Annotated in this window: 107 protein-coding genes and 1 tRNA gene (1 of these 108 running past the window's edge); 70 read left to right on the forward strand and 38 right to left on the reverse strand. The window is 67.1% G+C overall.

Annotated elements, in window-relative coordinates; genetic code table 11:
• Positions 1-274: 274 nt before the first annotated feature.
• The gene (locus tag FGL98_RS09585; protein WP_146316547.1) at positions 275-1,231 is read right to left on the reverse strand and encodes a LysR family transcriptional regulator; all 957 of its coding nucleotides are present in this window, start codon (positions 1,229-1,231) and stop codon (positions 275-277) included.
• A gap of 458 nt (positions 1,232-1,689) precedes the next feature.
• Between FGL98_RS09585 and FGL98_RS09590 the strand changes: the two genes are divergently transcribed.
• From FGL98_RS09590 to FGL98_RS09605, 4 genes are all read left to right on the forward strand, one after another.
• Positions 1,690-2,664 carry an ABC transporter substrate-binding protein gene (locus tag FGL98_RS09590; RefSeq protein ID WP_146316548.1) on the forward strand — a complete coding sequence of 325 codons (975 nt, stop codon included), beginning with the start codon at positions 1,690-1,692 and terminating at the stop codon, positions 2,662-2,664.
• Positions 2,665-2,684: 20 nt separating this feature from the next.
• The gene (locus tag FGL98_RS09595; protein ID WP_146316549.1) at positions 2,685-3,599 is read left to right on the forward strand and encodes an amino acid ABC transporter permease; all 915 of its coding nucleotides are present in this window, start codon (positions 2,685-2,687) and stop codon (positions 3,597-3,599) included.
• 3 nt (positions 3,600-3,602) lie between these two features.
• Complete coding sequence (locus FGL98_RS09600) at positions 3,603-4,412, forward strand: amino acid ABC transporter ATP-binding protein (protein ID WP_146316550.1); 810 nt, start codon at positions 3,603-3,605, stop codon at positions 4,410-4,412.
• An 857-nt stretch (positions 4,413-5,269) separates the two neighbouring features.
• Positions 5,270-5,620 (forward strand): hypothetical protein, encoded by a 351-nt coding sequence (locus tag FGL98_RS09605; protein WP_146316551.1) that lies wholly within the window; start codon positions 5,270-5,272, stop codon positions 5,618-5,620.
• 6 nt (positions 5,621-5,626) lie between these two features.
• On the opposite strand, the gene FGL98_RS25375 is transcribed toward FGL98_RS09605, so the two are convergent.
• Positions 5,627-5,887, reverse strand: coding sequence for a hypothetical protein (locus FGL98_RS25375; RefSeq protein WP_186526081.1), 261 nt, complete (start codon positions 5,885-5,887; stop codon positions 5,627-5,629).
• 34 nt (positions 5,888-5,921) lie between these two features.
• On the opposite strand from FGL98_RS25375, the gene FGL98_RS09610 reads away from it, so the two are divergent.
• The gene (locus FGL98_RS09610; protein ID WP_186526082.1) at positions 5,922-6,374 is read left to right on the forward strand and encodes a class F sortase; all 453 of its coding nucleotides are present in this window, start codon (positions 5,922-5,924) and stop codon (positions 6,372-6,374) included.
• A gap of 43 nt (positions 6,375-6,417) precedes the next feature.
• Here FGL98_RS09610 and FGL98_RS09615 read toward each other — a convergent pair whose 3' ends face one another.
• The 7 genes from FGL98_RS09615 to FGL98_RS09640 form a co-directional block, all read right to left on the reverse strand.
• A complete protein-coding gene (locus FGL98_RS09615; protein WP_146316553.1) occupies positions 6,418-7,584 on the reverse strand; it encodes a glycosyltransferase family 4 protein in 1,167 nt (388 codons plus the stop codon).
• On the reverse strand, positions 7,577-8,239 hold the full coding sequence (locus FGL98_RS09620; RefSeq protein WP_146316554.1) for a GDSL-type esterase/lipase family protein: 663 nt from the start codon (positions 8,237-8,239) through the stop codon (positions 7,577-7,579). Before FGL98_RS09620 ends, FGL98_RS09615 begins: the two co-directional genes overlap by 8 nt.
• An 11-nt stretch (positions 8,240-8,250) precedes the next feature.
• The gene (locus FGL98_RS25800) at positions 8,251-8,490 is read right to left on the reverse strand and encodes a DUF6104 family protein (RefSeq protein WP_425460992.1); all 240 of its coding nucleotides are present in this window, start codon (positions 8,488-8,490) and stop codon (positions 8,251-8,253) included.
• Complete coding sequence (locus FGL98_RS09625) at positions 8,433-9,470, reverse strand: GNAT family N-acetyltransferase (protein WP_246136473.1); 1,038 nt, start codon at positions 9,468-9,470, stop codon at positions 8,433-8,435. Before FGL98_RS09625 ends, FGL98_RS25800 begins: the two co-directional genes overlap by 58 nt.
• 25 nt (positions 9,471-9,495) lie before the next feature.
• Positions 9,496-13,362 carry a multifunctional oxoglutarate decarboxylase/oxoglutarate dehydrogenase thiamine pyrophosphate-binding subunit/dihydrolipoyllysine-residue succinyltransferase subunit gene (locus tag FGL98_RS09630; RefSeq protein WP_146316555.1) on the reverse strand — a complete coding sequence of 1,289 codons (3,867 nt, stop codon included), beginning with the start codon at positions 13,360-13,362 and terminating at the stop codon, positions 9,496-9,498.
• 188 nt (positions 13,363-13,550) lie between these two features.
• A complete protein-coding gene (locus FGL98_RS09635) occupies positions 13,551-14,363 on the reverse strand; it encodes a hypothetical protein (protein ID WP_146316556.1) in 813 nt (270 codons plus the stop codon).
• A 100-nt stretch (positions 14,364-14,463) separates the two neighbouring features.
• Positions 14,464-15,492, reverse strand: coding sequence for an ABC transporter ATP-binding protein (locus tag FGL98_RS09640; protein WP_246136474.1), 1,029 nt, complete (start codon positions 15,490-15,492; stop codon positions 14,464-14,466).
• A gap of 134 nt (positions 15,493-15,626) precedes the next feature.
• Between FGL98_RS09640 and FGL98_RS09645 the strand changes: the two genes are divergently transcribed.
• The 8 genes from FGL98_RS09645 to FGL98_RS09680 all read left to right on the forward strand — a co-directional run bounded on the left by FGL98_RS09645 (position 15,627) and on the right by FGL98_RS09680 (position 25,852).
• Positions 15,627-16,961: a hemolysin family protein gene (locus tag FGL98_RS09645; RefSeq protein WP_146316557.1), complete on the forward strand. Its 1,335-nt coding sequence runs from the start codon at positions 15,627-15,629 to the stop codon at positions 16,959-16,961.
• Complete coding sequence (locus FGL98_RS09650; RefSeq protein ID WP_146316558.1) at positions 16,958-17,983, forward strand: hemolysin family protein; 1,026 nt, start codon at positions 16,958-16,960, stop codon at positions 17,981-17,983. The genes FGL98_RS09645 and FGL98_RS09650 overlap by 4 nt, the downstream gene beginning before the upstream one ends.
• A gap of 168 nt (positions 17,984-18,151) precedes the next feature.
• A complete protein-coding gene (locus tag FGL98_RS09655; RefSeq protein WP_222432096.1) occupies positions 18,152-19,150 on the forward strand; it encodes a LacI family DNA-binding transcriptional regulator in 999 nt (332 codons plus the stop codon).
• A 127-nt stretch (positions 19,151-19,277) separates the two neighbouring features.
• Positions 19,278-20,636, forward strand: coding sequence for an ABC transporter substrate-binding protein (locus FGL98_RS09660; protein ID WP_246136475.1), 1,359 nt, complete (start codon positions 19,278-19,280; stop codon positions 20,634-20,636).
• Between the two features lie 20 nt (positions 20,637-20,656).
• Positions 20,657-21,631, forward strand: a complete 975-nt coding sequence (locus FGL98_RS09665; protein ID WP_146316561.1) for a carbohydrate ABC transporter permease — start codon at positions 20,657-20,659, stop codon at positions 21,629-21,631.
• Positions 21,624-22,466 carry a carbohydrate ABC transporter permease gene (locus FGL98_RS09670; protein WP_222432097.1) on the forward strand — a complete coding sequence of 281 codons (843 nt, stop codon included), beginning with the start codon at positions 21,624-21,626 and terminating at the stop codon, positions 22,464-22,466. Before FGL98_RS09665 ends, FGL98_RS09670 begins: the two co-directional genes overlap by 8 nt.
• Positions 22,463-24,466 (forward strand): cellulase family glycosylhydrolase, encoded by a 2,004-nt coding sequence (locus FGL98_RS09675; RefSeq protein WP_222432098.1) that lies wholly within the window; start codon positions 22,463-22,465, stop codon positions 24,464-24,466. The genes FGL98_RS09670 and FGL98_RS09675 overlap by 4 nt, the downstream gene beginning before the upstream one ends.
• Before the next feature lie 3 nt (positions 24,467-24,469).
• Entirely contained in the window at positions 24,470-25,852 is a 1,383-nt protein-coding gene (locus FGL98_RS09680; RefSeq protein ID WP_146316562.1) for a GH1 family beta-glucosidase, read from the forward strand.
• 6 nt (positions 25,853-25,858) lie between these two features.
• Here the strand turns inward: FGL98_RS09680 and FGL98_RS09685 are convergent, their stop codons facing one another.
• The 5 genes from FGL98_RS09685 to FGL98_RS09705 form a co-directional block, all read right to left on the reverse strand.
• Positions 25,859-26,770, reverse strand: coding sequence for a carbohydrate ABC transporter permease (locus tag FGL98_RS09685; protein WP_146316563.1), 912 nt, complete (start codon positions 26,768-26,770; stop codon positions 25,859-25,861).
• Position 26,771: 1 nt separating this feature from the next.
• Positions 26,772-27,629, reverse strand: coding sequence for a carbohydrate ABC transporter permease (locus FGL98_RS09690; protein ID WP_222432099.1), 858 nt, complete (start codon positions 27,627-27,629; stop codon positions 26,772-26,774).
• A gap of 187 nt (positions 27,630-27,816) precedes the next feature.
• On the reverse strand, positions 27,817-29,067 hold the full coding sequence (locus tag FGL98_RS09695) for an extracellular solute-binding protein (RefSeq protein WP_146316565.1): 1,251 nt from the start codon (positions 29,065-29,067) through the stop codon (positions 27,817-27,819).
• Between the two features lie 148 nt (positions 29,068-29,215).
• The gene (gene nagA / locus FGL98_RS09700; protein WP_146316566.1) at positions 29,216-30,415 is read right to left on the reverse strand and encodes an N-acetylglucosamine-6-phosphate deacetylase; all 1,200 of its coding nucleotides are present in this window, start codon (positions 30,413-30,415) and stop codon (positions 29,216-29,218) included.
• Positions 30,412-31,170, reverse strand: a complete 759-nt coding sequence (locus tag FGL98_RS09705; protein WP_222432100.1) for a GntR family transcriptional regulator — start codon at positions 31,168-31,170, stop codon at positions 30,412-30,414. The genes nagA and FGL98_RS09705 overlap by 4 nt, the downstream gene beginning before the upstream one ends.
• Before the next feature lie 137 nt (positions 31,171-31,307).
• On the opposite strand from FGL98_RS09705, the gene FGL98_RS09710 reads away from it, so the two are divergent.
• Positions 31,308-32,330: an SIS domain-containing protein gene (locus tag FGL98_RS09710; protein WP_246136476.1), complete on the forward strand. Its 1,023-nt coding sequence runs from the start codon at positions 31,308-31,310 to the stop codon at positions 32,328-32,330.
• A gap of 111 nt (positions 32,331-32,441) precedes the next feature.
• Here the strand turns inward: FGL98_RS09710 and FGL98_RS09715 are convergent.
• From FGL98_RS09715 to efeU, 4 genes are all read right to left on the reverse strand, one after another.
• Positions 32,442-32,513: transfer RNA gene (locus FGL98_RS09715), tRNA-Arg, on the reverse strand.
• Positions 32,514-32,597: 84 nt separating this feature from the next.
• Complete coding sequence (locus FGL98_RS09720) at positions 32,598-33,878, reverse strand: Dyp-type peroxidase (protein WP_146316569.1); 1,281 nt, start codon at positions 33,876-33,878, stop codon at positions 32,598-32,600.
• A complete protein-coding gene (gene efeO / locus FGL98_RS09725; RefSeq protein ID WP_246136477.1) occupies positions 33,875-35,128 on the reverse strand; it encodes an iron uptake system protein EfeO in 1,254 nt (417 codons plus the stop codon). The genes FGL98_RS09720 and efeO overlap by 4 nt, the downstream gene beginning before the upstream one ends.
• On the reverse strand, positions 35,118-36,710 hold the full coding sequence (gene efeU / locus FGL98_RS09730) for an iron uptake transporter permease EfeU (protein WP_146316571.1): 1,593 nt from the start codon (positions 36,708-36,710) through the stop codon (positions 35,118-35,120). Before efeU ends, efeO begins: the two co-directional genes overlap by 11 nt.
• Positions 36,711-36,900: 190 nt before the next feature.
• Here efeU and lysA point away from each other — a divergent pair, with 190 nt between their 5' ends.
• The 5 genes from lysA (at position 36,901) to rho (ending at position 43,765) form a co-directional block, all read left to right on the forward strand.
• Positions 36,901-38,262: a diaminopimelate decarboxylase gene (gene lysA / locus FGL98_RS09735; protein ID WP_146316572.1), complete on the forward strand. Its 1,362-nt coding sequence runs from the start codon at positions 36,901-36,903 to the stop codon at positions 38,260-38,262.
• A gap of 1 nt (position 38,263) precedes the next feature.
• Positions 38,264-39,568: a homoserine dehydrogenase gene (locus tag FGL98_RS09740; RefSeq protein WP_246136478.1), complete on the forward strand. Its 1,305-nt coding sequence runs from the start codon at positions 38,264-38,266 to the stop codon at positions 39,566-39,568.
• A 3-nt stretch (positions 39,569-39,571) separates the two neighbouring features.
• The gene (gene thrC / locus FGL98_RS09745; RefSeq protein WP_146316574.1) at positions 39,572-40,657 is read left to right on the forward strand and encodes a threonine synthase; all 1,086 of its coding nucleotides are present in this window, start codon (positions 39,572-39,574) and stop codon (positions 40,655-40,657) included.
• A gap of 26 nt (positions 40,658-40,683) precedes the next feature.
• A complete protein-coding gene (gene thrB / locus FGL98_RS09750) occupies positions 40,684-41,604 on the forward strand; it encodes a homoserine kinase (protein WP_246136479.1) in 921 nt (306 codons plus the stop codon).
• Between the two features lie 205 nt (positions 41,605-41,809).
• Positions 41,810-43,765: a transcription termination factor Rho gene (gene rho / locus FGL98_RS09755; RefSeq protein WP_146316576.1), complete on the forward strand. Its 1,956-nt coding sequence runs from the start codon at positions 41,810-41,812 to the stop codon at positions 43,763-43,765.
• 249 nt (positions 43,766-44,014) lie between these two features.
• Here the strand turns inward: rho and FGL98_RS09760 are convergent, their stop codons facing one another.
• Together FGL98_RS09760 and FGL98_RS25380 are read right to left on the reverse strand one after the other, a co-directional pair.
• Complete coding sequence (locus FGL98_RS09760; RefSeq protein WP_146316577.1) at positions 44,015-45,907, reverse strand: N-acetylmuramoyl-L-alanine amidase; 1,893 nt, start codon at positions 45,905-45,907, stop codon at positions 44,015-44,017.
• A gap of 123 nt (positions 45,908-46,030) precedes the next feature.
• Complete coding sequence (locus tag FGL98_RS25380) at positions 46,031-46,318, reverse strand: hypothetical protein (protein WP_186526083.1); 288 nt, start codon at positions 46,316-46,318, stop codon at positions 46,031-46,033.
• A gap of 336 nt (positions 46,319-46,654) precedes the next feature.
• Here FGL98_RS25380 and FGL98_RS26715 point away from each other — a divergent pair, with 336 nt between their 5' ends.
• The 13 genes from FGL98_RS26715 (at position 46,655) to FGL98_RS09825 (ending at position 57,157) form a co-directional block, all read left to right on the forward strand.
• Positions 46,655-46,789, forward strand: coding sequence for a hypothetical protein (locus tag FGL98_RS26715; protein WP_281289165.1), 135 nt, complete (start codon positions 46,655-46,657; stop codon positions 46,787-46,789).
• Positions 46,776-47,657 carry a DMT family transporter gene (locus tag FGL98_RS09770; protein ID WP_146316578.1) on the forward strand — a complete coding sequence of 294 codons (882 nt, stop codon included), beginning with the start codon at positions 46,776-46,778 and terminating at the stop codon, positions 47,655-47,657. The genes FGL98_RS26715 and FGL98_RS09770 overlap by 14 nt, the downstream gene beginning before the upstream one ends.
• Positions 47,657-48,553, forward strand: a complete 897-nt coding sequence (locus tag FGL98_RS09775) for a DMT family transporter (protein WP_146316579.1) — start codon at positions 47,657-47,659, stop codon at positions 48,551-48,553. The genes FGL98_RS09770 and FGL98_RS09775 overlap by 1 nt, the downstream gene beginning before the upstream one ends.
• A 373-nt stretch (positions 48,554-48,926) precedes the next feature.
• Complete coding sequence (locus tag FGL98_RS09780) at positions 48,927-49,115, forward strand: HIT domain-containing protein (RefSeq protein WP_281289166.1); 189 nt, start codon at positions 48,927-48,929, stop codon at positions 49,113-49,115.
• The gene (locus tag FGL98_RS09785) at positions 49,115-49,465 is read left to right on the forward strand and encodes a VOC family protein (protein WP_146316580.1); all 351 of its coding nucleotides are present in this window, start codon (positions 49,115-49,117) and stop codon (positions 49,463-49,465) included. The genes FGL98_RS09780 and FGL98_RS09785 overlap by 1 nt, the downstream gene beginning before the upstream one ends.
• A gap of 93 nt (positions 49,466-49,558) precedes the next feature.
• Entirely contained in the window at positions 49,559-50,026 is a 468-nt protein-coding gene (locus tag FGL98_RS09790; RefSeq protein ID WP_146316581.1) for a GNAT family N-acetyltransferase, read from the forward strand.
• Between the two features lie 180 nt (positions 50,027-50,206).
• Positions 50,207-50,422 carry a 50S ribosomal protein L31 gene (gene rpmE / locus FGL98_RS09795; RefSeq protein WP_146316582.1) on the forward strand — a complete coding sequence of 72 codons (216 nt, stop codon included), beginning with the start codon at positions 50,207-50,209 and terminating at the stop codon, positions 50,420-50,422.
• Positions 50,423-50,545: 123 nt separating this feature from the next.
• Positions 50,546-51,640: a peptide chain release factor 1 gene (gene prfA, locus FGL98_RS09800; protein ID WP_146316583.1), complete on the forward strand. Its 1,095-nt coding sequence runs from the start codon at positions 50,546-50,548 to the stop codon at positions 51,638-51,640.
• Positions 51,637-52,488: a peptide chain release factor N(5)-glutamine methyltransferase gene (gene prmC / locus FGL98_RS09805; protein WP_146316584.1), complete on the forward strand. Its 852-nt coding sequence runs from the start codon at positions 51,637-51,639 to the stop codon at positions 52,486-52,488. The genes prfA and prmC overlap by 4 nt, the downstream gene beginning before the upstream one ends.
• A 100-nt stretch (positions 52,489-52,588) precedes the next feature.
• Complete coding sequence (locus FGL98_RS09810; protein WP_146316648.1) at positions 52,589-53,905, forward strand: lipase family protein; 1,317 nt, start codon at positions 52,589-52,591, stop codon at positions 53,903-53,905.
• Between the two features lie 23 nt (positions 53,906-53,928).
• Positions 53,929-54,717 (forward strand): SDR family oxidoreductase, encoded by a 789-nt coding sequence (locus tag FGL98_RS09815; RefSeq protein WP_146316585.1) that lies wholly within the window; start codon positions 53,929-53,931, stop codon positions 54,715-54,717.
• On the forward strand, positions 54,714-56,222 hold the full coding sequence (locus FGL98_RS09820) for a flavin-containing monooxygenase (protein ID WP_146316586.1): 1,509 nt from the start codon (positions 54,714-54,716) through the stop codon (positions 56,220-56,222). The genes FGL98_RS09815 and FGL98_RS09820 overlap by 4 nt, the downstream gene beginning before the upstream one ends.
• Positions 56,219-57,157, forward strand: a complete 939-nt coding sequence (locus FGL98_RS09825; RefSeq protein ID WP_146316587.1) for an alpha/beta hydrolase — start codon at positions 56,219-56,221, stop codon at positions 57,155-57,157. Before FGL98_RS09820 ends, FGL98_RS09825 begins: the two co-directional genes overlap by 4 nt.
• 6 nt (positions 57,158-57,163) lie before the next feature.
• Here the strand turns inward: FGL98_RS09825 and FGL98_RS09830 are convergent, their stop codons facing one another.
• Positions 57,164-57,727 (reverse strand): pentapeptide repeat-containing protein, encoded by a 564-nt coding sequence (locus FGL98_RS09830; RefSeq protein ID WP_186526084.1) that lies wholly within the window; start codon positions 57,725-57,727, stop codon positions 57,164-57,166.
• Between the two features lie 198 nt (positions 57,728-57,925).
• Here FGL98_RS09830 and FGL98_RS09835 point away from each other — a divergent pair, with 198 nt between their 5' ends.
• From FGL98_RS09835 to atpD, 12 genes are all read left to right on the forward strand, one after another.
• On the forward strand, positions 57,926-58,684 hold the full coding sequence (locus tag FGL98_RS09835; protein ID WP_146316589.1) for an L-threonylcarbamoyladenylate synthase: 759 nt from the start codon (positions 57,926-57,928) through the stop codon (positions 58,682-58,684).
• Positions 58,685-58,694: 10 nt separating this feature from the next.
• On the forward strand, positions 58,695-59,969 hold the full coding sequence (locus FGL98_RS09840) for a serine hydroxymethyltransferase (RefSeq protein ID WP_146316590.1): 1,275 nt from the start codon (positions 58,695-58,697) through the stop codon (positions 59,967-59,969).
• Positions 59,970-59,984: 15 nt separating this feature from the next.
• Positions 59,985-61,094, forward strand: a complete 1,110-nt coding sequence (locus tag FGL98_RS09845) for a glycosyltransferase family 4 protein (RefSeq protein ID WP_146316591.1) — start codon at positions 59,985-59,987, stop codon at positions 61,092-61,094.
• Positions 61,095-61,410: 316 nt separating this feature from the next.
• Entirely contained in the window at positions 61,411-61,602 is a 192-nt protein-coding gene (locus tag FGL98_RS09850) for an AtpZ/AtpI family protein (RefSeq protein ID WP_146316592.1), read from the forward strand.
• 72 nt (positions 61,603-61,674) lie between these two features.
• A complete protein-coding gene (locus FGL98_RS09855; RefSeq protein WP_146316593.1) occupies positions 61,675-62,073 on the forward strand; it encodes a hypothetical protein in 399 nt (132 codons plus the stop codon).
• Positions 62,070-62,870, forward strand: a complete 801-nt coding sequence (gene atpB / locus FGL98_RS09860) for a F0F1 ATP synthase subunit A (RefSeq protein WP_146316594.1) — start codon at positions 62,070-62,072, stop codon at positions 62,868-62,870. The genes FGL98_RS09855 and atpB overlap by 4 nt, the downstream gene beginning before the upstream one ends.
• Before the next feature lie 92 nt (positions 62,871-62,962).
• Positions 62,963-63,223: a F0F1 ATP synthase subunit C gene (locus FGL98_RS09865; protein WP_342779961.1), complete on the forward strand. Its 261-nt coding sequence runs from the start codon at positions 62,963-62,965 to the stop codon at positions 63,221-63,223.
• Between the two features lie 25 nt (positions 63,224-63,248).
• Complete coding sequence (locus FGL98_RS09870) at positions 63,249-63,815, forward strand: F0F1 ATP synthase subunit B (protein WP_146316595.1); 567 nt, start codon at positions 63,249-63,251, stop codon at positions 63,813-63,815.
• Positions 63,815-64,630, forward strand: a complete 816-nt coding sequence (locus FGL98_RS09875) for a F0F1 ATP synthase subunit delta (RefSeq protein ID WP_146316650.1) — start codon at positions 63,815-63,817, stop codon at positions 64,628-64,630. The genes FGL98_RS09870 and FGL98_RS09875 overlap by 1 nt, the downstream gene beginning before the upstream one ends.
• Before the next feature lie 87 nt (positions 64,631-64,717).
• Positions 64,718-66,355 (forward strand): F0F1 ATP synthase subunit alpha, encoded by a 1,638-nt coding sequence (gene atpA / locus FGL98_RS09880; RefSeq protein WP_146316651.1) that lies wholly within the window; start codon positions 64,718-64,720, stop codon positions 66,353-66,355.
• A gap of 39 nt (positions 66,356-66,394) precedes the next feature.
• Positions 66,395-67,315, forward strand: a complete 921-nt coding sequence (locus tag FGL98_RS09885; RefSeq protein ID WP_146316596.1) for a F0F1 ATP synthase subunit gamma — start codon at positions 66,395-66,397, stop codon at positions 67,313-67,315.
• Positions 67,316-67,339: 24 nt separating this feature from the next.
• Positions 67,340-68,824 carry a F0F1 ATP synthase subunit beta gene (gene atpD / locus FGL98_RS09890; protein WP_146316597.1) on the forward strand — a complete coding sequence of 495 codons (1,485 nt, stop codon included), beginning with the start codon at positions 67,340-67,342 and terminating at the stop codon, positions 68,822-68,824.
• Between the two features lie 97 nt (positions 68,825-68,921).
• Here the strand turns inward: atpD and FGL98_RS09895 are convergent, their stop codons facing one another.
• Both FGL98_RS09895 and FGL98_RS09900 read right to left on the reverse strand, forming a co-directional pair.
• Positions 68,922-69,944 carry an isopenicillin N synthase family dioxygenase gene (locus FGL98_RS09895; RefSeq protein ID WP_146316598.1) on the reverse strand — a complete coding sequence of 341 codons (1,023 nt, stop codon included), beginning with the start codon at positions 69,942-69,944 and terminating at the stop codon, positions 68,922-68,924.
• Between the two features lie 106 nt (positions 69,945-70,050).
• On the reverse strand, positions 70,051-70,890 hold the full coding sequence (locus tag FGL98_RS09900) for a hypothetical protein (RefSeq protein ID WP_222432101.1): 840 nt from the start codon (positions 70,888-70,890) through the stop codon (positions 70,051-70,053).
• A 66-nt stretch (positions 70,891-70,956) separates the two neighbouring features.
• On the opposite strand from FGL98_RS09900, the gene asnB reads away from it, so the two are divergent.
• From asnB to FGL98_RS09915, 3 genes are all read left to right on the forward strand, one after another.
• Positions 70,957-73,614: an asparagine synthase (glutamine-hydrolyzing) gene (gene asnB / locus FGL98_RS09905; RefSeq protein WP_146316599.1), complete on the forward strand. Its 2,658-nt coding sequence runs from the start codon at positions 70,957-70,959 to the stop codon at positions 73,612-73,614.
• 235 nt (positions 73,615-73,849) lie between these two features.
• Entirely contained in the window at positions 73,850-74,119 is a 270-nt protein-coding gene (locus tag FGL98_RS09910; protein WP_146316600.1) for a F0F1 ATP synthase subunit epsilon, read from the forward strand.
• 9 nt (positions 74,120-74,128) lie between these two features.
• Entirely contained in the window at positions 74,129-74,560 is a 432-nt protein-coding gene (locus tag FGL98_RS09915; protein WP_146316601.1) for a DUF2550 family protein, read from the forward strand.
• 11 nt (positions 74,561-74,571) lie between these two features.
• Here FGL98_RS09915 and FGL98_RS09920 read toward each other — a convergent pair whose 3' ends face one another.
• The gene (locus FGL98_RS09920) at positions 74,572-75,213 is read right to left on the reverse strand and encodes a cob(I)yrinic acid a,c-diamide adenosyltransferase (protein ID WP_146316602.1); all 642 of its coding nucleotides are present in this window, start codon (positions 75,211-75,213) and stop codon (positions 74,572-74,574) included.
• A 175-nt stretch (positions 75,214-75,388) separates the two neighbouring features.
• On the opposite strand from FGL98_RS09920, the gene FGL98_RS09925 reads away from it, so the two are divergent.
• On the forward strand, positions 75,389-75,769 hold the full coding sequence (locus FGL98_RS09925) for an STAS domain-containing protein (RefSeq protein WP_146316603.1): 381 nt from the start codon (positions 75,389-75,391) through the stop codon (positions 75,767-75,769).
• Positions 75,770-75,788: 19 nt separating this feature from the next.
• Here the strand turns inward: FGL98_RS09925 and FGL98_RS09930 are convergent, their stop codons facing one another.
• On the reverse strand, positions 75,789-77,318 hold the full coding sequence (locus FGL98_RS09930) for a gamma-glutamyltransferase (protein ID WP_146316604.1): 1,530 nt from the start codon (positions 77,316-77,318) through the stop codon (positions 75,789-75,791).
• Positions 77,318-78,013 carry an endonuclease NucS gene (nucS, locus tag FGL98_RS09935; RefSeq protein WP_146316605.1) on the reverse strand — a complete coding sequence of 232 codons (696 nt, stop codon included), beginning with the start codon at positions 78,011-78,013 and terminating at the stop codon, positions 77,318-77,320. Before nucS ends, FGL98_RS09930 begins: the two co-directional genes overlap by 1 nt.
• Before the next feature lie 73 nt (positions 78,014-78,086).
• Between nucS and FGL98_RS09940 the strand changes: the two genes are divergently transcribed.
• The 3 genes from FGL98_RS09940 (at position 78,087) to FGL98_RS09950 (ending at position 80,802) form a co-directional block, all read left to right on the forward strand.
• Complete coding sequence (locus FGL98_RS09940; protein WP_146316606.1) at positions 78,087-79,742, forward strand: 3-hydroxybutyryl-CoA dehydrogenase; 1,656 nt, start codon at positions 78,087-78,089, stop codon at positions 79,740-79,742.
• Positions 79,743-79,804: 62 nt separating this feature from the next.
• A complete protein-coding gene (locus tag FGL98_RS09945; protein ID WP_246136481.1) occupies positions 79,805-80,047 on the forward strand; it encodes a hypothetical protein in 243 nt (80 codons plus the stop codon).
• A 41-nt stretch (positions 80,048-80,088) separates the two neighbouring features.
• On the forward strand, positions 80,089-80,802 hold the full coding sequence (locus FGL98_RS09950; RefSeq protein ID WP_146316653.1) for an alpha/beta hydrolase: 714 nt from the start codon (positions 80,089-80,091) through the stop codon (positions 80,800-80,802).
• 77 nt (positions 80,803-80,879) lie between these two features.
• Here the strand turns inward: FGL98_RS09950 and mce are convergent, their stop codons facing one another.
• Positions 80,880-81,314, reverse strand: a complete 435-nt coding sequence (gene mce / locus FGL98_RS09955; RefSeq protein ID WP_146316608.1) for a methylmalonyl-CoA epimerase — start codon at positions 81,312-81,314, stop codon at positions 80,880-80,882.
• A 108-nt stretch (positions 81,315-81,422) separates the two neighbouring features.
• Here mce and FGL98_RS09960 point away from each other — a divergent pair, with 108 nt between their 5' ends.
• From FGL98_RS09960 to FGL98_RS09975, 4 genes are read left to right on the forward strand one after another with little or no spacing between them, the layout of a single operon-like run.
• A complete protein-coding gene (locus FGL98_RS09960; protein WP_146316609.1) occupies positions 81,423-82,631 on the forward strand; it encodes an acetyl-CoA C-acetyltransferase in 1,209 nt (402 codons plus the stop codon).
• Positions 82,632-82,661: 30 nt separating this feature from the next.
• The gene (gene meaB / locus FGL98_RS09965; protein WP_146316610.1) at positions 82,662-83,621 is read left to right on the forward strand and encodes a methylmalonyl Co-A mutase-associated GTPase MeaB; all 960 of its coding nucleotides are present in this window, start codon (positions 82,662-82,664) and stop codon (positions 83,619-83,621) included.
• A 20-nt stretch (positions 83,622-83,641) separates the two neighbouring features.
• Positions 83,642-83,953, forward strand: a complete 312-nt coding sequence (locus tag FGL98_RS09970) for a thiamine-binding protein (RefSeq protein ID WP_146316611.1) — start codon at positions 83,642-83,644, stop codon at positions 83,951-83,953.
• Complete coding sequence (locus FGL98_RS09975; protein ID WP_222432103.1) at positions 83,950-84,483, forward strand: GNAT family N-acetyltransferase; 534 nt, start codon at positions 83,950-83,952, stop codon at positions 84,481-84,483. The genes FGL98_RS09970 and FGL98_RS09975 overlap by 4 nt, the downstream gene beginning before the upstream one ends.
• On the opposite strand, the gene FGL98_RS09980 is transcribed toward FGL98_RS09975, so the two are convergent.
• From FGL98_RS09980 to FGL98_RS09990, 3 genes are all read right to left on the reverse strand, one after another.
• Entirely contained in the window at positions 84,460-85,707 is a 1,248-nt protein-coding gene (locus FGL98_RS09980; RefSeq protein ID WP_146316612.1) for a PEP/pyruvate-binding domain-containing protein, read from the reverse strand. The genes FGL98_RS09975 and FGL98_RS09980 overlap by 24 nt on opposite strands.
• Entirely contained in the window at positions 85,704-87,341 is a 1,638-nt protein-coding gene (locus FGL98_RS25385; RefSeq protein ID WP_222432104.1) for a PEP-utilizing enzyme, read from the reverse strand. The genes FGL98_RS09980 and FGL98_RS25385 overlap by 4 nt, the downstream gene beginning before the upstream one ends.
• A 149-nt stretch (positions 87,342-87,490) precedes the next feature.
• Entirely contained in the window at positions 87,491-88,438 is a 948-nt protein-coding gene (locus FGL98_RS09990; protein ID WP_146316613.1) for a 1-phosphofructokinase family hexose kinase, read from the reverse strand.
• 415 nt (positions 88,439-88,853) lie between these two features.
• On the opposite strand from FGL98_RS09990, the gene FGL98_RS25390 reads away from it, so the two are divergent.
• From FGL98_RS25390 to FGL98_RS26725, 3 genes are read left to right on the forward strand one after another with little or no spacing between them, the layout of a single operon-like run.
• Positions 88,854-89,540 carry a hypothetical protein gene (locus FGL98_RS25390; RefSeq protein ID WP_186526085.1) on the forward strand — a complete coding sequence of 229 codons (687 nt, stop codon included), beginning with the start codon at positions 88,854-88,856 and terminating at the stop codon, positions 89,538-89,540.
• The gene (locus FGL98_RS26720) at positions 89,488-89,844 is read left to right on the forward strand and encodes a DUF222 domain-containing protein (RefSeq protein ID WP_186526086.1); all 357 of its coding nucleotides are present in this window, start codon (positions 89,488-89,490) and stop codon (positions 89,842-89,844) included. The genes FGL98_RS25390 and FGL98_RS26720 overlap by 53 nt, the downstream gene beginning before the upstream one ends.
• Entirely contained in the window at positions 89,841-90,302 is a 462-nt protein-coding gene (locus tag FGL98_RS26725) for a DUF222 domain-containing protein (protein WP_186526087.1), read from the forward strand. Before FGL98_RS26720 ends, FGL98_RS26725 begins: the two co-directional genes overlap by 4 nt.
• 372 nt (positions 90,303-90,674) lie before the next feature.
• Here the strand turns inward: FGL98_RS26725 and FGL98_RS10005 are convergent, their stop codons facing one another.
• Positions 90,675-91,142, reverse strand: a complete 468-nt coding sequence (locus FGL98_RS10005) for an NUDIX hydrolase (RefSeq protein WP_146316616.1) — start codon at positions 91,140-91,142, stop codon at positions 90,675-90,677.
• Between the two features lie 164 nt (positions 91,143-91,306).
• Positions 91,307-91,606, reverse strand: coding sequence for a hypothetical protein (locus FGL98_RS10010; RefSeq protein WP_146316617.1), 300 nt, complete (start codon positions 91,604-91,606; stop codon positions 91,307-91,309).
• Positions 91,607-91,755: 149 nt separating this feature from the next.
• On the opposite strand from FGL98_RS10010, the gene FGL98_RS10015 reads away from it, so the two are divergent.
• The 6 genes from FGL98_RS10015 to FGL98_RS10040 all read left to right on the forward strand — a co-directional run bounded on the left by FGL98_RS10015 (position 91,756) and on the right by FGL98_RS10040 (position 98,241).
• On the forward strand, positions 91,756-92,268 hold the full coding sequence (locus FGL98_RS10015) for a MarR family winged helix-turn-helix transcriptional regulator (protein ID WP_246136482.1): 513 nt from the start codon (positions 91,756-91,758) through the stop codon (positions 92,266-92,268).
• Between the two features lie 22 nt (positions 92,269-92,290).
• Positions 92,291-94,006, forward strand: coding sequence for a coenzyme B12-dependent isobutyryl-CoA mutase large subunit (icmA, locus tag FGL98_RS10020; protein ID WP_146316619.1), 1,716 nt, complete (start codon positions 92,291-92,293; stop codon positions 94,004-94,006).
• Positions 94,007-94,205: 199 nt separating this feature from the next.
• Positions 94,206-95,138: a tetratricopeptide repeat protein gene (locus tag FGL98_RS10025; RefSeq protein ID WP_146316620.1), complete on the forward strand. Its 933-nt coding sequence runs from the start codon at positions 94,206-94,208 to the stop codon at positions 95,136-95,138.
• 72 nt (positions 95,139-95,210) lie between these two features.
• On the forward strand, positions 95,211-96,215 hold the full coding sequence (locus tag FGL98_RS10030) for an alpha/beta hydrolase (RefSeq protein ID WP_146316621.1): 1,005 nt from the start codon (positions 95,211-95,213) through the stop codon (positions 96,213-96,215).
• Positions 96,216-96,219: 4 nt separating this feature from the next.
• Positions 96,220-96,969, forward strand: a complete 750-nt coding sequence (locus tag FGL98_RS10035) for an esterase family protein (RefSeq protein WP_246136483.1) — start codon at positions 96,220-96,222, stop codon at positions 96,967-96,969.
• A 33-nt stretch (positions 96,970-97,002) separates the two neighbouring features.
• Complete coding sequence (locus tag FGL98_RS10040) at positions 97,003-98,241, forward strand: ATP-grasp domain-containing protein (protein WP_146316622.1); 1,239 nt, start codon at positions 97,003-97,005, stop codon at positions 98,239-98,241.
• A gap of 125 nt (positions 98,242-98,366) precedes the next feature.
• On the opposite strand, the gene FGL98_RS10045 is transcribed toward FGL98_RS10040, so the two are convergent.
• The 5 genes from FGL98_RS10045 to FGL98_RS10065 are packed head-to-tail and all read right to left on the reverse strand — an operon-like array spanning position 98,367 to position 108,031.
• Entirely contained in the window at positions 98,367-98,942 is a 576-nt protein-coding gene (locus FGL98_RS10045) for an AAA family ATPase (RefSeq protein WP_146316623.1), read from the reverse strand.
• 33 nt (positions 98,943-98,975) lie between these two features.
• On the reverse strand, positions 98,976-100,622 hold the full coding sequence (gene pgm / locus FGL98_RS10050) for a phosphoglucomutase (alpha-D-glucose-1,6-bisphosphate-dependent) (protein ID WP_146316624.1): 1,647 nt from the start codon (positions 100,620-100,622) through the stop codon (positions 98,976-98,978).
• Entirely contained in the window at positions 100,615-104,280 is a 3,666-nt protein-coding gene (glgB, locus tag FGL98_RS10055; RefSeq protein WP_146316625.1) for a 1,4-alpha-glucan branching protein GlgB, read from the reverse strand. The genes pgm and glgB overlap by 8 nt, the downstream gene beginning before the upstream one ends.
• 2 nt (positions 104,281-104,282) lie before the next feature.
• Positions 104,283-106,007 carry a maltose alpha-D-glucosyltransferase gene (treS, locus tag FGL98_RS10060; protein ID WP_146316626.1) on the reverse strand — a complete coding sequence of 575 codons (1,725 nt, stop codon included), beginning with the start codon at positions 106,005-106,007 and terminating at the stop codon, positions 104,283-104,285.
• 2 nt (positions 106,008-106,009) lie between these two features.
• Positions 106,010-108,031 carry an alpha-1,4-glucan--maltose-1-phosphate maltosyltransferase gene (locus tag FGL98_RS10065; RefSeq protein ID WP_146316627.1) on the reverse strand — a complete coding sequence of 674 codons (2,022 nt, stop codon included), beginning with the start codon at positions 108,029-108,031 and terminating at the stop codon, positions 106,010-106,012.
• A gap of 68 nt (positions 108,032-108,099) precedes the next feature.
• Between FGL98_RS10065 and glgP the strand changes: the two genes are divergently transcribed.
• The 3 genes from glgP to FGL98_RS10080 are packed head-to-tail and all read left to right on the forward strand — an operon-like array spanning position 108,100 to position 111,505.
• Positions 108,100-110,670: an alpha-glucan family phosphorylase gene (gene glgP, locus FGL98_RS10070; RefSeq protein ID WP_146316628.1), complete on the forward strand. Its 2,571-nt coding sequence runs from the start codon at positions 108,100-108,102 to the stop codon at positions 110,668-110,670.
• Between the two features lie 42 nt (positions 110,671-110,712).
• Entirely contained in the window at positions 110,713-111,078 is a 366-nt protein-coding gene (locus tag FGL98_RS10075) for a hypothetical protein (RefSeq protein ID WP_146316629.1), read from the forward strand.
• On the forward strand, positions 111,071-111,505 hold the full coding sequence (locus FGL98_RS10080) for a hypothetical protein (RefSeq protein ID WP_146316630.1): 435 nt from the start codon (positions 111,071-111,073) through the stop codon (positions 111,503-111,505). Before FGL98_RS10075 ends, FGL98_RS10080 begins: the two co-directional genes overlap by 8 nt.
• Here the strand turns inward: FGL98_RS10080 and glgX are convergent.
• Positions 111,494-113,650, reverse strand: a complete 2,157-nt coding sequence (gene glgX, locus FGL98_RS10085; RefSeq protein WP_146316631.1) for a glycogen debranching protein GlgX — start codon at positions 113,648-113,650, stop codon at positions 111,494-111,496. The genes FGL98_RS10080 and glgX overlap by 12 nt on opposite strands.
• Before the next feature lie 35 nt (positions 113,651-113,685).
• On the opposite strand from glgX, the gene FGL98_RS10090 reads away from it, so the two are divergent.
• From FGL98_RS10090 to FGL98_RS10100, 3 genes are all read left to right on the forward strand, one after another.
• On the forward strand, positions 113,686-114,183 hold the full coding sequence (locus FGL98_RS10090; RefSeq protein WP_246136485.1) for a hypothetical protein: 498 nt from the start codon (positions 113,686-113,688) through the stop codon (positions 114,181-114,183).
• A gap of 3 nt (positions 114,184-114,186) precedes the next feature.
• Positions 114,187-114,975: an enoyl-CoA hydratase/isomerase family protein gene (locus FGL98_RS10095; RefSeq protein ID WP_146316632.1), complete on the forward strand. Its 789-nt coding sequence runs from the start codon at positions 114,187-114,189 to the stop codon at positions 114,973-114,975.
• A gap of 136 nt (positions 114,976-115,111) precedes the next feature.
• Positions 115,112-115,343 carry the 5' end (the start) of an electron transfer flavoprotein subunit beta/FixA family protein gene (locus tag FGL98_RS10100; RefSeq protein WP_146316633.1) on the forward strand. The gene runs 548 nt beyond the window's last position, so the window shows 232 of its 780 coding nt (coding positions 1-232); its start codon is at positions 115,112-115,114; its stop codon lies off the right edge, out of view.

Here is a 115,343-nt window from a genome sequence, read left to right on the forward strand (position 1 = left end):
CTGCATGGTTCTCGCCACCATCGACAACGGTGCCCGACTGAACAACCAGGAACAAGGCCTGCCCGTCCTGCTCTGCCGGCCGACAGCGCCTTGGCCCACGCTCTGGCCACGGCTGCGTCACCTTGACTGAGGTACCCTGCTGAGTCCATTGCTTTCTCCGACTGGACTCGAAGTCGCCGCGTTCGCTGCGCAGCGATTCGGCGGCGCACCGCGAGGATCAGAGCAGGGCGCCTCTCAAACGTCGCCGGACATGCGCCGCCGCCATTCTGCGACTTCAGTTCCCAGACAGCCCGTCTGACACAGCAGGGCTTCGATCCTCGAGCGACGCGCCTATCGGGGCCAGCTCGCTCGCGAACAGATCCGACAACGATTCCAGCATGGGGTCGGAGTTGCGTCCTCGGGTCAACGCCAGCACTTCGCGACTCGCTCGCAGGTCGCAGGGGCGACGCACCACGACGCCGGTGGGGACGTGCTGCGCAACCATGGACGGTACCAGCGCGGCTCCCACGGCAGCGCGAACCATTTCTGTGGTCACCGCGTAATCATCCGACCGAGCGACCACTCGAGGTGTGGCACGTTGTTGGCTCCAGATGCTGTCGATCGACCGTGCCCCGGACGTACCGGACATATTCGAGATCCACGGCAGCTCGGCAAGATCGAGTAGAGGCGGTGAGAGGTCCCGGTCCTCCGCCCAGCTCGCTGGCAACAGCACGACGAGTGGATCGCGGCACAGTAGCCGCGCACGTAGGACGCTGGGCCAAGCCAGCGAACTGCGCTCGAACTGATATACCAAGACGATGTCGACGGTGCTCGCGTCAAGCAGCATGTCGATGAGCTCTGAGCTCTCCGCGACCTGCATGGTCAGGTCTGCATGAATCTCGCGCCACTGAGTCGACGCGAGGACGTTCGGCAACACATGGAGGGCTGCGCTCGGGAAGATGCCGAGCCCAATGTTCCGTGGTGCCGAGTTGTCGACGGTGGCTACCGCACGGGGCATCGCCTCAAGTTCGGATAGCAATCGCACGCTGATGCGCGCAAGCACGTGCGCGGCGGGGGTTGGCCGGATGCTGTGTGCTGTCCGCTCGAACAGCACCACTCCGACGTCGCGTTCGAGGGCTGCCATCTGCTGTGACACGGCCGACGCGGTGTAGCCGAGCCGGTTTGCGGCGGCGGCGAACGACTTGAATTCGAGCACCTCCTGCAGGGTCCGTAGGTGCACCGGGTTGAGCATCAGTTCTCCTTCCGCTCAAACCCAACGACTGTCTGTCTCGAGGTCTGTTCACCGTGGTCAGCGCACGCCTACTGTACCTATATCCCCGCGGAGAACCGTGTCACTGGTGCGGACGCCCGCGACATCCTGTCAGGAAGGCTGAGAGATGGCCATGCGCTTATCCGAAGTGGATGCCCACGCGCCGGAGGGACCGGGCATGGCAGGTCACGGCGTCGCTGATTTCCGCTACGTCGCAGGCATCGGCGAGAGCGGGGTGGCTGCGCGAGCCACATCTGAGCGCACTTGGCGCCAAAGAGGACTCTGGTGGGGCCTGGCCCGCACCCTGGCCGACGTGATGGTCGACATGCAGGAGTGCGCCGGTCTCATTCTGCTCGAGTCGGACACTGCGAGCGACGTAGCACTCATCGCGTCCTGGTCCGCTCCTTACAAACCGCACACACCTACACCGGAGATCTGTCGTGAGCCCTCGTCGCAACCGGTACATCTCCCTTCCAGCCGGCGTCGCCTTGATCGCCGTGATGAGTGGATGCGGCACTTCCGGTGGCAGCGCTGGTAGCAGCCTGGTTACCTCCGGGACATCTCCCGACGGACAGTCGGTGGTCGGCCTCAACAAGTCACCGGGCGTGGATCTGTCGCGGTCGGTCGTCAACGCGATTGCCAGTGATCCGAAGCTCACTGCGAAGGTGCCGGCGGCGGTCCGCACAAGTGGCCTCCAGGTATCCTCCGGCGTCGGCTACCCACCCATGGAGATGTTCGCGAGTGATGGCCAGACCATTTATGGAATCGACCCGGCGATAGCCCTCGCGATCGGCAACCGGCTCGGCGTCAAGGTGATCGTCACCAATGCCGACTTCAACTCGCAGATTCCGGGAGTTGTCAGCGGCCGGTACAACATGATCATGTCCACGATGACCGACACCGCCAAGCGCCAGAAGGAGGTCGACTTTCTGGACTACCTGACCGACAGTCAGGGATTCGTTGTCAAGACGCGAAACCCGGGGGACATCCATCGCCCAGCGGACCTCTGCGGAAAGACTGTGGCAGTCGTGGACAACGGTGTCGCGTTCCAGCTCGCGGCCCAGTACAGCTCCGACTGCAGCTCTGCCGGCAAGCCAGCCATCAAGATCCTGAAGTTCACCGACGACCAAAATGCGATCTTGCAGGTGAAGAGCGGCAGGGCCGTCGCTGACATCAACGACTATCCCGTCGCCGCGTATCGCCCGCGCACCGGCGAGCCCTTGGCCGCTGTGCTGATCCCCAACACCGCGTCTCCTCTCGGCATCGGCATGAGCAAGACGGACAAGCCCCTCCTGAACGACGTGCGGGCCGCCCTCGCGTCCCTGATATCCGACGGCACATATCGCAAGATTCTGCGAGCCTGGGGCGTGCCGGGCATGGCCGTAAAGACCGTAGTTGTCGACGGGGGCAAGTGATCGCCGTGATCGTTCTAGACGTGGGGGAGACAACCGCGGAGGCGGACGGTCGCGAGTACCCGGTCGTTCATCTCAAGCACTGGGGACGATGGTTCGTCGCCGCCCTCTTCCTTGCAATCTTCTGCTGGCTGGCCTATGTGTACGCCACCAGCCCCAACATCTCGTGGGGCCAGGTTGGGCACTACCTCTTCTTCCCAGCCATTCTCAGCGGCGTCAAGGTGACCATCGAACTGTCGCTCGAGGCAACAGTAATCGGGCTCGTGTTGGGTGTTGTGCTCGCAGTGATGAGGATCAGTCGGAATCCTGTGACCGCCGGCCTCGCAGCGCTCTACATCTGGTTCTTCCGCGGGACACCGGTGCTCGTCCAGCTGATCTTCTGGTACAACCTCGCCCTCGTCTTTCCCACCCTGTCGCTTGGCATACCCGGAACCTCTGCCGGGCTGAGTTGGCAGACCAACAGTGTCATGACCGGCTTCAACGCCGCGATGCTCGGGCTCGGCCTGAACCTCGCCGCCTACGCGGCGGAGACCGTGCGCGCAGGGATTCAGGCCGTGGGTGCAGGGCAGTCCGAGGCAGCCCTCGCACTCGGCATGACCCCAAGCCAGCGCATGCGAGTCATCGTGTTACCGCAGGCACTGCGCATAATCATCCCGCCGATCGGCAACGAGTTCATTTCGATGCTCAAGACAACCTCGCTGGTGTACGTGGTCGCGGGGACGGACCTGATGACCAATGCCAGCCACATCTACCTGACCAATGGTGAGGTCATCGAGTTGCTCATCGTGGCGAGCCTCTGGTACCTGGCGATGACGGCAGTCGCGACTGTCCTCCAGACGATCCTTGAACGCCGGTTCGGAGAGGCCACTCAGCCCAGAAGCAGCCGGCTTAAACTCAAGTCGAGTCTATCGTCGGCGAGCTCATTGATGGGGCGATAGTCGATGAGAGCCGTCTCTCGGCGTCGCGTGGAGCCGGCGCTCGAGTCCTCGGCCGATCCCATTGTGATGGCGCGCGGGGTGCGCAAGAGCTTTGACCGTGCCGAAGTGCTGCATGGCATTGACTTCACGGTCCGGTCCGGCGAGGTCTCCTGCATTATCGGTGCGTCGGGCTCGGGCAAGTCGACGTTTTTGCGGTGTATCAACGGGCTGGAGCGTATCGACGGTGGTGAACTGGTGGTCGCCGGTAGTCACGTGGGTTACACGCTCCGCGAAGGGAGGCTGCACGAATGGAACCCAAGAGAGATGGCCCGTTTCCGTCAGCGCATCGGCATGGTGTTCCAGCAGTTCAACCTGTTCGGTCACATGACGGCGGCTGAGAATGTCTCGTGCGCGGCCGTGAAGGTGCGACGGATGTCCAAGGCAGCCGCCGCGGCGCGCACGGCAAAACTACTCGACGAAGTCGGGCTGAGCTCCCACGCGGGCAAGTACCCCCACCAACTCTCCGGTGGACAGCAGCAGCGCGTCGCGATCGCCCGGGCCTTGGCGATGGATCCAGAATTGCTGCTGTTCGACGAGCCGACCAGTGCCCTGGACCCCGAGCTTGTCGACGAGGTGCTGAGTGTCATGAAGTCTCTGGCAGCGACGGGGATGACGATGGTTGTCGTAACCCACGAAATTGGCTTCGCGCGAGAGGTTGCCGACACGGTTGTGTACCTCGATGATGGTCTGGTCGTGGAATGGGGGCCGCCACAGCAACTGATCACCAACCCGACGCACGCCAGAACGCAGGCATTCTTGTCCAAGGTTCTCTAAAGCAGCAGGAACCGCAGGGCGTGTCACGCCGCCGGGGTCGTAGAACGGGTGCCGCATCTCGGCACCGGGCTGCGGTGGGCCGCCGGCCCGGCCTACCGTGTCGGTGGTCAGCACTGCGGGGAGCGTGCCGGCCCCCGATCCATAGGACCCACCGAATGTCGTTCCGTCGAGTTCTGCTTCTCCTGTCTGCAGCGACCCTGGTCAGTGCGCCCGCCGCCGCGAGCGCGGCGCCGTCCGCGTCCGCAGCCCCGAGCGGCCAGTGGTACGTCGCGATGGGCGACTCGCTGGCGGCCGGATATCAACCGGGACTCGGCGACAACAAGACCGGTGGATATGTCGGGGGTGTGCTCTCCGCGCTGCAGAAGGCCGAACCGCAGACCCGGCTGAGAACTTCGGCTGCTCCGGCGAGGACACCAAGACGATCACCTCGGGCACGATCTGCAAGTACCCCGAGGGGTCCCAGCTGGCCGCGGCGGAGGCCTTCTTGAATGCACACTCGGGGCAGATCAGCCCGATCACCTTCGACCTGGGCGCCAACGACATCGACAAGTGCGCCACTGCGGCAGCGATCAATGTTCCCTGCCTCGAGCAGGGGGGCTGGCAAACGTCAAGGCGAACCTCCCGGTCATCCTGAAGGGCATTCGCGGCGCGGCACCGGACGCCCGCGTCGTGATCGCCAACTACTACAACCCATTCCTGGCCGCGTGGCTGGCCGGCCCCGACGGCCAGCAGCTCGCCAAGACGTCGGTGCAGTTGCAGGCCGTGGTCAACGGCGAGATCGCCGATGCCGCACGCGGCGTCGGAGCCACCCTTGCCGACGTGGAGACCGCCTTCAAGGTGATGACTTCACACCGGTGGTGCCCACCAAGAACTACGGCGACCTGCCGCAGAACGTCGCCAACATCTGCACCTGGACCTGGATGTGCAGCCGGCAGAACATTCACCCCAACGATGCAGGGTATGCCGTGATCGCCAAGGCCGTCGTCAACGCGATCCCGACCGCCCCACCGACGAGCCCGACCTCCAGCCCCAGTTCCAGTTTCAGTGCGAGCTCGAGCTCTAGCAGCACAGTGACCACCGGGCCGCCGGTCATCACCGACGGGCCGGCGGGCGGTGGCCACGACGGCCTGCTGCTCGGCTTCGGGCTGTTCGGCGGCGCCGCCATTGTCGTCACCGGTGGTGCGGCCTGGCGGGTCAAGAGACGCTAGGGCACCTCAGGTGAAGTCCGGCTCCCGCGCGTCGATCGGCGCCTGTGCGGCGGTAGTCACGGCTGCCCTGGTGCTGGCGGGCTGTGCATCGTCCTCGGGTGGCTCGTCGAGCGCGGGCACGCCTACAGCGCCAGCCCCGCACCGCGTGGCGCCTTCGTCGCAGGTGCCGACCTCCAGACGTTCGTCGACCCCATCGTCCTCGTCGCCTGCCACGAGGACGATCGCGACGACGCCGCGTGTCGTGCCCGTCCCCACAGGCACCAGCACCGCCGACTCGGTGGGCCGGAGCGGTCCCGGTTGCGTGCCGGCGACCTTGCAGATCTCCAGCGTCGGCATCGACGAGCGGGTGCGGGCGCTCGGGCTGAATGCCCAGGGCCAGATCTACCCGCCCCGGCGCACCACCATGTGGTACACGGGTTCGGCGCGGCGGGGCCAGGACGGGATCTCGGTCATCGCCGGCCATATCACCTACGACGGCCCGGACAACTTCTACAACCTGGTGAACGTGCAGGTTGACGGTGCCGTCGACATCACCTGCGCGTCCGGTCGGGGGGTGGCACTGCGGGCGGTCCGCACCGCATCGGTGCCGAAGACGACCTTGCAGACGAATCAGACCGTATGGGGGTCGTCGGCGACGCCCGTGGTGGTCCTGATCACCTGTGATCCGCACAGTCCCGTGGTCGATGGGCACCACCTGAACAACTACGTCGTCTGGACCAGGCCGGAACGTTCGGCGCCTCGGAGGGCGGGCTGACGGCCCATGCCGTCCCCCGGGTTTGGGACACTCGAAGGGGCGATCAGTCCTCCGGCGCGAGCGTCTGCTTCCGACCGGGATACATCGCCTGCGCGCGTCGATAGAGCCGGTAGGTCGCGGCCATCGCGTCGGCCCTGGTCACCGAGGCGGGGCGATCGCGGGTCGAGCGGCGCAGCGCGTCGACATGCGAGTGGTCGACGAACAGCTTGGCGAGGGTCGTCACCAGGTCCACCTCGTCAGCGACCAGCAGACCCTCGACATCGTGCTCGATGAAGTCCGCCACACCGGTGTAGGAGTACCCGACCACTGGCACGCCCGCACCACGTGCCTCGAGGGCGGCGATGCCGAAGGCCTCCTGACGGGACGGCGCGACGAACAGGTCGCAGGCATGCAGCAGGTCGCGGATCTGGGTCGGGTCGCGATGACCGAGCAGCGTCACCCAGTCGGTGAGTCCGAGTCGCCCGATCTGCTCCTGGAGGTCGTCGCGGCGCGGACCTTCACCGACGATGTCGACCTGGACGCGGGTGTCTGCCGGCACGAGCGCCCGGGCGCGGGCCAGGATGTCGATGAATCCATCGATGTGCTTGCGCTTCTTCAACCGCCCGACCAGCATCAGCCGCAGCACCGGGGTCGCGGTCGCCCGCGTGGGCCCGTGCGGTGCCCACCACTGCACGTCGACGAGGTTCGGGAGGACGGACACCGGCCCGGCCTTGGGCAGCGTCCGGGCGATGTGACCGGCGACCATGCTGCTCACGCCCGAATAGACCGCGCGCATCCGGGACGGCCCGAAGAACGCCATCGACGACACCCGGGTGGCGATCGCGACCTTCCACCATACGGAGTGGACCGTCACCGCGACGGGTATGCCGCGCTTGCTCGCCGCCCGCACGACGTAGATCGCGATCGGCGAGATGACGGTGAAGTGTGCGTGGACCACGTCGATCTGTCGATCGTTCAGCACCTCGGCGACCATGCGGTGGTTCAGCCAGGGGAACGCCACCGTCAGCCAGCGGGTGCGCAGTCCTCGATGCACGTCGAGCGGCAGGTCGGCGTCGTCCCCGACAGCCGTGATCACGCTGACGTCGTGGCCGTCTGCGGTCTGCTGCCGCGCGAGCGCCTCGACCTGGCTCTCGATGCCGCCGACGTCCGGGGCGAACGAGTCGGCGACGTGCACGATCCGCATACCGGGATATCCCACGATCTCAGGCATCCAGGTGGAGCCAGCTCTGCCATCCGGCGTGCAGCACCAGCCAGGCGATCAGGCCGTAACCGGCCTGCCCGGGATGGGTGCCGTCGCCGGCGGCCAGGTCCGAGTGCCACTGGTCGTGCCCGAGCAGCGGCCGGAAGCAGTCGACATACGCCACACCGCGGCGGGCACAGACATCGGACTGCGCGTCGACGAGCACCTGCAGCGCCTCATTGGTCTCGTCGTCGGAGGTAGGCGGAGGGCCGACCACGAAGGTCGAGATGGCTGAGGAGGAGGCGTCATCGAGGATGTTGGCCAGGTTCAGCCGGGACCGGGCGGTGGTCATGCCCTGCAGCAGGTCGTTGGTGCCGAACGACACGACGAGCCGCCGCTCGTTGCAGGACGCCCAGCGCACCGCGCACTCCCTCTCCCAACGGCCGAGCACGTCGGTCGAACTCTGCCCACGCACGCCAAGGTTGTAGGACGCCAGGTCGACGCCGCTGTGCGGTGTCCGTGCGATCACTCGGGAGACCCAGCCCAGCGCCTTGGGGTCGCCCAGGCCGGCGACAAAGGAGTCGCCGATAAAGCACAGGCCGACGTGGCGCTCCCCATCGGTCACCATCTGGAAGTCGGCGCTCGGGTTGAACTCAGGTTCACTGCCTTCGTGCGGATAGCTCACGTGGTGTTGCCTCACTCGTCGTCATCCGGCCGCGCGAGCCACGTCGCGAGCCGGTCTACCGGGGTATCGAACTCGGGGTTCAGGTCTGTGAAGGTCCGCGGCCGGCCCGCAAGCCGGTCCAGGCTCACTTCTTCCTCGCCGCGGCGGCTGGCAAGGTCCTCAATGCTCGGTCGGTGAAATACACGAGGCAAACCTATCGTGGCGACGTGAGGTCGTGATGCCACGACTCGGTGCGATGCTTGGTGGTCCACCCCATCGAGAGATAGAGCCCGTCGGCGCCGGTGGGGGAGTCGGCGTCGACCTCAAGGTCCACCTTCCCTCGACCACGGCTCGCCGCGTCGCGGATCACGGTGTGCAGCAGAGCCTTTGCCACTCCGCGTCCACGAGCACGCCGGTGCACCCCGATGTAGTCGATGTAGCTGCCCACGACACCGGCGTCATCCGGCGACAGGACGCTCGACACGAGAGCTCCGGCCGGCTGCTCAACGCCATCGATGATCACCGTGGCGATCCACCAATGATCCCAACGGTGCCCAGGGTCCTCGCGCAGCCGCTGAACGAACTCGGGGAAGCTCTCCCGATAGGACCCCCAGTGATCGGCAAAGGACTGCTCGAGCATCAGATGAACGGTCTGCAGGTCTTCGGCAACCGGTGAGTTCTCGTCGTAGGTGGCCACCCGACGGACCATGACACCCTCCCGTAGCGGCGGGAACGTGTCCTCGGCTGCCTCCTGCGGTGTTACCGGTCTGGTCATCTGCAACCACGTGCGCGCCCGGTGGAAACCGGCTGCGGTGAGCCGGGACTGGGTGCGATCGTCCCCGGCGTAGGCATCGGTGTCCAAGATGGTGGCGTCCACCCCACGCAGCCGGCAGATGTCGATCGCCTGCCCTTGCGCCCACGCATACATCTGCGCGGCGAGCCGGTCCGCGATCGCATCATCGAGGGTGGGGTCGGTATCGACTACCACTCGGGTGCGGCCGGCGGCGCGGTCGTGCACGGTCACCCAGCCGTGGATCCGGCCGTCTGCACCGGTGGCGACCAGTTGGCGTCGGGTCCACGATCCGGTGCCGGTCACCGCGATCTGCACCGACGCCGTGTCGATGGCGCCGGATCCGATCGCCGCCTGCCTGACCGCGGCATGCAGCTTCGCGAGCGGCTCGACATCGCTGGGACCGGGTGTGCGAATGCCCCAGCCCACCGGCACCACGAAGGGTGTCGGCGACTGGGGCATCAGCGCGGCGGGGTCGATCGGCGACTCAGCGATCGAGGGCGGTCTCGACGAGCTCGGCGAGCTGCGCCTGGTGCTTCTTGATGGAGCCGGTCGCCGGTGAGGCTGACGGCGGACGGCACACGACTCGCAGCGGCCGATTCTCGCCCTGCGCCTCGAGCAGCTCGGGCAGGTTGAGCGCCATGAACGACCACGCCCCCTGGTTCTTCGGCTCGTCCTGCACCCATACGAGGTCGGCGTTCGGGTACTTCGCCAGCTCCTCGGCGATCTCGACGTCCGGGATGGGCGCAAGCTGCTCCACCCGCAGGATGGCGACCTTGTCGTCTCCCCGCTTGTCGCGCTCGGCCTCGAGGTCGTAGACGATGCGGCTGGACGCCAGCAGCACCCGGTTGACCCCTTCGGGTTTCGGCTGGGCGTGGTCGGACATGACCGGACGGAAGACGCCCTGGGTGAAGTCCGCGGGATCCGACGTTGCCGCCTTCAGCCGCAGCAGCTGCTTCGGCGTGAAGACGACCAGCGGCCGGCGTGGTCGGGCGTAGGCCTGGCGGCGCAGCAGGTGGAAGTACGACGCCGGGGTCGACGGGTAGGCGACCGTCATGTTGTTCTCGGCGAAGAGCTGCAGGTAGCGCTCGATGCGCGCGGACGAGTGGTCCGGGCCCTGCCCCTCATAGCCGTGCGGCAGCAGGAGCACGACCGACGAGCGCTGCGCCCACTTCTGCTCGGAGGAGGAGATGAACTCGTCGACAATCGACTGCGCACCATTGGCGAAGTCGCCGAACTGGGCCTCCCACAGCACCAGTGCATCCGGGCGCTCGACCGAGTAGCCGTACTCGAAGCCCATTGCGGCGAACTCCGACAGCAGCGAGTCGTAGACCCAGAACCAGGCCTGATCCTCTGCCAGGTAACGCAGGGGAGTCCACTCGTTTCCGGTGACGTGGTCGATCAGCACCGAGTGTCGCTGCACGAAGGTGCCGCGGCGACTGTCCTGACCGGACAGGCGGACCGGGGTGCCGTCCATCAGCAGGGACCCGAGGGCCGTCAGCTCTCCCATGGCCCAGTCGATTCCGCCCTGGCTGATCATGGCGGACCGACGCTCCATCAGCTTCTTCAGCTTCGGGTGGACGGTGAAGCCCTCCGGAGGGTTGACCCAGGTGTCACCGATGCGTTTGAACGCTTCCAGCGAGATGGCGGTCGAGCGGCCGCCGAGATCCGGTCGGGCATCGTCCTGCTCCTGCGCGGAGGGGCGCTCCAGGCCGCCGTGGCCCTCCGCGTCGGTGCCGACCGATCCGGCGGTGCTACCGGGCTCGCCGGCTGCCTCGGCGCCACCGTCGGCGCCGGTCTTGGCGTCCTTGGTCTCGGTGAACACCCGCTCCAACTGCTTCTGGTAGTCGCGCAGTGCAGCCGCGGCGTCGTCGATGCTGATGTCGCCGCGGCCCACCAGCGCCTCGGTGTAGAGCTTGCGGACGCTGCGCTTGGCTTCGATCAGCCGGTACATGGTCGGCTGCGTCATCGACGGGTCGTCGCCCTCGTTGTGCCCGCGACGGCGATAGCACACCATGTCGACGACGACGTCCTTGTGGAACTTCTGGCGGTACTCGAAGACCAGCTCGGCCACTCCGACACAGGCCTCCGGGTCGTCACCGTTCACGTGGAAGATCGGTGCCTGGACCATGCGCGCCACGTCGGTGGAGTAGGTCGACGACCGTGACTGCGACGGCGACGTGGTGAAACCCACCTGGTTGTTGACGACCAGGTGGATCGTGCCACCGGTGCGGTAGCCGCGCAGCTGCGACAGGTTGAGGGTCTCGGCGACCACGCCCTGTCCCGCGAACGCCGCGTCACCGTGCATGAGGATCGGCAACACGGTGAAGGCCGTGCCGGCGAGGTTGATCCGGTCCTGCTTGGCGCGGGCGATGCCTTCCAGCACCGGGTCGACCGCCTCGAGGTGAGACGGGTTGGCCGCCAGGTAGACCTTCGTGGTCTTGCCGTTGTCGGAGGTGAACTCGCCCTCGGTGCCGAGGTGGTACTTCACGTCACCGGAGCCCTGCACGGACTTCGGGTCGGACTTGCCCTCGAACTCGCGGAAGATCTGTCCGTAGGACTTGCCCGCCAGGTTGGCGAGCACATTGAGCCGCCCGCGGTGCGGCATACCGACGCAGACCTCGTCCATGCCGTTGTCGGCCGCCTCGCACAGGATGCGGTCGAGCATCGCGATCGCGGACTCGCCGCCCTCCAGGCTGAACCGCTTCTGCCCGACGAACTTGGTCTGCAGGAAGGTCTCGAATGCCTCCGCGGCGTTGAGCTTGCGCAGAATGCGCAGCTGCTCCTCCGAGGTCTGCTTCTGGTAGCCGACCTCGACCTTGCTCTGGATCCAGGCGCGCTCCTTGGGGTCCTGGATGTGCATGTACTCGATGCCGACGCTGCGGCAGTAGGAGTCGCGCAGGATGCCGAGGATCTTGCGCAGCTTGAGGAAGGGCTCCCCACCGAACCCGCCGGTGGGGAAGGTGCGGTCCAGGTCCCACAGCGTCAGGCCGTGGGTGGTGACGTCGAGGTCGGAGTGCCGACGCTGCTTGTACTCCAGTGGGTCGGTGTCTGCCATCAGGTGACCGCGCACGCGGTAGGCGTGGATGAGTTCCTGCACCCGCGCGACCTTGTTGATGTCGTCGTCGTGGCTGGTGTCGATGTCGCGGATCCAACGGATCGGCTCGTAGGGGACCTTCAGCGCCTCGAAGATCTCGTCGTAGAAACCGTCCTCGCCCAGCAGCAGCTGGTGCACGACGCGCAGGAACTCACCGGAGACTGCGCCCTGGATGATGCGGTGGTCGTAGGTCGACGTGAGCGTCAGGATCTTGCTGACCGCGTTCTTGTTGAGCGTGTCCGGGCTGGCGCCCTGCCACTGGGCGGGGTACTCGAGCGCACCGACCCCGATGATGGCCCCGGCGCCCTTCATCAGGCGGGGGATCGAGTGCACGGTGCCGATGCCGCCCGGGTTGGTGAGCGAGATCGTGGTGCCGGCGTAGTCGTCGACGGTCAGCTTGTTGCCTCGAGCCTTGCGGACCATGTCCTCGTAGGCTGCCCAGAACTGGGCGAAGTCCATCCGCTCGGCGCCCTTGATGCTGGGGACGACGAGGGTGCGGCTGCCGTCGTCCTTTTGCAGGTCGATGGCCAGACCGAAGTTGACATGGCCGGGCGTGACCATGACCGGCTTGCCCTTCTCGTCGGTACCGAGGGCATTGTTCATGGCGGGGACTGCGGCCAGCGCCTTGACGAGCGCGTAACCGATGAGGTGGGTGAAGCTGACCTTGCCGCCACGGCTGCGAGACAGGTGGTTGTTCAGCACGATGCGGTTGTCGATGAGCAGCTTGGCCGGGACCGAGCGCACGCTGGTGGCCGTCGGCACCTCGAGGCTGGCCTCCATGTTGGTGACGATCCTGGCCGCCACGCCACGCAGCGGCGTCTCCTCGTCCTTGGCCGGCTCCGGCTCCGGTGCGGGACCGGCGATACCCTCACGGGCGATGGGCCGCCTGCTGGAGACCTCGGCCTTCTTCGGGTCGAGGTGCTGCCCGGGGCGGGGCGGGCCGTCCGGGGTCTTGGGCTGCCCGGCCGGAGTTGCCGCCGGGGCACTGGGCGCAGCGGTGTGCGCCCCGGAGGTCGCATCGCTGTCGGTCGTGGGCTGCGCGGGTGCCGCATCGGCCGGCTTGCCAGTCGATGCGGCACTGGACGTGCCGTTGCTCGGTGCGTTCTTCGAGGCCGGCTTGTAGTCGGCGAAGAAGCCCCACCAGGCCTTGTCGACCGAGTTCTTGTCCTCGAGGTACTGCTGGTACAGGTCGTCAACCAGCCACTCGTTTGGTCCGAAAACGGCGAGTGGGTCAGGAGACTGGGATGACACGCGAATGCGCCTCTTTCATCAGGTTCGGCGTGGGCACGCTAGCCGCCCCACGAAGTCCTTGCTCCTTCGTCGCTCGGTACTTCGCGGGGAACCCCGGCTGGTTGTCCGCCTCATCATTAACAACGACGGGACCAAGCCTAACGTGTAGGCGTGGCCCCGTCGGTGAGGCGGTCGAAACGCCCTCCGGGTGTGGCCTAGAGGACGTCCTTGCGCTGGTTGAGGACCGCACCGGCCCCGGCCAGCACCAGCCCGTAGATCGTCAGCACGACCGCGGCCCAGCCCCAGGCGAACGTGTGGTTTGCGGGATCGGAGGCGAACGTCGGGTTCAGCATCGAGCTCGTCAGATTCGAGGGCAGGAACTTCGGTGCCCAGTCCCAGTGCAACAGGCTGAAGATGATGCTGAAGAGGATGTTGCCGATGAAGGCCAGACCGATGCCCACGAAGACCGCCACGATCTGATTGCGCAGGAGCAGGCCGAAGCCGAAGCCGAGCAGTGTCCAGATGATGAACGCAAGCACGATCAGGCCGAGGGTCTGCCACACCTCGGCCGAGCCGAGGTAGAGGCCGCTGTGGCGCCACACCGACATGGTGATGCCACCACCGACCACGGCCGCGACGTCATAAACCACCGCGTAGACGAACCCGACCACGCAGATCGCGATGGCCTTGGCGACCGAGATGGGCCAGCGCAGCGGGGTCGACAGCACGGTGGAGGTCCAGGTCTTGTGCCGGAACTCGGCGGTGATCAGGATGACCCCGAGCGCAAGCGGGAAGAGCTCGGCCAGTGTCACGGTGAAGCCGGCCGAGTAGATGGCCTGGGCGGCTGCGACGTTCGGGTGGCTCATGATCGCGGCCGTCGGCGAATCGCTCGAATCGGTTTGGCCGAGCTGGAAGGCGAAGGCGAAGGACAGCAGCCCACCGATGAGCACGTCACCGATGAGCAGACCCCACCACAACCGGGTCGTGAAGATCTTGAGGATCTCCGCCTTGATGGCGCTGGCGATCATGCGAGGTCCCCCCAAAGATGTGAGGACTGCCGGGGCCCCCGTGAAGTACTGAGCGACGAAGGAGCGAGGACTTCATGGGGTGGCTTGATTGCGCTGGCGATCATGAGATGCCCTCCTGTCCCTGCTGCGGTGCCTGGCCCCGGTGGGGTGGCAGGTGTTGCCCCACCGGCGGCGGTGGCTCTGCACCCGCCAGGTTCCGGTTCTGGTTCTCCGGCTGGCTGGTGAGCTCGAAGAACAACGCCTCGAGGTCCTGCTGCTGGGCGCGCAGCTCATAGATCGGCAGACCGGCGGACAGCGCCGTGTCGCCGATCGCCTGCAGGTCGGAAGTGTAGGCCTGCAGAACAGTGTCCTCGAGGCGCTCGCTGGTGATGCCCGATGCATGAAGAGCACTCGCGAGACGGGCCGGGTCGGTGGTCCGCACGATGGCACTGGCCTGCCCGTGCAGCGACTCGATCGGGCCGTTCTTGACCAACCGGCCGTTGGAGATGATGACGACGTCATCGACGGTCGCCTGGACCTCGCCCAGCAAGTGGCTGGAGATCAGGATCGTCTTCTTCTCACCTGCCAGATGGCGCAGGAAGCCGCGCAGCCAGCGAATGCCCTCGGGGTCCAAGCCGTTGGTGGGCTCATCCAGCACGAGCACGTTCGGGTCGCCGAGCATGGCGGCAGCCAAGCCGAGGCGCTGCCGCATACCCATCGAGTAGTTGCCGGCACGGCGCTTCGCCGCGGCCGGGATGCCGACCAGCTCCAGCATCTCGTCGACGCGAGACTCCGGGATGCCGCCTGCCGCGGCAAGTACCCGCAGGTGGTCGCGGCCGCTGCGGCCCGGGTGGAAGTTGGTCGCCTCCAGAGCCGCTCCGACCGTTCGCGTCGGATGCTTCAGATGCGCGTAGGGGACTCCGCCGATGGTGGAATGTCCCGCCGTCGGCGTGATGAGCCCGAGGACCATGCGCAGCGTGGTGGTCTTGCCGGCGCCGTTGGGACCGAGGAATCCCGTGATGCGGCCCGGCTCGACGCTGAAGGTGAGGTTGTCGACGGCCTTGAAGCTGCCGAACGACTTGGTCAGACCGACGATCTCGATGCGAGAATGCGCCCTGGATGGTTGTGTCTGCGTGGGCGGTGAGCTCACGTGGGTCCCCTTAACCATGGTGTTGTCGGCCCCGGCATGGTGGCCGACGTAGGCAGGATAACTGCCCAGGGTTCGATCCGTAGCAGGCATTTGGTGCCAGTCGGGCCGTACTTTCATGGCACGATGTCCGCACGATGTTGCAGTGGTTGCTGATCCTTGTCGGAGTTGTCCTCACCGTGGGCACCGCAGTCTTCGTTGCCGCCGAGTTCTCTCTCGTGGCGCTGGACCGGCCTATGGTTCAGCGGGCGATCGACGACGGCGATCATCGCGCCGGCCGAGTGCTTGCTTCGCTGCGCGGGCTGTCCACCCAGCTGTCTGCCGCTCAGGTCGGCATTACCGTCACCACGCTGATCCTCGGTTATCTCGTGCAGCCCTCGCTCGGCGACCTGCTGACCTCCCCGGTTCGGGCCGCGGGTCTGTCACCGGACAGTGCCGCGGCGCTCGCCACCACTGCCGCCCTGGTCATCGCCTCCCTCTTCTCGATGATCGTCGGTGAGCTGGTCCCACAGTTTCTCGGCATCTCGGCACCGCTGCCCGTGGCGAAGGTCGTGGCCGGCCCGGTTCGACTCATCTCGGTGGCGACCAGGCCGCTGATCGTACTGCTCAACGGGTCGGCGAACCGGCTCCTGCGTCTGGTCGGCATCGAGCCGCAGGAGGAGCTGAGCGCAGCACGGACACCCCGGGAGCTGTCGTCGCTGGTGCGCCGGTCGGCGGAGGCGGGAGTGCTGGAGGAGCACACCGCCCGGTTGCTCACCCGGTCGCTGAACTTCGGTGAGCGCACTGCCGCAGACGTGATGAGCCCGCGCGTCCGGTGCACCGCGGTGGAGCGGACGGCCTCTGCCGCTCAGGTCGTGGACCTGGCTCGCAACACGGGGCACTCGCGGTTTCCCGTGCTTGACGACGACTGGGACGACGTCGTGGGAGTGGTCCACGTCAAGAGGGCCATCGCCGTGCCGCAGGAGCGTCGTGAGCAGGTGCCGGTCAGTGCCCTGATGGTGCCACCGGTGATGGTGCCAGAGACCATCCGACTCGATCCGCTGCTGCTGCTGCTGCGGGCGAGCGGTCTGCAGCTGGCGATCGTCATCGACGAGTACGCCGGCACCAGCGGCGTCGTGACACTGGAGGATGTCATCGAGGAGATCGTCGGGGAGGTCAGCGATGAGCACGATCGCGTGCAGGATCCGAGCCGGCTGCTGCCGGACGGCTCCTGGACCGTGTCCGGCCTGTGGCGGCCGGATGAGGTGCGTGACCGGATTGGCGCCGACATTCCGGATGGGAACGCCTACGAGACCGTCGGCGGGTATGTCATGGCCACGGTCGGGCGGGTGCCACGGGCGGGTGACGTGATCGAGCTGGGCGGCTGGAGCTTGCGGGTCGTGTCCATGGAGGGCCGTCGCGTCGATCGGGTGCGGCTGACACCCGTCCTGCCCGCAGCAGGCTCGGTGGATGCAGGGGAGGCGCCCGCGTGAGCTTCCTCCTCGCGGTGATCTTCCTTCTCGGCAATGCCTTCTTCGTCGGCGCCGAGTTCGCGGTCATGGCAAGCCGCCGGTCCCAGCTCGAACCCCTGGCCCTGCAGGGCAGCAAGCGTGCGAAGGCAAGCCTGGAGGCCCTGGAGAATGTCTCCTCAGTGCTCGCCTGCGCCCAGCTGGGCATCACCGTCTGCTCGGTCCTGCTAGGTGCCGTTGCCGAGGGGGCGCTGCACCATGTGATCGAAAAGCCGTTGTCGCACCTCGGAATCCACGGTGAGGCAGCCCAGGTGGTTGCCCTTGTGCTCGCCTTGTTGGTCGTCGCCTACTTCCACGTCACGCTGGGTGAGCTGGTGCCCAAGAACCTCGCGATCGCCGGACCGGACCGGGCCGCGCTGATACTGGCGCCGCCCCTGCTGTGGATCACGCGCGGCATCCGCCCACTGATCCGACTGGTCGAGGCCATCTCGAAATTCTTGGTGCGACGCATCGGGGTCGAGCCGAAGGATGAGGTGACGTCGACCTTCTCGGTCGAGGAGGTCGAGATGATCGTCGAGGAGTCGCACCGAGAGGGGCTGCTCGCCGAGGCGCAGCAGGCGCGCATGCACGGCGCGCTGCACTTCAGTGACAAGGCGGCCGCCGACGTGGCGGTGCCGATCGGCGAGCTGGTGACGCTGCCGATCGGTGCTACGCCGGCGGATGTCGAGCGGCTTGTGGCCAAGCGGGGATTCTCCCGCTTCCCGGTGACCGACAGGGAGGGCGTCATCGCGGGTTACCTGCATCTGAAGGATGTGCTCTATGCGCGCGATGAGGCGTATGTCGAGCCGGTTCCACCGAAGCGAATCCGTCGCCTGGCGACGGTGCGGCCGAGCGACGAGGTCGAGGACGTGCTGATCACGATGCAGCGCAGTGGCGCGCACCTGGCTCGCGTGGTCGGTGCCACCGGCGACGCCATCGGCGTGATCTTCCTGGAGGACGTCCTGGAGGAGCTCGTCGGCGAGGTCTCCGACTCCACCCAGCGCTGACGGTCTCGGATCGATGTCCTTCGCCTCGGTGACGCGATGCGGGTCTTGCGCTGGCGAGAGATCGGCTAGGTTGACTTAACGGATTAAGTTCTATTCAGCTGACGGCAGCATGAGAGCGAGGGCAGGATGGCGGGCAGCGGTGCGCGCGGACCCCGGCGGCGGGCCACGATGGCTGACATTGCCGAACAGCTCGGCATCTCCAAGGCCGCAGTGTCCTATGCGCTCAATGATCAGCCCGGCGTGGCGGCCGACACTCGTGACCGCGTGCTGGCGCTGGCTCGCGAGCTCGGCTGGCACGCGAGCTCCAGCGCCCGCGCGCTCAGTGGTGCGCAGACGAGTGTGGTTGGACTGGTGCTCTCTCGTCCCACTGACCTGCTGACCGTCGAGACGTTCTTCATTCGATTCCTCGCGGGTCTCGAGCAGGTTCTCAGCGAGCGGGGATTCAGTCTGCTGCTGCGAGTCATCGGTGATCATCCGGAGGATGAGATCAGCACGTACGAGCGGTGGTGGGGGGAGCGTCGCATTGACGGTGTCATCCTCATGGACGAGCGGGTCCACGATCCTCGTGTCAGTGCGCTTGCCGAGCTCGGGCTGCCCGGAGTTCTCTGTGGCGGTCCAATGCCAGGGGCTGAATTACCTTGTGTGTGGACGGATCAGGCCGGAGATGCCGCCGTCGCCGTGCAGCATCTGGCAGCGCTCGGACATCGGCGGATAGGGCACGTGTGCGGTCCCCCGGTCTTCGCCCACGAGCGCGCCCGCCGACGTGGTGTGCGCCGTGCCGGACGAGCCCGCGGGGTGGAGGTGACGACCGTTGAAGCGCCCTACACCGGGCCCGAGGCGGGCAAGGTGACCCGCCGCATGCTCGCGTCGGAGAGCCGGCCCACCGCCCTGATCTTCGGAAGCGACACGATGGCCATCGCGGGACTCAGCGCCGCAACCGAGCTGGGGCTGCGGGTGCCGGAGGACCTCTCGGCGGTCAGTTGGGACGACTCGATCCTCACGACCCTGATTCAGCCGGCGGTGACGGCGCTCTCTCGAGACACCCCCGGGTACGGAGGTCTTGCCGCCGCCGTCCTCATCGATCTGATCGAAGGACGCAACCGTGGACTGGTGCGCGCGCCGTTGTCCACCCTGCAGGTGCGCGGGAGCACCGCGCGCCCCTCCTGAGGCCCGTCGCGACGAGTTAAGTAACGATTAAGTAACAGCTATAGTTAACTGAACCGGATAAGTGATCCAATACATAGATCCCCATCGGGCCATGGCGGCCCGCTCGCCCGGAACCTCAGGAGTCTTCGTGAAACTTCGTCTCATCCCCGCGGCGCTCACTGTGCTGGCGGTGTCGGCCACGGCCGCCTGCGGCAGTGGCGGCTCGTCCTCGTCGGGCTCCGGCTCGGCCTCCTCGGGCTCCGGCTCGGCATCGGCCTCCGCCGCCGCCGGCAGAGGCTCGGGCGCCACCCTCACCTACTGGGCCAGCAACCAGGCGGCAACCATTCAGGATGACCAGAAGGTGCTGGGCACCGAGATGGCCAAGTTCAAGAAGCAGACCGGCATCAACGTCAACGTCCAGGTGATCGGCTGGCCGGACCTGCTCAACAAGATCCTCGGCGCGACAACCAGCGGCCAGGGCCCGGATGTGCTGAACATCGGCAACACCTGGGCGGCCTCGCTGCAGGCCACCGGCGCGTTCATGCCGTTCGACGCCGCGGCGCTGCAGGCGATCGGCGGCAAGGACAAGTTCGTCCAGACCGCGTTCAAGACCGGCGGCGCGCCCGGCAAGGACCCGACCTCGGTGCCGCTCTACGGTCTGGTCTACGGCCTCTACTACAACAAGAAGATGTTCGCCGACGCCGGTCTGAAGCCGCCCACGACGTGGGAGCAGTTGCAGACCGACGCCAAGAAGCTGACGGACCCGAGCAAGGGCACCTACGGCATGGCGATGGAGGGCGGCAGCTACACCGAGAGCGTGCACTTCGCCTTCATCTTCGGCCAGCAGCACGGCGCCGACCCGTTCAACGCCCAGGGCAAGCCGCAGTTCACCACGCCCGGCATGGTAGCCGGAGTGAAACAGTACGTCGACCTGATGAGCAACAAGGTGGTCAACCCCAGCAGCGTGCAGTACAAGAACGGACCAGAGGCGCCCGGTGACTTCGCCAAGGGCAAGGCCGCGATGCTGATGAGCCAGAACAACGCGGACAACACGCTGCAGGCCGACGGGATGAAGAGCGACGCGTATGGCGTCGTGCCGATCCCGGCCATGACCGGCAACAAGGACATCGCCAGCTTCGTGGCCGGCATCAACATCTCCATCTTCAAGAACACGAAGAACAAGGCCGCGGCGCTCAAGCTGGTGAAGTTCATGACCAGCCCGGCCGAGCAGGCGATCCTGGACAAGCCGTTCACCGCCCTGCCCGTCGTGAAGAACGGAACCGTCAACTACACCACCAACAAGGCGGAGGCCGCGGCGTTCGCGGACATCCTGGCTACGAAGGCGGTGCCACTGCCGCTGATTCCGGCCGAGTCGGCCTACGAGACCAACGTCGGCAACGCGGTCAACCAGCTGCTGGCGCAGGCCGCCACGGGCAACAAGGTCAGCGACTCCGACATCAAGGCCGCGCTACAGGCGGCGCAGGACAAGATGGCGTCGGCCGGCTGACCGGCAGCAAGGAACGGTTCATGACTACGACGCGCTCCCGTTCCAAGCAGTCGACCGACGGGCCGGTGCCTCCCAAGCCGGCCCGTCGGCCTCGGGGGTGGGGCAGGGCAACGCCCTACCTGCTGATCGTCCCCGCGGTGCTGCTGGAACTCCTCATCCACATCGTGCCGATGCTGGTCGGCATCTGGATGAGCTTCGTCCAGCTGACTCAGTTCTTCATCGCGAACTGGTCGCAGGCTCCGTATGCCGGACTCGGAAACTACCGGGTGGCACTGAACTTCTCCGGACCCCTTGGCCAGAGCCTGCTGCACTCCTTTGAGATCACCGCCGCGTACACGGTGATCGTCGTCGGACTGGCCTGGGTCTTCGGGATGTCGGCGGCACTGGTGCTGCAGCGCTCGTTTCGCGGGCGGGGCATCCTGCGCACTCTGTTCCTGGTGCCCTACGCGCTGCCCATCTACGCGGGCATCATGACGTGGAGCTTCATGTACCAGCGGGACAACGGGCTTCTCAACCACGTGCTGCACGACGACCTGCACCTGACCGACGGAACGACATTCTGGCTGGTCGGCAACAATGCCTTCATCGCGATGACCGTTGCGGCCCTGTGGCGTTCGTGGCCGTTCGCCTTCTTGATGCTGATGGCCGGCATGCAAAACATCTCCGAAGAGGTGTACGACGCGGCCTCCGTTGATGGTGCAGGAATCTGGAAGCAGATCCGTTTCATCACCCTGCCATCGCTGCGCCCCGTCAATGGCGTCCTGGTCCTGATGCTCTTCCTGTGGACCTTCAACGACTTCAACACCCCGTTCGTCCTCTTCGGTCAGACCCCACCGCCGTCCGCCGACCTCGTGTCGATCCACATCTACGACAACTCGTTCGTCAACTGGAACTTCGGGTTCGGGTCGGCAATGTCTGTGCTGCTCCTACTTTTCCTGCTGGTGTGCACGGGCGTCTATCTGCTGCTGCTCAACCGGAGGTCTCGTCGTGCGTGAACCACTGTCCTTCCGAATCTTCCGCACAGTCGTGGTCGTCGTGCTGGGGCTTTTCGTCGCCATCCCGCTGTATGTGATGCTCAGCAGCTCCGTGAAACCGCTCGGCGAGGTGCAGGGCGCCTTCACCTGGTGGCCGAAGCACCCGACGCTGCAGCCCTTTATCGACATCTGGAGCACGGTGCCACTGGCGCGATACTTCATGAACAGCCTCATCGTCTGTGTGTCCGCGACCGTGCTCAGCGTGATCGTGGCGATCTTCGCCGGATACGCGATCTCTCGCTATCGCTTCTTCGGCAGACGGGTCTTCACCGGCGCGGTGCTGTCGACGCAGATGTTCCCCGGGATCCTCTTCCTACTGCCGCTCTTCCTGATCTTCGTCAACATCGACAAGTTCCTGGGCTTCACCCTCCTCTATCAGACCCGCGTCGGCCTGATCATCACCTACCTGACGTTCTCGCTGCCGTTCTCGATCTGGATGTTGGCGGGATACTTCGACGGGATACCCAGGGATCTCGATGAGGCGGCCCGCGTGGATGGCACCACAGCGATCGGAGCCCTGCTGCGTGTCGTGCTGCCGGCGGCGCGGCCGGGCGTGATCGCGGTGGCTGTCTACTCCTTCATGACGTCCTGGGGCGAGCTGCTCTTTGCGGCCCAGATGACGAACAGCTCGACCAAGACGTTGTCGATCGGGCTGCAGAACTACTCGACTCAGATCAATGTCTACTGGAACCAGGTGATGGCGGCCTCACTGGTGGTCAGTGTGCCGATCGTGATCGCGTTCCTGCTGCTGCAGAGATACCTGGTAGCCGGCCTGACAGCAGGTGCCGTGAAGTGAGTGCTGCCTCGATTCGACCGCAGGAGAGCGTGCCTCGTCCGAACCCGAAGGTCAATGTCGGCGGGCGGGCGGTGACCTGGGTCGGCGCCAACTTCTGGTCCCGCAAGGGTGGCCCGTTGATGTGGCGCGGCATCGACCCGGACCTGTTGCACGCAGAGCTGCGGGTGCTCAAGGACCACGGGCTGACGATGACGAGGTCGTTCCTCTACTGGCCCGACGCCATGCCGGAGCCCGACCGTCTTGACGGCGAGGTGCTGCGCCGGTTCGAGACCTTCCTCGATCTGCATACCGAGCTCGGTATGCAGACCGTGCCGACCTTCATCGTGGGCCACATGTCGGGTGAGAACTGGGATCCGAGCTGGCGGGCCGGGCGTGACCTGTATGCCGACACGTGGATGGTCGCGCGGCAGGCCTGGTTCGCACGTGAGGTGACACGGCGATTCGCGGAGCATCCGGCCGTCGCCGGCTGGCTGATCTCGAACGAGATGCCGATCTATGGCGGTGCAGGCCAGAGCGCCATCGTCTCGAGCTGGGCCGAGCTGATGGTCCAGGCCGTACGAGCCGGCGGTGGCACCCAACCCGTGTCGATCGGTGACGGCGCCTGGGGAATCGAGGTGACGGGCAAGGACAACGGCTTCTCGGTGCGCGGTCTGGCGCAGATCACCGACTTCGTCGGGCCGCATGTCTATCCGATGGAGACGGATGTGGTCCGGCAGCACCTCAAGGCGGCGTTCATCTGCGAGCTGGCCTCGGTCGGCCAGCGGCCGGTGGTGCTGGAGGAGTTCGGCCTGACGACTGACTTCGCCTCGGACGAGAACGCTGCACACTACTACCGCCAGGTGCTCCACCTGACGCTGCTTGCGGGCGCAACCGGGTGGATCGGCTGGAACAACACCGACTTCGACAACCTCGTCGAGCAGGATCCCTATCGTCACCACCCCTTCGAGCTGCACTTCGGGCTGACGCGAGTCGACGGATCTGCGAAGCCACAGCTCCTGGAGATGCGCGACTTCGCCGCAGTGCTGGAGGCGGTCGACCTGGCCGGGTGCCAGCGGCGTGCCGCGCAGACCGCGCTCGTCGTCCCGGTCTACCTGGAGACTGCGGAGCCGCTGACCGTGGAAGAGGCGGAACGCACCTACGTCTTCCGGTGCCTCGAGCAGGCCTACCTTGCCTGCCGGGAGGCGGACATGCCTCCCGGGATGGCACGTGAACGGGACGGCATCGCCGACGGCTACCGCCTCTATCTCGTGCCGTCGGTCAAGGCACTGACCGCGCCGACCTGGTTGCGACTGCGTGATCTCGCGCGCAGCGGCGCAACGATCTACGCGTCCTACGGTGCCGGGGAGGTCGAGTTTCAACGCGGCCCGTGGTGGACCGCCAGCGAAGAGATCTTTGGGGTGCTGCATCGGCTCATCTACGGGCTGAACGACCCGGTCGAGGAGGATGTCGTCGAGCTGCGGTTCGAGCAGGACCTCGGACCGATTGATGCGGGAGATGTGCTTCGATTCCGGGCCGCTGGGGGAGTCAACGCGCGCACTCGGATGCCGGTGGAAACTGTTGGCGCAGAGGTGATTGCGCGTGACCAGGCCGGGCGGGTAGCGCTGACCCGACATCGACTCGGGAAGGGAGCGGCGATCCTGTCGGCGTATCCGATCGAGTACTTCGCTGCCGCGCGTGGCAACGCCAACCCCGATGACTCACCGCGGCTGTATGCGGCGCTTGCCGACGTGGCCGGTGTCGAGAGGCCTGTCACCGTGGATGATCCGGCCGTCCTGGTGGACGCCTTGGTGCATGAAAGTGGACGCGAGCTCGTATGGCTCGTGAGCGAAAGCGCTGAAGAGCGGTTAGTGACACCGCAGCTCCAGGACGCGGCGACGTTGGTGCCCCTGGGCGGTGGTGACCCGGTCGCCGAGGTGCGCCTGCCCGCATACGGAGTGCAGGTGTTTGAGCTGAGACCTGCGGACCATACGGTCCGGGTAATGACAGATGGAAAGGCCTGAGACATGACGATGGAGTTGCCCAAGGGTTTCGAGTTCGGGGTGGCGATGGCCTCCTATCAGGTGGAGGGGGCCGTGGAGGAGGACGGCCGCGGACCGTCGATCTGGGACACGTTCAGTCACACGCCCGGCAAGGTGTTTGCGGATCAGAACGGCGATGTCGCGTGCGACCACTATCACCGGTATGCCGAGGACATCGACCTGATGGCCGCGCTCGGCATCGACAGCTATCGACTGTCAATGGCCTGGCCGCGCATCCAGCCCACCGGCAAGGGGCCCGCGAATGCCGCCGGTCTGGCGTTCTACGACCGATTGGTGGATGGACTGCTGGAGCGGGGTATCAAGCCGGCAATCACGCTCTACCACTGGGATCTTCCCCAGCCGTTGGAGGACGCAGGCGGCTGGCGGGTGCGTGACACGGCCGAGCGGTTCGCCGAGTATGCAGCGATCGCGCACGAGCACCTCAGCGATCGCGTCACCCGCTGGATCACGCTCAACGAGCCGTACTGCTCCGCCATCCTGGGCTACGCGACCGGTCGACACGCGCCGGGCGCCCACGAGGGCGAAGGGGCGTTGGCGGCGGCGCATCACCTCCTGCTGGCCCACGGCCTGGCCGCCCGGGCGATGCGCAGCAATGGTGCGGCAGGTCAGCAGATCGGCGTGACGCTCAATCTGGAGCCGGTGGCTGCCGTCTCGAACAGCCCGGAGGACCTTGCGGCGGCCGATCGTGCGTTGATGTTGTCCAATCGGATCTTCACCGACCCCGTACTGGCGGGGACCTACCCGGAGCTGGCAAGACGCACCTACGCCGACATCACGGACTTCTCGTTCATCGAGGACGGTGATCTGGAGACGATCGCAGTGCCCCTGGACTTCCTCGGTGTCAACTACTACTTTCCGAGCAACGTGCGTGTGGGGGAGTATGCCGAGCCCGACCCGGCGAAGCGCACCGCAGACGACCTGGCGACCGAGCAGGTGGTCGATGATGACGAGGAGCGTACGGCCATGGGCTGGCCGGTGGACTCCGACGGCCTTCGCCGCCTGCTGCGCTGGCTGCACGAGAGCTACCCGAGCCTGCCGCCCATCTATGTGACCGAAAACGGTCGCGCTTGCGACGATGTCGTCGAAGAGACCGGGCATGTGCACGACCCGGACCGGATGCGCTATCTGGAGGCCCATCTGCGCGCCATCGCCGCGGCAAGCGGGCAGGGCGTGGACGTGCGGGGCTACTACTGCTGGTCCCTGCTGGACAACTTCGAGTGGGCCGAGGGATATGCCAAGCGGTTCGGTCTGGTCTATGTGGACTACGAGACGCAGCAGCGCATTCCGAAGTCCAGCTTCGAGTGGTACCAGCGCGTGATTGCAGAGCACCGTGAGGCGACCGCCTAATCCGAACTACTTCACAGAGCCGGCGGTCAAGCCGCTGACGACCTTTCCCTCGATGATCGCGAAGAGAATGATCACCGGCACGGTCGCGATGACCGACCCGGCAAAGAGATGGCCCCAGTCGATCTGGTACTGCCCGATGTAGCCGTTGATATTGACAGTGAGTGGTTGCGTATTCGGAGTCGTATTCAGAGTCAGGGCGACGATGAACTCGTTCCAGGCCGCGATGAAGGAGAAGATCAGCGCCGTGACCACGCCGGGTAGGGCGAGCGGCAGCGTGATGCGCACCAGTGCGCCGAGCCGGCTCGTGCCGTCCACCATCGCGGCGTCCTCGAGCTCCACGGGGATCGAGGAGAAGTACGCGTTCAGGATCCACACCGCGAAGGCCAGGTTGAACCCGGCGTTGACCAGGATCAGCGAGAACACCGTGTTCAGCAGGTTGAAGCTGAGAAACTCCTTGTAGATGCCGACCAGCATCGCCGGCGGCTGGAACATCTGCGTCACGAGCACCAGCAGCAGGAACACGGAACGGCCACGAAACTGCTTCCGTGCGGTGTAGTAGGCGGCGGGAAGCGCCACCAGCAGGACCAGGACGGTGGAGCCGGCGGCGACCTCGAGGCTGACCCGGAAGCTGGCACCGAATCCGGTCGACCAGATCGTGCTGAAGTTCGACCAGGTCCAGTGGTGTGGAAGGATATTGGGCTGCTGAAGCTCGTTGATCGGCCGCATTGCGGTCACGAACATGTCCAGGTACGGCACGATGAAGATGATCGCGACCAGGTAGGCGGCCACTGCGGCGAAGAGAGTGCGTGGCCGAAGAGGCCGCCTCGGCTTCCGCGGCGGCCGAGCCCGCTTCTGCGCGCGCCCGGACGTACCGGTGGCCAGGACAGGTTCCGAGGTGCCGGCGGTGATGTCTGTCATGTCAGTTCACCTGTTCCTTCCAGCGGGTGACCTTCAAGAACACCAGCACGATCACGATGACCATGGCGAAGTTCAGCACGGACATGGACGCGGACTCGCCGATGAATGCCTGCTTGAGCTGGAACATGAACGTGGTCGTGGTGCTCGTGCTGGATCCGGGTTGGCCGCGGGTCATCTCCCAGATGATGGGGAACGAGTTGAAGATGTTGATGACATTGATCAGCAGTGCGACGGTGAATGCGGGGCGCAGCAGCGGCAACGTGATGGAGCGATACATCCGCCAGGAATCCGCGCCATCCACCCTGGCGGCCTCGTACAGGTCGGCCGGGATGGTCTGCAGGCCGGCGAGCAACGCGTAGATCGTGAACGGCAGCGAGACGAGCACCGCCACGCCCATCATCCAGATGAAGGCGGCAACCGGGCGACCGAGCCAGTCAGTCTGGTTCGTGCCCAGGGAATGGACGATCCCGAGGTCCTTGAGAAGGATGTTGATGGGCCCGCTCGTATAGTCCAGCGCCCATCGAAAGATGAGCGAGGTCATCATGACCGAGGCGGCCCACGGCGCGATCAGGGCCCAGCGCGCCGCCTTGCGACCCGGGAACTCCACGTTGAACAGCTGGGCCAGCATCAGGCCGAGAACCATCGTGATGGCCACGACGACAACGACCCAGACGACCGTACGAAGCACCACGCTGAGCAGGGCCGGCTCGGCAAACAGCGCCCGGAAGTTGCCCAGACCCGCCCAACCGTTGACGAATCCGTCGGGGCTGATGTTCTGAAAGGACGTCTTGAACAGGACGACGACGGGCCAGAGCACGACCAGTCCGATCAGTGCCACCGCCGGAAGGAGCCAAGGCACCGGTCCCAGTGCACGCGCAAGTCGCGTCATCCGCTGCTTGGTCGTAGGCCCCGGTGTTGGTGCCCGACCGGCCCGTTCCCGGGTGCGATCGCTAGGCGCAACAGAAGTCACAGCCACCTTCTCTCTCGGCGAAACGGTCGGCACCGGCCCCGGCGTGTCCATCCGCGCCGGGGCCGATTCAGTCCGGTCAGTTGGCGGAGGCCTTCGCCTGGATCGAGTCCAGCACCGTCTTCGGGTCACCGGTGACGGCTGTGCCGATGTTCTGCTGGATGTTGGTCTTGACCTGGGCCCAAGCGGTGTCGCTCGGGTACTGGATCGAGTGCGGCAGCGCCGTCAGGAACGGGCCGAAGATCGGGTCCGAGGCGAGCGCCTTTGCCGCACTGGTGGTTGCCGGCAGGAGGTCGTACTCCTTGTCGAACTTCAGCTGATAGGTGTCCTGGTAGGTGAAGTCGAGGAACTTCTTGATGGCCGCGGCCTTCGTGCCGTCGGTCTTGAAGGCTGCCACGTTGTCGCTCACGCCCAGGGTCTTCGTCAGTGGGCCGTTCTTGCCGGCGATCGGCACCGAGGTCCAGTCGCTGTCCTTGAGGACCTTGGCGCTCTCGATGATCGGCACCAGGGCCGGTGAGCCGTTGATCATGCCGACCTTGCCCTGCGCGAACTGCTGCCACTGGTCGGTGCGCATCTTGTTCGCGGGGTTGGGCTCGGTGTCGCCGGCGGCGACGAGCTTCTTCAGGAACTGGAACGTCTGGATGTTCTGAGGACTGTTGATCGTGTACTTGCCACTGCTGTTCTGGTAGCCGCCGCCGTTGCCGAGCATCCACAACAGTGCCTCGGCCTGGCCCTCCTCGCTACCCAGCGGTAGTCCGAAGCCGGTGTCGCCCAGCGCCTTGATCTTGCTCGCATCGGTTTGGATGTCGGCCCACGTCTTCGGTGCCGACATGATGCCGGCCTTCTTGAACAGCTTCTTGTTGTAGAAGAGTGTGCGCGAGCTCGTCGTGAACGGCATGCCGTACTGGACGCCCTTGTAGCTGCCCTGGGCCTTGAAGGCCGGCAGCAGGTTGCCGGGGTTGCTGAGCACCTTGCTCGCGGGATAGAGCAGTCCCTGCTGGGCGTAGTTGGAGAAGTAGTCGCCCTCGGTGATGTCGGGGTACTGCTTGTTCTGCACCATCGTCTGCACGGTGGTGTCGAAGTTTGCCCACGTCACGACCTGCACGTTGACGGTGATCGTCGGGTTGGCCTTGTGGAAGGCATCCGCGACGCTCGCCCAGTACTTCGAGCTGGTGTTGGCCGGTCCGGTTCCGTAGTCGGCGGCGACCAGTTTGAGAGTCGTGGTGCCTCCGCTCTTGCCCGAACTCGTGCTGCTCGACCCACCGCAGCCGCTGAGTGCCATCGTTCCGACGGCGACGATCGCCGTTGCGCCGATCAGAGTGCGCTTCATGTCTGTCTTCTCTCTGCCAGTTCTGATTGATGTGCTGTGACTAGCAGCCGCATGCGGCTGGTGAGGTGTGCGGGTGCTGTCGCAGAACCGCCGATTGTTGGGACGGTACACGTCATCGAGCCATTGGTCTAGACCAGTTATCAGGATGTTACCTGTCGTCGGGCTCGGGCGCCCCGGAATCCTCGGAACTCCACAATCCCTCCGCCATGACGCCCGTGACGTGCAGGTCGTCGTCGAGCGTCACGAGGTCGGCCGCCAGGCCAGCCTCGATCGCACCGGCGTCACGGTGAATTCCCAGGATCCGTGCAGGGTTCCATGATGCGGCGCGAGATGCCGACGTGATGGTCAGACCGCTGTCTCGGACGGCCCGACGAAGGCTCTCATCCATGGTCAGGGTGCTGCCGGCGAGTGAGCCGGTGCTGACGAGCCGGGCCTGCCCATCGGTGACCTGCACACGTTGGCCGCCGAGCACGTACTCGCCGTCCCCGACTCCGGTCGCGTCCATCGCGTCCGTGATCAGGATCATGGGTCCACGCTGGCGGGCGACCAGGCTGGTCACCGACGGGTGCACGTGGATGCCGTCGTTGATCAGCTCGCAGGCAATTCCCGACTCGAGCGCTGCGCCGACCGGGCCGGGTTCACGGTGGTGGAGCGGGCGCATCCCATTGAACAGATGTGTGGCCAGGGTGGCTCCCGCATCGATGGCGGCATGCGCCTGCGCATATGTCGCGTCGGAGTGCCCGATGGCGGCCACCGCTCCGCTGGCGGTGATGTCGCGGATCAGCTCCAGCGCGCCGTCCAGCTCGGGGGCGATCGTCACCGAGCGGAGAGTTCCTCGCGCCGCAGCGCTCATGCGCGCGAAGGCATCGCGGTCGGGCAGGATCAGGTGACTGGTGTTCTGGGCGCCGCACCGCGCATGCGACAGGAACGGGCCTTCCAGGTGAGAGCCGATGACGTGACCGTCGACTCGGGCACCGGCGTGAGTCAGTGCTGCGGCCCAGTCGAGCTGCTCGACCAGTGCGTCGACGGGTGCAGTGACAAATGAGACGAGGGTGCGAGTCGTGCCGTGCGCGCGGTGGAACGCAACGGCCTGTGCCATGGCCTCGGGGGAGGAGGAGACGTCGTGTCCGCCGCCGCCGTGCATATGGATGTCGATGTATCCCGGCAGTAGCCAGGCGCCCGCAAGATCCTGGCGGCGCACTCCACGTGGAGGGTCCGTCCGCCCTACCTGGTGGATGCGACTGCCTCGCACGTGAACCCAGCCGTTGTCGATGACGTCGTTGGGGGTGACCACGCGGGCACCGGTGAGGACGACGTCGGTGGCGACTGTACTGCCTATGTGGGTCATTTTCCCGATGTCATTTTCCGGCGAACGGGTGGTATGCCCAGGTTCGCGATCAAGCAGATGCGATCTCCTCGAAACGAGCTCGTGCCCCACTCGACAGGCGCGCCATGCGCGTCGAAGCTGTGTCGCCGAACGACCAGCATCGCTGCACTGGCATCGATGCGCAGCAGGGTCGCCTCGCGTGGTGATGCGGGGGCGATCTCGATGGACTCCTCACCGCGGCGCAGGTCGACGCCATACTCCATGGTGAGCAGGGCATGTAGGGAGCCCGCGGTCCGCATGCGTCGGGTCAGCCCGGGAAATCGCTCGGCCGAGAGCACGGAGGTCTCGACGGCGGTCGGCAGGTGGTCGGCGAGTCGGAGGCGATCGATCCGATAGACCGGGTCGCCTCGGTTTATCTGGAGCCGTTCCGCGGTCTGCGAATCTGCGCGCACCCGTGCAGTACCCAGCAGCTCGGAGCTCGCCGTCAGACCATTCGCCGCTGCCTGCTCGGTGAAACTTGCCAGGTGCAGCGGCCAGGTGATCTTTGACTCGGCGACATAGGTGCCGGAACCTTGGCGGCGCGTGAGGCGGCCTTCGGCTACGAGATCGACCAGTGCCTGACGGACAGTGGTCCGGGACGTGCGCAGGTCGGCGGCCAGGCTTCGTTCGGTGGGGACTGCACTGCCGGGCTCCATGGACTCGATCAGCTCAAGGAGGTGTCGGCGCACGGCGTAATGCTTCGGTTCACGTGCCGGTTCACGGGCAGTGGATGCCACCTTCATCTCCTCCCGTGGAGCTCGTGCAATCTATTCAGCGTTGACAGGCTTCAGTGAACCATGCACTATCTCATTGGTCTAGTCCATTCTATGATGGACAATTGACTCTAGTCGATGTTATGACGGCAAGGAGCGGGATGAGCGAGCCGGGCGCACTGATGGCGGCTGAGATTGCGGAGCAGCCACAGATCCTCGAACGTCTTCGGGTGGATGGTCTGGCGCAGGCCGCCGAGATCAGGCGCGCGATCCACGAGTTTGCCCCTCGCATGGTCATTTTCGCAGCCCGGGGCACCAGCGATCATGCCGCGTTGTACGCGAAGTACCTGGTGGAGGTGCGGCGGCAGCTGCCCGCAGCGCTCGCCTCACCGTCGAGCCTGACGGTGTATCACTCGCGGCCCGATCTGCGGCAGGCTCTCTTCGTGGCCGTCAGCCAGTCGGGCGGCTCACCGGACCTCATCGAGAGTGTCGAGGTGGCCCGAGGGTGCGGTGCGCTCACTCTGGCCGTGACGAACGCGCCCGAGTCGGCGTTGGTGAAGGCGGCCGAGCACCACCTCGACGTGCGTGCAGGATTGGAACAGGCGGTTGCGGCGACCAAGACCTACACCGCCGAGATGATGGCACTGGCAATGCTGTTCGGCGGCGGCGACGACGCGCTTGTGCCAGACGTGAGTGCGCTGCCCGAGGCGGCCGCCCGCACCTTGGCAATGGCCGACCGTCCGTATGCTGCGGCGCAGCGGTATCGGTTCGCGCAGCGCCTCGTCACGACCGCTCGGGGCTACTCCTACCCGACGGCGCGGGAGGCAGCGCTCAAGGTGATGGAGACGTCATACCTGTCCGCGCAGGCATTCTCCGGGGCCGACCTGTTGCATGGTCCGCTGGCGATGGTCGACGGGCAGCTGCCGGTGATTGCGGTCGTGAGCCCGGGTGCCGGTGGAGATGCGATGGTGCCTGTCCTTGAGCGGATCGAGGAAGCTGGTGCCGACGTGCTTCGCGTGGGTCCTGCCGATGGGCTGCCCGTGGTCACCGACGGGGTGGCGGAGGAACTGTTCCCAGTGCTGGAGATCCTGCCGCTGCAGCAGTTGGCCTGGCGGCTATCCCTCGACCGGCGGCAGGATCCGGATCGTCCGCGAGGGCTGCTGAAGGTCACCCAGACGCGGTGACTCGCGCGGTCAGGACAAGGCCCGTCGCTACCCTGCTCCCGAATCCTCCAAGTCGAATGCAAAAAGAGTCAGGGCCCACTCGCTGACGCTCGTGGACCCTGACTCTTTTTGTGCCCCCGGTAGGATTCGAACCTACGCTCCCGCCTCCGGAGGGCGGTGCTCTATCCCCTGAGCTACGGGGGCGCACACACCTCGAAGAGGTGCGGGCGCAATATTACCAGTCGTGCGGGATCCCTTCGAACCACCGCCGGAGTCGGTGCCTGGTGGCTAGATAAACAGGTCCTCGGCGATGAAGTGACCCGACCTCGGGGCGGGCGGAATCGCCCACAGGCCAGAACCGATGTGCTGGATGTACTCGTTCAGCCGGTCGGAAGCACCCAGCCTGCGCTGGATCTTCACAAAGTGGTCGGGGTCGTTGGCGTAGATGATCATCAGCAGACCCGCGTCGAGCTGGCCGTACTTGTTGATGCCGTCCGTGTAGTTGTAGGCACGGCGCAAGATCTTGGTGCCACCGTTGTTCTCGTGCGCGGCCAGGGCGATGTGCGCGGTCCCGGGGATGGCCGGTTTTCCGTCCTTGCCCGTGGCGTGGAAGTCCGGGGTGTCCATCTCGCGGTGGCCGGTGAGTGGTGCGCCCGCTGACTTCGTGCGGCCGAAGATGTTCTGCTGATCTGCGATGTCGTCGGCGTCCCAGATCTCGAGGTTCATCTGGATCTTGCGGACCACCTGGTAGGTGCCACCGGACATCCATCCGTCGTCGGTTACCCAGACGAAGTGGTCGTAGTCGTCGGGGGTGCTGATGTTGCGGGTGCCGTCCTTGAATCCCATCAGGTTGCGAGGAGTCTCTTGGCCGGGGCCGGCCGATGCCCGACCGAATCCCATGACTGTCCAACCGGTCTCGGCGGTCCCGCGAACCATGCGCGCCAGGTTGCGCACCGCGTGGTAGGCCACCTGTGGGTCGTCCGCGCAGGCCTGGACGCTGAGGTCACCACCCGACAGCGACGGCTGGATCTGGTCGCTGGGTAGGTCGGGCAGCTCCTCGAGCAGGGCCGGACGACGATGCTCGAGGCCGAACCGCTTGTCGAAGATGCTGGAGCCCAGGCCGACCGTGACCGTCAGTCCCGCGGGGTCGAGGCCCGCGGCCTCACCCGTGTCGGCGCCGACGGCGCCTGCGCGAGCCGGCTGCACGGCACCGATCGTCCTGCCCTTGGCCAGCTGGGCGATAGCCGCCGACCACCGCGCGAGGAGCACCTGCAGGTCGCTCCGGGTCGCGCGGTCGACCAGATCGAAGGTCATGAAGAGGGCGTGCCGCTGTGGAGGGGTGCTGATACCCGCGGGGTGCGGCTGATCGTAGAACGGGTGTGTGCGGGACAGATCCACAGTGTCCTTGTCGGACCGGGCCGCGTCGGATGACGAGTGCGACGAGCTGCTGGCGTATGCCGTGGCCGCGCCGGCCAGGGCCCCGCCCGCGAGGAGTCCGCCGGCCGCGCCCTGCAGGAGGCGCCGTCGGTCGAGCCCGGCCTGCTGCTGGGGGTCAAGGTTGTCGGTCATTGTGCGGTGGCCACCTTTTCGGCCATCCGGGACAGCGGGTCCTGCAGACCCTGCACGGACTTGCTCAACATGGGGGCATCGGCCTGCCGCAGCTCCGGCGTCCACGCGACCAGTCCGCCCGGTTTGCTCGGATCGCGATACTTGTCGAGCAGCCTCTCGACGACCTTGAACTGCGCGGTGACGGTCTTCGTCAGCGTGGGATCGATCTCGGTCAGTCCGGGCTTCAGGAAGGCGAACGCCTGCTGGGCTCCTTCGACGTTGGCTTCGAAGTCCACCAGGTCGAGGTGGCTGAAGGCTTCCTCCTCGCCCTTGATCTTGGTGGTCTGGACCTCCTCGAGCAGGCCGGCGGCCCCGTTGGCCAGGTCCTCGGGCTTGTAGGTCAGCCCCTCGGACAGCTTCCCCAGCGTCTTGACGTCGGTCTGCAGCGCGGCCGCCTGCTTCTTGGTGCCTGCGGTGATCTTCCCGTTCTTCCACAGGTCTCGCTCGATCGCATGGAACCCGTGCCAGCCGACCTCGGGGTCGAGGTTGGACCCTCGCATGTCGATCAGGTAGTCGAGGTTGCCCTTGTTGCTCGTCGGGTCGGACCCGGGCAGCACGAAGCCGTCGACGTCGGACTCGATCTTCTCGTAGAACGGCCGGGCGAGGGCGTATTTCGCCTTGGCGTCCGCCACGTTGCCGCTGTCTACAGCCTTCTTGAGGGTGGTCACGGCGGTGCCCATGTCACCGATGACGCCGGCGACGTAGACGCCGTAGCCGCTCGTGCCCTTCGCGAGCACCGCCTGCACCGACCCGGCCGTAGGACCGGTTGCCTGACCCGTGACGGAGAAGTCCTGCATGGCCTGCTTCGCGCCGGGGCAGTACACCTGATACGTGCCGCCGGTCAGCGTGGCGGTGAACTTCACCGGTGCCAGCCCGGGCGCCAGGTTCTCCTTCTCGCCGATGATTCGCTGGTTGCTCTGCAGCTCCACCTCGGTGATGGCGGTCGCGCTCTTGTTGATGACGGTGAAGGTGACCGCACCGGCCTTGGCACTCGGGTGGTCGATCTCGCAGGTGTCTGCGTCGCCATCGTTCGTCAGGGTGATGTTGACCTGGGAAGCGCCCTGGCTGACGGGGGCCGCACCCGAGGCGGTCGCTCCTGCTGTAGTCGATGATGAGTCGTTCGGGGATCCGCCGCCGCAGGCGGTGAGCGCGAGGCCGGCGGCAAGAGTGACGGTGCAGGCGACGGTGCTGCGTCGTGGGCTAAGGGACACGGACATTGCTCCTTTGAGTGGTGGGTTCGGCTGGGGCAGTGGCCGAAGCGATGCGCAGCCGGCGACGGTCACGACCGGCCAGCAGCAGCAGAACGGCGGCAGCGATCAGCAGCCCGGCCGGAAGGACACGACGCCAGAGATGGGCCTCATCGCTGTCTGCGGCCAGCTCGATCACCGCGCTGGCTGCCCCTGCGACGTATGCCGGACCGACCGACCAGGCTCCGTCGGTCACCGTCGTCCCGCCGATCGTCGTGCCGGCCGGCATGGTCACGGTCCGTGAGGTGGGCAAACCGCCACCGGTGAGCTCGGCCACGGCCAGGTCCTGGGCGGAACCGTCGATGACCAGGCCGTGCGCGGTCCACACCTGCCCGCGGCCGGCGCGGGTCCACGCCACGTCATACGGGCCGGGGCTGCGCTGGACACTGATGCCCACCGGGACCCGCCCGCCGTTGGCGGCAACGAGCTCCGCCAGGGTGAGCTTCTCCGGCAGGTCGGCCATGGCGCCGGCGGCGGGAAGTGTGTAGTGGGTTGCCGCGACGCCCGCATGGTGGTCGGCCGTGCCGTGCGTGAGGGCGACGCGCTGGGTGCCACGGGGCAGCGAGAGCACGAGGGTGGACCCCTCGAGGCTGGCCGTGCCGGTTCGATTCTGGTCGGAGCCGACGAGGGTCGCCTTCGCCGGCGTGTTCAGTGCCGCGCCTGGGACGGCGATGGCCAGTGCGCCGGCGGCAACGACCGCAACGCCGGCGGCGACCGCCTTGATGCGGATGGAGGCCGACGCGCCGGGGCGATGCGTGGCGGGCCAGAAGAGGATCAGCGCCATCGGCACGAGGTAGGCGCACCAGCCGATGACCTCGATGACGCGCGGGTCGGACGGGATCCCGAGGACACCGGTGAACAGAGCGCTTCGGACGGAACCGCCGGGCGCCAGCCAGGACAGATCCGCCGTGCGCTGCCGGCCGGCATTCAGCCAGCCTGCCTCGTGCGCGGTGCGCAGTGCGCTCACGACGAGTCCGGCCGCGACGAGGATCAAGAACACGCTGGTGCCCTTGAAGAATCTGCCGAGGTTTATGCTGATGCCGCCGGAGTACAGACCGATGCCGATCCCGATCGCCGCGAGGATGCCGAGGGTGGCACCGCTGGCGGCAACCGCCATGTTGCCTGCCGCCTGGAAGGTCGCGAGCAGGAAGACCGCGGTCTCGAAGCCTTCCTTCAGCACCGCGAGGAAGGCCATGGTCGCCAATGCCTTCGAGGTGCCGTCCCCGAGCGCGCTCTGTGCCGACGACTCCAGATTCTTCTTCATGAATCGCGCATGGGTCGCCATCCACAGGACCATCCCGGTCACGAAGACGATGGCAACGACGCCGATCACCGTCTCCATCCCTTCCTGGGCGGACTGGGGGAGACTGCCTTCGACGATCTCGAGGAGCAGGCCCACGGCGATGCTGAGGGCGACGGCGACGGCGACGCCGATCCACATGGGCAGCAGCGGCTTGTTGTTCTTGCGCAGGAACGCGGCGATGATGCCGACGATGAGTGCGGCTTCCAGCCCTTCGCGCAGGCCGATGACGAAGGTTGCCAGCATCTCGAGACCACCATCACTCGCGGGTTGAGGTAAGGCTATCCATTAATTGGTTAGGCTTACCTATGTCACAGGCACGATACGACCGATGCGTCGAACCTGTCCACCCGGGTTGTGCACGCGCGGCGGGGGGCACCGTCCCGTGAGTGGACAATGGCGACATGCAGTCCCAGAAATCGGTACGTTGCCCTCGATGAGTGCGCGCGAAGACCTCCACGCCATCCGGTCGATCTTCCCCAGCCACGCCTCCTGGGATCCAGGCGGTGCGATGGCCCTGGCCGGGCTGCCGCTCGCCGACGTCGCCGCGCGGTGGGGCACCCCTGCCTACCTGCTGGACGAGGACGACATCCGAGCCCGGGCGCGGGCCTTCCGGCAGGAGTTCGGTCGGGCGTTCCGCGCGATCGGCGCGGACGCGGACGTGTACTACGCGGGCAAGGCCTTTCTCTGCACGGCGATGGTGCGGTTGCTGCAGGACGAGGGGCTGCGACTGGACGTGTGCAGCGGGGGCGAACTCGCGGTCGCTCGGCGCGCCGGCTTCCCCGGCGAGCAGATCGGCCTGCACGGCAACAACAAGTCCATGGCCGAGATAGAGGCCGCGATCGCCTACGGGGTGGGCCGGATCGTCGTGGACTCCTTCGAGGAGATCGAGCGCGTCGCCGCGGTCGCTCGCCGGGCGGCCGTGGTGGCGCCGGTGATGATCCGGGTGAAGACGGGTGTCGAGGCCCATACGCACGAGTTCATTGCCACGGCCCATGAAGATCAGAAGTTTGGCCTGAGCTTGACCGAAGGCGAGGTCGCGGAGGCCGCCGCGATGGTGCTGCGTCACTCGGATGCCTTGTCACTGCTCGGTTTTCACTCGCATATCGGCAGTCAGATCTTCGAGTCGAGCGGGTTCGCGGTCGCTGCCCAGCGCCTGATCGGCGCCCAGCTCGAGGTGGCGCGTCAGCACGGAGTGACCCTGCCCGAGCTGGACCTCGGCGGTGGCTTCGGCATTGCCTACGTCGCGACCGATACGCCGTTGTCGCCGCGAGACATGGCCGATCAGCTGGCCGAGGTCGTCGTCGCCGCCTGCCGCGAGGCGGGTATGCCGGTGCCGCGGGTGTCGATCGAACCGGGTCGGGCGATCGTGGGACCGGCCGGCGCCACGCTCTACGAAGTGGGCACCGTCAAACCGGTGGTGGCCGCCGACGAGGAGCTGCGGACGTATGTCTCGGTCGACGGCGGGATGAGTGACAACGTGCGCCCCGCGCTCTACGGCGCGGACTACACCTGCCTGCTTGCAGGTCGCGAGGGCAGCGATGAGCAGATGCGGGCGAGGGTGGTCGGCAAGCACTGCGAAAGTGGCGACATCGTGGTGAACGACGGCCGGCTCCCCGCCGACACGCGGCCCGGCGACCTGCTCGCGGTGGCCGCCACCGGCGCCTACTGTCGGTCGCTGGCCAGCCAGTACAACCACGTGCCACGTCCGCCGGTGCTCGCCGTGCGAGCCGGCGAGGTCACTGTGTGGCTGCGCCGCGAGACCATTGACGACCTGCTTGCACTGGAAGGTGAATGAGGTGACCACTTCCTTGCGCGTTGCGCTTCTCGGCTGCGGTGTCGTGGGCAGCGCGGTGGCCGCACGGCTGCAGCAGCACCGCGATGACTTCACGGCGCGTGTCGGCGCTCCGCTCGACATCGTCGGGGTAGCGGTGCGCGACCTCGACCGCCCGCGTCCGGAGAGCGGACTGGACCCATCCCTGTTCACCACGGATGCCGAAGAGCTCGTCACCCGTGCCGACCTGGTCGTCGAACTGATGGGCGGTATCGAGCCGGCCCGGGGGCTGCTGCGACGCGCCATGGAACACGGAGCGAGTGTCGTCACGGCGAACAAGGCACTGCTCGGTGAGGACGGCCCGGAGCTCTACGAGGTCGCGGAGAAGCAGGACGTCGACCTCTACTATGAGGCGGCAGTCGCCGGCGCGGTCCCACTGGTGCGACCCCTGCGCGAGTCGCTGGCCGGTGACACCGTGCACCGCGTCATGGGCATTGTCAACGGCACCACCAACTTCATCCTCGACAAGATGGATCGCACGGGGGCGGACCTGGAGTCCACGCTCAAGGAGGCCCAGGAGCTCGGCTATGCCGAGGCGGATCCCACGGCTGACGTGGAGGGCCTGGATGCCCGGGCCAAGGCGGCGATCATCGCGTCCATCGCGTTCCACACCCGGGTCCGTACGCCCGACGTCTACTGCGAGGGCATCATGGGGGTCACCCCGGACGATATCCGCGCGGCTCGCAAGATCGGTTGTGTCATCAAGCTGCTCGCCATCTGCGAGCGGACGGCCGACCCCCGTGGTGCGCTGGGTGTGAATGTGCGGGTGCACCCCGCGCTGGTGCCGAGGACTCACCCGCTCGCCACCGTCCACGACGCGTTCAACGCCGTGTTCGTCGAGGCCGAGCTGGCCGGCGAGCTGATGTTCTACGGTCAGGGTGCCGGCGGGGTTCCGACCTCCTCGGCCGTCCTCGGGGATCTCGTGCAGGCGGCCCGTCACAAGGTCCGCGGTGGGCGCGGGCCGGGGGAGTCGGCCTACCTCGCGCTCGACGTGCACGGCATCGGCTCGGCGACGACCGGGTACTTCATCCGCATGGACGTCCAGGACCGCCCGGGTGTGCTGGGCCAGGTGGCCGGCGTGATCGCCGCGCAGGGTGTCTCGATCGAGAGCATCCGCCAGGGGTTGAAGCGCTCGGAGGGCGGGCTCGCTACTCTGCACCTGGTGACGCATCCGGCCACCGACGCGGCTCTGGCACGCACGGTCGATCGCCTGCGGGCACATGAGGATGTCGCATCCGTGGCGTCCGTTCTTCGGGTGGAAGGTCTCTGACCAATGGCTCACCAGTGGCGCGGCGTGATCCGCGAGTACGCCGATCGGCTGCCGATGCTGGACGGTGCTCCCGTCATCACACTGTGTGAGGGGGGCACGCCGTTGATCCCGGCCGAGCGGCTCAGCGAGCGGGTGGGTGCCTCCGTGCACGTGAAGTACGAGGGTCTGAATCCCACCGGGTCGTTCAAGGACCGCGGCATGACCACGGCGATCTCGATGGCGGCGAAGGCCGGCGCGAAGGCCGTCATCTGTGCCTCGACCGGCAACACGAGCGCATCGGCGGCGGCATACGCCACCAAGGCGGGTATGACGTGTGGCGTGCTGGTCCCGGCCGGCAAGATCGCGATGGGCAAGCTGAGCCAGGCGATCGCCCATGGCGCCACGCTGCTGCAGGTCGACGGCAACTTCGACGACTGCCTGACGCTCGCGCGCAAGCTGGCCGAGTCCTACCCCGTCGAACTGGTCAACTCGGTCAACCCCGCGCGGATCGAAGGGCAGAAGACCGCCTCGTTCGAGATCATCGACGCACTGGGTGACGCGCCGGACATCCACTGCCTCCCGGTCGGCAACGCCGGCAACATCACGGCGTACTGGAGGGGCTACCGCGAGGCGGCGCAGACCGGGGAACAGCCGGCCCTGTCGACGAAAACCCCTCGGATGTGGGGCTTTCAGGCCGAGGGGGCTGCGCCGATCGTCAAGGGATTCCCGATCGACCACCCCGAGACCATCGCGACGGCGATCCGCATCGGCAATCCGGCATCGTGGCGGCAGGCGGAGCAGGCGCGAGACGACTCCGGCGGCCTGATCGATTCAGTGACCGACGACCAGATCCTCGATGCGCATCGGCTGCTGTCGAGCACGGAGGGCATCTTCGTCGAGCCCGGGTCGGCGGCCAGTATTGCGGGCCTGCTGATGATGCACGAGCGTGGCGAGATCCCCTCCGGCGCAACCATCGTCTGCACGGTGACCGGGCACGGGCTGAAGGACCCGGACTGGGCGTTGAAGGCCGCAGACGGGTCGGCGCTTGAACCGGCGAAGATCAGTGTCGACGCGGTGTCAGCCGCGCGTGAGCTTGGCCTGGTGGACTGAGAGCCGTGCAGCTGCAGCCTTTTTCGGTGGGTGACTCGGTCACGGTCCGCACCCCGGCCAGCACGGCCAACCTGGGGCCGGGCTTCGACTCGATCGGCCTTGCCCTCGGCCTGATCGATGAGGTCGTGGCGACCGTCGAGCCCGATGGGCTGACGATCACCGTCGCAGGTCACGGTGACTCGACTGTGCCGCTCGACGAGGGCCATCTGATCTGGCAGTCGATGTGCGCGATGTGGGAACGCCTCGAGGTGGACGCGCCCGCGGGTCTGCGGCTGGACTGCCGCAATGCCGTGCCGCACTCGCGTGGCCTCGGGTCATCCGCCACGGCGATCGTGGCGGGGGCCGGGTCGGCGCTCGCGCTCGCGGGAGTTGATCTGTCCGCACCGGAAGCGCTGACCCTGGTCAATGACGTTGCCGGTGACATCGAGGGCCACCCGGACAACGCGTCGGCGAGCGTGTATGGCGGGCTGACGCTCTCCTGGCGCGACGACGAGCGGGCCGGCTGGCGCACGGTCCGGCCGCCGCTGCACCCCGACATCGTGCCGGTCGTCCTGGTGCCGGATGCCACCTTGTCCACCGACAAGGCGAGGTCGGCCCTCGCGGCCACGCTGCCACTGCGGGATGCGGCGAGCACCGCAGGTCGGGCCGCGCTGCTGATCGAGGCGATGACCAGGCGGCCGGACCTGTTGTTGCCGGCGACCCGCGAGTGGTTGCATCAAGAGGCGCGCCGCCCGGCCTACGCCCCGAGCATGGCACTGGTCGATCGACTGCGGGCGGACGGTCTGGCAGCCGTGATCTCCGGCGCCGGGCCCACCGTCCTGGTGCTCGCTGCAGTCCGTGACGTGCCGCGTATCACCGCTCCCGACGCCGGGTGGCAGATCCTGACACCGGGTGTTCCCGACACGGGTATCCGGGCCGTGTCGCACTCGGGCGCCTCGAAGGTGTAGATTGCTAGATGCATCACACGCCTGGATGTCGCTTCACGTGCGATCCGGACAGGGCGGATGCACCACCTCACTTGTGTTTGGGCCATTGCGGCATATCGAATTGCACGTGCACCGGTGAGGGCACAGCCAAGATCTGAACTTGGTCTGTCCATAGCCCCAGACAATCGGCACGAGGCCGGTTCATGACGAGGGGGAAGGAACCTTCGTGACAAACACCACCGAACTTGACACACCCGCATCCTCGGGCAGCTCGAGTTCCCGCGGCTCTCTGAGCACCATGAAGCTGGACGAGCTCAAGTCGCTCGCCGGGACCATGGGCATCAGCGGAACCTCCAAGATGCGCAAGAGTGACGTGCTTGCCGCCATTCGTGAGCGCGGTGGCAAGCCGACCGGCGAGACCGCTCCCCGCCGCAGCAGCCGCCGCGCCACGGCCGGGCAGGGCAGCGCCGAGGTCAAGAGCACCGCGCCGGAGAAGGCGCCGCCGCAGGCCGATCGTGCTCCGGAGACCAACCCCGCCACCGACGCTCAGAGCGTCGCGGCTGAGAAGCCGGCGAGCCGGTCAACCTCGCAGCAGGCACCCGAGGTCCAGCCCGAGCAGGACGCCAAGCCCGAGCAGGACGCCAAGCCCGAGCAGGACGTCAAGCCCGAGCAGGACGTCAAGAAGACCGATGACGGTCAGGCCGAGGGGCGCGACCAGCGAGCCGACGGCGACCGGCGAAACCGTCAGGGCACCTCGAACCGCGAGGGCCAGAGCAACCGGCAGAACGACCGCCAGGGTGACCGGCAGAACGACCGCCAGGGTGACCGGCAGAACGACCGCCAGGGTGACCGGCAGAACGACCGCCAGGGTGACCGGCAGAACGACCGCCAGGGTGACCGGCAGAACGACCGCTGGAACGATGACAGTGCCGGTGGCGGCCGTCGTCGGCGCCAGCGGGGACGTGACCGCAAGCGTGGCCGCGGTCGCGAGGACTTCGGTGGCGAGGTCGACACGCAGGTCCGCGAGGATGATGTGCTGGTGCCGGTTGCCGGCATCCTGGACCTGCTGGACAACTACGCCTTCGTGCGGACCAGCGGTTATCTCGCCGGTTCGAACGACGTCTACGTGCCGCTCGGCATGGTCCGCAAGAGCGGCCTGCGCAAGGGTGACGCGATCACCGGCGCGGTCCGGGCACTGCGCGACGGCGAGCAGCCGCCGACCAGGCAGAAGTTCAATGCTCTCGTGCGCCTCGACACCGTCAACGGACTGACGATCGAGAAGGCCAAGGAGCGTGTCGAGTTCGGCAAGCTCACCCCGCTCTACCCCCAGGAGCGACTGCGCCTGGAGACCGAGCAGAACATCCTGACCACGCGGATCATCGACCTGGTCGCACCGATCGGCAAGGGGCAACGTGGCCTGATCGTCGCGCCGTCGAAGGCCGGCAAGACCATGGTCATGCAGTCACTGGCCAACGCGATCACCGCCAACAACCCGGAATGCCACCTCATGGTGGTGCTCGTCGACGAGCGCCCCGAAGAGGTCACCGAGATGCAGCGGGCGGTCAAGGGCGAGGTCATCTCCTCGACCTTCGACCGGCCGGCCACCGACCACACCGCCGTGGCCGAGCTGTCGATCGAGCGGGCCAAGCGCCTGGTCGAGATGGGCCACGACGTCGTCGTCCTGCTCGACTCGATCACCAAGCTCGGTCGTGCCTACAACCTGGCCGCTCCGGCCAGTGGGCGCATCCTGTCCGGTGGTGTCGACAGCGCGGCTCTCTACCCGCCGAAGAAGTTCTTCGGCGCGGCCCGCAACATCGAGAACGGCGGCTCGCTCACGATCCTGGCGACCGCACTCATCGAGACCGGGTCCAAGATGGACGAGGTCATCTTCGAGGAGTTCAAGGGCACCGGCAACATGGAGCTGCGGCTGTCGCGGCAGCTCTCCGAGCGCCGCATCTTCCCGGCGGTGGACGTCAACGCGTCCAGCACTCGTCGCGAGGAGATCCTGCTCGGTGCCGATGAGCTGAAGATCATGTGGAAACTGCGTCGGGTGCTCGCCGCGCTCGACCAGCAGCAGGGCATCGAGCTGCTGCTCGATCGGCTGCGGAAGACCAAGAGCAACCTCGAATTCCTGATGCAGGTGCAGCAGACCTCCTCGATCAAGCTGGACGACGAGGACTGACCGGCCATACCCCAGCAAGCCCGGCTCCCCTGCCTACGCGGGGGAGCCGGGCTGCTGCATACCACCCTCCAGATGTGCACGTTCGCTCCAAGGGCGCAGCTACAGCTGCGCCCTTGGAGCGAACGTGGACAACTCGGAGGGGTTAACCCGGGTCCGATCGAGCGGTCCCAGGCAAACCTGCAGGACGGGGACGATCTCGCGCAGCCGACCGCGGCTCGATCCAGGCTGCGCCTGCTGCTGACGCATCGATCAGTCGTGAGTCCAGGTGACGTCGTCGGCAAGGATGTACGCCACGCGGTGCCCGAAGCTGATCAGGTAGTACCTCTCCTTGCCGATGATGTCGATGTGATCGTCCGGGGTGTCCAGGGAGAAGGTCTGAGCCTTGTAGTAGTCCGTGGGCACCTGGGCATCGGCCACGACATACTCCTGACCCGGATCCGCGGTGTAGATCAGCGGCGCGAGCGCCTGCACGTCGTCCGGGTTGGAGTACGCCGACGCCTCCGGGTACGCGCGACCGTAGATCTTGGTCCCCGCCTGGCGGGGAGTGATCTTGCGTCCGTTCGCCACGACGCGTGCGGTCGGTGTTTTGTGAGGGTTGTAGAACCACGCCTGCAGGCCGAGATACCAGATCGCGGTCCAGTCATCCGACACGTCGGCGACCACGAAGTCCACCCCGGCTGCCGCACGGGCACTGATGTCGGAGACGTAGGTGCTTGCAGGCTGACCGTCCTGGTGCAGCCCGATGTCGTTGACCAGGGGCGCCGAGTTGGACGGGCCGGTGCGCAGCGTCACGAAGTTCGTGCCCTGGATCGGACAGGCCGCACCGGGGTCGGTGCCGCACCCGCTGACCGGCTGGCGGTTGTCGTCGAACCCGGGCAGGATGCGCACGACGTCGCCCCTGTGCACGGGCCGGTGTGAGGTCCCGTGGTGTAATGGCGCACCCAGCAGCTCGAAGTAGTGTTCCCAGTCCCAGTAGGGACCCGGGTCCCAGTGCATTCCGGGTATGTAGGGCGTCGCGATAGCCGGCACCTGGTCGTGACCGATGATGTGCTCGCGGTCCATCGGGATGCAGTACTCCCGACACAGGTAGGAGACCAGTCGCGCCGAGTTGCGGTAGAGCGACTCGGTGTACCAGGTGGCACCGGTCGCGGCATACCCTTCGTGCTCCACGCCGATCGCATGCATGTTGACGTACCAGTTGCCGGCGTGCCAGCCGATGTCCTTCGGGTGCAGGTGCTGGGCGATGTGCCCGTCGGCCGACCGCACGGTGTAGTTCCATGCCAGGTAGGTCGGGTCCTGCACCAGCTCGATCGCCGAGGCATACGACCCCTCCGTGTCGTGGATGACCAGCTGGTTGAGGGTCGGGCTCTTCGGGCGGAAGCCGAGGTCGTGGTTGCCGTAGTCGCCGGGGTTGGGGCCGTACTGCTCGTAGGGAGCCTCGATCCACTCCACGTCGAGACCGCGGGGTGCGTCGATGGGGCCGTTCTGACGGTGGCGCTGGGACTCCTCGACTCGCCTGGTGATGACTGTGCGCTGCGGTGTGACATTGCCGACGCGGGTGGGGGCCAGCGACAGGGTGACTCCGGAGGTCTTCTTGCTGGTGCCGTTGCGAAGGTCGATCATCACGTCGTCGGCGAACGTCCGCTCACCGCTGGCGGAGGTGAACCCACTCGACGTGGCGATCGCGGCATACCAGGTGGCGGGATCGGTGGCGGTGCCCGTTGAATGCCCCAGCTGCTTCTGGTTGGCCGCGATCACCGCGGCCGCTCCGGCGATGTTGGCGGCCGGATCGGTGCGCAGTGCCTCCTTCGACAGTCCGGTCAGCTTTGCCGCCTGCCCGAGGGTGTCGATGACGGCCGCGCCGTCCTTGCCGGCCGCGCGGCGTGCCTGCTGGGCGGCGGCGCCGTCGATCAGGTGCATCGGGCCATAACCGAGACTGGTGCTCGGTGCTCCGGCGTGGTCCTCCCAGCGGCTCTGCCCGTAGGCGACTGCCGCGAGCACGGACGCGGGTACGCCGTACTTGGTTGCCGCGGCCGCGAACTGGTCATGCTCGTCGATCGCGAAAGCCGGGGAGGCGGCTGCCACGAGTGGGACGGCGAGACTGGCTACCAGGAAGTTGCGACGCGAGATGGGGTTGGCCATGGTGCCTCCGGTGGGCTGCAGACAGCGAATCAGGGGAGTGAACGACAGATCGTCCAGAAGATCACTCTGGCACCGACGCGGTGGCGATAGGAGTTTCCGTGCCACTCAAATTTGCGAAACTCATTATCCGGGTGGTCCGGCGTCGATGCGGCGATGCAGCTCCGCGACACCGTCCGGGCCTTCCGGCAGGTCCCACCAGCTTTCGACCCACCATGTCACGCCGGCGTCCGCCCGCAGTATGGCGACGATCGTGCCGAACGACTCGAGGTCGAGGCCCGAGCTACCTTCTGCGCCGCCCGCCACGGCCCGGAAGCTGCCCTGGCAGCGGGCGGCGCGGGCCAGCGACGGCTGCGAGCGCCGGCCCGCCACCATCGCGCCGACCAGCCATACCGGGTGATGCGGCCGTTGCACCGGTGGCGGTGGTTCGAGCTCGGTGACGACCCGGGTGGCCAGGTCCCAGGGCGCTGCCCTGCGTGCGGTGGTGGCCGGGGAACACCGCAGACGGCAGCAGGACGAAGTTCACGCCATCGAGGACCATCTTGCTCGACGTCAGATCGAGGCGAACGGTGGCCGGAGCCTTCACCTTGGGCCGAACGCCTATCGGGCGGCGCACTGCTTGCAGATCGCTGGAAGCGCACCCGTGGTGGTTCGGCGGCGATGTTCCAGATCGATGCAGGTCTGCTTCGACGCCGGCGGCAGGGGCAAGATAAGCAGGACAGGATGACGTGCCACACCCGAGGAGGTGCCATGACTCGAACCCGGCCGGCGCTCATGGATCTGCCGCAACGACGGCAGGACGGCAGCTCCGGCTGCGACGTCGCCGTTCTGCATACCATCGGACCTGACGACCGCCGGGTCGGACGGCCCGATGGTCGCCGTTAGTCTCGTGCTCGCCGTAGGAGCCGCTGGATGCAACGCTGCCTCCAGCGTCCTGCAGCGCAAGGCCAACCGTGACCAGCCTCCTGGCCGCGAGTTCGGGCCGGGCCTACTGCTGGATCTGCTGCGGCACCCGCAGTGGCTGCTCGGCGGGCTGGCGATGATCGTCTCGTTCCTGCTGCAGGCCGCCGCGCTGGACCAGGGCGCGTTGTCCGCCGTCGAGCCGGTTCTCGTCCTCGAACTGCCGATGACCTTCGTGCTCGCGTCGATCGTGTTCTCGCACCGGCTGTCGCTGCGAGATTGGGTGGCCAGTGCGCTGATGGCCGGCGGGCTCGCATTGTTCATCGCTGTGCTCGCCCCGCACGGCGGCGCCACCGCCTCGATGTCCACATGGACCGCCGTCACTGCGACGGCCGCGACGGCCGCCGGGGTCGCTGCTCTGATCCTCGCCGGGCACCTGGCTCGAGGCCAGGCGAGAGCCGCGCTGTTCGGCCTCGCGGCCGGCAGCGGCTTCGGGCTCACTGCATCGCTGATCAAGGTGTCGGTGACCCGGCTGACCGACGACGGGATCGGCGCGGCATTCCAAACCTGGGAGACCTACGGCTTCGTGCTCACTGGCCTCATCTCGGTGGTTCTGATCCAGGCAGCCCTGCACGCCGGCACCCTGGTCGCCGCCCAGCCGGGCATCACCCTGCTCGATCCGCTGGTCTCGCTGCTGTGGGGGACGGTGGTGCTGGGCGAGACGACGCGGGTCGGTCCGATCCTGTCACTGGCGGTGTTCGCAGCGGCCTCCATCGTGGGCGGCGTCCTGTTGCTCGTGCGCTCGTCGTCCGCGCATCTCACCGGGATCGCCGACGCGGGTTCGACCACCTGATGGTCTTCGTCGTCGGGGTTCTGGCCGCGCTGCTCTTCGGACTCGGCTGGGTGCTTCAGCAGCGCGTAGCGGCGCATGCGGCATTGTCGGAGCTGCTGTCCTACCGGTTGCTGCTGCACCTGATGCGCATCCGCGAATGGTGGTTCGGCATCGGCGCGATGGTTTGCGGGCAGCTGCTCGGAGGCTTGGCGTTGCAACTCGGGCCGGTGGCGTTGGTCGAGCCTCTGCTGTCGACGAACCTGCTGTTCGCGTTCTTGATCGCGGGGGCGATGAGTCGTCGCCGACCGCGGTGGCACGAGGTCGGAGGTGCGCTTCTCCTGTCAGCGGCGCTCGGCGTGTTCATCGCCGTCGGCGACCCGCAGGCGCCGAAGCACCCCACGGCGTCGTGGAGCGTCGGTCTGCTGGCGGTGTGCATTGTCGCCGGCGTCGTGTTCACACTCGTCGCGGTGGCCAAGTCGCGCGGCATGAGTCACTTGGCCACCGAGGCCGTGCTGCTCGCGTCCGCGGCCGGAATCCTCTATGGGATGCAGGACGTCAGCACCCAGGCGGCACTGATCAAGTTCGACGACCGCGGGCTGATGTTCTTGATCAACTCTCCGTGGGCCTACATCGTCGTCGGCGCCGCGGCCTGCGGGATCCTTCTCTCGCAGAGCGCGTTCCGCGCCGCGAGCCTGGATTTCTCGCTCCCGCCGACGGCGGTCGCCGAGCCGATCGTGGGCATCCTGCTCGGCGTTTTCATCCTCGACGACACCCTGGCGGTTGCCCCGGGCGACCTGGCGGTCGAGTCGCTCTGCGTGGTTGCGATGGTCGTCGGCACCGTCTTGATCGGCCGATCCGACATGCTCGCCGTGCACCACAGGAGCGACGAGCGCCACGTCAAACCTGGGGGCGACTGAAGCGAGTCTCCAGCGACACCGATCGACCTGAGCGTCCTTCGTCAGGCGCCACGAGCCGGCGTCTGCTGCGCCCACGGAAAGTTGTCGTGGGTGAGGCGGGAAGTTGCGTCCGCCGGATCGAATAGGTTGCTCCGGGTGCAACGTCCGTGCGATTGCCGGCCACTTACGGGGTGACACGTTCACTACATCGGAGGAGAGAAATCGTGCTCGACGAGGAACTTGATGCCTTGCTGCAGGAGGCGCGACCGACCGTATCGGGTGAGGCAGCCGTCACCGCGGCGCGCCCCGCTTCCGCCCAAGAAGACCGCTGCCGGTCGCCGATGATCGGCTCCGTCACCGTAGAACTGGCAATGGGACGTTCCGCGAAATCGACGTGTTCCAGGTGGATGGGCAAGCCGCGCTCCAAGAGGTCTTCCACGTCCACCTGCACGTGTTCCCGCGCTTCGCCGGAGATGGGCTCAGGGCCGAGTGCATCCTTCGGATGGGCCCCTTTCCCGTGCGCCGAAAACCGCGATCTCTCCGTATGCGGACGCGGCCCGACCGCGATGTCAGACTTGGATGATGAAAGCGGTAGAGGTCATCACCAACGTGCACACCGACGACGTCGAGCGGGCGAGGGAGTTCTTTGGGTTCCTCGGGCTGACCGAAGACGGAATGAATCAGGGTTGGGTGGCCCGGTTCACCTCCGCGGACTCGGGCGCGTGCGTTCAGGTCGTGACCCGGGATGCGACGGCGCCAGAAGACTCCGTCATGACCATCAAGGTCGATGACGTCGATGCAGCATACGCGGAGGCGCAACAACGAGGATATGAAATCGTGCACCCGATCACCGACGAGCCGTGGGGTATTCGTCGATTCTTCGTCCGGAGCCCTGATGGGCAGGTGATCAATGTCGCCCGGCATCGCGTGTGAGTGAAGACTGCACCTCGGTCACTGCCAGGTCGCCGCAAGTGGATCGCCCGGCGGGCGCGGGGTTCGACTCGGTGATAGTCCATCATTGGTCGCGTGATCGAGGTTCGAGAGCTGGAGCCGGACGACTGGCGGCTGTGGCGGCGCCTGCGCCAGGCGGCGCTGGCGGACGCACCCGAAGCGTTCGGGTCCGCTCTGGCGGACTGGACCGGCACCGGAGACACCGAGGAGCGGTGGCGGGCGCGGCTGGAGGATGTGCCGGTGAACCTGGTCATGACACTGGATGGCGCGCCGGCGGGAATGGTCAGCGTGGCTGCGCCCGATGCCCACGGCATGGTCGAGCTGATCTCGATGTGGGTTGCGCCCGAGGCGAGAGGCCGCAGTGTCGGCGACGAGGCTGTTCGCCAGGCCATCGCGTGGGCGACCCAGCGGTTCCCGAGCTGCCGCATGTCGCTGTCGGTCAAGACGGGTAATCGCCATGCGGTCGCGCTGTACCAGCGTCACGGATTCGTGGACGCCGGGCCCTCACCAGACGACGCCGACGAACGCCGCATGTGTCGGTGAACGATCGTTCTCTACCTGCATCGATGCTCGCCGCGATCGGTGACGGTCGGGAATGAACTGGGAACGGTTCTCGTTTGGACCGATGTCTGCCTTTCTGGCAGAATTGTCCGCTGGTCACCGGTTCACGTTGGGCATCCGCTCAGACGACCCGGCGACACTCACCCAGCAAGGAGCGTTCCCGTGAAGAAAGACCTTCACCCCACCTACATTCCCACCACGGTGACCTGCACCTGTGGTGCGACGTTCGAGACCCGCAGCACTGCTGCGGACGGCAAGATCAGCGCCGACGTGTGCTCGAAGTGTCACCCCTTCTACACCGGCAAGCAGAAGATTCTGGACACGGGTGGCCGGGTCGCTCGCTTCCAGCAGCGCTACGGCAAGAAGACCGCCAAGTAGCTTTGCCGCATCGCCGGTCCTGCCCTCGGGGCAGGGCCGGCGATTTTCACCCCACGAAGTCTTCGCTGGGCAAGTTTCGCTCTTCGCGGGGGCCCGAACGACAAATGTCCGAATGAGGTCAGCATGCTCGAGTCTGCATCCGCGCTGGTCGAGGAATATCTGGACCTCGAGCGCCAGCTCGCGGACCCGGCCGTGCACTCCGACCCCAAGGCGTTGCGACGACTCAACAAGAGGTATGCCGCACTCCGGCCGACCGTCACGGCCTACCAGGACTGGGTGCGCGCCCGCGACGACGTCGAGGCGGCACACGAGCTGGCTGACGAGGACGCGTCGTTCGCGGCCGAGCTTCCCGCCCTCGAACAGACCCTGGACCAGTCGGCCGAGAAGCTGCGTCGGCTGCTCCTGCCGCGCGACGAGGACGACGACCGCGGTGTCATCCTCGAGGTGAAGGCGGGCGAGGGCGGTGAGGAGTCGGCGCTGTTCGCCGGCGACCTGGTGCGGATGTACCTACGATTTGCCGAGCGCTCCGGCTGGCGCGCGCACGTCACGGATGCCACGGAGTCCGACCTCGGCGGATACAAGGACGTCCGGCTGACCGTCGAGCCCAAGGGGACGATGGAGCCGGGCACCGCTCCGTGGGCGCGGCTGAAGTATGAGGGCGGCGTGCACCGGGTCCAGCGGGTCCCGGTGACCGAGAGCCAGGGACGCATCCATACCTCGGCCGCCGGTGTGCTGGTGATGCCGGACCTCGACGAGGGGGACGACGACGAGATCGAGTTCGGCCCGAACGATTTGAAGGTCGATGTGTATCGGTCATCCGGGCCGGGTGGGCAGAGCGTCAACACCACCGACTCCGCGGTGCGCATCACCCACCTGCCGACCGGGGTCGTCGTGTCGTGCCAGAACGAGAAGTCGCAGCTGCAGAACAAGGAGCAGGCCATGCGCGTGCTCAAGGCCCGGCTGCGACAGATCCAGCAGGAGGAGCGTGACGCGGAGGCGTCGGCCGCTCGCAAGTCGCAGGTGCGCACGGTGGACCGCAGCGAACGGGTCCGCACCTACAACTTCCCGGAGAACCGGATCGCCGACCATCGCACCGGTTTCAAGTCGTATCACCTCGATGGCGTCCTCGACGGGGACCTCGGCCCGGTGGTGCAGTCGTGCATCGACACCGACGAGGCCGCCCGAATGTCCGCACTGACCGAGCACCGCTCGCAGTGAACGATGCTCGATCCCTCGTCTCCGCAGCTGCTGCAGAGCTGAGCGCGGCCGGAGTGCCGTCACCGGAGACCGACACCGTGATGCTGCTTGCGCATGCCTGGCGCCGGTCCGCCGGCGAGGTACGGCACGCCATGATCCTGCAACACGACGTCGACACGGACGTACGCGATCGGTTCACTGTGCTGGTTGAGGAGCGCGCGCGACGGACTCCGTTGCAGCATCTGACCGGCACGGCGGGATTCCGCCACCTCGAGCTGTCCGTCGGTCCAGGGGTGTTCGTGCCCCGACCGGAGACCGAGCTGCTGATTGACCTTGCGCTGCCGCACCTGCCGCGAGGTGGGGTGCTGGTTGACCTGTGCACCGGCTCGGGAGCCCTTGCCTTTGCGGTCAAGCAGGAACGCCCGGATGCCGACGTGCACGCGGTCGAGCTCTCCGACCACGCGTATGCCTGGGCCTGCCGCAACCGCGACGACCTACGCCTTGACGTCGAGCTCACCTGCGGCCCGGCGCAGTCGGCCTTTCCCGAGCTGGCGGGTGCGGTCGATGTGGTGGTGAGCAATCCGCCGTACGTACCCGAAGACATGGTGCCGACCGAGCCGGAGGTGCGAGACCACGATCCGCAGATCGCGCTCTTCGGTGGCAGCTGCGACGGGCTGCGCATCCCGGTCGAGGTCGCGTCACGCGCGGCGGTCCTGCTTCGATCCGGCGGGCTGCTGGTCATGGAGCACGCAGAAGCCCAGGGCGAGTCACTGCCTGCGGCGATCGCCCGGCAGGGAGGCTGGGTCGACGTCGAGGACCACCCGGACCTGACCGGCCGGCCGCGTGCGGTCACGGCGCGTCGTCCGTAGTACACGAGGGAGCTTTCCTTCCATCAACAACCTACTGAGTGGTAACATCGCGCCGTCGGTTCCGGTGAAGTACTTCACACAGACTTGGGAGTTGCTCGTGATGCACCGTCGGTTGTCTCGAATTGCGCTGTGTTCCCTAGCGCTCTCCACCGCCGCGGCTGGGATGGTCGTTGCCCCCGGAGCGCACGCAGCCAGCAGCGACTCGTTCTACACCTACTCCGGTAGCAAACCGCTTTCCTCGATCGACCCGGGCACGGTGCTGGCCACCAGGACCATGCCGTACCACGTCGTCGGCATTCCGCTGCCGATCCAGGCGGTGCAGCTGCTCTACCGGTCGACCGACGCGCAAGGGCGACCGGCCGCGAACGTGACGACGATCCTGCGGACACTGAGCTCGAGCCCGTCCAAAGCAGTGTCCTACCAGTCGTTCTACGACTCCATGGATCCCGCAGACAGTCCCTCTCGGGCTATTGCCGGAGACGTCACCCTCGGCGGGGTGGTGCCCAACGCCGAGGCGATCTTCCTGGCTCCGCTGCTCGCCGGCGGATACTCCGTGATCGTGCCCGACACCGAAGGGCAGAGCGCAGACTTCGCCGCCGGCCCCGAATACGGCATGAACACTCTGGACTCGATCCGGGCGGCCACCCACTCGCCGGCCACCGGCCTCAACACGGGCACCAACGTCGGCATGCTCGGGTACTCCGGTGGGGCGATCGCCACGAACTGGGCCGCGCAGCTGGCGCCGAGCTACGCGCCCCAGGTCAACAAGCACCTGGTCGGCGCGGCGGACGGCGGACTGCTGGTCGACCCGGCGCACAACCTGAAATACGTCGACGGCTCGCTCGCCTGGGCGGGTATCGCCCCGATGGCCATCGCCGGGGTCGCCCGTGCCTACGGCATCGACTTCACGCCATACCTCAGCTCCTATGGTCAGCAGATCATGGCCAAGATGCAGAACGCGTCGATCGTCAACGTGTACGGGCAGTACCCCGGGCTCACCTGGAAGCAGCTCGCGAAGCCGAAGTACGCCAACCCGAGCTCGATCCCGGCCCTGGTGACGGCGATCAACAAGCTCAACATGGGTTCGGCTGCAACACCGACCATCCCGATGTTCATCGGGCAGGGTGCAGCCGGTTGGGAGGAGGGAACCTCCGGTGCGCAGCGGGGGATCGGCGCAGGTGACGGCGTGATGATCGCGGGGGACGTGCGTTCTCTCGCCCGTCAGTTCTGCGCCACCGGCAACAGGGCCGTCAAGTACACGCAGTACAACCTGACCAGTCACGTGCCCACCGCCGCGATCTGGGCACCGATGGCCCTGGGCTGGCTGGGCGACCGTTTTGCCGGAAAGGCAGCACCCTCCAGCTGTGGGCACATCCCCGCGGGCAACCCGCTCGCCCCGATGGTGCCGAACTCGTAGACACCCCATTAGAAGGAGTCTCCTTGCAGTCACAAGACAGTGTGCTCGTCACCGGCGCCGCCGCGGGCATCGGACGAGCGATAGCCACCCGGTTCGCTCGTGCGGGATACCGTGTCGCCGCATTCGACGTGGATCTGGCCGGTCTCGAGTCGCTCCGTGCGGCGGTGCCCGAGGACCGGCTGCTCATCGGCGAGCTCGACGTTCGTGACGCGGCAGCGTGGCAGGAGGCGGTGGACCGGGTCGCGGCCGCAAACGGCGGCGAGCTGCGGGTCCTGGTGAACAATGCCGGGGTTCTGGAGGCGGGCGCCTTTGCGCAGATTCCACTGACCAAGCAGCGGCGGGTCCTGGAGGTCAACGCGATCGGCACCCTGAACGGATGCCATACGGCCTACCCCCTGCTGAAGGCCACCCCGGGCGCGCACGTGCTGAATCTCTGTTCCTCGTCCGCGATCTACGGGCAGGCGGAGCTCGCGACCTACTCGGCCTCGAAGTTCGCGGTGCGTGGTCTGACCGAGGCCCTCGATCTGGAGTGGGCTTCCGACGACATCACGGTGCAGGCGCTGTGGCCGCTGTTCGTCAACACCGGCATGGTCAAGGACGTTGATATCGCCAGCACGCGTGCTCTGGGAGTGCATCTCACTCCGGAGCAGGTGGCCGAGGTCGCGCTGGAGGCGGTGAGCTCGCATGGCCGTCGACCGTTCGGCTCCGTGCATCGCGGCGTAGGCCTGCCATCACGGGTATTCATGGCGGCGGCGTCGATCTCGCCGAGCTGGGCAAACCGGTTCACCAACAAGATGATCGGCCGTCGATGAGTGCGGCGCGGGAGCAGCCGGTCCTGGACGTCGCGGCCATCGGCGCCGGGTTCGGCGGACTCTGCCTGGCTATCAAGCTGAAGGATCAGGGGATCGGCTCGTTCGCCATCTTCGACCGAGGCGCGGACTTCGGCGGCACCTGGCGGGACAACACCTACCCGGGGGCGGCCTGCGACGTGCCCTCGGCGATGTACTCCTACAGCTTCTATCCCGGCAAGTGGACCAGTGCCTTCCCGCGGCAGTCGGAGATCCTGCGGTATCTGCACCGGGCGGCCGACCACTTCGGTGCGCGGGACCACTTCCACTTCGACGCCGAGGTCACGGCCGCACGGTTCGACACCGACGCCGCGCTGTGGCGACTCGAGCTGGTCGATGGCCGGCAGATTGCTGCGCGGGTCCTGGTCTCCGCGGTCGGCCAGCTGCACCGGCCCGTCATCCCACAGCTGCCCGGCGTCGACTCGTTCACCGGGCCGGCCTTCCATTCGGCGCAGTGGCGACACGAGGTGGATCTGCGCGGCAAGAAGGTCGCCGTGGTGGGGACCGGCGCCAGCGCCATCCAGCTGGTGCCGGAGGTGGCCAAGGAGGCTGCGCACCTGACGGTGTTCCAGCGCAGCGCGCCCTACGTCATCGGCAAGAACGTCAAGCGCTATTCGGACTGGCAGCGCAATGTCATCCATCACGTTGCGCCCGTGCGGTTGGCAAATCGACTGCGGTTCTTCATGATCGGCGAGGCGGCTGCTTCGGCCTTCACCGGCGCGAACCCGCTGGTGCGGCAGGTCCTGCTGAGTCGATGGCGACTACGGCTGCATCGCGGGGTGCGAGACCCCGAACTGCGCGAGAAGCTCAAGCCCGACTACGAGCTCGGCTGCAAGCGCATGCTCCTGTCCAACGAGTGGTATCCGGCCATGGCGCGGGAGAACGTCGAGGTCGTCACCTCCGGCGTGACCGAGGTGACAGCCTCCGGGCTGACCGCAGGTGACGGGACGCACCGCGAGGTGGACGTCATCATCTATGGCACCGGTTTTGCCGCTCCCAGCTTCCTGCAACCCATGCGTGTCGAGGGCCTGGATGGGCAGACGCTGGATGACGCATGGCGAGACGGCGCCCAGGCGCATCTGGGCGTCTGTGTGCACGGCTTCCCGAACTTCTTCCTGATCTACGGCCCCAACACCAACCTGGGCTCCAACTCGATCATCTACATGATCGAGACGCAGGTTGCCTGGATCACCCAGGCACTGCGTGGACTGGAACGAAGTGGTGGCCGCTGGCTCGATGTTCGCGCGGATCGGCAGGCCGACTTCGTGGCCTGGGTGGACCGGGCGACCCAGCGCGGTGCGTATTCCGGCGGCTGCCACTCCTGGTACACCGCGGCCGGTCGCAACACCAACAACTGGCCGACGCTCACCCCGCTCTATCGCCGGCGCCTGCGCCGTTTCGACCTGCTCGACTTCGACGTCGAACCTGCATCAGAGGTGCCCGCAGTGACACGGATCGGACGGCGATGAGCATCTCCCGAGGGTTGACCTTTCGACTGCCCAGCGCGCCGGCGCCGTTGCTGCCCCGGCGGTTGCCGCCCATCGCCGCGCGCACCGTGATGCGCGGCCTGCAGCGGACCGTCTTTCAAGCCGGCATCCCCTGGGACACCCAACGCACCCGCCTGGCGATGGCCGCCAAGGCCGGACGCATGCCACGTGGCACCAGGGTCACCGAGGAGACGATTGCGGGTCTGCGGGTGCGGCGCGTGCGCAATGCCTCGTCGGCCGGCGGGCCACTCATGGTCCATCTGCACGGCGGCGGTTTCTGCATCGGAGGGCCACCGCAGGCGACCGCCATGGCGGCACGACTGGCCAAGGACGCCGGAGCTGATGTCCTGCTGCCGCGCTATCCTCTCGCCCCCGAGAGCCCGAGTCCAGCCGCGGCCCAGGCGCTTCGAGCGTTCTGGGACGAGGTGGGCACCGACCGCACGGTGCTCAGTGGAGAGTCCGCGGGTGGGAACCTGGCCCTGTCCCTCGTGCTCGAGCTGCGCGACTCCGGTGGCTCGATGCCGGCCGCGCTCGCACTCATCTCGCCATGGCTCGACCTTGCCGCAGATCGCAGCGCGAATGCCGAGCTGGCCCGCCGCGAGCCGCTGCTCACGGTCGCCTGGCACGACGCCTGCGCGGATGCCTACGCAGCCGGGCGGGACAAGACCGACCCCGCCCTGTCCCCGCTGAATGCCGCACTTCACGGTCTGCCACCCACGCTGGTCATCTGCGGCACGGAGGAGATCCTCGCGTCCGACAGTCACCGCGTGGTGCGGGCGATCCGGGATGCCGGCGGAGTCGCGACCCTGCGTATCGGTGACGGGCTCTGGCATGCGTTTCCGCTGCAGGCGGGGATGTTGCGGGAGGCGGATGAGGCAGTCGACGAGATCGCGCAGCTGGTCATCGAGGCAGGCTGACGTCGGTCAGCTCGGTGTGATGGTGACACCGGCCAGGTCGACCAGGATCTGGGCGGCCTGGTTGGTGGTGATGATCGCACCCTTCATCGCCTTCAAGCGGTCGAGGTCGCACGGGCCCAGAGCGGCGCCGCGAAGGTCGGCCCCGGTGAGCTTGGCCTGGTAGAGGTCCGCGTGCAGCAGGTCGCAGCCGTCCAGGACGGCATCTCGCAGGTCTGCCGACCGCAGGTTCGCCTCCGTGAAGCGGCAGCCGGTCAGGTCTTCGTGCGACAGCGGCGCAGCGGTCAGGTCCGCAGCAAAGAGGTTGCAGCGTCGCAGCGAGAAGCCGAAGCCGCGGGTCTTCTTGAAGGAGGCGCCCATCAGCCGGCAGCCGTCGAAGACCGCCTGCCCGAGCATCGCCCCGTCCAGCAGGGCGCCATCCATCGCGCAGTCCACGAACCTGACTTCGGTCAGGTCTGCGTCCCGCAGGTCGGCGGCGACGAGCGAGCAACGGGTCAGGGTGGGCGGGTCCACGGCGTCGGCGATGGCGGCGCGCAGCCCCGGACCGTCATACGTCTCCTCGGTCAGCTCCATGCCCGCAGCATGACATCGACGACCTGCGTCTGACCCGTCGAGTGGAGTAGATAACGCTCGGGTGGAGTAGGTATAGGTACTCCACTGGGGGTGTTTGTACTCCACTCGACGGGAAGCGGGGCCGGGTCCGTTCCGTGCCCACAGCCCCATGCGGGAGACTTGGCGCATCCATTTGCCGATCAGCTCAAGGAGTAACGGGTGAGCCCGGTCTTCGACTGCACGACCTCGGAAGGACGCGCGGCAGGTATCGATGCCGCGAAGGCGGCGATTGCCGACGACGAATGCATCGTCCTGCCGACCGACACCGTCTACGGCATCGGCGCGGACGCGTTCAGCGTCACCGGCGTGACCAACCTCCTGGCGGCCAAGGGCCGCGGCCGCGACATGCCGCCGCCGGTCCTGATCCCGGATGTGCGCACCGTCGACGGCCTGGCCATGTCCGTGCCGTCCTACGCGCGCCGGCTGATGGAGGATCTGTGGCCCGGGGGCCTCACGCTCATCTTCCGGTCGCAGCCCTCGCTGATGTGGGACCTCGGCGACACCAACGGCACCGTGGGCCTGCGGATGCCCGACGACGAGGTCTCCTTGGCGCTACTCGCGCAGACCGGGCCACTGGCCGTCAGCTCGGCGAACCAGACCGGCAAGCCGGCCGCCACCACCGTCACCGAAGCCGGGTTCGCGCTCGGTCCGTCCGTGGACGTCTATCTCGACGGCGGCCCTCGAGGCGATCAGGTGCCCTCGACGATCCTGGACTGCACGAAGGCGGATCCGGTGGTGATGCGGCCGGGCGCCGTCAGTAACGAACGCCTGCGCGAAGTGCTGGCCGGCGTCGAGCTGGTCATTGGTTACGAGATCAACGACGAGTTCGCGCCCGTCGACCTGGACAAGCACATGGACGACGCGGGCGACGCAGACGTCGACAAGCACCCCGAGACCACCGACTCCGATCAGCCCTAAGGTAAAGACCATGACGACACCCTTCTACGGTTCCGACTTCGACGCCCTGCAGGCGTTCGATCCCGACATCTCCGATGTGCTGCTGTCCGAGTTGGACCGCCTGCGCAGCGGTCTACAGCTCATCGCGAGCGAGAACATGTCGAGCCCGACGGTGCTGACGGCACTCGGTTCGACCCTGTCCAACAAGTACGCCGAGGGTTACCCGGGACGCCGCTACTACGGCGGATGCGCCGAGGTGGACAAGGCAGAGAACATCGCCATCCAGCGGTGCACGGACCTGTTCGGCGCGGAGCACGCGAACGTGCAGCCGCATTCCGGCGCGAGCGCCAACCAGGCGGTTTACGGCGCGTTCATGAAGCCCGGCGACACGCTGCTGGCGATGTCCTTGCCGATGGGTGGTCACCTGACGCACGGCGCCAAGGTGTCGTTCTCCGGCAAGTGGTTCAACGCGATCGGCTACGGAGTCGACAAGCAGACCGAGAACATCGACTACGACCAGGTCGAGGCGCTCGCCAAGGAGCATCGGCCGAAGGTGATCTGCGCGGGCGGCAGTGCCATCCCACGGCTGATCGACTTCGAGCGGATCCGCGCCATTGCCGACGAGGTCGGCGCGATCTTCTGGGTCGACGCGGCTCACTTCATCGGTCTTGTCGCCGGCAAGGCGATCCCGTCGCCGGTGCCGTATGCCGACGTCGTCACCTTCACCACCCACAAGGTGCTGCGCGGGCCACGGTCCGGTGCGCTGGTCTGCAGGGAGCAGCACGGCAAGGCCCTGGACAAGGCCGTCTTCCCGATGATGCAGGGCGGTCCGCAGATGAACACCATCGCGGCCAAGGCGGTCAACTTCAAGGAGTGCGCGACCCCGGAGTATGCCGCGTACGCCAAGCAGGTCATCGCCAATGCGCAGGCACTGGCGGAGTCACTGGGCGAGAAGGGCATCCGGCCGATCACCGGAGGCACGGACACCCACCTGTCGCTGCACGATCTGCAGGGCGTCGAGGTCACCGGTGCGGACGCCGAGAAGCGCGCCGACGCGGCCGGGATCGTGCTCAACAAGAACGCCATCCCGTTCGACCCGCAAAAGCCGAACATCGCCTCCGGAATCCGCGTCGGCTCGCCCTGCGTGACCACGCAGGGGATGGGCACCGCCGAGATGAAGCAGATCGGCGAGCTGATCCACCGCGCGGTCACCCAGTCCGACGGCGACCCGGACCACCCGGTCGCCAAGGAGGTACGCGCGCAGGTGACCGACCTGGTCGGGCGTTTCCCGGCATACGCACGCTGATCCAGACTTACACCCGTGCGTGAGTATCTGCTCATCTGCATCATCGCGGGGGTCGTCACGTTCGTGACGACCCCCGCGATCAGGTGGGCGGCCATCAGATTCGGCGCCGTCACCGCAGTCCGTGGTCGTGACGTGCACTCCGTCCCGATCCCTCGTCTCGGCGGAGTCGCGATGCTGCTGGGGTTCGGCGCCGCCGAGCTGGTCGCGAGCAGACTGCCCTACCTGTCGGGGTTGTTCGACGGTGGTGGCCAGCACCAGCTGATCAGCGTGTTGATCGGGGCAGCACTGATCACCGCGCTCGGGGCCGTGGACGACTTTCGGGGCCTCGACCCGATCACCAAGCTCGCCGGGCAGATCCTCGCCGCGGGGGTGATGGCCTACGGGGGAGTGCTGCTGGTCTCGTTGCCGATCGCCAACACCTACACGGTGCTGCCCGAGCCGGTCCTGGTGGGACTCACCATCTTCATCGTGCTCGCGATGACGAATGCGGTGAACTTTGCGGACGGGCTCGACGGGCTGGCTGCCGGCTTCGTCGCCATCGCGGCGACCGCCTTCTTCCTGTGGGCCTACACCTACGCCCAACTCGGCGGTGGGCCCGGGCGGGTCTTCTCAGGAGCTGCGTTCATCTCGGCGGCGACGATCGGCTGCTGCCTGGGTTTCCTGCCGCACAACTTCCATCCGGCCAAGCTGTTCATGGGAGATGCCGGAGCCCTCCTGCTCGGACTGCTCGTCGCCGCATCCACCATCTCGATGACCGGCAACTTCGACCCCTCGCAGGCATCCTCCACGCATCGTGCGACGTTCGCCTTCTGGTTGCCGATCGTGCTGCCACTGTTGATCCTGGCGCTGCCGGTGCTCGACGTGATCCTGGCGATCATCCGTCGTGGTCCCAAGTTCTGGCGCCCGGATGCCAAGCATCTGCACCACCGAATGCTGCAGATGGGGCACCCGCATCGCCGGGCGGTGCTGCTGCTCTATCTGTGGTCTGCGTCGGTCGCCATGGGCGTGCTGTCCTTCTCCTACGTGTCCGCGCCGATCGCCTCGACCATCCTGGTGGTCATGCTCGCGGTGTCGTTCCTCCTCACCTGGGGGCTACCCCGGTGGAGCTCGACCCGACGCTTGTGATAACTTTCACAAGCAGGAAGGATCCTCATCCAGCGATGAGAATGCCCCTTCGCGAGACGCCCGACAAGTTTGTCCTATGAAGTCCTCCCCGAGGCCCCCGCAAAGTATTGAGCGAGGGACGAGCGAGAACTTTGTGGGGAATTGTGACGCCCACGATCCGGCAGAGAAGGAAGCCCGCCATGGACTCCCCTACGGTGCACCAGCAGTGCCCGTCCGACGACGCACGTGCCTGTCCAGCGCCCGCCGTCGAAACCCCCGGCAACGCCGTTTTGAGGCGTACCGTGGGTCATTCCGTGGTGAAGAGGAGCAATCGCTCGTGGTGTACGATGACGACCGGGATCTCGGTCCTGGAGCATGGGATCTCATCGGCCTCGGCGGCGTCCTCGTCACCAGTCTCGCCATCGGGCTGGCCGTCGGCCTCGTGGCAGACTCCCACGCAGAAACTTCACCTACTTTCACGATGCTCTTTCCCGCCATGGGCATGGCCCTGGCTCGCTGGGCATCGTGATGGCGGGTGCGCAAGGTCATCAAGAGCTGGCGACTCGTGCACGCAAGAACTTGTCGAGAGGAAGGTGAGGCGATGAGTGGATCACCGTTGTCCCGGGCCCTGGCCAATCAGCGGCGGATGCTCATCCTGGGCCTTGTCCTGTGCGCCGCGGCCGTCTGGCTGACCGCAGTCTTCGGCCACTGGCAGGTCGGCGTGTTCCTGGTCGTGGGCATCCTGCTCGGCATGATCAACCAGGTGGCCACGGAGGTCACCCTGCTGCGCGCCGTCGAGAGCGGCGAGGAACTGTCCCGCAAGCAGTACGGCATGTCGTCCCTGATCCGGCTGATGGGCGTGAGCGTTGTCGCGATCGCCGTCACCGTGATCTTCTGGTCCTCGGGTGGCGCCGCGACCCTCGTCGGTCTGGCCGTCTTCCACCTCATTACGCTGGTCGCCACGAGCCTCCCGCTGCTGAAGGAGCTGAAGAAAGTATGAGTCCCGCGCTCGCTTCGACCATTGACATCAATGTCGGTCAACACATTCAGCGGCAGTTCCTGGGCATGACCTTCAATCTGGACACCATCTGGTCGACGGTGATCGCCGGCCTGATCGTGGTCGGTCTCGGTTTGTGGATGCGGTCCAAGATCACCTCGGGTGTCCCGAGCAAGCTGCAGATCATGTGGGAGTCGATCGTCGATACGGTCACCAAGCAGGTCGAGGACTCGCTGGGCACGATCAACCCGTTCGTCGTGCCCCTGGCCATCGCGCTGTTCACCTTCATCCTGGTGGCCAACTGGATCGAGATGGTCCCGACGATGGACAAGGTGCCCTCACCGTCGGCCGATGTGAACCTGACCTATGCCATGGCGCTGTTCGTGATCGTCTGTGTGCACGTCTACAGCATCCGGCAACGACGACTCGGCGGATACATCAAGCACTACTTCCAGCCGTATCCCGCCCTCGCGTTGTTCAACCTCATCGAGGAGATCGCCAAGCCGTTCTCGCTGGCTCTTCGACTCTTCGGCAACATCTTCGCCGGTGGCATCATGCTCTCGCTGATCGCCCTTTTCCCCAGCTACATCCTGTGGGGACCGGAGATCGTCTGGAAGCTTTTCGACATGTTCATCGGTCTCATCCAGGCGTTCATCTTCGCGCTGCTGACCATCCTCTACTTCGGGATGGCCGGGTCGCACGACGAGGAGCATGAGCAGGAGGGCGCGGCCAAGGCCAAGGCTGACGCCGCCGAGGAGAAGATCGGCGAGTCCGTCCCCGAGCTTCAGGGCGCGCACTGACCACCCCGGTCAGAATCACCAGAGCTGTACGACGCAGTAATGAATAAGGTGCCGGAGCCCGCGCTCAGGCACCCGTAACCAAGGAGAATGACATGGCAGCAACAAGCATGGAATCGGCCGTCAAGACCGCCGGCGCCTTTGTCGGTGGTGGACTCGCACTCGGTGGCGGTGCCATCGGTGCCTCCATCGGTGACGGTCTCGCCGGTAGCGCGACCATTTCGGGTATCGCCCGTCAGCCGGAGGCCCAGAGCCGCCTGATGACGGTCTTCTTCCTGACGGTTGGTCTCGCGGAGGCGATGTACTTCATCAACCTTGCTTTCGCAGTGATCTTCGTCTTCGTCCTGGGCAAGTAATTCCTTCTCTGAAGGAGAGGGAGACATGTTGATTCACGCATTGGTCCCGGCGGCCGACAACCCGCTGATGCCGAATGGGACATTCATTGCCGAGCTGATCGCGTTCCTGCTGATCCTCGGCGCGCTCGCCAAGTGGGTGGTGCCACCGATCAACCGGGCACTCGTGGAGCGGCAGGAGAACATTCGGGAGCGCTTCGAGGAGCTCGAGGAGTCCCAGGCTGCCGCGAAGGAGACCGAGGGCAAGTACCGCGCCGCTCTCAAGGATGCCCGGCACGAGGCCGGCGAGATCCGGCAGCGGGCGACGGCCGACGGCGAGAAGATTGTTGCCGAGAGCCGGGAGCACGCCAAGGCCGAGGGCACCCGCATCGTCGAGGCTGCGCACAAGCAGACCGAGGCCGACCGGCAGCAGGCGGAGGTCCAGCTGCGTGGTCACGTGGGCAAGCTGTCAACCGATCTCGCGAGCAAGATCGTCGGTGAGTCACTCGAGGACGAGGCGCGTCAGCGCGGTATCGTCGAGCGGTTCCTCGGCGAGCTCGAATCGGGTTCCGTCAAGGCCGAGAAGGTCGGGTCGGGACCAGAGGCCGGCGCGTGATGCAGGGCGCCTCGCGTGCTGCGCTCGCACAGAGCCGAGACGACCTTCGCGCGTTGCTGTCCGGCGACGGTGTCGACGCGGCCGGTGTCGGACGCGAGCTGCTCGAGGTGACGCAGGTCCTGGACTCCAGCGCATCGCTGCGTCGCGCCCTGGCCGCACCGGCAGCCGAGAGCGAGGCGAAGCAGGCACTTGTCGAGCGACTGCTCGTCGGCAAGGTCGGCGACGGAGTCGTGCAGCTGCTGCGCCGTGTCGTCGGGCACCGGTGGTCGTCCGAGAAGGACATCCCGGATGCCGCCGAGTTGTTGGGGGTCGAGGCGACATTCAGCGCAGCCGACCGCCGCGGCCGGCTCGACCAGGTCGAGCACGAGCTGTTCAGCTTTGAGCGGTTGGTCGCCGGCAATGCCGAGCTTCGGGACGCGGTGACCAACCGGCAGCGCGCCGGTGCCGACAAGGCCACGCTCGTCCGACGGCTGCTGGACGGCAAGGTCGAACCGGAGACCGAGGCACTGGCGGCGAATGCAGCAGCGCACCCCCGTGGGAAACGGTTCGCTCAGGCGATCGAGTCCTACATCCGCATCTCCGCAGCCATGCATGACCAGCTCACCGCGAGCGTCACGGTCGCCGTCCCGTTGACGCCCGAGCACCACGACCGGTTGGCCCGCGCACTGCAGACTCTCTATGGGCAGCCGGTGCAGACCAACGTTGTCGTGGACCGATCCATCTTGGGCGGTGTCCGGGTGCAGGTGGGTGACGAGGTCATCGACGGAACCATCCAACGACGCCTGGAAGAGGCTCGTCGGCAGATGGCCGGCTGAGCACCAACGCAGACATACCGGCGCTCCGGCGCCCGGACCACCGACCACAGCATGACCGGCCAGAGTGCCGAGCAGAAGGAGAAGATGATGACGGAGCTCTCGATCCGTCCCGAGGAGATCCGGGACGCGCTGGATGGATACGTCCAGTCCTATGAGCCCGGTGCTGCCGCACGCGAGGAGATCGGCCGGGTGGCCGATGCCAGCGACGGGATCGCCCACGTCGAGGGCCTGCCCTCGGCTATGACCAACGAGCTGCTGCAGTTCGAGGACGGCACGCTCGGCATCGCCCTGAACCTGGACGTGCAGCAGATTGGTGTCGTCATTCTGGGTGACTTCTCCGGCATCGAGGAGGGCCAGGAGGTCAAGCGCACCGGCGAGGTCCTGTCGGTCCCCGTCGGTGACGAGTACCTCGGCCGGGTCGTCGACCCGCTCGGCCAGCCGATCGACGGCAAGGGCGAGATCAAGGCGGAGGGACGCCGTGCCCTCGAGCTCCAGGCACCCTCGGTCGTGCAGCGCAAGTCGGTGCACGAGCCGATGCAGACCGGCATCAAGGCCATTGACGCGATGGTGCCGATCGGTCGCGGCCAGCGCCAGTTGATCATCGGCGACCGCAAGACCGGCAAGACCACGGTCGCGATCGACACGATCATCAACCAGAAGCAGAACTGGGAGTCCGGCGACGAGAACAAGCAGGTCCGCTGCATCTATGTCGCCATCGGTCAGAAGAACTCGACCGTCGCCGAGGTCCGCGGCACGCTCGAGGAGGCCGGCGCGATGGAGTACACCACCATCGTCAACGCCCCCGCCGGTGACCCGGCCGGCTTCAAGTACCTGGCCCCCTACACCGGTTCGGCCATCGGCCAGCACTGGATGTATGCCGGCAAGCACGTCCTGATCGTCTTCGACGACCTGTCCAAGCAGGCCGAGGCCTACCGCGCCGTGTCCCTGCTGCTGCGTCGTCCGCCGGGCCGTGAGGCATACCCCGGTGACGTGTTCTACCTGCACAGCCGGCTGCTCGAGCGTTGCGCCAAGCTGTCCGACGACCTCGGCTCGGGTTCGATGACCGGACTGCCGATCATCGAGACCAAGGCCGGCGACGTGTCGGCCTACATCCCGACCAACGTCATCTCCATCACCGACGGCCAGATCTACCTGCAGGCCGACCTGTTCAACTCCAACGTCCGCCCTGCGATCGACGTGGGTGTGTCCGTCTCCCGTGTCGGTGGTGACGCACAGGTCAAGGCCATGAAGACGGTCTCGGGCCGCCTGAAGGTCGACCTGGCGCAGTTCCGTGCCATGGAGGCCTTCGCGATGTTCGCCTCGGACCTCGACGCCGCCTCCCGCCAGCAGCTGGCTCGTGGTGCCCGCCTGGTCGAGCTGCTCAAGCAGCCGCAGGCCTCCCCGCTTCCCGTGGAGGAGGAGACCGTCGTCGTCTGGGCCGGCACGACCGGCCACGTCGACGACGTCGCGGTGGAGGACGTGCGCCGCTTCGAGGCCGAGTTCATCGACTTCGTCAAGCGCGACCACAACGAGATCCTCGCCACCTTCCGGGACACCGGCAAGATCTCGGACGAGACGGTGTCCCAGCTCGAGACTGCGATCGAGGAGTTCAAGGAGCAGTTCCAGCCGAGCGAGGAGCGCGGCGGCGAGGGCAGCGAGAAGCACGACGAGATCGCGCAGGATCAGATCGATCAGGCGAAGATCGTCAAGCAGCACAAGGCCTGACGTCCTGTCTCGTAGCAAGCTTTAGGAAAGGGGCGCCCTATGGGAGCGCAGATGCGGGTCTACCGTCAGCGCATCCGGTCGGTGCAGTCGACCAAGAAGATCACCCGCGCGATGGAGCTGATTGCGGCCTCTCGTGTGGTGAAGGCGCGGCAGTATGTCGTGGAGTCCACGCCATACGCGTCGGCTCTCACCCGTGCGGTGTCGGCAGTGGCGTCGAACTCGAACGTCGACCACCCACTGACGACCGAACGCGCGGAGCGTCGACGGGCCGCGGTGCTGATCATCACCAGCGACCGCGGACTGGCCGGGGCCTACTCGGTCAGCGCGATCAAGGAGAGCGCCGAGCTCATCGAACGGCTGAAGGGTGAGGGCAAGGACGTCATGCCCTTCCTCGTCGGTCGCAAGGCGGTCAGCTACTACAAGTTCCGCCGCCGGGAGTATGCGCAGGAGTGGACCGGCTTCACCGACAACCCGAAGTTCGAGATTGCGCGGGAGATCGGCCAGGCGCTGACCGATGCGTTCAACCTCGGCTTCGACGAGGGTGGCGCCGACGAGGTCCACGTCGTCTACACCAAGTTCGTCAACATGGTCACGCAGGACCCGAAGGTGCTTCGGCTGCTGCCACTCGAGGTCGTCGAGGGCGACCTGGAGGGCGCCGACCTCGACCACGACGGACGCCCCGACGGCCCGATGCCGCTGTATGAGTTCGAGCCGAGCCCGGAGGAGGTGCTTGATGCACTGCTGCCGAAGTACATCACCTCGCGCATCTTCAACGCGCTGCTGCAGTCGGCGGCATCCGAGCTCGCAGCCCGCCAGCGGGCGATGAAGTCGGCGACCGACAACGCCGAAGAGCTCATCAAGACCTACACCCGACTGGCCAACCAGGCTCGTCAGGCCGACATCACCCAAGAGATCAGCGAGATCGTTGGTGGCGCCAGCGCACTCGCGGACGCCAGCTGAGCGCCTAAGCAGAAGGAAGAGTCCATGAGCACAATTGCCCCAGAGGCGAATCCGACGGAGGCCACCGGAACCCCCGGGGGAACCGGTCGTATCGCGCGTGTCACCGGCCCCGTCGTCGACGTGGAGTTCTCCGTCGACACGATGCCTGAGATGTACAACCTGTTGACCCTCGAGGTCGACCTGAGCGGCTCGAACGTCGAGGGTGAGGGCAAGACCAAGGTCAACCTGGAGGTCGCCCAGTATGTCGGCGACAACATGGTGCGCGCAGTGTCCCTGCAGCCGACCGACGGTGTCGTGCGTGGCCAGCGGGTCACCGACACCGGTGGTCCGATCAGCGTGCCCGTCGGCGACGTGACGCTGGGTCACGTCTTCAACACCACCGGCGACTGCCTGAACCTGGCCGAGGGCGAGACCCTCGACGTCAAGGAGCGGTGGGGCATCCACCGCAAGGCGCCCGACTTCGACCAGCTCGAGTCCAAGACGCAGATGTTCGAGACCGGTATCAAGGTCATCGACCTGCTGACGCCTTATGTGCAGGGTGGCAAGATCGGCCTGTTCGGTGGTGCCGGTGTCGGCAAGACGGTGCTCATCCAGGAAATGATCGCCCGCGTCGCCCGCGACCACGGTGGTGTGTCGGTGTTCGCCGGAGTCGGCGAGCGCACCCGTGAGGGCAACGACCTGATGGTCGAGATGGACGAGGCCGGTGTGCTCGGCCAGACCGCGCTGGTCTTCGGCCAGATGGATGAGCCGCCGGGCACCCGGCTGCGGGTCGCGCTGTCCGCGCTGACCATGGCGGAGTACTTCCGCGACGTGCAGAACCAGGACGTGCTGCTGTTCATCGACAACATCTTCCGCTTCACCCAGGCGGGTTCTGAGGTGTCGACCCTGCTTGGTCGGATGCCGTCCGCGGTGGGTTACCAGCCGACCCTGGCCGACGAGATGGGGGTGCTGCAGGAGCGCATCACCTCCACCCGTGGCCACTCGATCACCTCGATGCAGGCGATCTACGTGCCGGCCGATGACTACACAGACCCGGCTCCGGCCACGACGTTCGCGCACCTGGATGCCACGACCGAGCTGTCCCGTGAGATCTCCTCACTCGGCATCTACCCGGCCGTGGACCCGCTGACCTCGACGTCGCGCATCCTCGACCCGCGGTACATCGCCAAGGATCACTACGACACCGCGGTGCGCATCAAGCAGATCCTGCAGCGCAACAAGGAGTTGCAGGACATCATCGCGATCCTCGGCATCGACGAGCTCTCCGAAGAGGACAAGGTCCTGGTCAACCGGGCCCGCCGCATCCAGCGGTTCCTGTCGCAGAACACCTACGTGGCCAAGCAGTTCACCGGCCTCGAGGGCTCGACCGTGCCGCTGTCGGAGACGATCGAGGCGTTCACCAAGATCGCCGACGGTGAGTACGACCACGTCGCCGAGCAGGCGTTCTTCATGTGCGGTGGCCTCGACGACGTCGAGCGCCAGTGGGCGGACATTCAAAAGAGCCTGTAAGCCCACCCGATTGTCCACTTTGGCCCGAGGGGCGCAGCTACAGCTGCGCCCCTCGGGCCAAAGTGCATTACTGGGCGGACGCGGGTTGCCGCGAGGATCAGGCGGGGCGATCCACCAGGTCGGCGTGGTGGATGGCCGCGACGTCCGGATGGGCGCGCAGCCGCGACTTGAGGGCGTTCGCTCCGTAGGTGGCGAAGATCGGATTGCGTGGATCCTGGGTCACGCCCACGGCCTGTGCCGCAAGCTCATTCGGGAGGGTGAGGATCGGCATCTGCGAGTCGAGGGCGGGGTTGAAGAAGTAGGGGGCGGAGATGCGCTCGCTGCCTTCCGGTGGCGACACCACCCGGTGGACGGTCGCGCGCAGATAACCGCCCGTGGCGTATTCCAGCAGTTCACCGATGTTGACCACGAACGCTCCCGGCATCGCCGGAGCGTCGATCCACTCGCCGTCATGCTCGACCTGCAGACCGCCCTTGCCGGGTTCGACGTAGAGGAGGGTCAGCACGCCGCTGTCCTTGTGCGCCCCGACTCCCTGGGGTGCACTCTGCTGCGCCCGGCCCGGGTAGCGGACGATCTTCATCAACGTTGCCGGCACGTCACCGAAGGCGGAGTCGAAAACGGTCTCCGACTGCCCGAGCGAACGCGCCCAGGCGTGCAGCAGGCGGCGAGCCACCTGCGCCAGGCTGGTCTCCCAACGCTCGACCACGGCGCGCAGACCGGGCAGCGCGGCCGGCCACTGGTTGGGGCCCTGCAGCCGTTCCCAGCCCGGCGATCCCGGTCGGATCGGCAGCGCGGCTCGCTCCGGGCCGATGTCGATCTGCTCGCGCCAGTCGACCGTGCCCTGGGTGCGCTCGCCACCGACCCGGGTGAAGCCCCGGAAGTGCGCAGACCGCGTCATGGCGATGGCGCCCTTGTCCGCCTCGGGGAGCGCGAACAGCTCGTGGGCGGCGCCGATGACGTCATCCATGACGCTCTGCGGCACACCGTGGCCCACCAGGTAGAAGAACCCGATCTCGTGGGTCGCCCGGCGCAGTCCGCGAAGAAAGTCGTCGGCGCCCTGGTCTCCCTGATCGAGCTGGGACAGGTCGAGCACTGGCAGGGACTCGAGGTGGCTGGGCATGGGCGTCTCCGGGGTGGTTCTCGGCGATGAGTCGAATAACCCGATGTTAGGACCGCCATGGGTTTGCCGTGGGTCATGTCCCGGGATGTGACCCACCCCACGCGATCTACGGCTCGGTGGCCGCGTCCGGGCTGGTGTGTGACGCCAGCGCGATGCAGCCGGCGAGCGTGGCCACGAATCCCAGGCCGGCCACCACCGACAGGCCCGGCCGGACGGCGTCCCCGAGCAGGGACAGGCCGATCAGCGCGGGCAGCACCGTCTCCACGCCGAAGGTGATTGCGGCAACCGTCGTTGTGCGGCCGCGCTCCAGCGCGAAGCCGTACGCGCTGATGGACAGCACGCCCTGCAGGACCATCGTCCAGACCAGGGGGTCGGCGAGAGAGTGCCACCAGGGGTGCCGGAACTCGAACATTCGAGCCGCGACCCCGACCATCGCGAATCCAGCGCCGCTGGCGAGTGCCAACAGCACCGAGGACCGGCCACGATGTCGATCGAGCAGCGCCCCGCCCGCCAAGGCTCCGACCGGCACGACGGTGGCCAGCACCATCCAGCTCGCAAGCGATCCGGTATGCCGTGCCGGACCGCCCTGTGCGGTGAGGGCGAGCAGCACCAGGCCCACGCCTACGACCAGCAGGGCGGCGATCTCGGCTCGACGCAGGCGAGCGCCGAGCACGAAAACCGCAAGCACCGCGGTCACCGCGACCGCCGAGGCGACAGCGGACTCCACCAGAAAGAGCGGCAGGTCGTGGAGGGCGGCGGCGGAGGCCAGGAAGCCGAGCGCGTCCAGCAGGATGCCGAGCCCGAACAACTGGCCGGCCCGCAGTCGGTCCTGCCATGGGCGGTCACGGGGGACGTCCGCCAGGCGGCGGACGCCGATGGCCTCCATGATGGTGGCCGAGCCGTACGCCAGAGCGGCGACCAGCGCGCCAAGCAGTCCGAGCAGCACGCACCCCAGGTTGTCACGGCGGGCCGCTGCGCGGGATGTCAGCCGGTGCCTAATAAGGTTGGGCGCATGTGTGGAATCGTGGGCTACTTCGGGCCGGCTGCCGACGAGGCGACCCTGCACCGGATGAACGACTGTCAGCAGCATCGCGGACCCGATGGCGAGGGCACGTTCCTCGAGGGTCAGGTCGGGCTGGCCCACCGTCGCCTGTCGATCATCGACCTCGCACACGGTCAGCAGCCCCTGACCACCGACGACGGTCGCTACACGCTGTCCTACAACGGTGAGGTCTACAACTACCTCGAGCTGCGGGCCGAGCTGGAGGCGGCCGGGCGTACCTTTGCCACGGACTGCGACACCGAGGTCGTCCTGCAGGCGTTCGCGCAGTGGGGGCAGGAGGCCTTCGACCGGTTCAACGGGATGTGGGGCCTGGCGATCTGGGACGCCCAGGAGCAGCGGCTGACCCTGTCGCGAGACCACTTCGGCATCAAGCCCGTCTACGTCGCCCAGGTGGGGGACACCTGGCTGTTCGCCTCGGAGATCAAGTCGATCCTGGCGAGCGGGCTCTACGAGAAGAAGCCCAATGACCGGTCCATCTACCGGTATCTGCGTTTCCGCATCCACGAGGACGGGCGCGAGACGTTCTTCGCGGGCATCGAGCGGCTCGAGCCCGGCGAGGTCATGACGATCGGTGCGCACGGTGTCGACCGCCATCCATACACTCGCCTGCGCGAGGAGCTGGCCGAGCTGGCCACCCAGCAGCGCGTGTATGACGATGCCGCGGCGGCCGAGTACAAGCAGCGTCTCAGCGAGTCCATCCGACTGCGACTGCAGTCCGACGTGCCGGTGGGCACGTCGCTGTCCGGCGGCCTGGACAGCAGCGCCGTCGCCGTCATCATCAACAAGCTGCTGAACGACCACGACGAGGGCGCAGCCGCGGTCGGCGCCCGCCAGAACACCTTCTCCGCGGTCTTCCCGGGGTCCCTGAACGACGAGGAGAAATACGTCGACGCGGTCCTCGACATCTGCCAGGGACAGGTGAATTCGCACAAGATCAAGCCGACCGCCGACGAGTTCAAGGTCGACCTGCGGGACTTCATCCGCACCCAGGAGGAGCCGCTGATCTCCTCCGGCCCCTACGCCCAGTTCCAGGTCATGCGCGAGGCCACCCAGCACGTCACCGTGCTGCTCGACGGCCAGGGCGCCGACGAGATGATGGCCGGCTACATCCCCTACTACTTCGTCTACCTTCGTCAGCTGCGGGCCCAGGGAAACAAGGCCGCGCTGGCTGAGTTGTCACGAAGCCTCGACGTGATCTACCGCCTCGGCCGGTTCAGGCTGCAGGCAAAGCTCAAGGGCCGCAAGGGGATACCTGCGACGCAGCTGCTGGGAACGGCCTTCGCCCGCACGCATGCCGATGAGGAGTTCCACACCGAGGGCAGCAACCTCAAGAAGCGCCTCATCGAGGACCTGTTTCACAACTCACTGCCCTCGCTGTTGCGCTACGAGGACAAGAACACCATGCGTTTCAGCCTCGAGGGACGCGTGCCGTTCCTCGACAAGGAGGTCGTGAAGTTCGTCTTCAGCCTGTCGGACGAGGCGATCATCAAGGACGGCTGGAACAAGCGGGTGCTGCGCGACGCGACCCGGGGCCTGCTGCCCGAGATGATCAACCGGCGGCGCAACAAGATCGGTTTCACCACTCCGCAGGGCGAGTGGTTCATGCGGCTGAAGAACCACTTCTACAACATCTTCCTCTCCGAGACCTTCGCGAACCGGCCCTACTTCAACCAGAACGAGGTGCTGCACGCGTTCGAGGGGTGGATCAAGGGCACCAACGACGTCGACTCGATGACCTTCTGGAGGCTGCTGAACGTCGAGCTGTGGCTGCAGGAGTTCTTCGACGAGCAGGACGACGAGCCGCAGGACGCCGAGCCGCACGTCAAGTCCGATCTCGAGCCGAACGCCGACAAGCAGCTGGACCTGGGCACGTCGCTGGGGGAGACCGTGCGCCGCTACCCGCTGCGCACCGAGCTCGTCAGCCGGGACGACGACCTGGATGCCCGCGTGCTGCCGCAGATCGACGGTTTCATCGAGACGCTCATGTCCGACCCGGACCACTCTCGCGGCACTGCGGGGAAGCCGTGGTACTTCTTCATCTCCGAGAAGATCATCGCGATCACCCAGGGCCGCTCCTACTTCATCTGGGACATCAACGTCGGCCGGCCCGCCCGCGTCCTGTCGAAGTACGTGACCCGCACCCCCGCCGGCATCGGCCTCGGGTCACCGTTCACGATGCAGCTGGCGATCCAGGAGGCGGGCCTGCCGCGGGTGCTGTATGCCAGTGCCGGCGGCGCCGTGGGCAAGCTCATCGGCCGTCGTGGTCTCTTCTACGACCTGGTCGGTGGCGACATCCGGGCCATCGACGGCCCGACCGAGTACTCCGCCTACCCCTCGAACGTGTCGGCCAAGCTGGCGCCCAAGGATCCGGACCAGGTCGCGGCACGGCTGTCCGCGGCCATCCGGGCGCGACTGCCGGAGGAGTACCGCGACACCTTCGGCGGGACGATCGTCATGGACGCCAACGACATCGGCCGCAACGTGCTGGGAGCCGACGTGCCTACGCCGTGGACGAGGTTCGAGGAGATGTTTGCCGACAACCCGCTCGGGCAGGGCGCCGAACAGACCCCGATGGCCGCGGTGTTCGTGCTCGACGGGAAGAGCTGAACCCGCCAGAGCGTCGCCGCTGCATTTGGGTGTCGCTGGTGTCGATATGCGGGTCTGAACGTGGAGATCACCCGCATTTGGGTGTCGCTGGTGTCGATATGCGGGTTGATGACGGATGGCGGGTCGCTGGTCGCCGGAAAGGGGACCGCCGCAGTGTGGGACTCGGATTTGGGCATACCACGCGCGCCGGTATCATTGGACGACCGTCGCACCGCATTCTCGAGGAGTCGTTTCCGTGAGTAGTCTCAACGTCCAGCTTGTCGCTGCCGATCGGAAGGTCTGGGAGGGCGACGCGAAAGAAATCAGTTGTCGCACGGTTGCCGGTGAGCTCGGCATACTGCCCGGCCACGCCCCGCTGCTCTCGGTGCTGGACGAAGGGGACCTCATCGTCGACCCGGTCAGCGGTCAGCGCAGCACCGTCACCATCGATGGCGGGTTCATCTCGGTCGACAGCGACAAGGTCACCATCGTCGCTGAAGTAATCAGCGGCACTGTCGGGGCCTGAGTCCAGCGCGTGGCCGCCGACTTCCTCATCTCAGCGGAGGTCCTTGGCGGCTGCCTTCTGGTAGTCATCGCCGTCCTGGTGTTGATGGTGCTGCGACGGCGCGCAATAGCTCGAGGACAGACGGTCACGCTGATGGCCATGGCGCGCGGTGACGGGTGGAAGCTCGGCATCGCGCGCTTTTCCGTCGCCAGCGTGCAGTGGTTTCCGATCGTCGGGGTCGGTCTGCGCCCTCGAGTGGAGTGGACCCGTGGAGAGCTGGTGCTCGAGGTGCCCACGTCCCTGGAGGGGCGCATCCGGCCGCTCGCGATCCTGGACCCCGTGGGCGTCATCTGCCACAGCGCCGGCCACGACTTCCGTATCGCGCTCGCGGAGGGGGACTACACGGCGCTGCGGTCATGGTCGGAGTCGGCCCCGCCCGGGCTGAACGCCAACGTCGCCTGACGCCGGCTCCGTCAGGGCTTTTTTCGCTTCTCGGGTGCCGCCACCCGACCGCCACCCGGCTGCCACAGCACATCGCCGCCGTGGGACAGGTTGGCGACCCGGGCCAGGAGGAACAGCAGGTCCGACAGCCGATTGAGATACTTCGCGGTCAACGGATTGACACCGCCGGGCTGCTCGCTGCCATCGCCGGGAGCGACCTGGTCACCGTAGGCCTCGAGCGCTGCCCACGACGAGCGCTCCGAGCGCCGGGCGACCGTGCGCGCCACGTGCAGATGTGCCGAACCCGCGCTGCCGCCGGGCAGGATGAAGGACCGCAGCGTCTCCACCTCGTCGTTGTACCTGTCGCAGTCCCTCTCCAGGTCGTCGATCCACGCCTGGCTGACCCGCAACGGCGGGAACTTCGGCGACTCGACGAGGGGTGCGCACAGGTCCGCGCCGACGTCGAAGAGCTCGTTCTGCACGCGCATCAGGGTGGCTGCGACGTCCTCGCGCAGCTCGCCGCAGGCCAGTGCCACCCCGATACAGCTGTTGGTCTCGTCCGTGTCGGCGTAGGCCACCAGGCGAGGGTCGGTCTTGTGCGTGCGACTGAAGTCGCCGAGGGACGTGCTGCCGTCGTCGCCGGTGCGAGTGTAGATGCGGCTCAGAATCACCATGACCTCATCGTGCCAGACGCCCGAGGACCGGGCCGCACCCACGGTCTGTCACCCGGCCGCAGTGGTGTATACCACGTAATCGAATCGTGACCTCGAGGTTCGCAACCATTCCCGGATGCCATGCGTCAATGGAACAACCAACGCCACGTATGTGCGATGAAGGGGAGGCTTGACGATGGCTCGATCGGGGGATCAGCGAGTTGTTGCAACGACGATCGATGAGGTTGTCGCGGGAAGTGAGGTCCGGGTTGCCGGCCCGCTGGACGTGCACAGTGTCGCCGATGTGCGCACGGTGCTCGGTCGGATGATTGACGATGGTGCGGGCGACCTGGTCCTGCATCTGGCGGACGCCGAGATCGGCGACGCGACCGGACTGGGCGTCATCGTCGGGGCTCATCGACGCGCCATGCGCGCCGGACGGCGGCTGGTGCTGGCGGACACGTCACCCCGCCTCGAGCGCCTCCTGCGTGCCACCAAGCTCGGCCGTGTCATCGCGGTGGACCGGTCGGTGCCTGCCGCACCCTCGATCCTGCGTCCGGCCGTCGGCACCGCCTGAGGACGGGCAGGCGCTGGGCCTAGCCGATCGCGGTTGCCGCGGCACGGCGCGGGTCGGCGCCCGCCTGCAGGTCCCCGTGCGCGTCACGCCACGCCACCCCCACCCCGCCGAAATACATGGCGTGCGCCTCGTGCTGTACTCCGTGGCCGCCCGTCGCCACGATCGCCGCGGTGATGCGCGGATCCGGCTCGTGATCGACGACGAGCTCGTCGCCGCCCGCTTGCACGTGCAGGCGGGGAGCGTCGATCGCCTCCTGTATGCCGGTTGTCGAGAGGGCGAAGCGGCTCATCACCTGCATCAGTGCGGTGGTGATGCGGTCCGCGCCGGGACTGCCGATGGCGAGCGTCGATCCATCCTGGTGCCGTGCCGTCGTCGGCGCCATGTTGGACGCCAGCCGGGTGCCCGGTGGCAGCGCGTGCAGGCCGAGCCGATTGAGCTCGGGCTCGCCGAGGCAGTTGTTGAGGATCAGCCCGGTGCCGGGCACCGTCACGCCCGAGGAGTAGCCCGCGGACGTGGTGATCGCGCATGCCATGCCGTTCGCATCCACGACGGACACGTGTGCGGTGTCGGTCGAGGTCGGCAGCGACTCCAGCCCCGCCGTCTCCAGCGTTTCGAGCAGTTCGCGGCCGGCCTGCTTCAGGTCGTGAGCGCGGTCCAGTCGGGTCGAGCGATAGGCGAGGACCTGCCGCTGCACCTCGATCACGTCGGCTGGGGAGAGTCCGCGGTCACGCAGCAGTCGCAGCATGGCGGTGAGTACCGGCCCGCCGATCGACGGGGGCGGGTTCGTCGCGACGTCCCAGTCCCGGAGGGTGGCGCGCGTCGCTGGACGAGCGACGGCCGTGTATGCCGCAAGGTCGGCGCGGGTGATCAGGCCGCCCTCGCGCTGCACGTGGTCGGCCACGGCCTGCCCCAGCTCCCCGCCATACAGGGTGCCCACCCCGTCGCGGGCGATCCGCTCGAAGGTGTCGACGAGGTCGGGGCTGGTCATCAGCGTCCCCGGGCCGACCGGCTCGTCACCGTCGAAGTGCTGGGCTCGGGTCACCGGGTCGAACGCGTACAGCGTCCGCCCGACCAGCTGCAGGTAGCTGCCGGCCGCGGCGCCGATCCGGAAGCCGCGCCGGGCGGCGTCGATCGCCGGGTCCAGCACGTCCTTCCACGGTGCCGCGCCGTGATCGCGGCGAGCCAGGTCGAACGCGGCCAGGGAGCCGGGGGTGCCCGCCGAACCCGCCCCGGCGTACACCGTGATGCCGCCGCCGTAGTCCAGCCGCAGCTCGCGCAGCCCGCCGCCGAACCGCGCTTTGGGTAGGCCGCGCCCGGGCATCTCGGTGTTGCCGTCGTAGACGACCGGGTCGCCGCCGACCGGCCAGACGTTGACGTAGGCACTGCCCAGTGCGCTCACGATGCCCGGCTCGGTGACGTAGGTGACCATCAATGCGGCAACGGCCGCGTCGACGGCAGTCCCGCCGAGGTGCACCACATCCACGCCGGCCTGCGCGGCCAGCGCATTCGGCGCGGCGACGGCAACACGCGGTGACGAGGGCGCCGACATCAGAACAGCCGTGCTGTGGAGTCGTCCATGCCCTTGAGCGCCTCATAGTCCAGGGTCACGCAGCGGATGCCGCGATCCTGCGCCAGCGTGCGAGCCTGCGGCTTGATCTGCTGCGCGGCGAAGACCCCGGCCACCGGCTGCAGGTGGGGGTCGCGGTTCAGCAGCTCGAGATAGCGGGTGAGCTGCTCGACGCCGTCGATGTCGCCGCGGCGCTTGATCTCCACGGCGACTGTGGCACCGTCCGCGTTGCGGCACATGATGTCGACCGGACCGATCGCGGTCATGTATTCGCGGCGGATCAGCGAGTAGCCCTCGCCGAGCGTCTGGATGTGCTGCGCCAGCAGGGCCTGCAGCTGGGCCTCGACACCGTCCTTGACCAGGCCGGGATCGATCCCGAGGTCGTGGCTGCTGTCGTGCAGCACCTCGTGGATCAGCACCCGCAGCCGGTCCTCGGACTTCGTATGCTGCACGGCCCATGCGGCGATCACACCGTCCTCCCGCTCGTCGTCGCTGGGGTCGACCTCGGCCATCCGGCAGGGCGGCGCCATCCAGTTCAGTGGCTTGTAGGAGCCGCCGTCGCTGTGGACGAGCACGGAGCCATCGGCCTTGACCATCAGCAACCGGGTGGCAAGGGGCAGATGGGCAGTCAGCCGGCCCACATAGTCCACGCTGCACCGGGCAATCACAACTCGCACCGGTTCAGCCTAGGCCACCTCGCGGCGGGGCCTGGCCTCGTGCCACCCGGCCCCGGGATGCGAGACTGCGTCCATGGCTCGTGACATCAAGATTGTTGGAGTTGTTGGGCTCGGCACCATGGGTGCGGGCATCGTCGAGGTCTTCGCGAAGGCCGGGCTGCAGGTGGTCGCCGTTGACGGCACGCCGGAGCTGGCCGACCGTGGCAGGGGCTTCCTGACCAGGTCGCTGGACCGCGCCGTCAGCAGGGGCAAGCTGGAGGCGGCCACGCGCGACGAGATCGTCGGGCGGGTGACCTTCGCGGACCAGCTGACCCGGCTCTCCGGAGCCGACCTGGTCATCGAGGCCGTACCGGAGCGGATGGAGATCAAGAACGACATATTCGCCACCCTCGACGGCATCATCGCGGAGGACGCGATCCTCGCGTCGAACACCTCGAGCCTCTCCCTGACCGAGATCGCCGCGCACACCAGGCATCCGTCCCGGGTGATCGGGATGCACTTCTTCAACCCCGCGCCGGTGCTCGCGCTGGTCGAGGTCATCACCACGCTGTTCACCGACGACGAGCTCAGCGGAGCGATTCGCTCGCTTGCCGAGCGCCTCGGCAAGCAGCCGGTTGTAGTGAGCGACCGCGCCGGCTTCGTCGCCAACGCGCTGCTCATCACCTACCTGGCCCGGGCCATTCGCACCTACGAGACCGGGCACGTCAGCCGCGAGGACCTGGACAACGCGGGCAAGCTCGGCATCGGCCTGCCGATGGGCCCGCTCACGCTGTGCGACCTGATCGGGCTGGACGTGATCAAGGAGGTCTGTGACGTCCTCTACAACGCCACGCACGACCCGGCCGCCGCACCACCCGCGCTGCTGACGCAGATGGTGATCGCCGGCCGGCTCGGCCGCAAGACCGGCCGCGGCTTCTACACCTACGAGAAGTCGGGGTCCGGTGTCGTCACGGATGCTCCCGAGCCGGTCGCGATCGGTGCTGCGGCCACCTCGATCGCCGTCGTGGGTGCCGGTGAGGTGGCGGCTGACCTGGTGAAGCGGCTGGAGTCCACCGGCGCCTCGGTCACCGCGCTGGACGACCCGACCCGGGACACCTCGACCCTGGCCGGCGTGCCAGTGGTCATGCTGACCGGCGGGCCGCACGGCGGCGCCGACTGTGGGCACGAGGGCGACTGCACCTGCGAGGAGGATGCGACCGGAGCCTGGTTCAGTGAGATCGCCACGGCCATCGACCGCACCGCCATCGTCGTCCCGACCGACGACCAGTGCGGCTGGATCATCGCCGAGCACCTCGAGAGCGACACCCCGGTCGTTCCGGCCCGACTGCACGTGGCGACGCGCACAGGTCAGATCGCCGAGGTGGCGAGCGGACTGGACACCGACCCGTCCGCCGTCTCCACAGTGGATGCGACACTGCGCGCGGCCGGTCTGACGACCATCGTCGCCCGGGACCGCGCCGGCCTGGTCGTCGACGCGTTGCTCTATCCGCACCTCAATGCCGCAGTGCAGATGCTCGACTCCGGCTATGCATCGGCGACCGACATCGACACGGCGATGACGGCCGGCTGTGGCTACCCGAAGGGTCCGTTCGCGATGATCGACGAGATCGGCGCCGATGAGGTCGCGGCCGGTCTGGCGCGGATGCACGGCGAGACGAACGAGCAGGCGCTCGCGCCGGCGCCACTGCTGATCGAGCACGCGGTTGCCGCCAAGCCGTTCCTGGGCTGACCAAGGTGGCTCGTCGAAGCCGGCGGGGTAGGAGTCAGCCTCGCGGTGACATCTCCCGGATCATGGACACCGGTACCCGCACGGAGATTTACGGCGGTGGGTCGTGGACCGTGCGGTCGCTGCGGGGCAACTCCGAGGCGCGCACGTACGTGTGTCCGGGGTGCCAGCAGCAGCTCGCCAGCGGGCAGCCGCACGTGGTGGTCTGGCCGACCGACGGGCTCGGCGGACTGTCCGATCGGCGGCACTGGCATACGCCCTGCTGGCAGGCGCGAGACCGCCGCCCGCCGAGGGGTTCGTGGAAGTAGTCGAGGAAGGACCGCTTGTGAGCGAGATCCGGGCCAATACGATGCTTGCCGCGCGCCGGGAGGACATCGAGCTGCACACGGCCGACGAGTTGACCCTGGTCGGCGAGCTCGCCATGCCCGAGTCCGTCGATCCGGTCGCGACGCTGGTCTGTCTGCACCCGCTGCCGACCCATGGTGGGTTCATGGACAGTCATGTCTACAAGAAGGCGTCCTACCGGCTGCCGGCGCTCGCGGACCTGGCGGTGCTGCGGTTCAACACCCGCGGCACCTCCTCACCGCGCGGCACCTCCGACGGGGCGTTCGACGACGCGGTCGGCGAACGGTATGACGTGGCCGCGGCGATCGAGTACGCCGAGTTCCACGAGCGGCCGGTGCTGCCCACGCGGTGGCTGATCGGCTGGTCGTTCGGCACGGACCTGGCGCTGATGTATGGCGCGGATCCGAGCATCGAGGGCCTGATCCTGCTCAGCCCGCCGCTGCGCTACGCCAAGCCTGAGCACCTGCAGGTCTGGGCGGACTCGGGCAAGCCGGTGGTGGCGCTGGTGCCGGAGTTCGACGACTACCTGCGGCCCGAGGCGGCACGCGAGCGGTTCGCCGCAATCCCGCAGGCACAGATCATCGGCATCGACGGAGCCAAGCATCTGTGGGTGGGGGAGAAGTACGTGCGGCAGGCGCTGAACGAGATCGTGCGAGCCGTGCTGCCGGGCCACGGCCCCCTCCCGACCGAGTCCCCGGACACCCTCATCACCGAGTAGTCACAAATCGCCCCTCGAGGAGTCACGAGTGACTCCTCGAGTGTTGTTAGTGACCTCTCGGGGGAGGAGGGATCGGGTCACTTCTCGACGAGCTCGATCAGCACGCCGCCGGCGTCCTTGGGGTGCACGAAGTTGATCCGGCTGTCGGCGGTGCCGCGTCGAGGTGCGTCATACAGCAGCCGTAGGCCCCTGGCGCGCAGCGCGGCACTGACCTCTTCGACGCTGCGCACGCGGTAGGCGACCTGCTGCACGCCTGGACCCGAGCGATCGAGGAACTTCGCGATGCTCGACTCGGGCGTCAGCGGAGCCAGCAGCTGCACGTGGGCGTGCGGCGCTGCGGCATCGCCGACGCTCATCATCGCCTCGCGGACGCCTTGGTCGTCGTTGACCTCCTCGTGCGTGAGCGTCATACCGAAGGTGTCTCGGTAGAACGCGATCGCCTCGTCGAGATCGCGGACGGCGACCCCGACGTGGTCGATCGCCTCGAACAGGTGGGTTGGCAGAGCGCTCATACCCGCCAGACTAGAGCCACTCCGATACGTCGCGGAGTCACGGCTAGAGTGGGAAGCAGAGGCGCGGATGCCGCGCGCCGCCCGCCGACGTCGTTGGAGCTTGTTGACATGACTGTTGAAGATCGCGTACGCACCCCGGTGATCGTCGCCGGTGCCCGGACCCCGATGGGGCGCCTGCTCGGCGCGCTGAAGGGTTTCTCGGGTGCCGACCTGGGCGGGTTCGCCATCAAGGACGCCCTGGAGAAGGCCGGTGTCACCGGCGACCAGGTCGACTACGTGATCATGGGGCAGGTGCTGACCGCTGGAGCCGGCCAGATCCCGGCCCGCCAGGCGGCCGCCAAGGGTGGCATCCCGATGAACGTGCCTGCGCTGACCATCAACAAGGTCTGTCTGTCGGGCCTGGACTCCATCGCGCTCGCCGCGCAGCTGATCCGCGCCGGTGAGTTCGACGTGGTGGTGGCCGGTGGCCAGGAGTCGATGAGTCAGGCGCCGCATATGCTGACCGGCAGCCGTGAGGGCTACAAGTACGGCGACGTCACGATGAAGGACCACATGGCCTTCGACGGACTGTGGGATGTCTTCACCGACCAGGCGATGGGCAATCTCACCGAGTCGGCGAACAAGGCCGACCAGGAGTTCAGCCGCGAGGAGCAGGACGCGTTCTCCGCGCGCAGCCACCAGCTCGCCGCGCGGGCCTGGAAGGACGGCCTGTTCGACGACGAGGTCGTCACTGTCAGTATTCCGCAGCGCAAGGGCGACCCGATCGAGTTCAAGAGCGATGAGGGGATCCGCGCCGACACGACCACCGAGTCGCTCGCCCGGCTGCGTCCCGCCTTCAGCAAGGAGGGCACGATCACCGCCGGGTCCGCCTCCCAGATCTCCGACGGCGCCTGCGCCGTGGTCGTGATGAGCCAGGCGAAGGCGGAGGAGCTCGGCCTGACCTGGCTCGCCGAGGTCGGCGCGCACGGCGTCGTCGCCGGCCCCGACTCGACCCTGCAGTCGCAGCCGGCGAACGCGCTCACCAAGGCCTGCGAGAAGGACGGCCTCGCGCCGGTCGACCTGGACCTCGTCGAGATCAATGAGGCGTTCGCGGCCGTCGGGTTGGCCTCCACCAAGGCGCTCGGGATCGATCCTGACAAGGTCAACGTCAACGGCGGCGCTATCGCCCTGGGGCATCCGGTCGGTATGTCGGGTGCTCGGCTCGTGCTGCACCTCGCCCTCGAGCTGAAGCGCCGTGGCGGCGGCGTCGGCGGCGCCTCACTCTGCGGTGGCGGCGGCCAGGGCGACGCACTGATCGTCCGCGTGCCGAAGGCCTGAACCACTTCAACCACAGGGGTATCCACCACTATGGCTAGGCGACGTGTCGATGTCCCCGTGCTCGTCGAGGCCGCGCGGGAGGGTTCACCGCGCGCCGTCGCGCGGCTGATCACCCTCGTCGAGGGCGCACACCCGGCGTTGCGTGACGTGATGGCGGCGCTCGCACCGCACACCGGCCGGGCTCGCATCATCGGGCTGACCGGTAGCCCTGGTGTCGGTAAGTCGACGACCACGAACGTGCTGGTGCGGGCCTACCGCGAACGAGGTGCGCGCGTGGGTGTGCTTGCGGTGGACCCGAGTTCACCCTTTTCGGGTGGTGCACTCCTCGGCGACCGGATCCGGCTGGTCGACCACGCGTTGGACCCCGAGGTCTACATGCGGTCGATGGCCAGCCGTGGGCACCTGGGTGGCCTCTCCTGGTCGACCCCGCAGGCCCTGCGCGTGCTGGATGCGGCGGGCTGTGACGTGATCTTCCTGGAGACGGTCGGCGTGGGCCAGAGCGAGGTCGACGTGGCGGGTCTCGCGGACACGACCGTGGTGCTGCTCGCGCCGGGCATGGGTGACGGCATCCAGGCGGCGAAGGCCGGCATCCTGGAGATCGGTGATGTCTTCGTGGTCAACAAGGCGGACCGCGACGGTGCAGACGTGACGGTGCGCGACATCCGCGGCATGATCAGTCTTGGCGACCGGACCGAGCCGGGCCTGTGGCGACCGCCCGTCGAGAAGCTCGTCGCCGAACAGGGTGAGGGTGTCGACGCCGTGATGGAGGCGCTCGACAAGCACCTTGCCTGGATGGAGTCGAACGGTGTGCTGCACGAGCGTCGGGTCAAGCGTGCCGCTGACGAGATCGAGGCGATTGCGCTGCGGACGCTGCGACTGCGGATGGGCGATGTGAGCGACGGGTCCGACGTCGGGTCACTAGCCGGTGATGTGGTGGCCGGCAAGAGTGATCCCTACACCGCGGCGGACGCCCTCGTCGCCAGCATCTGAGCACGGCATAGTCTGAGGACATGCTCTTCGCCTTCTCCATCGCGCCATCCACTTCCGACGATCCCGACGGCTCCGTCAGCGAGGCTGTCGCCGAAGCCATTCGAGTGATCCGTGACTCGGGTCTGCCCAACGAGACGGCCTCGATGTTCACCACCATCGAGGGGGAGTGGGATGAGTGCATGGACGTCGTGAAGCGCGCCTGCGCCGCCGTGCAAGCGCGGAGCCCGCGCGTCTCCCTGGTGCTCAAGGCCGACCTGCGTGAGGGGTACACCGGTCAGCTGACACAGAAGGTGCAGCGGATCGAGGATCGACTGGCCGACTCCGGGTCGTGAGCGGCGACTACGTCGTCCGGCCGGTTCACACGGATGATGCCGATGAGCTCGGTCACGTGCATGTGCAGATCTGGCGTGAGGCGTATGCCGGGCTGATCGCGCCCGAGCATCTCGCGGGCCTGCGCTGGCAGCGCAGCGCCGAACGGTTCCGCGGGGCGGCCGAGGTCGGTGACGGTGAGGTGCACAGGGAGCGGGTCGCGCAGCACGTAGCATCCGGCGCCCTGGTCGGGATCATCACCGTGGGAGTGGGCCGCGATGACGATGCGCCCACGGCTGTGGAACTGAGCTCATTGAACGTACTTGCCGCACACCATGGCACGGGCGTGGCCACGAAACTGGTCGATGCGGCGCTCGGTGAGCAGGCGGCATACCTGTGGGTGCTGGAGGGCAACGAGCGGGCGATCGCGTTCTACCGCAAGCACGACTTCGCGTTGGACGGTGCGACGAAGTGGGATGACAGGTTCGGGGTCAACGAGCTGCGAATGGTGCGTGGAAAGCCCACGTGCTCAAGACTTCTCCGCGGATCGTAGCCTCTTCGCAAGCGTTTGCAGGAGATTCCAGGCGATGGCCGCGTTGGCCTGCACCAGAGGACGGAACTCCCAGTAGGTGAGGCCTTGGCAGACCACGTCGGTGCTGGCGGTGATCGTAGCCGAGCGGTCGCCGTCGTCGATGAGGGCGACCTCACCGAAGTAGTCGCCCCGCCTCAGCGTCGAGACGGGCCGGCCGTGGACCGACACCGCGGCCTCTCCCGACCTGATGACGAAGAACGCGGCGGCGCCGACCCCTTCCTTGATGATCGTCTCGCCGGCCGCGAATCGGCGCTCCTTGAACAAGCTTGCGATCTGTGCGACCTCAGGCTCGCTGAGCCCGAGGAAGAGGGGCACCTGGGCCAAGACCTCGACCGGTCCCTCGGATGGGGGTTTCGGCCGGGCCGACGTGCCGTGCGTGACCGCTCGGCACTGGAGCAGGTAGAGTCGGCCGTCTGCGTAGGCCCACTCGATGTCCCGGCCCGGCCCGTAGATCTCCTCGCACCGGGCCGCGAGGTCGCCCAGCAGCCCCAGCTGGGCGTCGTTGAGGCACAACGCACCCTGCAGCTCCGTCGCAACGGCCTCCTCCACGGTGCCGCCCGCTGAGGTTGCTCGGATCGCAACCTCCTTCAGCCCCGCCGAACGTTCCAGGATCAGTCCCGACCGGGCGAGGCGGAAGTGGTCGGGGATCACGCGGGCCGCGACTACCACCTCACCCAGGCCCCAGCTGGCCTCGACCACGCGTTCGTCGGCGCCGTTCACGGGGTTCTGCGTGAACATCACCCCGGCGACCTCCGGATCCATCAGGCTTTGGACGACGACCCCGACACTCGGACGGGTGAAGAGTCCGACCCGCTTGCGGTAGCTGATGACCGAGTCGGAGTTGGCCGACCACCAGACTTCTCGGATCGCGGCGCCCAGACCGTCCGGTGACGTCACGTTGAGCAGCGTGAGGTGCTGTCCGGCGAAGCTCGCATCGGCGCTGTCCTCGCCGACGGCAGAGGAACGAATCGCGAGGGGGTAGGTCAACGGCCGAGTTGCCTCCGTCACCGTGGCGAGGGTCGGCTGGTCACCCTTGGCGACGAGCTCGACGACATCACCCGCCAGGGCGATGCCCGGTGGTACGGGCAGGCCCGACCGTGTCGCTTCTCCCAGGCCGACCGCCTTCGCCCCGAAGAGCGCCTCGTCGCAGGCCCCCTCCAGGGGCACCACCGTGGCCGCCGTCATGGAGCGATCGTCACCGAACCGGCATTGCCGTCCACGCGCACCTGCACCCCGTCAGCGATGAGTTCTGTGGCTGACCGGGTGCCTACCACACCGGGGATTCCGTACTCGCGGGCCACAATCGCCGAATGGGACAGTAGGCCGCCGTTGTCGGTGACGAGCGCGCCGAGCAGCGGCAGCAGGATGTTGAAAGCCTCGCTCGTCGACTCGGTCACCAGCACGTCACCCTGCTGGATCCGGTCGAACTCTGCCGGACCCGACACCCGCCGGGCCGGCCCTTCATACACACCGGCACTCGCGGCGAGGCCACGCAGTAGGTTCTCCTTGTGGGCCTCCTCGGCGTGCCCGAACATCTCTGACGTGGCGATGCCGAAAGCGCGCATGACGCGGGCCTCTGCGGGTGGGAGCCCGTCCAGGGGCGGGGGTGCGGTGGGCGGCTGCCCCAGCCACGGTGGCGCATCCTTGGCGTCGTGCGAGACGCGATACTCGAATCGGTTCGCCAGCTCGTCGGCAGAGGGTCCGCCGGAGCCGACAAGGAGTTCGCTGATCTCGGCGATGCTCGCATCAACCGCGTGCTCAAGATCGTGCAGCTTCCCGTCGCGTGCCAGCCGGCGGCCGGCGGCAAGCACGGCGCGCCGGGCTATCCCGGACGCCCAGATGTCGCTGTAGACACCCCGCTCGTCGCGAATCCGGTACATCAGCCGAGCTTCGCCGAGCAGCTCGTCGAACTGAGCCCGGTGCTGCTCGGGCACCCGGTCGCGAATGGCGGCGACCCGCGCATCGACGTCGACGTCGGCCCGTCCCCGTCCGGCCACCGAGGAGCGGATTGCACGCAGGAGTGTGTCCGGCAGCTCGAGTGCATACCGGCCCGAGATGTCGAAGCCGTCGAGGAGCCGGAAGCCCACGAGGTCGAGGTAGGCAGACAGTGCCCGGCTCACATCGTTGTCCAGCGCGCGCAGGCGCTCGAGCACCTGGCCAGGCGCATCCCCGGCCCCGAGGATGGCCCGCGCGGAAGCGTCGTCGTCGAACGCCGAGACCAGGAGGTCCAGTTCCGCAGACGCTCCGGCCGAGACGGGGGCCGCACCCCGCATCATGCCCAAGATGTCCGAGCGGGCGACGTCCGTCCAGCCGGTGGTGTGCGCCAGCAGGTCGCCGACGGCGATCGTCGCTGCGCCGGTGAAACGCATGTGCTGGAAGAGCATGTCTGCGTGATGGTCGCGGCAGCGCGCCAGGTATGCCACCAGGTCGTGCTCGGACAGCTCGTCGGGATCGACCGACTGCAACTCACGGTGCGCCTTGACGGAAGCCGGTTTTGCCACGGTGTCCCATTCGTGCAACTGCTCTCGCCACAGCTTGCGGTCGAACACCTCCGCCGCGCGCTGGAACCGCTGCGGCATCTCGGCCGGTTCGACGGGGACCGGCCGGCCGTAGGCGAAGCCGCCGACATACGCAATCTGCATCCCAGCGAGCAACGTCCCATAGAACTCGTGGAACTGTGCAGTGGCTCGACGGAATGGTTCTGGGTGCAGCTCGACCCAGTACCGAGTGACCGGGCGCGGGAAATGGACGGCGTCCAGTGCCCACGAGCCCGGTCCGGGCGGCTTCAGCTGAAGGTGTTCCCGGGTGTCTGCAGGCATCATGAAAGCCATTCGTTCGTGGCCGCCGACGCCTCTCCTTCAGGGCCCCGCGGAGGCAGGCTCGGACGGCACAATATCTTTCGATTGTCCCTCTCCGGCGGATGTCTCCGCACAATATTGAGGCGCAACGCTCCTCGTAGTTCCTGGGGTCAGTCTGTGAGCGCGAGATCACCATTGCTGCAGTCGGTCACCGTGACCGAGAGGTCAGCGATGTCCGTCGGAGAAGGAACCCGCGAGCCGGAGAGCCGGACCGCCGCTGTGCCCCATTGGACGCCGGTGGAGAGAATCTCGCTCGGCTCAAGGCCCTGATCGGCCGCGTGCAGGACGCCGGCGAGCAGGGAGTCGCCGGCGCTGACCGTGGAAACGGTTCGCACGCGGTTCGCGCGGGCATGTAACGCCACACCGTCCGTGACGAGCAGCGCACCGTCGCGCCCGAGACTGACAATGACGGTGGGGATGCCCGACCGAACCAGATCCTCTGCGGCGCTGCGAACCTGGCCGAGTGTCTCCAGGTTGGTGCCGACGATCTCGGCGAGCTCCACTCGGTTGGGAGCGATCAGGTCCGGGCCGGCCGGCAGGGCACGTTCGAGCGCGGTCCCGGAGACATCGAGGGCGACATGGACGCCGTACGTATGCGCGCGGCGCACTGCCACGGCGTAGAAGTCCGGTGGCAGGCCGGGGGCGAGGGAACCGCATACGGCGAGCCAGCGGGCATTTCCCATTAGGTCATCGGTCGCGGCGAGCAGACCGAAAGCCTCCTCGCCGCTGAGGGTCGGACCGGTCTCGTTGAGCTTCGTGGTCGTGCCATCCGACTCGACCACAGTGGTGTTGACGCGCAGCACCCCACGAATCGGGACCGGCGTGAAAAAAACCTCCGCGTCGGCCAGCAGGAGGGTGAGCAGTCGGCCGCTGGGGCCGCCGGTCGGCAGAACGGCGGCCGTCTCGGCGCCGTGAGCAAGGAGAGCACGGCTCACGTTGACGCCCTTGCCGCCGGCCTCGAGAGTGCTGTGCACCGCTCGATTGACCTGGCCGCGCTTGAGCACGGACACCTCGAGAGTGCGGTCCACACACGGATTGGTGGTGAGGGTGACGATCATCCGCGGAGTGCTTCCTGGCGGACAGAGGGGTGCCCGGCTGCTAGGTCGACGGCAATCAGCACTGGGGTCACATTGCTATGTGTACCCACCCTGGTGCCGAGCGTCAACGCACACACCGATGGGCAGATCTGGCGCAATAACACCCGCCTGTGGCTATGCCGGTGAACTCCGGCGTCAGTTGTCGATGAACTCTCACGGCTTTGATTGTTCAAGTCGGAGCGCGGTTCGCATCTGCATGGTTGGCAGGCGTCGTGAGGATGTATGCGTGCCTTCGGCGGGCGGAACTTCCGGATGGACAGCGGTGAGCCCGACCGTGGCTCCCCCTGTCGGGCGATTGCTGGGTGCGGGAAACGCCCGGCTGTTGTGCGAGTCCCAATGGCTTGACATGTATGTTCGATAGGACGTATGATCGAGTATGGGTGGTGGGGACGTCTTCACGAGGGCAGCGCGGGAGGCGTTGGATGCCAGGTTGTGCCCGATCGATCTGTCGGAGTATCGGTCCTCGGCGGATGCGGGGGTGTTGGCCGGCCCGGGGTGCAGTGGCGCCGGCGAGGGGGACGCGGTGGCGCCGGGGGTTGGCCTGGAGGCGGCCGAACAGGTGACGCACCTGGCCCCGGCGGTGATGAGGGTCGCACGGGCGGCCTACCAGTTGTGCGGGGAGCAACTGACTGGGGTGATGGGTGACCTGTTGCAGGTGGCCGAGTCCGCGGAGCGGGCGCAGGTGTTCGTCCTCGCGGATGTGATCACCCGCGGGGTGGTCGACGCGTCGGATGCGGGGTCTCCGGTGCAGTGGTTGACGGATATGGCGCCGTGTCTGGAGCCGGGGCAGGCGTCTCGGGTGGTGCAGGTCGCGCGGATCATCGCGGATCCGGCCAACGCGTGCCTGCGGGGTGTCCTGGTGGAGGGTCGGGTCACGGTGCGTGGGGTGCACGCCAGCGTGCGAGAGGCCAGGCGGGTGCGTGCCGTGTTGCCGGACGCGTCGTGGGAGCAGTTGTTGGGGTATTACCTGGTGTTGGCGGATCACTGCCCGACGGGGGGTGTTGCGGGACTTGTCGAAGGAGATCATCGCCGCGTACGGCGGGGACCAGGCGCCCACCGATGAGGTGGCGGCCCGCAAACACGAGTCGCTGTCGTGGGTTGAGCTGCCCGGGGGGATGACCCGGGTGAGAGCCGACCTGTCACCCGGTGATGCGGCGGTCTTCGCGCACGCGATCGAAGCCCTGGCCAAACCCCGACCGGGTACCACGTCGGACGGGGACACCGTCCCCGAGGACGCCACGACGGTGGATGGGAAGCCGGCTCGTACGCACGGAGTGGTTCAGCGGTCGCCGGGCAAGCGCCGCGCCGACGCCCTGGGTGGGGGTACCGCCCGCACGCAGCGAAGCGAGGCGGGGGAGAGATCGTGAATGCCGCGGGGCGGGCCACCGGGTCCGATGGGTGCCGGGCGAGTGTGAAGGCCACGATCACCATCCCGTCATCCGTGCTGACCGGGTCGCTGGTCAACGCGGGGCACGCGGTCACCGCCCTCGGCCAGATCATTGACGCGGGCACGGCGCGGGCGTTGGCCTGTAGCGCCCGGTTGGTGCCGATGGTGATCGGCACCCCGTCGCAACCGTTGGACATCGGCCGAGCCACGAGGTGTTTCCACCCGGCGCCACGCCATGCGATCGTCAACCGAGACCGCGAATGCACGTTCCGGAGTGGGGGTACCGCCCGCACGGAGCGAAGCGAGGCGGGGGAGATCGGCGACACCGAGGTCGTGTGGGACCTGGTGCCCGGGCGAATGCCCACGCAGTCGCTACCGCCGGACGACCCGCTGACCCACGGGCCAGGCGCACCACCGGACCACGCGCAAACCGCCTGACCCTCCCAGGGGAGAACTCCGCCCGAAACCAGGTAGTTGGCCCACGATCCATTGTGTCACCGGGTTTCGACGCGCCTCGCGCTTCGCGCTCGACGGCTGGGCGGCAGAGGCGACTGTGCTCTTGGCCCACATTGCGTCGTGGCTACGTCGGTGAATCTCGGAGCCGCTTTGTCGATGAATTCTGACGTCACTCTCAACGTCCATCCGTGAGCGCGCCATCGTGTCAGTCACCCATAACTACGCAGCGACTGATCGTCTGCCACATCGTCTTGTTCGCCCGGCCATCGATACACCCTCGAACCCGGGGATCGGTCTACGGCCACGCTCCGCGTGCCGATCGTCCTGCGGGGAAGGGCCACAACTACTGCAACGCTAATTGTCAGGCGCGCGACCACGTGATCGGAACCAGTCCAGAGCGGCGGGGACGATCTCTGCCATGTCCGGCGCGAGGATCGATGCCGTGAGGGCATCCGGGGTAAACCAGCGGCACTCCAGGATCTCGACGACATCGGGCCGCGGCAGGACCTGGCCGCTTGTGACGTGCCCGAACATCGTCACTTCGTAGCTCTGCGAGGTTCCGTCGGCGTACTGGACGGTGTAGATGGGAGATCCACCGAACGTTCCGAAGAGTTCCGCATCCTCGAGTTCGAGACCTGCCTCCTCACGCACCTCGCGCAGAGCCGCACCTTGAGTCGATTCCCCGTCCTCGACCGAACCACCGAACGTAGCCCACCTGCCGTCGTGCTCGTGGCGACCGAGCAGCAAACTGCCTGAGACGTTGAAGATGGCCACCCCAGCAGCCGCAGTGCGCCCGTTCGGTGACAAGGGATCAATCGCCATATCGGGATCATGGCACGCACTGATGCAGCGCGCCTCGGCTCCGGCCCGCCTTGGCACTGGCTATCGGGTGTCTGGGGCGACAGTGGGCCTGGTGGCGAAAGTTGTTCACGATGTCGTTGAGGTGGTCCACCAACAGCTGCGCCAGGCTGGTGGACGCGGTCCGGTCACGGCGCCACGGGGTGCGGACTGCCTCCCACAGCTGCGGGTACCGCATGCGCTGGACTTGCTCGATCAGCCAGGCGGGCCCCGGCCACGGTGTCATCGTCTCGATCGCGGCCGCTTCTCCTCGTCAAGAACGGCGAGGTTGACCGGGTCGGACCGGTCGGCGGGTTGCGCCACAGGGTGTAGGTGATGCTCACGCAGAACGCGGTGTACCCGGCGGCGTCCGATCCGTTACTGATGCCGATGCCGTCGGCGTCCTCCAGCGACGGCTGCGCGATCAGACCCATGACCGGGGACGGCACATCACGGAGGACCTCGAGTGCCGTCAGAATTCAGCGACGAGTGGCTCCGAGATTCGCCGACGTAGCGAGGCATGGGACGGTGCCGAGTTCGTGGACGAAGTGACCGCGCGAGTGCGTTCGCGGGATCCCAGGGGGATAGGTTGACGCACGTGAATGCGCGCCTTCCCTTCGACCCGATTGCCCGGGCCGCACAGCAGTGGCGGACCCACTGGGGTGAGGACTCGCCCTACCAGGCCATGGCCACGGTCACCTCGATCATGCGCGTGCAGCAGATCCTGCTTGCCGAGCTCGATGGCGCGCTCGCGTCACTGGACCTGACGTTCGCCCGGTACGAGGCACTCGTGCTGTTGACCTTCAGTCGCACCGGTGAGCTGCCGATGAGCAAGGTCGGGGAGCGCCTGATGATTCATCCGACGAGCGCGACGCACATCGTGCAGCGTCTCGCGGTCCAGGGGTATGTCGATCGGGTGCCCAATCCGCGCGACGGTCGTGGGACTCTGGCCCGGATCACCGACGCCGGACGTGCGGTGATGGAGGAAGCCACCGGGCGGCTGCACTCGATCGAGTTCGACCTGGCCGATCTGACGACCGAGCAGCACCGGCAGATGTTCGAGCTGTTGCGTGCCGTCCGGGTGGGAGCCGGTGACTTCGACAATTACTAGGATGTCCTAGTAATCTGGTCGCATGGGTGCGCAGACGAACGGACGAAGCCGCTGGGAGCAGCGGTATGCCGAGGCCGAGGCGAAGGGACGCGTCCGCGACGCGGACTTCACCACACTGTCCGGGATGAGCGTCGACCCGGTCTACGGCCCGGCGGACGGCGGTGACACCCCGGAGAACGTCGGCTGGCCCGGCGAGTTCCCCTACACCCGCGGCCTCTACGCCACCGGCTATCGCGGGCGCCCCTGGACCATCAGGCAGTTCGCCGGTTTCGGCAACGCGGTCCAGACCAACGAGCGCTACAAGATGATCCTCGAGCGCGGCGGCGGTGGCCTCTCGGTCGCGTTCGACATGCCGACGCTGATGGGCCGTGACTCCGATGACGCGCTGAGCCTGGGCGAGGTCGGCCACTGCGGCGTGGCGATCGACTCCGCGGCCGACATGGAGGTGCTCTTCGACGGTATCCCGCTCGACGAGGTCACCACCTCGATGACGATCAGCGGGCCGGCGGTGCCTGCCTTCTGCATGTACCTCGTGGCCGCCGAACGGCAGGGTGTGGACATCACGAAGCTGAACGGCACGCTGCAGACCGACATCTTCAAGGAGTACATCGCCCAGAAGGAGTGGCTCTTCGCACCCGCGCCGCACCTGCGTCTCATCGGTGACCTGATGGAGTACACCTCCAGCAAGATCAAGGCCTACAAGCCGCTGTCGGTCTCCGGTTACCACATCCGCGAAGCCGGGTCGACCGCCGCGCAGGAGTTGGCCTTCACGCTGGCTGACGGCTTCGGGTATGTCGAGCTGGGCCTGTCCCGGGGCATGGACGTCGACGCGTTCGCGCCCGGCCTGTCCTTCTTCTTCGACAGCCACCTGGACTTCTTCGAAGAGATCGCGAAGTTCCGCGCCGCCCGGCGGATCTGGGCAAAGTGGATGCGAGACGTCTATGGCGCGACGACGGAGAAGGCGCAGTGGCTGCGCTTCCACACCCAGACGGCCGGTGTCTCGTTGACGGCGCAGCAGCCGATGAACAACGTCGTGCGGACGGCCGTCGAGGCGCTCGCCGCAGTCCTCGGAGGCACCAACTCACTGCATACGAACGCCCTGGATGAAACCCTCGCCCTCCCGAGCGACCAGTCGGCCGAGGTCGCGCTGCGCACGCAGCAGGTGATCATGGAGGAGACCGGGGTGGTCAACGTCGCCGACCCGCTCGGTGGGTCCTACTACGTCGAGGAGCTCACCAACAAGATCGAGGCCGAGGCCGAGGCGATCTTCGACAAGATCCGGAGTATGGGCGAGTTGGACAGGGACCGCGATGCGGACGGCGCCATCCAGCACGAGATCGGGCCGATCACGTCGGGTCTGCTGCGGGGGATCGAGGACGGCTGGTTCATGTCCGAGATCGCCGAGGCGGCCTTCGTCTATCAGACCGCGCTCGAGAAGGGTGACAAGAAGGTCGTCGGCGTCAACTGCCACACCGACTCGCTCGCTAGTGAGCTGGAGATCCTGCGGGTCTCGCACGAGGTCGAGGTCGAGCAGGTGCGGGCGCTGGACGAGCGCAAGGCGGGCCGCGACGCGGCACGAGTGACCTCCACGATCGACGAGATGGTGCGGGTGGCACGCGGCGACGGCAACCTCATCGAGCCGATGCTCGAGGCCGTGCGCGCCGAGGCGACGATGGGCGAGATCTGCAACGCACTACGCGAGGTCTGGGGCATCTATCGCGAACCGGCTCGCTTCTGAGTAACCCCACGAAGTCTTCGCTCCGCAAGCTCCGCTCAGTACTTCGCGGGGACCCCGAGCAACCCCACGAAGTCTTCGCTCCGCAAGCTCCGCTCAGTACTTCGCGGGGACCCCGAGCAACCCCACGAAGTACGAGCCGCAGCCATGGTTGTGGTGATGCTGGTGTCGTACTCGGATGCGTATCGGTAAGAATGGGCACATGACTGACAAGCCGTTGACCTCCGCAGCACTGCATGGCGCAGTGGACCTGTCCAGCCTCGCCCGGCCGGCCGCCGGTGCCGGCGCCTCCGCCGGGCCCGCCGGCGGCGGTGACCAGCTGGTCCGCGAGGTCGACGATGTGACGTTCGGCGATGCCGTGCAGCAGTCGACCCAGGTGCCGGTGATCTTCGCCGTTTGGTCGGGCAGCCGTCCCGCCAGCAAGGACCACGTCGACCTCCTGGCCAAGGTGGTGCGCTCCTATGCCGGCCGCGTCGTCCTCGCCACCGCGGACATCGACCGGGCCATGCAGATCCGACAGGCCCTGCAGGTCCAGGAGGTCCCCATGGTCCTCGCCCTGCTGCAGGGGCAGCCGCTGCCGTTGTATGCCGGTGACCAGTCGGAGGAGGCGGTGCGGCAGGTGGTCGACAAGGTTCTCGAGGCCGCCGCGGCCAACGGGGTGACCGGCACTGTCGCCGCGGGCGACGAGGGCACAGGCGATGCGCCCGAGGCCGAGCCGGAGATGCCCCTGCTGCACCGGCAGGCCTACGACGCCATCGAGGCCGGCGACTACGGCGCCGCGGTCACTGCCTATGAGCAGGCGCTCGTGGAGAACCCGAATGACCAGGATGCGCGTCTCGGGCTCGGCCAGGTGCAGCTGCTCGAGCGCACCGACGGCGTCGACCTGGCGCAGGCCCGCGCCGCCGCCGCGGATGCGCCCACCGATGTCGCCAAGCAGGCAATGGTCGCCGACCTCGATGTGCTCGGCGGGCATGTCGAAGACGCCTTCCAGCGGTTGATCGAGCTGGTCCGGGCGACCACCGAGGAGGAGCGCAATGCCGCTCGCGAGCACCTGGTGGGTCTCTTCGACGTCGTCGGAGTCAGCGATCCGCGGGTCAAGACGGCGCGCAGAGCCCTGATGTCTGCCCTCTACTGACCCATCCCAACGAAGTTCTTCGCTCGCGAGCGCGCTCCGATACTTCGCGGGGACCCCGAGGGAGGGCTCTGGATGCGGTTACGGCTGTGCGATCCCGACCGCAGCCTGCGGTCGGTCGTGCTGGACAGCGACGGGCACACCGGTCGCTGTCAGTGGCGAGCCGGCTGGTGGTCGTGCGACCTCGGCCGGCTGCCCGTGCGGCGACTGGAGTATCGCTTCGCGGTGACACGCGCCGACGGGCGAACGTCGAGCGAGCTGGACCCGTTATGCACGAACGTCGTCGACACGGCCTACGGACGTAAGTCGGTCTGGCAGCGAGCGGACTACGACCCGCCCACCTGGCTGGCCGCTCCGGGGGTGCCCGGGCGCCTTAAGCACCTGGAGCTGCCCAGCGCCCTGACCGGAACCCTCCCGGTCGACCTGTGGGTCCCGCATGGTCTGCGCCGACGGACCGCCGCACCGCTGCTGTGGTGCCACGACGGCCCCGAGTACGCACAGCGGGCGGCCCTGCTGCAGTGGGCCGCCGCACACATCGAGTCCGGCGACCTGCCACCCTTCCGAGTGGCGCTGGCGGGCGTCCGCAGCCGGATGCAGTGGTACTCCGCGTCGCCTCGTTATCTACGTTCGGTGGGGCTGGCGCTCGACACGCTTCACGAGCGGTATGCGGTGCGGGCGCCCGTGGCCGTGATGGGCGCGAGCCTCGGGGGGCTCACCTCACTGCTGGTCGGCCTGGGCGACGTGCGCGTGGGCGCCGTGCTGAGCCAGTCCGGCTCGTTCTTCGACCCGATGCTCGACCAGGATGAGTCGCAGTTTCGGTGGTTCGGCCGGATCGCCGCTGCCGTCCGCGCCGTGCGCGAGGCCGAGTCCACCGACCGGCCGCTGCACATCGGGATGACGGTCGGCAGGGGCGAAGGAAACCGCGCCGACAATGACGCGATGGCGGCCGACCTGCGTCGGCTCGGACACGACGTGACCCTTCGGCACATCCCCGACCTGCACAACTACGTGGCGTGGCGAGACAGCCTGAATCCGATCTGGCCGAAACTCCTGCAGACCTGCTGGAGTGAGACAAGATAAGGGTGTGAGCGGTCAGCGTGTCGAGCTGAAAGTGCCCGGACGGGAAATGTCTCTGGGCGCCATTCGTTACGGCCACTGGGGAAGGCCGGTGCTGGTCTTTCCCAGCGAGGCGGGGCGGGCGGAGGACTTCGCCGCCAATGGCATGGTCGGGGCCGTGCAGGGACTCGTCGATGCGGGCCGCGTCAGCTTCTTCTGCGTCGACTCCGCAGACCGGTGGACCTGGTCGGACAACGGCAAGCCGACCGAGGACCGCGCGCACGGCCACCAGGTTTACACGGCGTGGTTGGAGCAGGCGGTCATCCCCTGGATCAATGACGAGCTCGGCGGTGAGCACCACGACCTGGCAACCCTCGGGGTCTCGATGGGCGCCTATCACGCGGTGCACTTCTCCCTCACGCACGCGCACCTGGCGCCGCTGGCGATCGGGCTGTCCGGCAACTACGACGTGACGACCTGGCACGGCTGGGGGGAGCAGGGCGACGCGACCTACTTCGCCAACCCCACCGCATACATCTCGGGTATGCAAGGTGAGCACCTCGCGTGGCTCCGGAGCCACGTCAGTGTGCTGCTCGTCGTCGGGCAAGGACCGTTCGAATACGAACCCACCGGATCTTTGCCATCCTCCACGGCGTTCGCGGAGCTACTGGCGCACAAGGGGATTCCACATCAGCTGGACCTGTGGGGGAGTGACAGCGCGCACGACTGGCCATGGTGGCAGCGACAGCTGGCGCACCACCTACCGAGATTCTGTTGAGGTCACAGGCCCGTTTATCGAAGGAGGATCGGCATGGCAGAGCACCTGATCGGTTTGCTGCTGGGCGCGGAGGAGGACTGGCCGCGGGCCTTCGAGGAGCTCGTGCGTCGGGCCGGCCCCGTCACGGCACCGGACGGCAGCACCCACGTCGTCCGCACCGAACGGCTGGCGATCGCACCCTTCAACCTGCGTGAGAAGCCGCGCACCGACCTGGTGATCGATCGGCTGGCGCACTGGTACTACCATCCGCGGGAGTGGCTCAAGAAGGTCGCCCTGATGGACGACGTCTATCTGCTCAACAGCCCGTTCACCTTCCAGTCCATGGAGAAGCACTCGGCCTACTGCGCAATGATGCGGCTCGGGATGCACGTTCCGGAGACCGTGCTGGTGCCCTACAAGAACCCGGTCGACAACGTTCGCTGGGCCTATACGTCGGCGAAGTACAACCAGTCGTTCGACCTGGACACGATCGCCTCCGACGTCGGCTACCCGATGTTCATGAAGCCGTTCGACGGTGGCGCCTGGCGTGGGGTCTCGATGATTCGCAACGAGGCCGACCTACACCGCAGCTATGACGAGTCCGGTGAGATGCTCATGCACCTGCAGAAGGCAGTCGACGGATTTGAAGTGTTTGCAAGGGCGCTCACTATTGGTCCGGAGACGATGGTGATGAAGTTCCGGCCGGACGAACCAATGCACGATCGCTACGAGGTGGCATACGACTTCCTGACCCCGCAGATGGGGCAGGAGACGCGCACGATCGCGCAGACGGTGAACGCCTTCTTCCGGTGGGAGTTCAACAGCTGCGAGATGCTCATCAAGGATGGTGTGGCGTATCCGATCGACTATGCCAATGCCTGCCCGGATGTCGCGATCACGTCGTTGCACTACTACTTCCCCTGGGCGATGAAGTCGCTGGTCAAGTGGTCCATCTTCTGCTGTGTCACGGGGCGCTCCGCCCAGACGCAGGTCAACACCGCGCCGTGGTTCCAGATCGCCGACCGCGACATGGACTACCAGGCCAAGCTTCAGGCGTACCAGCGACTTTCGGATCAGTATTTCGACACTGCGCGCTACCGAGAGTTTGTCGAGACCTCTCTGCCGCACGTCGACGAGCTGGTGCTCGACTGGGTGCTCTCGGACGACTTCGACAACCTGCTGGTGGACACGGTCAAGGCGACGTACCCCGAGCACGAGCACGAGCGGTTCCTCGCACACTTCCGCGGACTGACCGGACTCTGGGCCAAGGACGAGGCGCTCGTCCTCGGCTGAGCGCGCACGGCCCGTCCGGTGGACAGGAGTCGGCGGCGCCCGCTGACTCCACTGCCGCGAGAATTCGGGCGGACCGCGAATCACGCTACCTCGAGTCCTGTTGGTGGGCGCCCAGGCGCACCTGATCAGGAGTCGGCCAGGTCCGCCGTGTCGACGAGGGCCTCGTTCAGGTTGCGCAGGACTCTGGTGATCGTCTGGGCGACGCTCATCGACGTGGTATCCAGCCAGAGTCCGACGCGGGACGTGTGCTCCTCGACGGTGTGCCACAGGTCCTCGACAGTGATCCCGTCGCGGTAGGCGTTCTTCCGGCGCTGCGCATCGCGGTCATAGATCGTGTCGATGCTTGGATGCAGCACGACCAGATGGACCGGCTCAGGGGCAGCGATCTCGAGGAAGTCGTCCAGGTAGTCGCCGAAGATGTTGTCGGCGACTACTGCGTCGAAGCCGGCCGTCCGGTAGACGTCGGCCAGGGTGAGCGCACCGGCATACCGGAGGAACAGTTGCTCGATGGCGCCGACCGTTGCCGGCTCGGTGATCAGGTCCTTGCCACTCACCACCGTGTTGCCGATCAGGTCGCCGTCGATGAAGACTGCCTTGCTGAGTGCCTCTGCAAGAGCGAGACCCACGGTTGACTTGCCGGCAGCCTGAGCGCCGGTGATGACGAAGAGGCGACCGGGTGAAGGGGCGTCGGGGGCAGTCATGGCGCCCACGGTAGCCCAACCGGACGTGCTCGCTCAGTCGGTCGCCCCGAGCGCGGTGGACACGATGTCGCGCGCCTCCTGTTGGACCGTGGCCAAGTGATCCGTGCCGAGGAACGACTCTGCGTAGATCTTGTAGACGTCCTCGGTGCCCGAGGGACGGGCGGCGAACCACGAGTTCTCCGTGGTCACCTTCAGGCCACCGATTGCTGCGCTGTTACCTGGAGCCGTGGTCAGCTTGGCCGTGATCGGCTCACCCGCAAGCGTGTCAGAGGTGACGTCGCCCGGCTCGAGGGCCGCGAGCTTGGCCTTCTGCGCACGGTTCGCGGGTGCATCGACGCGGGCGTATGCCGGGGAGCCATGTTCCCCCGTCAGCATGGCGTAGTGCTCGCTCGGTGTCTTGCCCGTGACCGCGAGGATCTCAGAGGCAAGCAGTGCCAACAGGATTCCATCCTTGTCCGTCGTCCAGACTGAGCCATCCAGGCGCAGGAACGATGCACCGGCGGACTCTTCGCCGCCGAATCCGACACTCCCGTCGAGCAGTCCGGGCACGAACCACTTGAAGCCGACCGGGACCTCCCACAACGTGGCACCGATCGAGTCCACGACGCGGTCGATCATCGACGAGGATACGAGGGTCTTGCCCACGCGCCGAGAGGACCAGCCCGGACGGGCACCACCGTAGAGGTATTGGATTGCTGCGGCAAGATAGTGGTTGGGATTCATCAGGCCGGCGTCCGGCGTCACGATGCCGTGCCGGTCCGAGTCCGCGTCGTTACCGGTGGCCACGTCGAACTCGTTGCGTCGCTCGATGAGCGACGCCATGGCCGAGGGAGACGAGCAGTCCATCCGGATCTTCTCGTCCCAGTCCAGCGTCATGAACCGCCAGGTCGGGTCGACGAGGGGATTCACCACCGTCAGGTCCAGCCCATGCCGGTCGGCTATCTCTCCCCAGTAGGCAACGGACGCTCCGCCAAGGGGATCGGCGCCGATGCGAACGCCGGCGCCCTTGATCCGCGCAAGGTCGACAACGTTCGGCAGGTCGTCGACGTAGGTCCCGAGGAAGTCGTAGGACGAGACCTGCGCCCGTGCTCGGGCGAACGGGATGCGCTGCACGCCCTTCAGTCCGGCGCGCAGGTAGTCGTTGGCGGCGGCGGCGATCAGCTTGGTCGCATCGCTGTCCGCGGGACCGCCGTGCGGCGGGTTGTACTTGAAGCCACCGTCGGCCGGAGGGTTGTGCGACGGCGTGACGACGATGCCATCGGCCAGGCCGCTGCCGCTTGTTCGACCCGCATTCGCGCGCAGGATGGCGTGGGAGACCGCAGGTGTGGGGGTGTATCCATCCCGCGAGTCGACGCGCACGTCGACCTCGCCCGCGGCAAGCACCTCGAGCGCGGTCGCCCACGCCGGCTCGGACAGCCCGTGGGTGTCTCGCCCGATGAACAGCGGCCCATTCGTGCCCTGGGAGCGTCGGTAGTCCACGATGGCCTGGGTCGTCGCGAGGATGTGGTCCTCGTTGAATGCGGCTTTCAGAGATGAACCACGATGTCCCGATGTCCCGAAGACCACCTGCTGGTCAATGTTTTCGGGGTCCGGGCGAAGCGTGTAGTAGGCCGTGATCAGGTGCGAGATGTCTACCAGGTCGGCCGCTGTTGCGACGGTGCCGGCTCGTGACTCAGGCATGGTCTTCCTCCGATGGCTCGGTGTCGGGCTCCGGGACGAGCCAGACTGCGGACAGGGCCGGCAGGACCATCGAGGCGGAATAGGGCTGGCCGGTCGATGGAGTCTCCTCGGCATCGACCCCTCCGAGGTTCCCGCTGCCCGATCCGCCATAGCCGGAGGCGTCGGTGTTGAGAACCTCGCGCCACCGGCCGCCTCGGGGTAGGCCTACGCGCTTGACATGCTCTGAACCGCTGTAGTTGACGACCGCGACAACCATGTCGTCCTCCGAGCCGATCCTGATGTAGGAGAACGTGTTGCCGCCGGCATCATTGGCATCGATCCAGCGGAATCCGGATGGGTCGTGGTCCATGGACCACAACGCCGGATGCTCGCTGTAGAGCTGGTTCAGGTCGCGCACGAGGGCATGGATGCCTTGGTGTGCCGGTGCCTCCAGCAGCCACCAGTCCAGACTTCGTCCATCGGCCCACTCCGACTCCTGGGCAAACTCGGTGCCCATGAAGATCAGCTGTTTGCCGGGGTGGGACCACATGTTTGCCAGGAAGGCGCGCAGATTCGCCAGCTGCTGCCACCGATCTCCCGGCATCTTGCGCAGCAGGGAACCCTTGCCGTGGACCACCTCGTCATGGCTGATCGGCAGGACGAACTGCTCACTCCAGGCGTAGACGAGAGCGAATGTGACCTGGTTGTGGTGATACTGGCGGTAGATCGGTGCATTGGCGACGTAGTCGAGGCTGTCGTGCATCCAGCCCATGTTCCACTTGAAGCCGAACCCTAGTCCGTCAGAGCTTGTCGGTTGGGTCACTCCCGGCCAGGAGGTCGACTCTTCGGCGATCATCACGGTGCCGGGACAGCGGCGATATGCGGTCGCGTTCGTCTCCTGTAGCAGCCGGACCGCCTCGAGGTTCTCCCGCCCACCGTGCGAGTTGGGCAGCCACTCACCCTCGTTGCGCGAATAGTCCAGATAGAGCATGGAGGCCACCCCATCGACCCGGAGGCCGTCGGCGTGAAACTCCTGCAGCCAGTAGATCGCGTTGGCCACCAGAAAGTTGCGGACCTCATTGCGACCGAAGTCGAAGATGTACGAACCCCACTCGGGATGCCATCCGCGTCGGCGATCGGGATGCTCGTAGCAGGGCGAGCCGTCGAACCGAGCCAGTGCCCACTCGTCCGTCGCGAAGTGTCCGGGAACCCAGTCCAGGATCACTCCGATGTCGTTCCGGTGCAACGTGTCGACGAGATAGCGGAAGTCGTCGGGGGAGCCGAGGCGCGAGTTCGGTGCGTAGTACCCCGTGACGTGGTAGCCCCACGAGGGTGGATAGGGATGCTCCATCACGGGCATCAGCTCGACGTGGGTGAAGCCGAGATCCTTGACGTAGCCGACCAAGTGGTCGGCCAGGTCACGATAGGACTCGCCTTGGCGCCACGACCCCAGATGGACCTCGTAGACGCTCATCGGACGCTGGTGCGGGTCGGTGGATGCGCGCCGATCCATCCACGCGTCGTCACACCAGGTGTATTCGGTGTCCGTCACGATCGACGCGGTGGCGGGCGCCGTCTCTGACTGACGTGCCATGGGATCGGCCTTGGTGCGCCAGATGTGGTCGGAGCACAGGATCTCGAACTTGTAGCGCGTGCCGACAGGCACCTCGGGGACGAACAGCTCCCACACACCGCCATTCCCGATGCGCCGCATGGGGTGGCCCTGGCCGTCCCAGTGGTTGAAGTCCCCGACGACGCGCACCCCGCGTGCATGCGGAGCCCACACCGCGAACGAGGTCCCGTCGACAGCACCCTGCGGACTGTCATACGTGTGCCGGTGGGCACCGAGCACGGTCCACAGCTGCTCATGGCGGCCCTCGCCGATCAGATGCAGATCGACCTCACCGAGCGTCGGAAGAAAACGGTACGGGTCGTCGGTGGTGTGCCCGAAGCCGTCCTCATACGTGGTGATGACGCGATAGTCCGGGACCTGTTCGCCCTCGAGGTGCCCGGTCCAGATGCCTTCGTACTCATGCGACAACGGATGGCGAGAGTCGTCCGGTAGCCGCACTTCGACACTGGCGGCGAGCGGCCGGAAGACACGGATCAGGACGCCCGTGGAGGTCACGTGGCCGCCCAGGACAGAGTGCGGGTCGGCATGTGCGCCGCCGAGCAGGGCATCCGCCTCGTGCTGGTCCAGCGTGGCTGCGTCGGCCACCCGGTCGTCGGCGGGCGAGTGCTCAGCGAGGAGGCGTCCGATCGCCGCTCGAGGAATGGGCAGCCAGTCCGGTCGGTTGCGCGCCTCATAGACCAGCTCGTAACCGGCCTTGTCGACCTCGAAGAGCTCGAGCAGATCACGGTGCTCCGCCAGGTCGAGAGTGCTCTGCTCGGCATAGCCGGCTAGAAAGGCCTCCCGCGCAGCCGTGGCCCACTCGTGGCGCTCGCCCTCGCCGCTGTGCTCGATCGAGCCGGCCGCGTAGTCGAAGGACCGGAGCATGCCGGCCAGATCGCGCAGCGGCGGTTCGAGCGTCGACCGGTCGGCGAGCGGCCGGAGCGGCTCGCCCTCGAAGTCGATCATGACCCAGCCGCGCTGTGGCACGTCGAGGACCTGACCGAGATGGAAGTCGCCGTGGATGCGCTGTAGGTCGGGCAGGCGGCTCGCGGCCGCCCGGGCGCACAGATCCTCGAAGCGCGCGCGGCAGGACTCCAGCGTCGGGTCGACACTCGTCGCGAGGTCGAAGCGGCGACGTGCGTCGTCCACGATCGCCGTGACGTCCGAGGTGGTGGGTGTCGAAGTGCCGAGCGCCTGCGCCAGATCGGCGTGCAGCTGTGCCGTCGCGGTTCCCAGGGAGTGGGCCGAGGTGGCAAAGTCGCGCCGGCTGCGGGCCGCCGACAGTGCCTCTCGCCAGGCGTCCTGCACCCCCGGCAGAAACTCCTGCGCAAAGGCGAGGTGCCCTTCCGCATGGCCCGACGGACGGCTGTCATCGGGCCACGCTCCATGGAGCGACCCGGTGGTCGCAGGCACTCGTGCGGAGCCGACCCGCGTGAGCGCCGACTGCAGCACCACATCGGGGTTGGCCCCGTGCTGAAGCACGCGAAACACCTTGACGATCAGGGGTGTTGACCACCCCGGTGTCTGACCCGTGCTGTAGATCATCGAGGTGTTCGACTGCTCGCCGAGCAGCACGCGGCTGGAGGTGATGACCGGCATCGATGCTGTGGAGTCCCCGCTGCCAACTGTCGTCACAGTCGGCTGGCGGACCTCGGAGTTCGGGTGCTCGGCATCGGGCGCAACCTCCAGGGCCGCCTGCGTGCCGCCCTGCACGATCATGCGCAGCAGCTGTGTGGCGTAGACCGGGTCGTGGCAGCCGTCGTAGACGTAGCGCGTCCCGAGCACGGAGTGCTCCAGCGTGCCGATGAACGCATGCTCCGCCTCCGGCAGCGGCGCGGCGCGGTAGGTGAGGGGCACCTGATAGCAGACCGGCTCGCGACCGGCGCTGTCCTGCACCAGCAGAGTCTCGATGCCGACGTCGCCGTCGGGGTCGTCGATACGGAAGGCTCCGACCTGGACAAGCCTGGGGGTATCCCCCTTACCGGCGTACCACCGCTGCGTGCCGATCCAGTCGCTGATCAGGTCGAGCTTGCTCGGAGTGAGCTTGGCACGGTGGAGGATTGCCATGTTCAGTCACCTGTATCCGGTCGAAGCGAGAGCCAGAAGAAGTCCCGTGAGCCGAGGGTAAGAGTCAGCCGCCCCTCCTGGTCCACTGGTGGAAAACGGCTGCCGCCGAAGAGGTCCCGAGTCCGGTGCGATGCGAGGTGGGGCGGCAGCTCAAGGGTCACCGACTGCGGACTTGACGACAGGTTGTTGGTGCACAACACGATCGGGGTCTGCGTCTCGTCGTCCTCCTCGTCCTCGTCGGCCGGCAGCGCCCGGGTGAATGCGAGGACGGCGTCATTGTCCGATGTGCAGATCTGGAAGTCGCCGAGCCCGAAGACCGGGTAGCGCGAGCGGATCGACAGCATCTCCCGCATCCAGTGCAGCAAGGACGACGACGATCCCATCTGGGCCTCGACGTTCACGTTGTTGTAGTGATAGACGAGGCTGGACACGACTGGCAGGTAGAGCTTCCCAGGGTCCGAGGTGGAGAAGCTGGAGTTGCGGTCCGGGGACCACTGCATCGGGGTACGGACCGCGTCACGGTCGTCCAGCCAGATGTTGTCGCCCATGCCGATCTCGTCGCCGTAGTACAGGCAGGGAGAGCCGGGCAGGGAGAGCAGCAGGGCGTTGATCAGTTCGATCTCGGCGCGACTGTTGTCCAGCAGCGGTGACAACCGGCGTCGAATGCCGACGTTGGCTCGCATCCGAGGGTCCGGTGCGTACCACCCGTACATGGCGGCGCGTTCCTCCGGCGAGACCATCTCGAGGGTGAGCTCATCGTGATTGCGCAGGAAGGTGCCCCACTGCGCTCCCGCCGGAATCTCGGGCGTTTCGCGAAGAACCTCGATGATGGGGGTCGCGCGTTCGTCGCGGAGGGCATAGAAGATCCGCGGCATGACCGGGAAGTGGAAGCACATGTGGCATTCGGGTGCGTCCTCGGTGCCGAAGTAGTCCACCACCTCGTGCGGCAGCTGGTTGGCCTCGGCGAGCAGCAGTCGGCCCGGATACTCCTCGTCGACCATCTTGCGCAGCTCCGCGAGGAGCTCGTGCGTGCGTGGGTGGTTCTCACCGTTGTGGCCATCCTCGATGAAGAGGTAGGGGATCGCGTCCAACCGGAAACCATCGATTCCCAGGTCCATCCAGAATCGGACGATGTCGAACATCTCGTCCTTGACCTTCGGGTTCTCGAAGTTCAGGTCGGGCTGGTGGGAGAAGAAGCGATGCCAGAAGAACTGTCGACGCACCGGGTCGAACGTCCAGTTGGAGACCTCGGTGTCCACGAAGATGATACGGGCATCGGGGTACTTCTCGTCGGTGTCGGACCACATGTAGTAGTCGCCGTACGGTCCGTCCGGGTCGGAACGCGACTCCTGGAACCACGGGTGCTGGTCACTGGTGTGGTTCATGACCAGGTCCGTCACGATCCGTATGCCGCGGGCGTGCGCCTGCGAGACCAGCTCGGTGAACTCCGGCAGGGTGCCGAACTCGGGCAGCACGGCCTTGTAGTCGGCGATGTCGTAACCGCCGTCACGCAGGGGCGACGCGTAGAACGGTGGCAGCCACAGCGCATCCACGCCGAGCCACTGCAGGTAGTCGAGCCGGCCGATCAGCCCACTGAAGTCGCCGGTGCCGTTGCCTGTCGAGTCTCCGAAGGCCCTGACCAGAACCTCATAGAACACCGCCTTGCGATACCACTCAGGGTCGTAACGCAGGCCGGGCTGCTGCAGGTTGAAGCCGGGTGTGGACATGATTAGAACCTCCTGACATGCACGATGTGGACCGGTTCGCTGTCTACGCCGAGGCGGACGTAGTTGTGCTCGCCCCAGTGCCAGGTGGAGTCGCTGACCAGGTCGTGGGCGACGAAGGTGCCGGCAGGACCGAGTCCGAGCGCTGCCAGGTCGAGGTGGATGGTCGATGCTCGGGTCGTATGCGGGTCACAGTTCGCCACAACGATGATGGTGTCATCACCGTGGCGTTTCGAGAAAACCAACAGCTCCGGGTCGTCCACGGTGTGGAACGTGATGTTGCGCAGCCACGAGAGGCTGGGGTGATCCCGCCGGATGCTGTTGAGCCGCTTGAGGAAGGGGGCCAGCGACTGTCCCTCCTTCGGGCCACCTGGCGCGTAGTCCTGCCAGCGCCGGTCGCGGTACTGGTACTTCTCGTTGTCGAGCTGCTCCTCCGCGCCCGGCCGTGCGACGTGCTCGACCAGCTCATACCCGGCGTAGATGCCGTAGGTCGGCACCAGCGTCGCGGCGAGCGCGGCGCGCAGCTTCCAGGCGGTCGGCCCGCCGTACTGCATGTACGGCGTCAGGATGTCGTGTGTGGTCGGCCAGAACGACGGTCGCATGTAAACCGAGCTCGCACCGGCGAGCTCCTCGACATACTCCTGCAGCTCCGTCGCGGAGCTGCGCCACGCGAAGTAGGTGTACGACTGCTGGAACCCCACCTTGCCGAGGGTGTGCATCATCGCGGGGCGGGTGAACGCCTCGGCGAGCCAGATGACATCCGGGTAGTCGGTGGACACGTCGGCGATCAGCCACTGCCAGAACTCGACCGGCTTCGTATGCGGGTTGTCGACCCGGAAGATCTGGATCCCGTGGTCGATCCACACCTGGACGACCCGGCGCACCTCGGCATAGATCCCCGCCGGGTCGTTGTCGAAGTTGACCGGATAGATGTCCTGGTACTTCTTCGGCGGGTTCTCCGCATACGCGATGGTGCCGTCGGCCCGGGTCGTGAACCACTCGGGGTGCTCCGTGACCCACGGGTGGTCGGGCGAGCACTGCAGCGCGAGGTCGAGCGCGACCTCGAGCCCGAGCTCCTGCGCACGGGCCACGAACGCGTCGAAGTCTGCCCAGGTGCCCAGGTCCGGGTGGATCGCGTCGTGGCCGCCGTCGGCACCGCCAATGGCGTAGGGCGAGCCGGGGTCGTGCGGGCCGGCCTCCAGCGAGTTGTTGGGACCCTTGCGATTCGTCTCACCGATCGGATGCACCGGCGTGAGATACACCACGTCGAAGCCCATGTCGGCGATTGCCGGCAGTCGCTGCATGGCGGTCCGGAACGTGCCGGACACCCACTGCCCGGACCGGTCGTCGAAGTGCGCTCCTTCGGACCGGGGAAAGATCTCGTACCACGCACCCGTCAGGGCCCGTTTCCGCTCGACCAGCCAGGTGTAGGTCGGGCTCGCGCTCACGTAGTCACGCAGCGGGCTCGTGCGCATCAGCGCCTCGATGTCATGCGCGGTCCCCGCGCTCAGCCGCTGCTCGGAGTTGAGGGTGGCGTCGCGGAGCCTGGCGGCAGCCTGCCCGAGCGCAGCCTTGGACGAGCGATCCTGGTCCACCTCCTGAACGGCGCGGTCCAGGAGGCGGGCACCCTCCTCGAGCATCAGCTCGACGTCAACACCTGCGCCGATCTTGATCACGGCGTCATGCAGCCACGTGCCGTAGGGGTCGGACCATCCCTCGACCCGGTAGGCCCAGGTGCCGGTATGGTCGGCGCTCACCTGCGCCGTCCACAGGTCCAGGCCGGGGTTGATCAGGGTCATCGGGGTGTGATGCACGACGTCGTCCGGGTCGGTCACGACCACCGTGGCGTTGACCGCATCATGTCCCTCGCGGAACACCGTCGCGGAGATCTGCAGCTCCTCACCGACGACGGACGTGGTCGGCAGCGCGCCGCCGTCCACCGCCGGATGGACGTCCTGCACCGGGATACGGCCGATCGGACGGGCGGTCGACCTGAGCTGATGGCCAGCGGAAACAGTCACGGGCATGACGCTACAAGGTCCGGCAGGTGGAGAACTACGGCGTGAACGGAAATTTGCCCTCTACGATTCACTACGTGAAGGCCATCCGACGTTTCCACGTCCGCACCGTCCTACCGGAGCCGCTGGTGCCGCTCGGTGAGCTCGCGACCAATCTGCGCTGGTCGTGGCATCCACGGACCCGCGACCTGTTCCAGGACATCAACCCAGGTCGTTGGCGGGCGCTGCATCAAGATCCCGTGGCGCTGCTCGCGTCCCTGTCCTCGGACGAGCTGCAAGCCCTCGCGTCCGACGAGGCGTTCGTTGCCCGCGTCGCCGAGGCGAGCGCCAGTCTGCAGCGCTACCTCACGGCGCCGGGCTGGTATGAGGGGCTGCGCCAGAGGCAGGAGTGTCCCGCCGCGATCGCGTACTTCAGTGCCGAGTTCGGCATCACGCACGTTCTCCCGCAGTATTCCGGCGGACTGGGGATCCTGGCCGGCGACCACCTGAAGTCGGCCAGCGACCTCGGCGTGCCGATCGTCGGCATTGGACTCTTCTATCAAACCGGCTACTTCAAGCAGGGGCTGTCGGCCGAGGGCTGGCAGCAGGAGCGCTACCCGATCCTGGACGCCGACGACCTGCCGTTGTCGCTGCTGCGCGACGCCGCGGATGCTCCTGTCAAGATCAGGCTGGCACTGCCCGGCCGCGAGCTCTGCGCGCAGATCTGGCGGGCGCAGGTCGGCCGTGTCCCGCTGCTGTTGCTGGACTCGGACGTGGAGGAGAACGACGCTGCCGGCCGGGAGCTGACCCACCGCCTCTACGGCGGTGCCGGGGAGCAGCGACTGCAGCAGGAGGTTCTGCTCGGTATCGGCGGGGTGCGGGCGCTGCGGCGGTGGTCGGAGCTGACCGGTGACCCGGCCCCCGAGGTCTACCACTGCAACGAGGGGCACGCCGGGTTCCTGAGCCTCGAGCGCATCAGTGAGCTCGTCACCCAGAACGATCTGGACCTCGACCAGGCGATGCAGGTGGTCCGCGCGAGCAACGTCTTCACCACACATACGCCCGTTCCTGCAGGCATCGACCGGTTCGGGGTGGACCAGATCCGCGCCCACTTCGGCGACGACTGCGAGCTGCCGGGTGTGCCGGTCGACCGGGTGCTTCCCCTGGGTGCGGAGAACTACGACGGCGGCGACCCGAACGTCTTCAACATGGCCGTCATGGGGCTGCGCCTGGCGCAACGGTCCAACGGTGTCTCCGAGCTGCACGGAGCCGTGAGCCGGACGATGTTTCGTCAGCTCTGGCCCGGGTTCGACGAGAGCGAGGTGCCGATCACCAGCATCACCAACGGTGTGCACGCCCCGACCTGGATAGATCGCCGAGTCACCGACATGGCCAAGGAGTACATGGGGCTGGACAGTGTCCGCGACGCGGAGGGCTGGGAGCGGGTGCCGGCGATCCCGGCCGAGCAGCTCTGGCGGGTGAAGCGGGAGCTGCGTGAGCAGCTGGTCCACGACGTGCGACGCCGCGTGCGTAAGTCCTGGATGCGTCGCGGAGCGGCCGGTGCCGAGCTCGGCTGGGTCAACGAGGTCCTGGACCCCGAGGTGCTGACCATCGGCTTCGCCCGTCGGGTGCCGACCTACAAGCGTCTGACGCTGATGCTGCGCGACCCCGAGCGGCTGCGCCGGCTGCTGCTGGATCCGGAGCGGCCGGTCCAGATCGTCGTGGCCGGCAAGTCGCATCCGGCCGACGAGACCGGCAAGAAGCTCATACAGCAGATGGTGCAGTTCGCCGACGACCCCGACCTGCGTCGTCGGATCGTCTTCCTGCCCAACTACGACATCGAGATGGCGCAGCAGCTCTACCCGGGCTGCGACGTGTGGCTCAACAACCCGCTTCGCCCCTTCGAGGCATGTGGCACCTCGGGCATGAAGGCCGCGCTCAACGGCGCGCTCAACCTCTCGATCCTGGACGGGTGGTGGGATGAGTGGTTCGACGGTGAGAATGGTTGGGCCATCCCGACAGCGGACGGCGTCGAGGACGTCGAGCGCCGGGACGACCTGGAGTCCGCGGCGTTGTACGACCTCATCGAGACGTCCGTCGCCGCGCGGTTCTACGACCGCGACGAGCAGGGCCTGCCCCAGCACTGGCTGCGGATGGTCACGCACACGCTGCAGACCCTCGGCCCGAAGGTGCTGGCCACCAGGATGGTGCGGGACTACACCGAGCGCCTGTACGCACCGGCAGCGGACGCCGGCCGGGCCATGCGGGCGGACGACTTCGCCCAGGCGCGTGACCTCGCGGCCTACCGCGAGCGGGCCGGCGCCGCCTTCCAGGAGGTCCGCGTCGAGCATGTGGACGCCGGCGGTGTCACCGATGCGCCGCAGGTCGGCGATCGGATCACCGTGCGGGCCTTCGTCTGGTTGGGAGGTCTGGGCGCCGATGACGTGCAGGTCGAGGTGGTGCATGGCCGGGTCAACGAGGACGATGAGCTGACGGCCGTGACGACCGAGCCGCTCACGGTCGGCGAGTCCCTCCCGGACGGCCGGCACCGGTTCGACGGCGACGTCACCATCAGCCGCACCGGCGCGTTCGGCTACACCGTGCGCGTGCTGCCCCGCCATCCCGGCCTGGCCAGTGCCGCGGAGATGGGACTGGTCACCAACGCGTGAGCCGAGCGCGGGCGCCGTAGCGGCGGTTCGTAGGATGTGGCGGTGCTCGCCCCCCTGACCTTCACCCTCGTGGTGGTGCTGTCCGCCCTTGCGCTGTATGCGATCTATCTCACCGTCCGCGGTCGGCAGATCGACAACACGATGCTCTACCTCGCCGGCGCAGCCGAGGCCGCAATCGTCATCCAGCTCATCTTCGGCATCGCGATGGCAGGTAACGCCGACAGTCACATGTCGAAGGCGCTGTTCATCGCCTACCTGGTGGGGTTGATCTTCGTACTGCCGGTCGCTGGCTTCTGGGCCGTTGCCGAGCGTGAGTCCCGCTGGGGGACCGGCGTGCTGCTGGTGGCAACGCTCGGCCTGCTGGTCATGGTGGCCCGCCTACTACAACTTTGGAACGGGAATGGCTAAGACAACCACCGCAGGCACCGGCACCGGCTTCGGCCGAATGCTGATCGCCGTCTACGGGCTGTTCGCGCTCGCCGCCACCGGCAGGTCGGTCCTGCAGCTGATCGAGTACTTCCACCCCGGCAGCGCGTTCTATCACCAGGGGCTGCTGGCCTACCTGCTGTCCGCCGTCGCCGCGGTGATCTACATCGTCGCCACGGTGGCGCTGGCCCGCGGTGACGACACCTCCGTGCGGCTGGCCAGAGCGACGATCAGCACCGAGATGTGCGGGGTGCTGGCCGTCGGGCTGTGGAGCGTCCTGGACCCGGCGGCCTTCCCCGACAGCACCGTCTGGTCGACGTTCGGGCAGGGCTACGGCTTCGTGCCGCTCGTGCTGCCCATGGTCGGCCTGTGGTGGCTGTGGCACACCGCGCAGCGGTCAGACTCCTAGCAGGATCACGAACGACCCCGCGCTGACCTCCAGGTCATCGCCGACCGACACCTGCTTGCTCGCCACCTCGTCGGGGCGCTCGCAGGTGCTGTCCCAGACCAGGTCCCACGCGGTCACGCCGGCCTGCTCGGGCATCCGCACGCGGCTGTCATGGGCTCCGCCGTGCAGCACGAACAGCAACCGGCCATCGCCGACGTCGGCGCCGTCGAAGACGACCTGCACCGTGCGGCTTCGCCCGTCGTTCCACTCCTGTGCGGTCATCAGCGCGCCGTCCGCGGCATGCCAGCGCAGTGCCGCCAGCGTGTCGCCGTCGATCGGGCTGCCCGGAAAGAACGCCCGCTGGCGCAGCACGGGGTGCGCCGCGCGGAAGGAGGTCAGGAACGCGGTCGTGTCGATCAGGTCCCGCTGCCAGGCCTGCAGGTCCCAGTCGAGCCAGCTGATCGGATTGTCCTGGCAGTAGGCGTTGTTGTTGCCCTGCTGCGTCCGGCCCAGCTCGTCGCCGCCCAGCAGCATCGGCACACCGGCCGAGGTGAACAGTGACGCGAGCAGGTTGCGGATGCTGCGGCGCCGGTGCGCGCGGGTCTCGTCGTCGACGCCGTCCTGCCCCTCCACACCGAAGTTCCACGAGTGGTTGTCGTTGCCGCCGTCGGCGTTGTGCTCCAGGTTGCCCTCGTTGTGCTTCTGGTTGTATGCGGTGAGGTCGGCGGCGGTGAAGCCGTCATGGGCCGTGACCATGCTGACCGACGACATCGGTGACATGCGGGGCCGGTTCGAACCGCCGAAGAGGTCCTGCGAGCCGGCGATTCGGGTGCCCAGATCGCTCAGTCCATGCCCTGGGTGACCGGCGAGGTCCGCCGCGACGTCCGGCAGCCAGAAGGTGCGCACGGTGTCGCGGAAACGGTCGTTCCACTCGGCCATCGGCGGGGGGAACTGGCCGGTTCGCCACCCGTGGGACCCGATGTCCCACGGCTCGGCGATCAGCTTGCGCGAGGACAGCACCGGATCGGCGCGCATCGCCACGAGGAAGGGGTGGTCGGGGTGGAAGCTGTCGTCCAGTCCGCGGGCGAGGGCCACTGCGAGGTCGAACCGGAAGCCGTCGACGTGCATCTCCTGCGCCCAGTAGCGCAGGGAGTCCAGCACCAGCCGCACGCTGACGGGATCGCGCATGTCGACGGTGTTGCCGCACCCGGTGACGTCGACGTCGCAGCCGCGCTCGTCCAGGCGGTAGTACGCCGCATTGTCCAGTCCCCGCCAGGACAGGGTTGCCCCTGCCGCGGCGGACTGCTCGCAGGTGTGGTTGTAGACCACGTCCAGGATGACCTCGATCCCGGCGGCGTGCAGCAGCTTGACCATGCCCTTGAACTCGTTGATCACCTCGAGGGGCTCGTCGGTGGAGGCGTACGCCGCGTGCGGCGCGAAGAACCCCATCGTGTTGTAGCCCCAGTAGTTGGTCAGCCCGTTCTGGATCAGCCGTGGCTCCGAGGTGAAGGCGTGGACCGGAAGCAGCTCGATCGCGGTGACGCCGAGCCGCGTCAGGTGGGCGATCGTCGCGGGGTGGGCCACCCCGGCATACGTTCCGCGCAGGCGCACGGGAAGGTCCGGGTGCTGCATCGTCAGACCCCGCACATGCGCCTCGTAGACGACGGTGTCGGTCCACGGAGTGCACGGCGCGCGGTCCTCGCCCCAGTCGAACCCGTCCGAGACGACGACGCTGCGTGGCACGTATGCCGCGCTGTCCCGATCGTCTCTGACCCCGCCGTCGCCGGAGAGCCGCTCGTCGACGACATGGCCGAACACCTCGGGGCGCCAGGTCACGTCACCGACGATGCTGCGGGCGTAGGGGTCGAGCAGCAGCTTCGCCCGGTTGTGCCGGTCGCCCTCGCCGGGCGAGTAGGGCCCATCAGCCCGGAAACCGTAGCGCTGACCCGCTCGGACACCGTCGACATGCCCGGCCCAGACGCCGTGCGCATGCTCGTGCAGCGGGATCTGCTGCTCACGCCCGTCGGTGTCGAAGAGGCACAGAGCCACGGAAGTGGCGTGGCCGGCGTAGCAGGCGAACTCGGTACCGGTGTCGGTGAGCGTTGCACCAAGCGCCGGCGGGAGGTCGTAATGGCCGGGGGTGGCAGCGAGTGGCTGGGTGGGCATAGGTGCAAGAGTAGGGACTGAAGTACGGTCGTCGTATGACAGATCCCACATCACTGCCCAACTTCCCGCCGCCCGCGGACGAGCACCCGTTGCGCGGCCGCGTTCTCGATGCCCTGCAGGACGACGGCTACCGTCCAGACCTCGACGCCGATGGGGATGTCGGCTTCAAGGTCGAGGGTCAGCAGCTGTTCGTACGCTGCATGGAGGGTGAGCCCGCCATGATGCGCGTCTTCGGTCAGTGGCAGATCACCGACGAGATCCCGAAGGATCTGACCAAGCAGCTGCTTGCCGCCAATGACGTCACACTCAGCCTGAACATCATCAAGGCCGGTATCGCCAACGGCACCCTGGTCGTGACCGGCGAGCACCTGGTGGCCCAGCACGACGACCTGACCGGCCTGCTGCAGTCGACCACGCAGATGGTCCTGCAGGCGGTCCAGCTGTGGCACCAGGCCGTGACCGGCGACGGTCCGCACGCCGCCAACAGTGCACCGCCCGAGCCGGGCTCGCCGGCCGACCCCACGCAGGTCTGACCAATGAGTGAGTACGGCGAATACGTCTCCCTGGAGGCGCAGGACGGTGTCGGAGTCATCCGCATCGACCGTCCGAAGATGAACCCGCTGGACAAGGGCATCCAGGAGGGACTGGCGCAGGCTGCCATCGACGCCGGGGCGGATGACTCGATCGCCGCCGTGATCGTCTACGGCGGCGAGCGGGTCTTCGCCGCGGGTGCCGACATCAAGGAGATGGAATCGCTCGGGTACACCGACATGGTCGGCCGGGCGACGCGCCTGCAGGAGTGCTTCGCCGCCGTCAGCAACATCCCGAAGCCGACCGTCGCCGCGATCGCCGGGTACGCCCTCGGCGGTGGCTGCGAACTCGCCATGACCTGCGACTTCCGCATCGCGGCGAGCGACGCGAAGCTCGGCCAGCCGGAGATCCTGCTCGGCATCATCCCGGGCGCCGGGGGCACCCAGCGTCTGGCGCGTCTGGTGGGGCCGGCCAAGGCCAAGGACATCATCTTCACCGGCCGCTTCGTCGACGCACAGGAGGCGCTGGAGATCGGTCTGGTCGACGAGCTCGCCGAGCCCGGCCACGTGCTCGAGGCCGCCCGGGCCAAGATGGCCCCGTTCGTCGATGGTCCGGCATACGCCCTTCGAGCCGCCAAGACCGCGATCGATCGCGGCCTGGAGGTGGACCTGCACACCGGGCTGGCCATCGAGTCGATGCAGTTCGCCGGACTGTTTGCCACCAGGGATCGCGAGATCGGGATGAAGTCGTTCATCAAGAACGGTCCCGGGAAGGCGGCCTTCGAAGGCAGGTAACCTTCGGCCGGGTCTCACCGCCGCACATACCGGCGGGTAACCTGGGCGCGTGCTCCTCGGAGCGCACCCGCATGACCCCAGTCGGCGTGCCGACTGGCCCATCCGACCCGCAACAACAGAAGAGGACGAGCGACCTATGAATATCGTCGTCTGTGTCAAGTATGTGCCGGACGCCCAGGGCGACCGGACATTCAAGGATGACAACACCACCGACCGTGAGGGCGTCGATGGCCTGCTCTCCGAGCTTGATGAGTATGCCGTGGAGGCTGCGCTCAAGCTGAAGGAGTCCGGGGAGGGCGAGGTCACCGTGGTGACCGTCGGCCCCGAGGCCGCTGCGGATGCGGTGAAGAAGTCGCTGCAGATGGGCG

Origin of the sequence: Leekyejoonella antrihumi (assembly GCF_007845645.1) — a bacterium.
Lineage (GTDB): Bacteria > Actinomycetota > Actinomycetes > Actinomycetales > Dermatophilaceae > Leekyejoonella > Leekyejoonella antrihumi.

Bases quoted from the DNA above. Each gene is read 5' to 3' on its own strand.
- nagA (WP_146316566.1), bottom strand. From the start codon at position 30,415: ATGACCCACATAGGCAGTACAGTCGCCACCGACGTCGTCCTCACCGGT.
- FGL98_RS09695 (WP_146316565.1), bottom strand. From the start codon at position 29,067: ATGAAGCGCACTCTGATCGGCGCAACGGCGATCGTCGCCGTCGGAACG.
- FGL98_RS09865 (WP_342779961.1), top strand. From the start codon at position 62,963: ATGGCAGCAACAAGCATGGAATCGGCCGTCAAGACCGCCGGCGCCTTT.
- FGL98_RS09680 (WP_146316562.1), top strand. From the start codon at position 24,470: ATGACGATGGAGTTGCCCAAGGGTTTCGAGTTCGGGGTGGCGATGGCC.
- glgX (WP_146316631.1), bottom strand. From the start codon at position 113,650: ATGCCCACCCAGCCACTCGCTGCCACCCCCGGCCATTACGACCTCCCG.
- FGL98_RS09825 (WP_146316587.1), top strand. From the start codon at position 56,219: ATGAGCATCTCCCGAGGGTTGACCTTTCGACTGCCCAGCGCGCCGGCG.
- FGL98_RS09585 (WP_146316547.1), bottom strand. From the start codon at position 1,231: ATGCTCAACCCGGTGCACCTACGGACCCTGCAGGAGGTGCTCGAATTC.
- FGL98_RS09625 (WP_246136473.1), bottom strand. From the start codon at position 9,470: ATGCCCCAGTCGCCGACACCCTTCGTGGTGCCGGTGGGCTGGGGCATT.
- atpB (WP_146316594.1), top strand. From the start codon at position 62,070: ATGAGTCCCGCGCTCGCTTCGACCATTGACATCAATGTCGGTCAACAC.
- meaB (WP_146316610.1), top strand. From the start codon at position 82,662: ATGGCTAGGCGACGTGTCGATGTCCCCGTGCTCGTCGAGGCCGCGCGG.
- FGL98_RS09720 (WP_146316569.1), bottom strand. From the start codon at position 33,878: ATGACCGACAACCTTGACCCCCAGCAGCAGGCCGGGCTCGACCGACGG.
- pgm (WP_146316624.1), bottom strand. From the start codon at position 100,622: ATGCCTGAGTCACGAGCCGGCACCGTCGCAACAGCGGCCGACCTGGTA.
- FGL98_RS09950 (WP_146316653.1), top strand. From the start codon at position 80,089: ATGCTTGCCGCGCGCCGGGAGGACATCGAGCTGCACACGGCCGACGAG.
- FGL98_RS09645 (WP_146316557.1), top strand. From the start codon at position 15,627: ATGTTGCAGTGGTTGCTGATCCTTGTCGGAGTTGTCCTCACCGTGGGC.
- FGL98_RS25385 (WP_222432104.1), bottom strand. From the start codon at position 87,341: ATGCCTGCAGACACCCGGGAACACCTTCAGCTGAAGCCGCCCGGACCG.
- FGL98_RS09945 (WP_246136481.1), top strand. From the start codon at position 79,805: ATGGACACCGGTACCCGCACGGAGATTTACGGCGGTGGGTCGTGGACC.
- FGL98_RS09875 (WP_146316650.1), top strand. From the start codon at position 63,815: ATGCAGGGCGCCTCGCGTGCTGCGCTCGCACAGAGCCGAGACGACCTT.
- FGL98_RS09770 (WP_146316578.1), top strand. From the start codon at position 46,776: ATGGTCGCCGTTAGTCTCGTGCTCGCCGTAGGAGCCGCTGGATGCAAC.
- FGL98_RS09885 (WP_146316596.1), top strand. From the start codon at position 66,395: ATGGGAGCGCAGATGCGGGTCTACCGTCAGCGCATCCGGTCGGTGCAG.
- FGL98_RS10040 (WP_146316622.1), top strand. From the start codon at position 97,003: ATGGCAGAGCACCTGATCGGTTTGCTGCTGGGCGCGGAGGAGGACTGG.
- FGL98_RS09710 (WP_246136476.1), top strand. From the start codon at position 31,308: ATGAGCGAGCCGGGCGCACTGATGGCGGCTGAGATTGCGGAGCAGCCA.
- FGL98_RS09820 (WP_146316586.1), top strand. From the start codon at position 54,714: ATGAGTGCGGCGCGGGAGCAGCCGGTCCTGGACGTCGCGGCCATCGGC.
- FGL98_RS09970 (WP_146316611.1), top strand. From the start codon at position 83,642: ATGCTCTTCGCCTTCTCCATCGCGCCATCCACTTCCGACGATCCCGAC.
- efeU (WP_146316571.1), bottom strand. From the start codon at position 36,710: ATGCTGGCAACCTTCGTCATCGGCCTGCGCGAAGGGCTGGAAGCCGCA.
- FGL98_RS09920 (WP_146316602.1), bottom strand. From the start codon at position 75,213: ATGGTGATTCTGAGCCGCATCTACACTCGCACCGGCGACGACGGCAGC.
- FGL98_RS25390 (WP_186526085.1), top strand. From the start codon at position 88,854: ATGGGTGGTGGGGACGTCTTCACGAGGGCAGCGCGGGAGGCGTTGGAT.
- FGL98_RS26715 (WP_281289165.1), top strand. From the start codon at position 46,655: ATGACTCGAACCCGGCCGGCGCTCATGGATCTGCCGCAACGACGGCAG.
- FGL98_RS10095 (WP_146316632.1), top strand. From the start codon at position 114,187: ATGAGTGAGTACGGCGAATACGTCTCCCTGGAGGCGCAGGACGGTGTC.
- FGL98_RS09600 (WP_146316550.1), top strand. From the start codon at position 3,603: ATGAGAGCCGTCTCTCGGCGTCGCGTGGAGCCGGCGCTCGAGTCCTCG.
- icmA (WP_146316619.1), top strand. From the start codon at position 92,291: ATGGGTGCGCAGACGAACGGACGAAGCCGCTGGGAGCAGCGGTATGCC.
- asnB (WP_146316599.1), top strand. From the start codon at position 70,957: ATGTGTGGAATCGTGGGCTACTTCGGGCCGGCTGCCGACGAGGCGACC.
- FGL98_RS09615 (WP_146316553.1), bottom strand. From the start codon at position 7,584: ATGCCTGAGATCGTGGGATATCCCGGTATGCGGATCGTGCACGTCGCC.
- FGL98_RS10090 (WP_246136485.1), top strand. From the start codon at position 113,686: ATGACAGATCCCACATCACTGCCCAACTTCCCGCCGCCCGCGGACGAG.
- FGL98_RS09840 (WP_146316590.1), top strand. From the start codon at position 58,695: ATGACGACACCCTTCTACGGTTCCGACTTCGACGCCCTGCAGGCGTTC.
- FGL98_RS09980 (WP_146316612.1), bottom strand. From the start codon at position 85,707: ATGACGGCGGCCACGGTGGTGCCCCTGGAGGGGGCCTGCGACGAGGCG.
- lysA (WP_146316572.1), top strand. From the start codon at position 36,901: ATGAGTGCGCGCGAAGACCTCCACGCCATCCGGTCGATCTTCCCCAGC.
- FGL98_RS09810 (WP_146316648.1), top strand. From the start codon at position 52,589: ATGCACCGTCGGTTGTCTCGAATTGCGCTGTGTTCCCTAGCGCTCTCC.
- FGL98_RS10005 (WP_146316616.1), bottom strand. From the start codon at position 91,142: ATGGCGATTGATCCCTTGTCACCGAACGGGCGCACTGCGGCTGCTGGG.
- glgB (WP_146316625.1), bottom strand. From the start codon at position 104,280: ATGGCAATCCTCCACCGTGCCAAGCTCACTCCGAGCAAGCTCGACCTG.
- FGL98_RS09855 (WP_146316593.1), top strand. From the start codon at position 61,675: ATGAGTGGATCACCGTTGTCCCGGGCCCTGGCCAATCAGCGGCGGATG.
- FGL98_RS09760 (WP_146316577.1), bottom strand. From the start codon at position 45,907: ATGGCCAACCCCATCTCGCGTCGCAACTTCCTGGTAGCCAGTCTCGCC.
- FGL98_RS10030 (WP_146316621.1), top strand. From the start codon at position 95,211: ATGCGGTTACGGCTGTGCGATCCCGACCGCAGCCTGCGGTCGGTCGTG.
- FGL98_RS10065 (WP_146316627.1), bottom strand. From the start codon at position 108,031: ATGCCCGTGACTGTTTCCGCTGGCCATCAGCTCAGGTCGACCGCCCGT.
- FGL98_RS09895 (WP_146316598.1), bottom strand. From the start codon at position 69,944: ATGCCCAGCCACCTCGAGTCCCTGCCAGTGCTCGACCTGTCCCAGCTC.
- FGL98_RS10080 (WP_146316630.1), top strand. From the start codon at position 111,071: ATGGCTAAGACAACCACCGCAGGCACCGGCACCGGCTTCGGCCGAATG.
- FGL98_RS09830 (WP_186526084.1), bottom strand. From the start codon at position 57,727: ATGGAGCTGACCGAGGAGACGTATGACGGTCCGGGGCTGCGCGCCGCC.
- FGL98_RS09655 (WP_222432096.1), top strand. From the start codon at position 18,152: ATGGCTGACATTGCCGAACAGCTCGGCATCTCCAAGGCCGCAGTGTCC.
- mce (WP_146316608.1), bottom strand. From the start codon at position 81,314: ATGAGCGCTCTGCCAACCCACCTGTTCGAGGCGATCGACCACGTCGGG.
- FGL98_RS10025 (WP_146316620.1), top strand. From the start codon at position 94,206: ATGACTGACAAGCCGTTGACCTCCGCAGCACTGCATGGCGCAGTGGAC.
- FGL98_RS09870 (WP_146316595.1), top strand. From the start codon at position 63,249: ATGTTGATTCACGCATTGGTCCCGGCGGCCGACAACCCGCTGATGCCG.
- FGL98_RS09930 (WP_146316604.1), bottom strand. From the start codon at position 77,318: ATGTCGGCGCCCTCGTCACCGCGTGTTGCCGTCGCCGCGCCGAATGCG.
- FGL98_RS09635 (WP_146316556.1), bottom strand. From the start codon at position 14,363: ATGATCGCCAGCGCCATCAAGGCGGAGATCCTCAAGATCTTCACGACC.
- FGL98_RS09665 (WP_146316561.1), top strand. From the start codon at position 20,657: ATGACTACGACGCGCTCCCGTTCCAAGCAGTCGACCGACGGGCCGGTG.
- FGL98_RS10045 (WP_146316623.1), bottom strand. From the start codon at position 98,942: ATGACTGCCCCCGACGCCCCTTCACCCGGTCGCCTCTTCGTCATCACC.
- FGL98_RS09925 (WP_146316603.1), top strand. From the start codon at position 75,389: ATGGCTCGATCGGGGGATCAGCGAGTTGTTGCAACGACGATCGATGAG.
- FGL98_RS09940 (WP_146316606.1), top strand. From the start codon at position 78,087: ATGGCTCGTGACATCAAGATTGTTGGAGTTGTTGGGCTCGGCACCATG.
- thrC (WP_146316574.1), top strand. From the start codon at position 39,572: ATGGCTCACCAGTGGCGCGGCGTGATCCGCGAGTACGCCGATCGGCTG.
- prfA (WP_146316583.1), top strand. From the start codon at position 50,546: ATGCTCGAGTCTGCATCCGCGCTGGTCGAGGAATATCTGGACCTCGAG.
- FGL98_RS09960 (WP_146316609.1), top strand. From the start codon at position 81,423: ATGACTGTTGAAGATCGCGTACGCACCCCGGTGATCGTCGCCGGTGCC.
- atpA (WP_146316651.1), top strand. From the start codon at position 64,718: ATGACGGAGCTCTCGATCCGTCCCGAGGAGATCCGGGACGCGCTGGAT.
- FGL98_RS09785 (WP_146316580.1), top strand. From the start codon at position 49,115: ATGAAAGCGGTAGAGGTCATCACCAACGTGCACACCGACGACGTCGAG.
- atpD (WP_146316597.1), top strand. From the start codon at position 67,340: ATGAGCACAATTGCCCCAGAGGCGAATCCGACGGAGGCCACCGGAACC.
- FGL98_RS09685 (WP_146316563.1), bottom strand. From the start codon at position 26,770: ATGACAGACATCACCGCCGGCACCTCGGAACCTGTCCTGGCCACCGGT.
- treS (WP_146316626.1), bottom strand. From the start codon at position 106,007: ATGTCCACACCCGGCTTCAACCTGCAGCAGCCCGGCCTGCGTTACGAC.
- FGL98_RS09775 (WP_146316579.1), top strand. From the start codon at position 47,657: ATGGTCTTCGTCGTCGGGGTTCTGGCCGCGCTGCTCTTCGGACTCGGC.
- FGL98_RS09990 (WP_146316613.1), bottom strand. From the start codon at position 88,438: ATGATCGTCACCCTCACCACCAATCCGTGTGTGGACCGCACTCTCGAG.